At 66.3% G+C, this 112210-nt stretch carries 106 protein-coding genes and 1 tRNA gene (1 of these 107 only partly in view); 56 read left to right on the top strand and 51 right to left on the bottom strand.

Annotated features, from left to right (window positions below; translation table 11 throughout):
- Positions 1-186, top strand: partial view of a DUF423 domain-containing protein gene (locus HFK18_RS01650; RefSeq protein WP_180163927.1) — the 3' portion only. The gene continues 186 nt to the left of window position 1, outside the view; only the last 186 of its 372 coding nucleotides appear in the window; its start codon lies off the left edge, out of view; it ends in the stop codon at positions 184-186.
- 159 nt (positions 187-345) lie between these two features.
- On the opposite strand, the gene HFK18_RS01655 is transcribed toward HFK18_RS01650, so the two are convergent.
- Genes HFK18_RS01655 through HFK18_RS01680 form a run of 6 tightly spaced genes read right to left on the bottom strand, consistent with a single transcriptional unit; the run spans position 346 to position 4329 of the window.
- On the bottom strand, positions 346-1155 hold the full coding sequence (locus HFK18_RS01655; protein WP_180163929.1) for a M15 family metallopeptidase: 810 nt from the start codon (positions 1153-1155) through the stop codon (positions 346-348).
- A 9-nt stretch (positions 1156-1164) separates the two neighbouring features.
- On the bottom strand, positions 1165-1758 hold the full coding sequence (locus tag HFK18_RS01660) for a PH domain-containing protein (protein ID WP_180163931.1): 594 nt from the start codon (positions 1756-1758) through the stop codon (positions 1165-1167).
- Positions 1755-3044, bottom strand: a complete 1290-nt coding sequence (locus HFK18_RS01665; protein WP_180163933.1) for an alpha/beta fold hydrolase — start codon at positions 3042-3044, stop codon at positions 1755-1757. The genes HFK18_RS01660 and HFK18_RS01665 overlap by 4 nt, the downstream gene beginning before the upstream one ends.
- A gap of 2 nt (positions 3045-3046) precedes the next feature.
- Positions 3047-3226 (bottom strand): DUF4177 domain-containing protein, encoded by a 180-nt coding sequence (locus HFK18_RS01670; protein ID WP_089239544.1) that lies wholly within the window; start codon positions 3224-3226, stop codon positions 3047-3049.
- On the bottom strand, positions 3223-3402 hold the full coding sequence (locus tag HFK18_RS01675; protein WP_005412615.1) for a hypothetical protein: 180 nt from the start codon (positions 3400-3402) through the stop codon (positions 3223-3225). Before HFK18_RS01675 ends, HFK18_RS01670 begins: the two co-directional genes overlap by 4 nt.
- A 45-nt stretch (positions 3403-3447) precedes the next feature.
- Positions 3448-4329, bottom strand: a complete 882-nt coding sequence (locus HFK18_RS01680) for an SPFH domain-containing protein (RefSeq protein WP_100463896.1) — start codon at positions 4327-4329, stop codon at positions 3448-3450.
- Between the two features lie 145 nt (positions 4330-4474).
- On the opposite strand from HFK18_RS01680, the gene purT reads away from it, so the two are divergent.
- Positions 4475-5662 carry a formate-dependent phosphoribosylglycinamide formyltransferase gene (gene purT / locus HFK18_RS01685; protein ID WP_180163935.1) on the top strand — a complete coding sequence of 396 codons (1188 nt, stop codon included), beginning with the start codon at positions 4475-4477 and terminating at the stop codon, positions 5660-5662.
- A gap of 78 nt (positions 5663-5740) precedes the next feature.
- Here purT and HFK18_RS01690 read toward each other — a convergent pair whose 3' ends face one another.
- On the bottom strand, positions 5741-6949 hold the full coding sequence (locus HFK18_RS01690) for an endonuclease/exonuclease/phosphatase family protein (protein WP_180163937.1): 1209 nt from the start codon (positions 6947-6949) through the stop codon (positions 5741-5743).
- A gap of 38 nt (positions 6950-6987) precedes the next feature.
- Complete coding sequence (locus HFK18_RS01695; protein WP_180163939.1) at positions 6988-7743, bottom strand: arginyltransferase; 756 nt, start codon at positions 7741-7743, stop codon at positions 6988-6990.
- Between the two features lie 156 nt (positions 7744-7899).
- On the opposite strand from HFK18_RS01695, the gene HFK18_RS01700 reads away from it, so the two are divergent.
- On the top strand, positions 7900-8463 hold the full coding sequence (locus HFK18_RS01700) for an EF-hand domain-containing protein (RefSeq protein ID WP_180163941.1): 564 nt from the start codon (positions 7900-7902) through the stop codon (positions 8461-8463).
- A gap of 51 nt (positions 8464-8514) precedes the next feature.
- On the opposite strand, the gene HFK18_RS01705 is transcribed toward HFK18_RS01700, so the two are convergent.
- The 4 genes from HFK18_RS01705 to HFK18_RS01720 form a co-directional block, all read right to left on the bottom strand.
- Positions 8515-9732, bottom strand: a complete 1218-nt coding sequence (locus HFK18_RS01705) for an RNA polymerase sigma factor (protein WP_180163943.1) — start codon at positions 9730-9732, stop codon at positions 8515-8517.
- 185 nt (positions 9733-9917) lie between these two features.
- Positions 9918-10433, bottom strand: coding sequence for a pathogenicity-like protein (locus HFK18_RS01710; protein WP_180163945.1), 516 nt, complete (start codon positions 10431-10433; stop codon positions 9918-9920).
- A 4-nt stretch (positions 10434-10437) separates the two neighbouring features.
- Complete coding sequence (gene tesB / locus HFK18_RS01715; RefSeq protein WP_180163947.1) at positions 10438-11394, bottom strand: acyl-CoA thioesterase II; 957 nt, start codon at positions 11392-11394, stop codon at positions 10438-10440.
- Positions 11395-11651: 257 nt separating this feature from the next.
- Positions 11652-12428, bottom strand: coding sequence for an enoyl-CoA hydratase/isomerase family protein (locus HFK18_RS01720; protein WP_099821022.1), 777 nt, complete (start codon positions 12426-12428; stop codon positions 11652-11654).
- A 35-nt stretch (positions 12429-12463) separates the two neighbouring features.
- Here HFK18_RS01720 and HFK18_RS01725 point away from each other — a divergent pair, with 35 nt between their 5' ends.
- On the top strand, positions 12464-12910 hold the full coding sequence (locus HFK18_RS01725) for a copper chaperone PCu(A)C (protein ID WP_180163949.1): 447 nt from the start codon (positions 12464-12466) through the stop codon (positions 12908-12910).
- Between the two features lie 53 nt (positions 12911-12963).
- On the opposite strand, the gene HFK18_RS01730 is transcribed toward HFK18_RS01725, so the two are convergent.
- The 3 genes from HFK18_RS01730 to uvrA all read right to left on the bottom strand — a co-directional run bounded on the left by HFK18_RS01730 (position 12964) and on the right by uvrA (position 17175).
- Positions 12964-13689, bottom strand: a complete 726-nt coding sequence (locus HFK18_RS01730) for an enolase (protein WP_180163951.1) — start codon at positions 13687-13689, stop codon at positions 12964-12966.
- 82 nt (positions 13690-13771) lie between these two features.
- Positions 13772-14179 carry a thioesterase family protein gene (locus HFK18_RS01735; protein WP_099842121.1) on the bottom strand — a complete coding sequence of 136 codons (408 nt, stop codon included), beginning with the start codon at positions 14177-14179 and terminating at the stop codon, positions 13772-13774.
- On the bottom strand, positions 14179-17175 hold the full coding sequence (gene uvrA, locus HFK18_RS01740; RefSeq protein WP_180163953.1) for an excinuclease ABC subunit UvrA: 2997 nt from the start codon (positions 17173-17175) through the stop codon (positions 14179-14181). Before uvrA ends, HFK18_RS01735 begins: the two co-directional genes overlap by 1 nt.
- A 339-nt stretch (positions 17176-17514) precedes the next feature.
- On the opposite strand from uvrA, the gene rplU reads away from it, so the two are divergent.
- Genes rplU through obgE form a run of 4 tightly spaced genes read left to right on the top strand, consistent with a single transcriptional unit; the run spans position 17515 to position 19340 of the window.
- The gene (gene rplU, locus HFK18_RS01745; RefSeq protein WP_004148331.1) at positions 17515-17832 is read left to right on the top strand and encodes a 50S ribosomal protein L21; all 318 of its coding nucleotides are present in this window, start codon (positions 17515-17517) and stop codon (positions 17830-17832) included.
- An 11-nt stretch (positions 17833-17843) separates the two neighbouring features.
- On the top strand, positions 17844-18107 hold the full coding sequence (gene rpmA, locus HFK18_RS01750) for a 50S ribosomal protein L27 (RefSeq protein WP_089239574.1): 264 nt from the start codon (positions 17844-17846) through the stop codon (positions 18105-18107).
- Between the two features lie 43 nt (positions 18108-18150).
- Positions 18151-18288: a hypothetical protein gene (locus tag HFK18_RS01755; RefSeq protein ID WP_157804331.1), complete on the top strand. Its 138-nt coding sequence runs from the start codon at positions 18151-18153 to the stop codon at positions 18286-18288.
- A complete protein-coding gene (obgE, locus tag HFK18_RS01760; RefSeq protein ID WP_025873852.1) occupies positions 18285-19340 on the top strand; it encodes a GTPase ObgE in 1056 nt (351 codons plus the stop codon). Before HFK18_RS01755 ends, obgE begins: the two co-directional genes overlap by 4 nt.
- A 216-nt stretch (positions 19341-19556) precedes the next feature.
- Here the strand turns inward: obgE and rpsT are convergent, their stop codons facing one another.
- Positions 19557-19826, bottom strand: coding sequence for a 30S ribosomal protein S20 (rpsT, locus tag HFK18_RS01765; protein WP_025873851.1), 270 nt, complete (start codon positions 19824-19826; stop codon positions 19557-19559).
- Between the two features lie 116 nt (positions 19827-19942).
- On the opposite strand from rpsT, the gene murJ reads away from it, so the two are divergent.
- From murJ to HFK18_RS01800, 7 genes are all read left to right on the top strand, one after another.
- Positions 19943-21547, top strand: a complete 1605-nt coding sequence (gene murJ / locus HFK18_RS01770) for a murein biosynthesis integral membrane protein MurJ (protein WP_099821027.1) — start codon at positions 19943-19945, stop codon at positions 21545-21547.
- 75 nt (positions 21548-21622) lie between these two features.
- The gene (locus HFK18_RS01775; protein ID WP_025873849.1) at positions 21623-22570 is read left to right on the top strand and encodes a bifunctional riboflavin kinase/FAD synthetase; all 948 of its coding nucleotides are present in this window, start codon (positions 21623-21625) and stop codon (positions 22568-22570) included.
- Positions 22567-25398 carry an isoleucine--tRNA ligase gene (gene ileS / locus HFK18_RS01780; protein WP_180163955.1) on the top strand — a complete coding sequence of 944 codons (2832 nt, stop codon included), beginning with the start codon at positions 22567-22569 and terminating at the stop codon, positions 25396-25398. Before HFK18_RS01775 ends, ileS begins: the two co-directional genes overlap by 4 nt.
- A complete protein-coding gene (gene lspA, locus HFK18_RS01785) occupies positions 25398-25922 on the top strand; it encodes a signal peptidase II (protein WP_180163957.1) in 525 nt (174 codons plus the stop codon). The genes ileS and lspA overlap by 1 nt, the downstream gene beginning before the upstream one ends.
- A gap of 27 nt (positions 25923-25949) precedes the next feature.
- The gene (ispH, locus tag HFK18_RS01790) at positions 25950-26900 is read left to right on the top strand and encodes a 4-hydroxy-3-methylbut-2-enyl diphosphate reductase (protein WP_180163959.1); all 951 of its coding nucleotides are present in this window, start codon (positions 25950-25952) and stop codon (positions 26898-26900) included.
- A gap of 287 nt (positions 26901-27187) precedes the next feature.
- A complete protein-coding gene (locus tag HFK18_RS01795) occupies positions 27188-29071 on the top strand; it encodes a M61 family metallopeptidase (protein WP_180163961.1) in 1884 nt (627 codons plus the stop codon).
- Complete coding sequence (locus tag HFK18_RS01800; RefSeq protein WP_180163963.1) at positions 29068-29733, top strand: lysoplasmalogenase; 666 nt, start codon at positions 29068-29070, stop codon at positions 29731-29733. Before HFK18_RS01795 ends, HFK18_RS01800 begins: the two co-directional genes overlap by 4 nt.
- Before the next feature lie 80 nt (positions 29734-29813).
- Here the strand turns inward: HFK18_RS01800 and HFK18_RS01805 are convergent, their stop codons facing one another.
- From HFK18_RS01805 to HFK18_RS01825, 5 genes are read right to left on the bottom strand one after another with little or no spacing between them, the layout of a single operon-like run.
- Positions 29814-30518: a hypothetical protein gene (locus HFK18_RS01805; protein WP_180163964.1), complete on the bottom strand. Its 705-nt coding sequence runs from the start codon at positions 30516-30518 to the stop codon at positions 29814-29816.
- On the bottom strand, positions 30515-31483 hold the full coding sequence (locus tag HFK18_RS01810) for a hypothetical protein (protein ID WP_180163966.1): 969 nt from the start codon (positions 31481-31483) through the stop codon (positions 30515-30517). Before HFK18_RS01810 ends, HFK18_RS01805 begins: the two co-directional genes overlap by 4 nt.
- Positions 31484-31528: 45 nt before the next feature.
- The gene (locus tag HFK18_RS01815; RefSeq protein ID WP_180163968.1) at positions 31529-34327 is read right to left on the bottom strand and encodes a TonB-dependent receptor; all 2799 of its coding nucleotides are present in this window, start codon (positions 34325-34327) and stop codon (positions 31529-31531) included.
- A gap of 11 nt (positions 34328-34338) precedes the next feature.
- Positions 34339-35307, bottom strand: a complete 969-nt coding sequence (locus tag HFK18_RS01820; RefSeq protein ID WP_180163970.1) for a FecR domain-containing protein — start codon at positions 35305-35307, stop codon at positions 34339-34341.
- A complete protein-coding gene (locus HFK18_RS01825) occupies positions 35304-35828 on the bottom strand; it encodes a sigma-70 family RNA polymerase sigma factor (RefSeq protein WP_099821119.1) in 525 nt (174 codons plus the stop codon). Before HFK18_RS01825 ends, HFK18_RS01820 begins: the two co-directional genes overlap by 4 nt.
- A 245-nt stretch (positions 35829-36073) precedes the next feature.
- Here HFK18_RS01825 and HFK18_RS01830 point away from each other — a divergent pair, with 245 nt between their 5' ends.
- The 11 genes from HFK18_RS01830 (at position 36074) to HFK18_RS01880 (ending at position 49148) form a co-directional block, all read left to right on the top strand.
- Positions 36074-38962, top strand: a complete 2889-nt coding sequence (locus tag HFK18_RS01830) for an autotransporter domain-containing protein (protein WP_180163972.1) — start codon at positions 36074-36076, stop codon at positions 38960-38962.
- 97 nt (positions 38963-39059) lie between these two features.
- Positions 39060-40064, top strand: a complete 1005-nt coding sequence (locus HFK18_RS01835; protein ID WP_180163974.1) for a 2-hydroxyacid dehydrogenase — start codon at positions 39060-39062, stop codon at positions 40062-40064.
- Between the two features lie 84 nt (positions 40065-40148).
- Positions 40149-40224, top strand: a tRNA-Thr gene (locus HFK18_RS01840).
- A gap of 246 nt (positions 40225-40470) precedes the next feature.
- Complete coding sequence (locus tag HFK18_RS21740) at positions 40471-41472, top strand: RHS repeat-associated core domain-containing protein (protein ID WP_257216034.1); 1002 nt, start codon at positions 40471-40473, stop codon at positions 41470-41472.
- A gap of 1 nt (position 41473) precedes the next feature.
- Positions 41474-41731 carry a hypothetical protein gene (locus HFK18_RS01850; RefSeq protein ID WP_180163976.1) on the top strand — a complete coding sequence of 86 codons (258 nt, stop codon included), beginning with the start codon at positions 41474-41476 and terminating at the stop codon, positions 41729-41731.
- 1082 nt (positions 41732-42813) lie between these two features.
- Complete coding sequence (locus HFK18_RS01855) at positions 42814-43338, top strand: hypothetical protein (RefSeq protein ID WP_180163979.1); 525 nt, start codon at positions 42814-42816, stop codon at positions 43336-43338.
- Positions 43335-43787, top strand: coding sequence for a hypothetical protein (locus tag HFK18_RS01860; protein ID WP_180163981.1), 453 nt, complete (start codon positions 43335-43337; stop codon positions 43785-43787). Before HFK18_RS01855 ends, HFK18_RS01860 begins: the two co-directional genes overlap by 4 nt.
- Before the next feature lie 520 nt (positions 43788-44307).
- On the top strand, positions 44308-44988 hold the full coding sequence (locus HFK18_RS01865) for a VWA domain-containing protein (RefSeq protein ID WP_180163983.1): 681 nt from the start codon (positions 44308-44310) through the stop codon (positions 44986-44988).
- A 2-nt stretch (positions 44989-44990) separates the two neighbouring features.
- On the top strand, positions 44991-45746 hold the full coding sequence (locus HFK18_RS01870) for a PP2C family serine/threonine-protein phosphatase (RefSeq protein WP_133120039.1): 756 nt from the start codon (positions 44991-44993) through the stop codon (positions 45744-45746).
- Positions 45747-45750: 4 nt separating this feature from the next.
- Positions 45751-47136: a DNA-binding protein gene (locus HFK18_RS01875; protein ID WP_180163985.1), complete on the top strand. Its 1386-nt coding sequence runs from the start codon at positions 45751-45753 to the stop codon at positions 47134-47136.
- Positions 47133-49148, top strand: a complete 2016-nt coding sequence (locus HFK18_RS01880) for an energy transducer TonB (RefSeq protein WP_180163987.1) — start codon at positions 47133-47135, stop codon at positions 49146-49148. The genes HFK18_RS01875 and HFK18_RS01880 overlap by 4 nt, the downstream gene beginning before the upstream one ends.
- 23 nt (positions 49149-49171) lie before the next feature.
- Here HFK18_RS01880 and HFK18_RS01885 read toward each other — a convergent pair whose 3' ends face one another.
- On the bottom strand, positions 49172-49804 hold the full coding sequence (locus HFK18_RS01885) for a GyrI-like domain-containing protein (protein ID WP_180163989.1): 633 nt from the start codon (positions 49802-49804) through the stop codon (positions 49172-49174).
- Complete coding sequence (locus HFK18_RS01890) at positions 49801-50229, bottom strand: VOC family protein (RefSeq protein ID WP_180163991.1); 429 nt, start codon at positions 50227-50229, stop codon at positions 49801-49803. The genes HFK18_RS01885 and HFK18_RS01890 overlap by 4 nt, the downstream gene beginning before the upstream one ends.
- Positions 50230-50567: 338 nt before the next feature.
- Here HFK18_RS01890 and cyoA point away from each other — a divergent pair, with 338 nt between their 5' ends.
- Genes cyoA through cyoD form a run of 4 tightly spaced genes read left to right on the top strand, consistent with a single transcriptional unit; the run spans position 50568 to position 54587 of the window.
- Positions 50568-51611: a ubiquinol oxidase subunit II gene (gene cyoA / locus HFK18_RS01895; protein WP_180163993.1), complete on the top strand. Its 1044-nt coding sequence runs from the start codon at positions 50568-50570 to the stop codon at positions 51609-51611.
- Positions 51612-51613: 2 nt separating this feature from the next.
- Positions 51614-53611: a cytochrome o ubiquinol oxidase subunit I gene (cyoB, locus tag HFK18_RS01900; RefSeq protein WP_180163995.1), complete on the top strand. Its 1998-nt coding sequence runs from the start codon at positions 51614-51616 to the stop codon at positions 53609-53611.
- Positions 53608-54246: a cytochrome o ubiquinol oxidase subunit III gene (gene cyoC, locus HFK18_RS01905; RefSeq protein ID WP_099821051.1), complete on the top strand. Its 639-nt coding sequence runs from the start codon at positions 53608-53610 to the stop codon at positions 54244-54246. The genes cyoB and cyoC overlap by 4 nt, the downstream gene beginning before the upstream one ends.
- Entirely contained in the window at positions 54246-54587 is a 342-nt protein-coding gene (cyoD, locus tag HFK18_RS01910; RefSeq protein ID WP_025873831.1) for a cytochrome o ubiquinol oxidase subunit IV, read from the top strand. The genes cyoC and cyoD overlap by 1 nt, the downstream gene beginning before the upstream one ends.
- 128 nt (positions 54588-54715) lie before the next feature.
- On the opposite strand, the gene HFK18_RS01915 is transcribed toward cyoD, so the two are convergent.
- Positions 54716-56773 (bottom strand): bifunctional diguanylate cyclase/phosphodiesterase, encoded by a 2058-nt coding sequence (locus HFK18_RS01915; protein WP_180163997.1) that lies wholly within the window; start codon positions 56771-56773, stop codon positions 54716-54718.
- 148 nt (positions 56774-56921) lie between these two features.
- Between HFK18_RS01915 and radA the strand changes: the two genes are divergently transcribed.
- From radA to HFK18_RS01935, 4 genes are all read left to right on the top strand, one after another.
- Positions 56922-58298, top strand: coding sequence for a DNA repair protein RadA (radA, locus tag HFK18_RS01920; RefSeq protein WP_100551874.1), 1377 nt, complete (start codon positions 56922-56924; stop codon positions 58296-58298).
- Between the two features lie 176 nt (positions 58299-58474).
- Positions 58475-60331 (top strand): ATP-binding protein, encoded by a 1857-nt coding sequence (locus tag HFK18_RS01925; protein WP_180163999.1) that lies wholly within the window; start codon positions 58475-58477, stop codon positions 60329-60331.
- Between the two features lie 49 nt (positions 60332-60380).
- Positions 60381-62687, top strand: a complete 2307-nt coding sequence (locus HFK18_RS01930; RefSeq protein ID WP_180164001.1) for a tetratricopeptide repeat protein — start codon at positions 60381-60383, stop codon at positions 62685-62687.
- Positions 62688-62825: 138 nt separating this feature from the next.
- Positions 62826-63290, top strand: a complete 465-nt coding sequence (locus HFK18_RS01935; RefSeq protein WP_180164003.1) for a hypothetical protein — start codon at positions 62826-62828, stop codon at positions 63288-63290.
- 68 nt (positions 63291-63358) lie between these two features.
- On the opposite strand, the gene ccsA is transcribed toward HFK18_RS01935, so the two are convergent.
- On the bottom strand, positions 63359-64153 hold the full coding sequence (gene ccsA / locus HFK18_RS01940; protein WP_180164013.1) for a cytochrome c biogenesis protein CcsA: 795 nt from the start codon (positions 64151-64153) through the stop codon (positions 63359-63361).
- Positions 64154-64275: 122 nt separating this feature from the next.
- Between ccsA and ffh the strand changes: the two genes are divergently transcribed.
- The 12 genes from ffh (at position 64276) to HFK18_RS02000 (ending at position 72562) form a co-directional block, all read left to right on the top strand.
- Positions 64276-65652 carry a signal recognition particle protein gene (gene ffh, locus HFK18_RS01945; RefSeq protein WP_099821058.1) on the top strand — a complete coding sequence of 459 codons (1377 nt, stop codon included), beginning with the start codon at positions 64276-64278 and terminating at the stop codon, positions 65650-65652.
- Positions 65653-65707: 55 nt separating this feature from the next.
- Positions 65708-66142, top strand: a complete 435-nt coding sequence (locus tag HFK18_RS01950) for a hypothetical protein (protein WP_180164015.1) — start codon at positions 65708-65710, stop codon at positions 66140-66142.
- Between the two features lie 88 nt (positions 66143-66230).
- Positions 66231-67307, top strand: a complete 1077-nt coding sequence (locus HFK18_RS01955) for a nitronate monooxygenase (RefSeq protein WP_180164017.1) — start codon at positions 66231-66233, stop codon at positions 67305-67307.
- Positions 67304-68086 (top strand): aminotransferase class IV family protein, encoded by a 783-nt coding sequence (locus tag HFK18_RS01960; protein WP_180164019.1) that lies wholly within the window; start codon positions 67304-67306, stop codon positions 68084-68086. Before HFK18_RS01955 ends, HFK18_RS01960 begins: the two co-directional genes overlap by 4 nt.
- Before the next feature lie 128 nt (positions 68087-68214).
- Positions 68215-68823: a suppressor of fused domain protein gene (locus HFK18_RS01965; RefSeq protein ID WP_180164021.1), complete on the top strand. Its 609-nt coding sequence runs from the start codon at positions 68215-68217 to the stop codon at positions 68821-68823.
- A 190-nt stretch (positions 68824-69013) separates the two neighbouring features.
- Positions 69014-69274, top strand: coding sequence for a 30S ribosomal protein S16 (gene rpsP, locus HFK18_RS01970; RefSeq protein ID WP_025873821.1), 261 nt, complete (start codon positions 69014-69016; stop codon positions 69272-69274).
- Positions 69275-69319: 45 nt separating this feature from the next.
- Complete coding sequence (gene rimM / locus HFK18_RS01975) at positions 69320-69832, top strand: ribosome maturation factor RimM (protein WP_025873820.1); 513 nt, start codon at positions 69320-69322, stop codon at positions 69830-69832.
- 8 nt (positions 69833-69840) lie between these two features.
- Positions 69841-70599 carry a tRNA (guanosine(37)-N1)-methyltransferase TrmD gene (gene trmD, locus HFK18_RS01980; RefSeq protein WP_180164023.1) on the top strand — a complete coding sequence of 253 codons (759 nt, stop codon included), beginning with the start codon at positions 69841-69843 and terminating at the stop codon, positions 70597-70599.
- Positions 70600-70751: 152 nt separating this feature from the next.
- Positions 70752-71153, top strand: coding sequence for a 50S ribosomal protein L19 (gene rplS, locus HFK18_RS01985; RefSeq protein WP_099821063.1), 402 nt, complete (start codon positions 70752-70754; stop codon positions 71151-71153).
- A gap of 81 nt (positions 71154-71234) precedes the next feature.
- Entirely contained in the window at positions 71235-71609 is a 375-nt protein-coding gene (locus HFK18_RS01990; protein ID WP_180164025.1) for a DUF6404 family protein, read from the top strand.
- 76 nt (positions 71610-71685) lie between these two features.
- Positions 71686-72120 carry a DUF1801 domain-containing protein gene (locus HFK18_RS01995; protein ID WP_180164027.1) on the top strand — a complete coding sequence of 145 codons (435 nt, stop codon included), beginning with the start codon at positions 71686-71688 and terminating at the stop codon, positions 72118-72120.
- 34 nt (positions 72121-72154) lie between these two features.
- Complete coding sequence (locus HFK18_RS02000) at positions 72155-72562, top strand: DUF1801 domain-containing protein (protein WP_180164029.1); 408 nt, start codon at positions 72155-72157, stop codon at positions 72560-72562.
- Between the two features lie 60 nt (positions 72563-72622).
- Here the strand turns inward: HFK18_RS02000 and HFK18_RS02005 are convergent, their stop codons facing one another.
- On the bottom strand, positions 72623-74080 hold the full coding sequence (locus HFK18_RS02005) for an MATE family efflux transporter (RefSeq protein WP_100551885.1): 1458 nt from the start codon (positions 74078-74080) through the stop codon (positions 72623-72625).
- Positions 74081-74142: 62 nt separating this feature from the next.
- Between HFK18_RS02005 and HFK18_RS02010 the strand changes: the two genes are divergently transcribed.
- The 3 genes from HFK18_RS02010 (at position 74143) to HFK18_RS02020 (ending at position 76281) form a co-directional block, all read left to right on the top strand.
- On the top strand, positions 74143-74382 hold the full coding sequence (locus HFK18_RS02010) for a hypothetical protein (protein ID WP_180164031.1): 240 nt from the start codon (positions 74143-74145) through the stop codon (positions 74380-74382).
- Positions 74383-74391: 9 nt separating this feature from the next.
- Complete coding sequence (locus tag HFK18_RS02015; protein ID WP_099821068.1) at positions 74392-74799, top strand: RNA-binding S4 domain-containing protein; 408 nt, start codon at positions 74392-74394, stop codon at positions 74797-74799.
- Positions 74800-75087: 288 nt separating this feature from the next.
- Entirely contained in the window at positions 75088-76281 is a 1194-nt protein-coding gene (locus HFK18_RS02020; protein WP_257216035.1) for a glycoside hydrolase family 5 protein, read from the top strand.
- Positions 76282-76420: 139 nt separating this feature from the next.
- On the opposite strand, the gene katG is transcribed toward HFK18_RS02020, so the two are convergent.
- From katG to mutS, 3 genes are all read right to left on the bottom strand, one after another.
- Positions 76421-78661 carry a catalase/peroxidase HPI gene (gene katG, locus HFK18_RS02025; RefSeq protein WP_180164033.1) on the bottom strand — a complete coding sequence of 747 codons (2241 nt, stop codon included), beginning with the start codon at positions 78659-78661 and terminating at the stop codon, positions 76421-76423.
- Positions 78662-78805: 144 nt separating this feature from the next.
- Entirely contained in the window at positions 78806-79423 is a 618-nt protein-coding gene (locus HFK18_RS02030; protein ID WP_089239664.1) for a DUF937 domain-containing protein, read from the bottom strand.
- A gap of 129 nt (positions 79424-79552) precedes the next feature.
- Positions 79553-82144 (bottom strand): DNA mismatch repair protein MutS, encoded by a 2592-nt coding sequence (mutS, locus tag HFK18_RS02035; RefSeq protein ID WP_180164035.1) that lies wholly within the window; start codon positions 82142-82144, stop codon positions 79553-79555.
- Positions 82145-82466: 322 nt separating this feature from the next.
- Here mutS and HFK18_RS02040 point away from each other — a divergent pair, with 322 nt between their 5' ends.
- Positions 82467-83096 carry a hypothetical protein gene (locus tag HFK18_RS02040; protein ID WP_180164036.1) on the top strand — a complete coding sequence of 210 codons (630 nt, stop codon included), beginning with the start codon at positions 82467-82469 and terminating at the stop codon, positions 83094-83096.
- Positions 83097-83123: 27 nt separating this feature from the next.
- Here HFK18_RS02040 and HFK18_RS02045 read toward each other — a convergent pair whose 3' ends face one another.
- A complete protein-coding gene (locus HFK18_RS02045; protein ID WP_180164039.1) occupies positions 83124-83516 on the bottom strand; it encodes a barstar family protein in 393 nt (130 codons plus the stop codon).
- A 213-nt stretch (positions 83517-83729) separates the two neighbouring features.
- Here HFK18_RS02045 and HFK18_RS02050 point away from each other — a divergent pair, with 213 nt between their 5' ends.
- The 3 genes from HFK18_RS02050 (at position 83730) to HFK18_RS02060 (ending at position 87980) form a co-directional block, all read left to right on the top strand.
- Positions 83730-85952 carry a methyl-accepting chemotaxis protein gene (locus HFK18_RS02050; protein WP_180164041.1) on the top strand — a complete coding sequence of 741 codons (2223 nt, stop codon included), beginning with the start codon at positions 83730-83732 and terminating at the stop codon, positions 85950-85952.
- A 154-nt stretch (positions 85953-86106) separates the two neighbouring features.
- A complete protein-coding gene (locus HFK18_RS02055) occupies positions 86107-86475 on the top strand; it encodes a glycine zipper 2TM domain-containing protein (RefSeq protein ID WP_025873797.1) in 369 nt (122 codons plus the stop codon).
- A 188-nt stretch (positions 86476-86663) separates the two neighbouring features.
- The gene (locus tag HFK18_RS02060; RefSeq protein WP_180164043.1) at positions 86664-87980 is read left to right on the top strand and encodes a hypothetical protein; all 1317 of its coding nucleotides are present in this window, start codon (positions 86664-86666) and stop codon (positions 87978-87980) included.
- 16 nt (positions 87981-87996) lie between these two features.
- On the opposite strand, the gene HFK18_RS02065 is transcribed toward HFK18_RS02060, so the two are convergent.
- From HFK18_RS02065 to HFK18_RS02085, 5 genes are all read right to left on the bottom strand, one after another.
- A complete protein-coding gene (locus HFK18_RS02065) occupies positions 87997-89127 on the bottom strand; it encodes an ABC transporter permease (protein WP_180164045.1) in 1131 nt (376 codons plus the stop codon).
- Positions 89124-90311 (bottom strand): ABC transporter permease, encoded by a 1188-nt coding sequence (locus HFK18_RS02070; RefSeq protein ID WP_180164047.1) that lies wholly within the window; start codon positions 90309-90311, stop codon positions 89124-89126. The genes HFK18_RS02065 and HFK18_RS02070 overlap by 4 nt, the downstream gene beginning before the upstream one ends.
- The gene (locus HFK18_RS02075; protein WP_180164049.1) at positions 90296-91309 is read right to left on the bottom strand and encodes an efflux RND transporter periplasmic adaptor subunit; all 1014 of its coding nucleotides are present in this window, start codon (positions 91307-91309) and stop codon (positions 90296-90298) included. The genes HFK18_RS02070 and HFK18_RS02075 overlap by 16 nt, the downstream gene beginning before the upstream one ends.
- A complete protein-coding gene (locus tag HFK18_RS02080; RefSeq protein WP_180164051.1) occupies positions 91302-92678 on the bottom strand; it encodes a TolC family protein in 1377 nt (458 codons plus the stop codon). The genes HFK18_RS02075 and HFK18_RS02080 overlap by 8 nt, the downstream gene beginning before the upstream one ends.
- Before the next feature lie 111 nt (positions 92679-92789).
- Positions 92790-93683 (bottom strand): LysR family transcriptional regulator ArgP, encoded by an 894-nt coding sequence (locus HFK18_RS02085; protein ID WP_180164053.1) that lies wholly within the window; start codon positions 93681-93683, stop codon positions 92790-92792.
- A gap of 104 nt (positions 93684-93787) precedes the next feature.
- Here HFK18_RS02085 and HFK18_RS02090 point away from each other — a divergent pair, with 104 nt between their 5' ends.
- Positions 93788-94402: a LysE/ArgO family amino acid transporter gene (locus HFK18_RS02090; protein WP_180164055.1), complete on the top strand. Its 615-nt coding sequence runs from the start codon at positions 93788-93790 to the stop codon at positions 94400-94402.
- Here the strand turns inward: HFK18_RS02090 and map are convergent.
- The 15 genes from map to HFK18_RS02165 all read right to left on the bottom strand — a co-directional run bounded on the left by map (position 94399) and on the right by HFK18_RS02165 (position 106947).
- Complete coding sequence (gene map, locus HFK18_RS02095) at positions 94399-95181, bottom strand: type I methionyl aminopeptidase (RefSeq protein ID WP_180164329.1); 783 nt, start codon at positions 95179-95181, stop codon at positions 94399-94401. The two genes, HFK18_RS02090 and map, sit on opposite strands and share 4 nt — an antisense overlap.
- A gap of 10 nt (positions 95182-95191) precedes the next feature.
- Positions 95192-95404, bottom strand: coding sequence for a ParD-like family protein (locus HFK18_RS02100; RefSeq protein WP_025873788.1), 213 nt, complete (start codon positions 95402-95404; stop codon positions 95192-95194).
- Positions 95405-95471: 67 nt separating this feature from the next.
- Positions 95472-95831, bottom strand: a complete 360-nt coding sequence (locus tag HFK18_RS02105) for a VOC family protein (protein ID WP_180164057.1) — start codon at positions 95829-95831, stop codon at positions 95472-95474.
- A 135-nt stretch (positions 95832-95966) separates the two neighbouring features.
- Positions 95967-96851 carry a hypothetical protein gene (locus tag HFK18_RS02110; RefSeq protein ID WP_180164059.1) on the bottom strand — a complete coding sequence of 295 codons (885 nt, stop codon included), beginning with the start codon at positions 96849-96851 and terminating at the stop codon, positions 95967-95969.
- 3 nt (positions 96852-96854) lie between these two features.
- A complete protein-coding gene (locus HFK18_RS02115) occupies positions 96855-97919 on the bottom strand; it encodes a GNAT family N-acetyltransferase (protein ID WP_180164061.1) in 1065 nt (354 codons plus the stop codon).
- 32 nt (positions 97920-97951) lie between these two features.
- Positions 97952-99352, bottom strand: a complete 1401-nt coding sequence (locus tag HFK18_RS02120) for an aminotransferase class III-fold pyridoxal phosphate-dependent enzyme (protein WP_176021325.1) — start codon at positions 99350-99352, stop codon at positions 97952-97954.
- A gap of 48 nt (positions 99353-99400) precedes the next feature.
- Positions 99401-100087: an MtnX-like HAD-IB family phosphatase gene (locus HFK18_RS02125; RefSeq protein ID WP_180164064.1), complete on the bottom strand. Its 687-nt coding sequence runs from the start codon at positions 100085-100087 to the stop codon at positions 99401-99403.
- A 161-nt stretch (positions 100088-100248) separates the two neighbouring features.
- Positions 100249-101451 carry a DegT/DnrJ/EryC1/StrS family aminotransferase gene (locus tag HFK18_RS02130; protein WP_180164066.1) on the bottom strand — a complete coding sequence of 401 codons (1203 nt, stop codon included), beginning with the start codon at positions 101449-101451 and terminating at the stop codon, positions 100249-100251.
- On the bottom strand, positions 101448-101846 hold the full coding sequence (locus tag HFK18_RS02135; protein WP_100551959.1) for a DMT family transporter: 399 nt from the start codon (positions 101844-101846) through the stop codon (positions 101448-101450). Before HFK18_RS02135 ends, HFK18_RS02130 begins: the two co-directional genes overlap by 4 nt.
- A complete protein-coding gene (locus HFK18_RS02140; protein ID WP_025873780.1) occupies positions 101843-102202 on the bottom strand; it encodes an EamA family transporter in 360 nt (119 codons plus the stop codon). The genes HFK18_RS02135 and HFK18_RS02140 overlap by 4 nt, the downstream gene beginning before the upstream one ends.
- A gap of 1 nt (position 102203) precedes the next feature.
- Positions 102204-103040, bottom strand: a complete 837-nt coding sequence (locus HFK18_RS02145) for an alpha/beta fold hydrolase (protein ID WP_100551960.1) — start codon at positions 103038-103040, stop codon at positions 102204-102206.
- A gap of 79 nt (positions 103041-103119) precedes the next feature.
- Positions 103120-104499: a sensor histidine kinase gene (locus tag HFK18_RS02150; RefSeq protein ID WP_180164068.1), complete on the bottom strand. Its 1380-nt coding sequence runs from the start codon at positions 104497-104499 to the stop codon at positions 103120-103122.
- Positions 104496-105167 carry a response regulator gene (locus HFK18_RS02155; protein ID WP_089239707.1) on the bottom strand — a complete coding sequence of 224 codons (672 nt, stop codon included), beginning with the start codon at positions 105165-105167 and terminating at the stop codon, positions 104496-104498. Before HFK18_RS02155 ends, HFK18_RS02150 begins: the two co-directional genes overlap by 4 nt.
- 131 nt (positions 105168-105298) lie before the next feature.
- Positions 105299-106432: a metallophosphoesterase gene (locus tag HFK18_RS02160; RefSeq protein WP_180164070.1), complete on the bottom strand. Its 1134-nt coding sequence runs from the start codon at positions 106430-106432 to the stop codon at positions 105299-105301.
- Positions 106433-106497: 65 nt separating this feature from the next.
- Positions 106498-106947 carry a helix-turn-helix domain-containing protein gene (locus tag HFK18_RS02165; protein ID WP_180164072.1) on the bottom strand — a complete coding sequence of 150 codons (450 nt, stop codon included), beginning with the start codon at positions 106945-106947 and terminating at the stop codon, positions 106498-106500.
- 76 nt (positions 106948-107023) lie between these two features.
- Here HFK18_RS02165 and HFK18_RS02170 point away from each other — a divergent pair, with 76 nt between their 5' ends.
- Positions 107024-108208, top strand: a complete 1185-nt coding sequence (locus HFK18_RS02170; protein ID WP_180164074.1) for an MFS transporter — start codon at positions 107024-107026, stop codon at positions 108206-108208.
- A gap of 40 nt (positions 108209-108248) precedes the next feature.
- Here HFK18_RS02170 and HFK18_RS02175 read toward each other — a convergent pair whose 3' ends face one another.
- Complete coding sequence (locus HFK18_RS02175) at positions 108249-109664, bottom strand: GGDEF domain-containing protein (RefSeq protein WP_180164076.1); 1416 nt, start codon at positions 109662-109664, stop codon at positions 108249-108251.
- A 287-nt stretch (positions 109665-109951) separates the two neighbouring features.
- Here HFK18_RS02175 and HFK18_RS02180 point away from each other — a divergent pair, with 287 nt between their 5' ends.
- Entirely contained in the window at positions 109952-112198 is a 2247-nt protein-coding gene (locus HFK18_RS02180) for a TonB-dependent siderophore receptor (protein ID WP_180164078.1), read from the top strand.
- Positions 112199-112210 lie beyond the last annotated feature (12 nt).

Here is a 112210-nt window from a genome sequence, read left to right on the forward strand (position 1 = left end):
GGCCCGCGCACGCAGGGTGCGATCGCGCATCTGGCGTTGTACGTGTTGCTGTTGGGCGTGCTGCTGTTCTCCGGCAGCCTAGTGGGCGGTGCGCTGTGGCAGTGGCCGACGCGGCTGGCGCCGGTAGGAGGCACCACGCTGATGGCCGGATGGGTGCTGCTGGCGATCAATGCATTGAGGCGGTGACCGCAGCGCCCACACATCGGTAGCGCCGAGCCATGCCCGGCTTCAAGCGCAGCGACCCGCTTCTGCCTTTTGCTCTCTTGTTCCATTCCGTGGCGAACGCACGCGGAAACTGTCCGTGGCCGGGACCGGGATCGCAGTCAAGCGTTCGCCACGAGGGGCTCAGCCGTTGGCCGGTTTCCAGCACCAGTGCCACGGTTCGTAGACGATCCCATGCGGGTTGTCGCGCGGATAGCTCAGATGGAACCCGTGTGCCCCTGCATTGGCCTGCAGCCATGCAAACGCGGCCGTCGCCTCGAAGGTCTCTTCTGCCGGCGCGTCCCCCGGTGTGCCGATGTCCAGCGCGTGACCACTGTGGTGTTCGCTGAATCCTGGCGCGGCATTGACCTGCAGGATCTGCGGCACACTCTGCCCGCGCGCCAACTTCCGTTCGAAAATGCCGAGCTGATACGCATGGCTGCGGAAGCCGGAGATCGCGTCCAGTGCAATGCCATCCCGCGCGGCATGCAGGCGCATCCGTCGCCAACCCTGCGCGGCGCGGCGACGCAGCCACAACGGGCGCGCGAAGCGGTCACGTCCGGCGAAGTGCAGCAGGCAGGGCTCTGCCTCCAGTGCCAGCCCGCTGTCCTGCGCATAGCGCTTTGCATCCAGGCCCAGCTGTTGCAGGCGCTGCTGCAGGCCGGCCAGTGGCAGCCACTGCACTTCCAGTGCAGTGCCGAACGGCCGTGATCGCGCGCCATCCAGCAACGCCAGCGCTTCCTCCACGCCCGGTTCGCGCGGCAGGCGCGGCACCAGCGAGTGCACGCCGTGCGCCAGTATCGCCGCCAGGTAGCGGCCATCCTGCTTGCGCCGCAATACCCATTGCGCACGCGCCAGCAGGCGGGCGTCGAGATTGCTGCGCGCGCGCAGCAGCGGCGCTGGCCACAGCTCGACGGTCTCGGTGTTGATCAACAGTGGAGTGGTGCGGTGCATCGACCCAGCTTACTGCCGTGGCGCCGTGGCGGCCACCTTGCGCAGCGCCTCCAGCAGGGCCTGCGGGCGCTCCAGGCTGAGCAGCAGGGTGCTGCCGCCGCGCACCGGAATCACCAGCGTGCGCGCGCGGTCGGTGACCAGGGCAAAGCCCTTGCCGCCGCCCTGCAGGCGGAAGTGCCCGGAGTAGAAGCCGGGCATGCTGTAGCCGTTGGTCTTGAAGCGGATGCCGTAGCGGCGATCACGGCCGAGGTCGACCACCTCGGCCTGGTCCAGCAGCAGGTCGGCCACCGGGGTGCGGCGGCGGTACAGCGTCGAACGCACGTCCAGTACGTTATCTGCCAGCTCCACCCGGCGGCGGAAAAACGCCCAGCCCAGGCCGACGCCCATCAGCACGATCACCGCCAGGCTCCATGCCGCGCTGCCACCCATCAGGAAAAACGGGGGCGACAGCGTGACCTCCATCCAGGGAGCGTCGGTGCGGCTGTCGTGCAGCTGCGACCAGATGCCGACGCCCAGTACCGCCAGCAGTGGCAGCAGCACCCACAGCACCCGCAGCGAGGAGCTTTCGGCGACGTCGAACGGACGTGCATCACTGCCGCTCATCGTTGCGACTCCACCCAACGCGCGACGTCATCGATCAGCTGCCCATCGACGTGGCCCGGCTGCGCGTATTCCTTCAATGAACTGGAGCCGCTGCCAGCGATGCCGATATGGTTGAGGGCAGGGTAGACCTTCCATTGCACATCCTTGCGCTCGGCCAAGGCTGTTTTCCACAGTGCCCAATCCGTTTCCGGTACCTGGAAGTCGCGGCCGCCGTGCAGCATCAGCAGTGGTTTTTTCAGCGCCACCGCATCGCCACGTGCGTTCACCGCTTCGATGCTTTTCCAGAACGTCTGCGGCACGCCCAGTGGCAGTTCGCTGGCGGCTGCAGGCGTGTCGCTGCGGGCCGCGGCGATCTGCGCGGCGAGCTTGTCCAGGAACGCTTGTTCCGGGGCGCTGATCGAGCCGTCCAGCGACAGCAGGTAGCGGTTCTGCTCCGGCAGCAGCTCAAGCAACGTGCGCGCCGGCGCGGCCCACAGGATCGCGCCGCGCGCCTGTGGCCAGCGGCTGGCGATGCGCGGGGCGAGCATGCCGCCCTGGCTGTGGCCGAGCACGAAGATCCGCTTGCCGTCGATGCGTGGGTCCGCCGCCAATGCGCCCAACGCGGCGACGGCGTCGTCAGTGGTCTCGTCATCAACGTTGAAGTTGCCGCTCTGGAAATCCTGCGGGCGGGCATGGGTGCGCTTGTCGTAGCGCAGCACTGCGATGCCGTGTGCGGCCAGGCCGCGCGCGATGTCCAGGAACGGGCGGTTGCCGCCGATGGTTTCGTCGCGATCCTGCGGGCCAGAACCATGCACCAGCACTACGGCCGGGAACGGTCCTTTGCCCTTGGGCAGGGACAGCGTGCCGGGCAGTGCGCCGCGCGCCTGCGGTACGCTGAAATCGGCTTCGCTGTAGTTCGCGTCGGACGGCGGTGGCGGTGCCTTTGCGGCCGGGGCCGGGCGTAGCAGCAGCCCCGCCACTTTGTCCTGCGCGTTTACCGCCACCTGCGCGATCACCGCGCCACTGGCGAACTGCAGGGGGACGTCGACCAGGTGCAGGCCCTGCTGCTCGCTGCTGTGCGCCGGCCCGCGCTGCTTCAGTTCACCCAGCGATTGCCACAGGCCCTGCAGCTTGTCGGCAGGCACGGCCGCGGCCATCTGTGGGGTCAGCATGGCTTCGGCGTCGGCGATCCGCCCGGCCTGCAGGTGATCGAGCAGGCGTGCTGCAACCTGCTGCGGTTCACCCGCGGCTGCACTGGCGGACAACAGGGCGAGGGAAACAACAAGCAACGAACGGCGTGCGCTCATGGTCACAGCTCCTTCTTGAAGACCAGCAGGGCCGGGCGCATCGGCGCCGGGATGATGATGTTGACCAGTTCCCAGCCCAGCTGGCCCTGGCGGCTGAGTTCGGCCTGGATGTCATCGGCTTTCTGCAGGCCCATCATGGTGGTCTTGACCTCGACGGTCAGGTAGCTCCAGCGCTTGCTCATTCCTTGTCCTCCGGCGATGGCTTGGGTTTCGGCAGGCGTCCTGCCTTGCGCAGTGCGTCGCGCAGCACGTATTCGATCTGCGCGTTGAGGCTGCGCAGTTCATCGTCCGCCCAGCGCTGTGCGGCCGCCAGGACCTCGGCGTTGATGCGCAGCGGATAGGCTTTTTTCTCGCTCATGCAGACTCCTGGCGGGGCGGTGGGGCGCCCCGTTGCGAGGGTGGCTCAGTACAGCGAGCCGGTGTTGACGACCGGCTGCGTGCCGCGGTCCGAGCACAGCACGGTCAACAGGTTGCTGACCATGTGCGCCTTGCGCTCCTCGTCCAGCTGCACCACGCCGTTCTTCTGCAGTTCTGCCAGCGCCATCTCGACCATGCCGACCGCACCGGCAACGATGCGCGTGCGTGCGGCGATCACTGCGTTTGCCTGTTGACGCTGCAGCATCGCCTGGGCGATTTCAGCGGCGTAGGCGAGGTGGCTGATGCGCGCATCGATCACCTGCACACCGGCATCGGCCAGGCGCTCGGCCAGTTCGTTCTTCAGGTGCTGGGAGATCTCGCTGGCGTGGCTGCGCAGTGCCAGCTGGCCGTCCTCGTGCTGGTCGTAGGGATAGCTGGTGGCCATCGCGCGCAGCGCCGATTCGGACTGGATGTGCACGAAGCTCTCGTAGTCGTCCACGTTGTAGACCGCTTCGGAGGCGTCGACCACCTGCCAGACGATCACCGCGGCGATCTCGATCGGGCTGCCGTCCAGCTCGTTGACCTTCAGCTTGCCGCTCTCGAAGTTGCGCACGCGCTGGCTCACGCGGCGCTTGCTGAAGAAGGGATTGTTCCAGCGCAGGCCGTTGTCCTTGACGGTGCCTACGTACTTGCCGAACAGGCTGACCACCGCCGCCTGGTTGGGCTGCACGGTATACAGGCCGGCCAGCGCGACCAAGGCCAGCGCGGCGATCAGCAGGCCGGCCAGGAGCAGCAGCACATTGGGCGAGCCGGTGCTGGCCTTCGCCGCAACCCCGGCCACGAACAGGGCGCCGCCGGCGAGGGCCACGACCAGGGACCCGGCGAGCGCGCCCAGGCCGTTGAGGGAGGACAGCGACTTCTCTTTCATGGCGGTACGTCCTTGAGGGTTCGAAATGAAGATATCAAATTGATATCACATTCGGGCTGCCGTTCGTCGGGTGGGCTTGCTCAGGCACTTCGGCCGGACCGGATAGAATGCCCACCCGCCTTCACATTGCTGCTGGAACCCCGCCATGGCCAAGCTTGGAACCCCGCTGTCCCCCTCCGCCACCCGCGTGCTGCTGCTGGGCTCGGGCGAACTTGGCAAGGAGGTGGCCATCGAGCTGCAGCGGTTGGGCGTGGAAGTGATTGCCGCCGACCGTTACGCCGATGCCCCGGCCATGCAGGTGGCACACCGCTCGCACGTGATCGACATGCTGGATGCGATGGCCCTGCGCCAGTTGATCGCGCAGGAGCAGCCGCACCTGGTGGTGCCGGAGATCGAGGCGATCCATACCGAGACCCTGGTGCAGCTGGAACAGGAGCAGGGCCTGCGGGTGATCCCGACTGCCCGTGCGGCGCGCCTGACCATGGACCGTGAGGGCATCCGCCGCCTGGCCGCCGAGACGCTGGGCCTGCCGACCTCGCCGTACCGGTTTGTCGATACCGAGGCCGAGTACCGCGAAGCCGTGGCCGCGATCGGCCTGCCGTGCGTGGTCAAGCCGGTGATGTCGTCCTCGGGCAAGGGTCAGAGCACGCTGCGCAGCGAGGCGGACATCGCCCCGGCCTGGGAGTATGCGCAGACCGGTGGCCGTGCCGGTGCCGGCCGCTGCATCGTCGAGGGTTTCATCGACTTCGACTACGAGATCACCCTGCTGACGGTGCGCCACGCCGGTGGTACTTCGTTCTGCGCGCCGATCGGGCACCTGCAGAAGGATGGCGACTATCGCGAAAGCTGGCAGCCGCAGCCGATGTCGGACAAGGCGCTGGCGCGTGCCGAGGAGATTTCGCGCGCGATCACCGACGACCTGGGTGGCTGGGGCCTGTTCGGTGTCGAGCTGTTCGTGAAGGGCGACGAGGTGTGGTTCAGCGAAGTATCGCCACGTCCGCATGACACCGGCCTGGTGACGCTGGTGTCGCAGGAGCTGAGCGAGTTCGCACTGCATGCGCGGGCCATCCTCGGCCTGCCGATCCCGCTGATCCGCCAGAGCGGCCCATCGGCCTCGTGCGCGCTGCTGGCCCATGGCGAGGGCGTGCCGTACTTCAACAACGTAGCCGCCGCGCTGCAGGTGCCGGACACCGCCGTGCGCCTGTTCGGCAAGCCCCGCGTGCATGGCCACCGCCGTGTCGGCGTGACGCTGGCGCGCGCAGACACCATCGACGAGGCGCGTGCCATCGCGCGTGATGCTGCAGAAGTGATCGGCGTCGAACTGCGCCCGTAAACCGGTAGCGCCGGGCCATGCCCGGCGGCCACATTCCCGTGGGTACCGACCGTTGGTTGGTACCCCATCAACACCGACTTACGGCTTCACGTCCACCCACACCAGGTGGTGGTCGCTGCCGTCGGCGATCTTCGCTTCTGCACTTTCATTGGCCGGCCAGAACACGCCGCTGCCGATGTACTCGAAACCGGTCGAGGGCAGCACGTAGTCCAGGCGCATGGTGCCGGACTTCGGCCCGAAATCGCCGGTGGCATGGAACGGTGCGCCCTTGCGTTCGATGCCCTTGGCCGCATAGGCCAGGCTGGTCTGCTCGGCGCCGACGCTGCGCGGGGTGGGGTAGCGCAGGACGCGGGCGTTCTCGATCAGTTCGACGATCGCCTCGTGGCGGCCATCGCCATCGACCGGATCGTTGTTGAGGTCGCCAAGGATGACGAAGCGTGCATCCTGGGCCAGACCGCCGCACTGGCCCTTGTCGTCGCACAACCATGGCTTTTCACCCTTGGACAGGTATTCCTGCCACAGGCGCAGTTCGTCGTGGTTGCGCGCGGCGTTGCGCTTTTCCGGGCCGTCGAACACCGGCGGGGTCGGGTGCGAGACCAGCGCGTGCACCACGCCGGCCGGGGTCTTTACAGGCACATCCCAATGCGACTTCGACGACAGCCGCAGCTGCGACCAGACGGTGTCGTTGTAGAAGCTCTTGCCGGTACGCGGATCGATCGGGCGGATCGCGCCGGGCATCGCACTCCACTTCAGCAGCTGGAAGCTGCGCACCTTGGCTTCGTCGATCGGGTAACGCGACAGCACCAGCATGCCGTACTGGCCCGGATGCAGGCCGTAGCCCCAGGCGTCGTTGCCGCGGCCACGGCCTTCGCCGCCGACCACGCCGTTGTTGTCCAGGTCCAGGCCGCTGGGCACGCCGGTGTTCACCGGTGCCAGGTAGCGGTAGGCGAAGTGCAGCGGCTTGCCGCCACCGGGCTGGGCCACTTCCAGGTAGCGCTTCTGGAACAGGTCGGCAGCGCGATGGGCGTCGTCGAAGTCGAATTCGTTCAGCAGCACCAGGTCCGGACGCGCCTGCTGCAGTACCGCAGCAATCTTGCGTGCGTGTTCGCTGTCGCCTTCCAGCTCGGCGATCAGGCCGCCGGCTTCGTCCGAATACAGCGAGGTGTTGTAGGTAGCCAGGCGCAGCGCTGCAGACGGTTTTTCGGTCATCGCGGGGGACGTGGCGAAGGCGGGAGCGGTGGCGCCACAGAGCAGGGCCAGGCCGAGGATCAGGGGTTTGGCGTTCATGGGCCGTATTGTGCACCCGGCCCGGTGTCAGTGGTTTGTCAGCGTCCGTCCAGATCGTCATCGAAATCATGCCAGCGGCGGCCGTCGTAGGCCTCCAGTGGGCGATAGCGCCGCTTGTAGTCCATCTTCTGGTGCTCACGGATCCAGTAGCCCAGGTACAGATGTGGCAGGCCCTCGCGGCGGGCCCACTCCAGCTGCTGCAGGATCGCGAATGTGCCCAGCCCGCGCGCGGCATGGGCGGGGTCGAAGAAGGTATAGACCGCCGACAGCCCGTGCTCGGTCACGTCGGTCACCGCCACTCCCAGCAGCTGGCTGGGCTGGCCGTCGTGGCCGGGCAGGCGCATTTCCATGAAGCGTGTGTGCGACCAGCTGCCGATCAGGAACTGCTCGAACTCGTGCGGGCCGTGGTCGTCCATGCCGCCCTTGGCGTGACGATGCACCAGGTAGCGGTGGTACAGCTCGAACAGATCCTCACGCGGCATGGCCGCAGTGATGCGCACTTCCAGGTCGGCATTGCGGGCGGCGCAGCGGCGCTGGCTGCGGTCGGGGGCGAAGCGCGCCACCGGAATGCGCACAGCCACGCAGGCGTGGCAGTGCGCGCAATGCGGGCGATAGACCAGATCACCGCTGCGGCGGAAGCCCCAGCTCAGGGCCAGCGGGTACAGCCCGCCGAGGCGACGGTCCTGCGGGTCCAGCACCAGATCGCGCGCGACCCGGTCCGGCCAGTACCCGCAGGGGTGCTCGCCGGTCTGGAACAGTCGCAGTTCGTCGTCTCTGTCGCCGTGTCTTGCCATGGGCACAGCATAGCTCCAGCGTGTCGCAATGGCCGCGACTGTCCGCCGGATGAATGGAACGGGCGGCTGCGTCAACCGAGGTCGTGGTCAGGCGTTGTTGTCCTCCGAGGGTGAGGTGTTCACCCCGATGCCAATCCCATTCCCAGGAGTGACCCCATGATCCGTACCCCCCTGCTGCTGGCCCTGCTGCTCGGCACCTCCGCGACCGGTATCGCCTTGGCCGCCGACACCCCGGCTGCACCGGCACCGCGCCCGGCCAAGCTGGATACCAATGGCGATGGCGTCATCGACCGCAGCGAAGCGGCGGCCAACCCGCGCCTGGCCGCGAAGTTCGATGAGCTGGACAAGAACAAGGACGGCAAGCTCTCGCGTGATGAGCTGCCGCGCTGGAAGCATGGCCGCCACGGTGGTCGCGGCGGCGAGCGCTGGGCCAAGCTGGACGCGAACAAGGATGGCCGCATCAGTCGTGAGGAAGCCAAGGCCGATCCTCGCCTGGCAGAGCGTTTCGACCAGCTCGACCTCAACAAGGATGGCTACCTGGACAAGGCCGACCGCGAGCTGCGCATGAAGCAGCATCGTGACGCCTGGTTCGCCGCCGCCGATACCAACAAGGACGGCCAGCTGAGCAAGGCCGAGTTCGACGCCGCCAAGGGCCCGATGCACGGTGGCCCGCGCCACGGCGGCCCGCGTGACGGCGCCGCGCCGAAGCCGCAGCGCTGATTTTCACTGCAGTGATCGACGACAACGCCGGCGTGATGCCGGCGTTGTCCGTTACAGGCGGCCGCTGAGCGTCGTCGTGTAAGCCAGGGCACCGATGACCATCAGGTTCACCGCCATCATGCCGGTCAGGCCGTACATGGATTCGTACTTCCAGTTGATCCCGTGACGCCCACGCCGTGCTGCATCGCGCGCGAGCAGCGGCGCCATGATGCGCCGCAGTGTCACCAGGCACTGGTAGTTGACCACGACCAGGCCCAGCGCCAGCACCAACAGCTGCGTCCACATAGGTGCCTGCAGCAGCACGGTGAACAGGATAGCCAGGCACCAGCCCAGACTGGTGCCGGTGCTGAGATTGACGAAGCGGCGGACCTGGACCTGCTCGGCGCCGGTCTCGGCGTACGACAGCAGGAAACGGCCGCCGAGATAGCTGCCGAGCGCGCCACCGACGACTCCACCGATGATCGCGGCCCAGCTTGACGCGGGTAGCATCTGCAGCTGGCTCAGCGTAGCGGTCAGCGAGCCGAGCGCGGTACCGCCGGCAGCGCTGGCGCCACCGAGGCCGAGCTTGCTGCCACCCACGCCGACGCCGGTTCCCAGCAGGATCGCCGCGCTGGCAGTGCCGGGCGCGGCGATCATCACCATCGACACCACCGCCGTTGCGAACGCAGCACTCGGCGCGCTGCTGCGGGCGAATTCACCGAAGCGCTGCAGCAGGCCCTCGCGCACCTGCGCACGGGCGCGTGACAGGCGCTTGCGTACTGCAGCGTCACTGAGCCCGAGCAGGTCAGCGACCTGCTGCGAATGCTGGCCCTCGCGGTAATACAGCAGCAGTACTTCGCGGCTGTCGGCGGGCAGGGCAGAGATGATGTCCTCTGCGGCGATTTCCTCTTCCAGCCGCTGCAGGCGATCCGCCGCGCAGGGGGCCGGATCCGCAGCCATGGTCAAGGCCACTTCGGCAGCTTCGCCGCTCAGCGGTCTGCCACGTTGTGCGCGCAGCCAGTCACGGGCGAGGTTGCGGGTGATCTGCCGCAGCCAGGGCAGGAAGCTGCTCGCGCTGCGCAGCTGGTGCAGCTGCTGCCAGCCCTTCACGAACGCTTCCTGGGCGATGTCCTCGCTGGCCTGGCGGTCGCCGGTGATGGCCAGGGCGATGGCGGTGACCGTGTTCTGGCAGGCCAGCACGATGCGCCCATAGGCATGCTGGCAACCGCCGCTGGCGGCCGGCAGTTCGCGGTGCAGTGTGTCGTCGATGCTTGCGGCGAAGGTCGTCATGGCGGCGGGCTCCTGCAGGGATTGTGTCCCATGACGGAGGCGCGTGCGGAATGTGACCTGCCCTCTTCCGGTAGCGCCGGGCCGTGCCCGGCGGCTGTCCTGTCAGGCATTGTGGCCGCTGCGCTCGCCGGGCATGGCCCGGCGCTACCTGCGGTTGCCGGCCAGCGGCCGGCACTATCACCAGGTTACTTCGCCGGCTGGATGCGGACCCGCACTTCCTCTTCTTCCGGCGGTGCCGGCGCGGCCGGTTGGGCTTGCTGCGGTTGCGGCTGGGCCTGCTGGGCGGGCACCGGGGTTGCGGGGGCAGGGGTACCGCGATGGCGCAGGCCGATCACCAGTGCCACGCCGGCGATCACCACCAACAGGACGATGCGGATGCGCCAGGCCCAGCCACGACCACCGGCACTTTCCTGCACATCATCGCGGAAAGCGAACTCGGCGGTCGGGTGGTCACGGCGGGTGGTGTCGAGCAGGCGGGCGTCGCGCAGGATTTCGCGCGCACGCGGCTGGTCGTCGGCACGCACGACCCAGACCGCCGGGTAGGCACCGGCATTGCCCAGGTCGGTATAGCTGAACTGGCCACGGCGGCGCGTCTTGTACGAACGCCCGTTGGTGACCTTCACCTGGATGTCGTGACTGCGCAGGAGCTCGGCCACGCCTTCCACGGTTTCCACGCGCTGGCTGCTGAAAATCTGACGCATCGGATCAATCCTTGGCCGGCACGGCGGCCGCTGCTGCCTGGTCCGGAACCACGCGGATCAAGCCTTCCTGGGCGGTGCTGGCAACCAGCACGCCATCACGGGTGAAGAACTGGCCGCGGGCCAGGCCGCGCGAATCCTGCGCGCTGGGGCTGTCCAGCGAGTACAGCAGCCAGTCGTCGGCGCGGAACGGGCGGTGGAACCAGATCGCGTGGTCCAGCGAGGCCATCTGCACGTGCGGATGGTAGTAGCTGATGCCGTGCGGGAAGGTCGCCGTGCCCAGCAGGTGGAAGTCCGACGCGTAGGCCAGCAGCGCCTGGTGCAGCTCGGGAGCATCGCCTACTGGCTCGCTCAGGCGCAGCCAGACCTGGTGGTAGGGCGGGCGCTTGGGCGGGTTCAGTTCATCGCGCGGATACACATGGCGGAACTCGAACGGACCACCGCGCGACAGCCAGCGCTGCACCTTGATCGGCAGGCGCTCAAGCACCTCCGCCGGCAGCGGCCTGTTCGGTTCGATGTCTTCCGGCTGCGGCACTTCGGGCATCTTGTGCTGGTGCTCGGCACCGGATTCGGCCTGCTGGAACGAGGCCGCACAGAAGAAGATCACCTTGCCGTGCTGGATCGCGGTCACCCGGCGTACCGAGAAGCTGCCGCCGTCGCGGGTACGGTCGACGTCGTAGACGATCGGATGGTCGATGTTGCCGGCGCGCAGGAAATAGGCATGCAGTGAGTGCACATGGCGACCGTTGTCGACCGTGGCCTGGGCGGCCGCCAGGGCCTGGCCCAGCACCTGCCCGCCGAACACGTACTTGGTACCGATGTCGCGGCTCTGGCCGCGGAACAGGTTGTCCTCCAGCCGCTCCAGGGTGAGCAGATCGATCAGCTCGGAGACGACGGGTTCGGGCGTGTCGTTCAAGGGGGCGGCCACAGCGATGAAAGAGGGCCCGATTATACCGGTGCGCATGGCCCCCTCCTTCCCGTTTTCCACAGACCGCCACCCCTTCAGCCGAGCATGGCTTGGCTTTACGGAGGGCATGCGACCAACTGTCCGAGGCGGGGAGGCCGGGACAGGCGGGACCGCAGGCGCCATGGATGGCGCCTACGAGCCCCCAAGGAAGGGTTCACGGCGTGTCCCGCCTGTTCCGGCCTCACCGCAATCCGCAGACGGATCCGCGGTGGCTGCTTTGGTTTCTGCGGGTGCCGGGCAGCAGCCCGGCAGCATTATTTGCCCAGCCGGGCGACCAGCGCCTGCAGCGCGTTCTGCGCATCCGGGGCGAACCAGGCCTCGACGAAGCGGTCGAGCTGGATCAGGTCCGGGTGCAGGGCGTCGTGCAGCTCCGCGCGGGCGATGGCCCGGGTCAGCAGCATCGGCTGCCGCGGCTGCTTCAGCAGGTCCTGCAGCCAGGCCACCGCACGGGCCACCACCAGCTCGCCATCAACCAGTTCATCGACCAGGCCGATCTGCAGGGCCTGTTCGGCGGGTACCAGTGCGCCGGTGGCCAGCAGGACGCTGGAGCGGTGTGCGCCCACCGCACGGCGCAACAGGCGCTGGATGCCTTCCGGTGCGATCAGGCCGACCTGCACTTCGTTAAGGCCGATGGCGTACGGGCGCGCCGGATCGGCACTGCGTGCCATCACCCGGTAGTCGCAGCACAGGGCCAGCACGCAGCCGCCGGCCGGTGCATGGCCGGTGATCGCCGCAACCACCGGGATGCGGCTCTCGGCAAGCGTGCGTACCGCGCCGAAGAACGCGTTCCAGGTGTCCAGCAGCTTGTGCTTGTCATCGCCATGCGAGAGCAGGTGCGGCACGTCCATGCCGCCGGTGAAGATACGCTCGCTGCCGGACAGCACGATGCCGTGCGCGTCCTCGGCCATCGCCAGTTCGATGGCATGGATCAACTGCCGGCACAGCTCGGTGTCCAGGGCATTGACCGGCGGCCGCGCCAGCCGCAGTTCGCGGATGGGGCCATGGTTGATCACCTCGATGAGCGTCGTCATGCTGCGGGTCTCGTTGCGAAGAAGGAACCTAGGCGATGATAACCAAACCATGCGTTGGCGTACTGTTCGTGCTGTGTGCGCTTGCAGCATCGGCGTCGGCGGCCGAACAGCGCTGCGTGACGCTGGAACAGGGCTGGGCGCGGATGCCGCCGAATCCAGCGATGCCGATGACCGCTGGCTACGGGACAATCCGCAACGGCTGCAGCAAGGCCGTGACCATCACCGGTGCCAGCAGCGTTGCGTTCGGTGATGTGTCATTGCACGAAACCACGGTGGTGGACGGCATCAGCCGGATGCGCGCGATCGAACGCCTGCCGCTGGCGCCGGGCGCGCGTGCCGAGCTGAAACCTGGCGGCCTGCACCTGATGCTGATGGATGGCAAGGGTGCGCTGAAGGAGGGACAGGCCGTGCCGCTGCGCCTGCAGCTGGAAGGCGGTGGTGAAGCGGGTACGACGCTGACCGTGCGCAAGGCCGCGCCGTAACGCGGCGCTCGTTCCGCCGGGCCATGCCCGGCGAGCGCGCAGCGCGGTGGGGCTTACGACCAGTCGTACGAGAACAGCACCGTGCGGCTTTCCGGTTCGTACAGCATCACGATCGCATCGGCACCGGTGGCGCACCAGTTGTAGCCGGCCACTTCGGCCACGGCGAAGAATTTCCTGCCATCGCGGGTGATGATCGCGCACTCGGCATCGTCCGGCGCATGGCGGTCGTCGGCCGCCTCGGTGAACTCCAGCGCGAAGGCAGCAGGAATCTCCGCGGTTTCAATCCAGTTGCCGGTCGAGATCTGCCCGCCCAGCACATCAAGGTAGGCCTGCTCGCCAGGCTCGCCATCGCCATAGCGCGAATAGCTGGCCAGGCGTCCATGCTGCTGGAAGTACGCGTGTGCCTTGCTGTAGCTCTCACGCATCTCCGTGATGTGCTCCAGCGCGTCGTCGTCCTGCACCTGGTCGCCGATGAAGTAGCCCTCTTCACCGAGGAAACGCATGCGGTTGTCGGCGGTCAATTCAAAGGCGATCCAGTTGATGCCGGTGAACGCGTTGTGGTGTTCTTCGGTGGCTTCGCCGATGCAGCCTTCATAGGGCTCGATCGGACACAGCAGGGTCGCGGCCTGTCCGGCCAGTTCCGGGCGCAGCGCGCCGAGGTCGATCTTCAGCAGCGGCAGCAGGTGCTGGCCAAGCCAGGCCTGGTCAGCGGGGAATACGTCGGCGGGGAAGGGGACCATGCCGGGCAGCAGGTCGCGCAGTTCAGTCTGGTGGATCATGTCAGTCCTTTGATGTGGAACGGTAGCGCCGGGCCATGCCCGGCAGGCCGGTGCCGACCAAGGTCGGCATCTACCAGATGTGTCAGCTCGACGCGTTGCGGATCGCGTCCGGCAGTGGCGCACTCTTGCCGGTCTGCGTGTCCATCCACACCACCACCACGTTGCCGTCCGAATACAGCTTCGACTCATCCTGCTGGTCGACGATGCGATGACCGATGGTCACGCTGCTGTTGCCCAGGCGCTCGACGAACAGCTCGACCAGGATGTCGTTGGGCCACACGATCGGCAACCGGTAGTTGACGTTGGTGGCAGCCACCACCGGTGCGATGCGGTCGGTCATCGACACGCCTTCCACGCCCAGCATCCAGCGCACGCGCGCCTCTTCCAGGTAGGAGATGTACTTGGCGTTGTTGACGTGGCCCATGCTGTCCATGTCACGCCAGCGCACGCTGATCGGAATGCGGGCCAGGATCTTGTGTTCGCTGCTCATCAGGCGTCCTTCTTCTTCTTGGTGCCGGCCGTGGCGGTCTTGCTGGCCTTGCCGGTGCTCTTGGCGGCGGCGGCCTTCTTGGCCGGCTTCTCGGGCTTCACCTTGCGCGGCGGGCGCGCATCGGGCTTGTTGGCCACGGCGGCGGGCTGGTCCGGTCGCGCATTGGTGGACGGCAGCATCCGGGCGAGGAACTGGCCGGTGTACGAATCCGGGCATGCGGCCACGTCTTCCGGCGTGCCGGTCACCAGGATGGTGCCGCCGCGATGACCGCCTTCCGGACCCAGGTCGACGATCCAGTCCGCGGTTTTGATGACGTCCAGATTGTGCTCGATCACCACCACCGTGTTGCCCTCGTCGCGCAGCTTGTGCAGCACGCCGAGCAGCGCTTCGATGTCGTGGAAATGCAGGCCGGTGGTCGGCTCGTCGAGGATGTACAGGGTGCGGCCGGTATCGCGGCGCGACAGTTCCTTGGACAGCTTCACGCGCTGCGCTTCACCGCCGGACAGCGTGGTCGCGCTCTGGCCCAGCTTGATGTAGCTCAGGCCGACATCGACCAGGGTCTCCAGCTTGCGGGCGATGGACGGCACCGGCTCGAACAGCTTCAACGCATCTTCGACGGTCATTTCCAGCACGTCGTTGATGTTGAAGCCCTTGTACAGGATCTCCAGCGTTTCGCGGTTGTAGCGCTTGCCATGGCAGACGTCGCAGGGCACGTACACGTCGGGCAGGAAGTGCATCTCGACCTTGATCAGGCCATCGCCCTGGCAGGCCTCGCAGCGGCCACCACGCACGTTGAAACTGAAGCGGCCCGGCGAATAGCCGCGCGCACGCGATTCGGGCACCTGTGCGAACAGTTCGCGCAGCGGCGTGAACAGGCCGGTGTAGGTGGCCGGGTTCGAGCGCGGGGTACGGCCGATCGGCGACTGGTCGATGTCCACCACCTTGTCGAACAGGTCCAGGCCATCGATCTCCTTGTAAGGGGCGATCGGGTGCGAGGCGCCGTTGATCTCGTTGGCAGCCAGCGAGAACAGGGTGTCGTTGATCAGGGTCGACTTGCCCGAGCCGGACACGCCGGTGACGCAGGTCAGCAGCCCTGCCGGGATGGCCAGGTCCACGCCTTTCAGGTTGTTGCCGGTGGCGCCACGCAGATGCAGCGTCATCTTCGGGTCCGGCTTGTGCCGGCGCGCCGGGATCTTGATCGCGCGCTTGCCCGACAGGTATTGGCCGGTCAGCGAGCGCGGTGCATCGAGGAGGTCCTGCAGGCTGCCCTGGCCGACGATCTCGCCGCCGTGCACGCCCGCGCCCGGACCGATGTCCAGCACGTAATCGGCCAGCCGGATCGCATCTTCGTCATGCTCGACCACGATCACCGTGTTGCCGAGGTCGCGCAGGCGGGTGAGGGTGCCCAGCAGGCGCTCGTTGTCGCGCTGGTGCAGGCCGATGGACGGCTCATCGAGCACGTACATCACGCCCACCAGGCCGGCACCGATCTGGCTGGCCAGGCGGATGCGCTGCGCCTCGCCACCGGACAGGGTGTCGGCCTTGCGCTCCAGTGTCAGGTAATCCAGGCCGACGTCGACCAGGAAGCCGAGGCGTTCACCGATCTCCTTGACGATCTTCGCGGCGATCTCGCCGCGCCAGCCCGGCAGGCTCAGTTCGCTGAAGAACTTCAGCGCTTCATCGATCGGCAGCACCACCAGTTCCGGCAGCGGGCGGTCGGCCACGAACACGTTGCGCGCGGCCTTGTTCAGGCGTGCGCCATTGCACTCGGGGCAGGCATGCTCGCTGATGTACTTGCCGAGCTCTTCCTGCACCGCCGCCGATTCGGTTTCCTTGTAGCGGCGTTCGAGGTTGGGAATGATGCCTTCGAAGCGATGCTTGCGCTGGGTGCGGCCACCGGCCTCGGTGAAGTAGGTGAAGGTGATCGCTTCCTCGCCGCTGCCATACAGCACGGCCTGCTGCACCTTGGCCGGCAGCGAGTTCCACGCCGCGTCGGTGTCGAACTTGTAGTGCTTGGCCAGCGAGGCGATCAACTGGAAGTAATAGGCATTGCGGCGATCCCAGCCGCGCACGGCACCGGCAGCCAGGGAAAGCTCGGGATGCACCACCACGCGCGAGGGATCGAAGAATTCGGCCATGCCCAGCCCGTCGCAGCCGGGGCAGGCGCCCATCGGTGCGTTGAACGAGAACAGGCGCGGTTCCAGTTCGGGCAGCGAGTAGTCGCAGACCGGGCAGGAATACTTGGACGAGAACAGGGTGGGGTTCGCGCTGGCGTCGTCCAGCGACTGCACCGACGCCATGCCATCACCCAGCTTCAGGGCCGTTTCGAAGCTCTCGGCCAGGCGCTGCTTGATGTCTTCGCGCGGGCGGAAGCGATCGATCACCGCTTCGATGGTGTGCTTCTGGCGCAGTGCCAGCGGCGGCACCGCATCGATTTCGTACAGTTCGCCATCGACGCGCACACGCACGAAACCCTGCGCACGCAGCTGGTCGAACACCTGCGCGTGCTCGCCCTTGCGGTCGCGGATCACCGGCGCCAGCAGCATGTAGCGCTGTTCCGGGTCCAGCGTCAGCATGTGGTCGACCATCTGGCTGATCGTCTGCGCTTCCAGCGGATAGCCGTGGTCGGGGCAACGCGGGGTGCCGACACGTGCGTACAGCAGGCGCAGGTAGTCGTAGATCTCGGTGATCGTGCCGACCGTCGAGCGCGGGTTGTGCGAGGTCGACTTCTGCTCGATCGAGATCGCCGGGGACAGGCCTTCGATATGGTCCAGATCCGGCTTTTCCATCACGCTCAGGAACTGCCGCGCATACGCCGACAGGGACTCGACGTAACGCCGCTGGCCCTCGGCATAGATGGTGTCGAACGCCAGCGATGACTTGCCCGAACCGGACAGGCCGGTGATCACGATCAGTTTGTCGCGAGGCAGGTCGAGGTCGATGTTCTTGAGGTTGTGCGTCCGCGCGCCGCGGATGCGGATGAAATCCATCGCCATGGGGAATCCGGTTGTGGGGGCGTGGCTGGGCCGCCGGGCCAGCGAGAGGGCGGCAATCGGTCAGCCTACCGAGGTGACCAGATGGGGGCAATGGGCGACAATGCCAGCCCGGTGTCTCACCTCGTGAGACCGGCGGACAGCTTTGTGTAGCGCCGAGCCATGCTCGGCTGCGTGACCCCGAACCGTTCAGCCGGGCATGGCTCGGCCCTGCAGGGGGGCGCCTGGGCCGTTCAGGGGGTTGACTTGACCCGTCCCCGGTGGTCCACGTACAATTCCGCTCCTGTCCGCCCTCGACGGCGGCAGTCCATAGACCACAATAACTACAGAGGAAGTCTGGTCATGTACGCAGTACTGGTCACCGGCGGTAAGCAATACCGCGTGGCGCAGGGCGAAAAGCTCCGCATTGAAAAGCTCGAAGTCGAAGTCGGCAGCGAGATCAAGTTCGACAACATCCTGCTGCTCGGCGACAGCGATGGCATCAAGATCGGCGACGCCCTGAGCGGCGCTGCGGTCACTGCCACCGTCCTGTCCCAGGGTCGTGCCGACAAGGTCCGGATCATCAAGTTCCGTCGCCGTAAGCACCACATGAAGCGCCAGGGTCACCGTCAGTACTACACCGAAATCGAGATCACCGGCATTGCCGGTGGCAGCAAGTAAGGAGATAGGTCATGGCACATAAAAAAGGCGTAGGCTCTTCGCGCAACGGTCGCGACTCCAACCCGAAGTACCTCGGCGTCAAGATCTTCGGCGGCCAGGCCATCGAAGCCGGCAACATCATCGTGCGTCAGCGCGGCACCCAGTTCCACCCGGGTTCCGGCGTCGGCCTCGGTCGTGACCACACCCTGTTCGCCCTGACGGACGGCAAGGTGGAGTTCACCGTGAAGGGCCCGAAGAAGCGTCGCACTGTCAGCGTCGTCTCGGTCGAAGCCTGATAAGGCAACGGCCGGCGCCCATGCCCCGGCATGGAGACGCTGCATGAAGAGCCCCGCTTCGGCGGGGCTTTTCGTTGGAATCAATGGTAAAACGGGCATCGCCCGGTTGTCGGCCAGCGGCCGGCACTACATCAAGGTGGCGGCGTGCATGCCGCGCCCATCGCAGGCATCGAAACAATGAAACTGGTAGACGAAGCAGAAATCGAAGTGTTCGCCGGCAACGGCGGCAACGGCTGCATTGGCTTCCGTCGCGAGAAGTTCATTCCGCTCGGCGGCCCGGACGGCGGCGACGGCGGTGCGGGCGGCAGCGTGTGGATCCGCGCCGACGAAAACCTCAACACCCTGGTCGACTTCCGCCATGACCGCATCTTCAAGGCGCAGCGCGGCGAGAACGGCATGGGCCGCCAGGCCTATGGCAAGGGCGGCGAAGACATGGTCATTACCGTGCCGGTCGGCACCGTGATCATCAACGTGGCCACCGATGAAATCATCGGCGACCTGACCCAGCATGGCGACCGCCTGCTGGTGGCCAAGGGCGGCCGCGGCGGCCTCGGCAACATGCATTTCAAGAGCTCCACCAACCGCTCGCCGCGCCAGGCGCTGCCGGGTGAGCCGGGTGAAGAGCGCACGCTGAAGCTGGAGTTGAAGCTGCTGGCCGACGTCGGCCTGCTGGGCTTCCCCAATGCCGGCAAGAGCACCCTGATCCGCGCCGTCTCGGCGGCGACGCCGAAGGTGGCCGATTACCCGTTCACCACGCTGTACCCGAACCTAGGTGTGGTGAAGGTGGAAAACTACCGCAGCTTCGTGATCGCCGACATTCCGGGCCTGATCGAAGGTGCGGCCGACGGTGCCGGTCTGGGCGCGCAGTTCCTGCGCCATCTGCAGCGCACCCGCCTGCTGCTGCACCTCGTCGACATCTCGCCGATGGAGGGTGGTGTGGAAGGGGTTTCCCCGGTCGAGCAGGTGCGTGCCATCGAGCGCGAACTGGAAAAGCACGATCCGGAGCTGCTGGCCAAGCCGCGCTGGCTGGTGCTGAACAAGGCCGACCTGATGTTCGAGGACGAGGCCAAGGCCGCCGCCGAGAAGATCGTGGCCGAGCTGGGCTGGAAGGAGCCGTGGTTCCTGGTGTCCGCACTGGGTCGTGAGGGCACGTTCCCGATCATGAGCCGGATCATGGCGTTCTTCGATCGCCAGAAGGAAGACGAGCTCGAGGCGGCCCGCAACGCGCAGTAATGCCTGTTGCGGTTCCCGCGAAAAAACCCGGCTTCGGCCGGGTTTTTTGTGGGTGCCGCTCTTCTGTAGGGCCGAGCCCATGCTCGGCTGCTGTTCGCGCGGCCAGCCGAGCATGGGCTCGGCTCTACAGAAGCGGAGACTGCAGGCAACAAAAAAACCCGGCCGAAGCCGGGCTTTTGCGTGCTGCCGGAGCCGGGGCTCCAGCAACCAACCGGATCAGGCGGCCTGGAGGGCCTTGATGCGGTCGTTCAGGCGGCTCTTGTGGCGAGCAGCCTTGTTCTTGTGGATCAGGCCACGCGCGCTGAAACGATCCAGGATCGGCTGGGCAACGGCGAAGGCGGCTTGAGCGCCGGCGGCATCGTTGGCGTCCAGCGCCTTGATCACTTTCTTGACAGCGGTGCGCAGCATCGAGCGCTGAGCCACGTTGCGCGCGTTGCGCACGACGGTCTGCTTGGCGCGCTTCTTGGCGGACTTGATATTGGCCACGGTGGTGGTTTCCTGAAAAATCGGTGTTATGGGAACAGCAAGCTAGCTAGTATGATGGCGTAAGAAATGTACGTCAAGTCGATTGTCAAGAGGGACGTTGAGTGAGTTCACCCAAGATGTTGCGGGGCCTGCTGTCGTTCAGCAGCATGACCATGGTCTCGCGGGTTCTCGGCCTGGTCCGGGACCAGGTGGTGACCTCGACCTTCGGCACCAACGCCATCACCGATGCTTTCTGGGTCGCCTTCAGGATACCCAATTTCCTGCGCCGGCTGTTCGCCGAGGGCTCCTTTGCCACCGCATTCGTGCCGGTGTTCACCGAGGTGAAGGAAACCCGCAGCCACGCCGAGCTGCGTGAACTGATGGCCCGCACTGCCGGCACCCTGGGCGGCGTGCTGATGCTGGTCACCGCGCTGGCGCTGATCTTCGCGCCGCAGCTGGCGTCGGTCTTCGCCAGTGGCGTCGACACCGACCCTGCCAAGCAGGGCCTGCTGATCGACCTGTTCCGCCTGACCTTCCCGTTCCTGCTGTTCGTCTCGCTGACCGCTCTGGCCGGCGGTGCGCTGAACAGTTTCCAGCGCTTCGCGATGCCGGCGCTGACCCCGGTCATCCTCAACCTGTGCATGATTGCCGGCGCGCTGTGGCTGGCGCCGCGGCTGGGTGGCACACCGGAAAAGCAGATCCTCGCCCTCGGCTGGGCCGTGCTGGCCGCCGGCCTGTTGCAGCTGCTGTTCCAGTTGCCTTCGTTGAAGGGTATCGACCTGCTGACCCTGCCGCGCTGGGGCTGGAACCATCCGGGCGTGCGCAAGGTGATGACGCTGATGGTGCCGACCCTGTTCGGCTCGTCAGTGGCGCAGATCAACCTGCTGCTGGATACCGTCATCGCCGCCAAGCTGACCGATGGCTCGCAGTCCTGGCTGTCGCTGGCCGATCGCTTCCTGGAGCTGCCGTTGGGCGTGTTCGGCGTGGCCCTGGGCACGGTGATCCTGCCGGCGCTGGCCCGGCACCACGTCAGCACCGACCGCGAAGGCTTCTCGCGCTCGCTGGACTGGGGCCTGCGCATGACCCTGCTGATTTCGGTGCCGGCCATGCTCGGCCTGCTGCTGCTGGCCGAGCCGCTGATCTCCACGATCTTCCAGCACGGCCAGTTCACCGCCTTCGACACCCGCATGACGGCGCTGTCGGTGTACGGCCTGAGCTTCGGCCTGCCAGCCTTCGCGCTGCTGAAAGTGGTGCTGCCGGCCTTCTACGCGCGGCAGGACACCAAAACGCCGGTGCGTGCCGGTGTCGCCGCGCTGGTGGCCAACATGGTGTTCAACTTCGCCCTGCTGGCGGTGCTGTACCAGGTGATGGTGCCCGATGAGCTGAAGGCGCAGGGGGTGATGGCCGCCCTCGGCAAGCAGCCGGGCCTGCACCTGGCATTGGGCATCGCCAGTGCGCTGTCCAGTTACCTGAACCTGGGGCTGCTGTGGTACTGGCTGGGCAAGACCGATGTCTACCAGCGGCGTCCCGGCTGGGGCGGTTACCTGCTGCGGCTGCTGGTGGCGTGCACGGCGATGGTCGGCGTGCTGCTGGCCCTGCTGTACTGGCTGCCGGGCTTCTCGTCGATGGGCGTGTGGGAACGGATCGGTGCCCTCGGCCTGCTGGTCGGCGGTGGCGGGTTGACCTATCTGCTGGCAATGGTGGCGATGGGCTTCCGTCCGCGCGACCTGCGCGGGCATTGATCGTGGCTCCCGGCGGCTATACTTCAGGGTTACACCATTGAAACGGCGGGCTTGGGCCGGCCGGAACGAGAGTTGATGAGCAGGCTGTTCAGAAGCGTCGAGGGCGGGGAGCTGTTCCCCAACGGAAGCGTGGTCTGCATCGGTGCATTCGACGGCCTCCACCTGGGCCATCGTGCGCTGGTGCGGCACGCGGTCGCGCGTGCGCGCGCCTTGGGTGTGGCTGCGGTGGCGGTGGCCTTCGAGCCCCTGCCGCGTGAGTTCTTTGCCCAGGGCACGCCGCCGCCGCGGTTGACCCTGGCCCGCAGCAAGGTCGAGATCCTGCACGAACTGGGCGTCGATGCGATCGGCCTGCTGCGCTTCGACGCGGCGATGGCGGCGATGCCGGCCGAAACCTTCGTGCGCCAGCTGCTGGCCCAGCGCCTGAACGCCCGCGAGGTCTGGATCGGGCCGGAGTTCTGTTTCGGCAACCGCCGCCGTGGCGATCTGGCCCTGCTGCAGGCGCTGGGCGCCGAGCTCGGTTTCAGCGCCGGCGAAATCGAAGCGGTCGACCTGCACGGTGATCGCATCTCCAGCACCCGGATCCGCCAGCTGCTGCAGGAAGGCGACTTCGCCCGCGTCGGCGACCTGCTGGGGCGTCCCTACTCGATCAGCGGGCGGGTGGTGCGCGGGCGTCAGCTCGGCCGTACGCTGGGCTTCCCCACTGCCAACCTGCGGTTCCCGAAGACTCCGGCGCTGTCGGGCATCTACGCGACCTGGGTGCACGGGGTGTTCGACCAGCCTTGGCCGTCGGTGTCCAGTTTCGGTACCCGGCCGACCGTGGACGGCGTGGAGCCGCTGCTGGAAGCGCACCTGTTCGATTTCCAGGGCGACCTGTACGGGCGTCACATCGAAGTGGAATTCGTCGCCAAGCTGCGCGATGAAGAGAAATTCAATGATCTGGCGGCGCTGACCGACCAGATGCACCGCGACGCCGAACAGGCGCGTGCCATCCTTTCCGAACATAGATTGCGAGCCACTGCGTGAGCCAGGACTACAAGACCACCCTCAACCTGCCGGCCACCGAATTCCCGATGCGCGGCGACCTGCCCAAGCGCGAGCCGGGCATTCTGGCGCGCTGGGAAGAGCAGGGGCTCTACCAGCAGCTGCGCGACAACGCCGCCGGCCGCCCGCTGTTCGTGCTGCATGACGGTCCGCCGTACGCCAATGCGCGCATCCACCTGGGCCACGCGGTCAACAAGATCCTCAAGGACGTCATCGTCAAGTCGCGCTACCTGGCCGGCTTCGATGCGCCCTACGTGCCGGGCTGGGACTGCCATGGCCTGCCGATCGAAATCGCGGTGGAAAAGAAGTGGGGCAAGGTCGGGGTGAAGCTCGATGCGGTCGAGTTCCGGCAGAAGTGCCGCGAGTTCGCCGAAGAACAGATCGACATCCAGCGTGCCGACTTCAAGCGCCTGGGCGTCACCGGCGACTGGGACAACCCGTACAAGACCCTGAGCTTCGATTTCGAGGCCAACGAGATCCGCGCGTTGTCCAAGATCGTGGCCAACGGCCATCTGCTGCGCGGCGCCAAGCCGGTGTACTGGTGCTTCGACTGCGGTTCGGCGCTGGCCGAAGCCGAGATCGAGTACCACGAGAAGACCTCGCCGGCGATCGACGTGGCCTACGCCGCACGTGATGCGCAGGCGATGGCGCAGGCGTTCGGTGTCAGCCTGCCGGCTGACGTGGAAGTGGCCGTGCCGATCTGGACCACCACTCCGTGGACGCTGCCGGCCTCGCTGGCGGTGTCGCTGGGTGCGGACATCCGCTACGTGCTGGCCGAAGGCCCGGCGCACAACGGCAAGCGCCGTTGGCTGGTGCTGGCCGCGGCCCTGGCCGAGCGGTCGCTGCAGCGCTACGGCGTGGACGCGGTGGTGCTGCATGGTGAAGCTGAAGGTTCGGCGCTGGAAAACCAGCTGCTGGCGCACCCGTTCTACCCGGAGCGCGAGATCCTCGTGCTCAACGGCGAACACGTGTCCGATGAGGACGGTACCGGTGCGGTGCACACTGCGCCCGGCCACGGCCAGGAAGACTACGTGGTCAGCCAGAAGTATGGCTTGCTGGACAAGTACAACGCCGGTCAGATCACCCCGATCGACGGCCGTGGCGTCTACCTGGAATCGACCCCGCCTGCAGGCGACGTGGTGCTGGCTGGCCAGCACCTGTGGAAGGCGCAGGAGGCGATCGTGCAGGTGCTGCGTGACAGCGGCGCACTGCTGGCGTTCGTCGAGATCCGCCACAGCTACCCGCACTGCTGGCGGCACAAGACGCCGGTGGTGTTCCGCGCCACCCCGCAGTGGTTCATCTCGATGGACAAGGCCAACCTGCGCAACGATGCGCTGGCAGCCATCGACACCGTCGGCTGGTTCCCGAGCTGGGGCAAGGCGCGCATCCAGAGCATGGTCGATGGCCGCCCGGACTGGACGATCTCGCGCCAGCGCACCTGGGGCGTGCCGATCGCACTGTTCACCCACCGCCAGACCGGCGAGATCCACCCGCGTTCGGTGGAGCTGATGCAGCAGGTGGCCGACCGCGTTGAAGCCGAAGGCATCGACGTGTGGTACTCGCTGGACGCGGCCGAACTGCTGGGTGCCGAAGCGGCCGACTACGAGAAGGTCACCGACATCCTCGATGTCTGGTTCGATTCCGGCGTGACCCATGAGGCGGTGTTGGCCGCACGTGGCTTCGGCAAGCCGGCCGACCTGTACCTGGAAGGCTCCGACCAGCATCGCGGCTGGTTCCAGTCCTCGCTGCTGACCGGCGTGGCCATCGACAAGCGCGCGCCGTACAAGCAGTGCCTCACCCACGGTTTCACCGTGGACGAGCACGGCCGCAAGATGTCCAAGTCGCTGGGCAACGGCATCGAGCCGCAGGAAATCATGAACAAGCTGGGCGCGGACATCCTGCGCCTGTGGATCGCCTCGGCCGACTACAGCAACGAGATGTCGCTGTCGCAGGAAATCCTCAAGCGCACCGCCGACGCCTACCGTCGCCTGCGCAACACCGCCCGCTTCCTGCTGGGCAACCTGGACGGTTTCGATCCGGCCCAGCACCTGCGCCCGCTCAACGAGATGGTCGCGCTGGACCGCTGGATCGTGCATCGCGCCTGGGAGCTGCAGGAGAAGATCAAGGCGGCGTATGACAACTACGACATGGCCGAGATCGTGCAGCTGCTGCTGAACTTCTGCAGCGTGGACCTGGGTTCGCTGTACCTGGACGTGACCAAGGACCGCCTGTACACGATGCCGACCGATTCGGACGGTCGTCGTTCGGCGCAGAGCGCGATGTACCACATCGCCGAAGCGTTCACCCGCTGGGTGGCGCCGATCCTGACCTTCACCGCCGACGAGCTGTGGGGTTACCTGCCGGGTGACCGTGCCGGCCACGTGCTGTTCACCACCTGGTACGAGGGCCTGGCTCCGCTGCCGGCCGAGGCGCAGCTCAACGCTGCCGACTTCGACCAGCTGCTGGCCGTGCGCGAACAGGTGGCCAAGGTGCTGGAGCCGATGCGCGCCAATGGTGCGATCGGCGCCGCGCTGGAAGCGGAGATCACCATCGCCGCCAGCGAAGAGCAGGCCGCACGCTGGCAGCCGCTGGCCGATGAACTGCGTTTCCTGTTCATCAGCGGTGACGTGCAGGTGCGCCCGGCGACCACCAACGAGGTGTTCGTCAGCGCCCAGCCGACGCAGAAGTCCAAGTGCGTGCGCTGCTGGCACCACCGTGCCGACGTTGGCAGCAATGCCGACCACCCGGAACTGTGTGGCCGCTGCGTGACCAACATCGCCGGTGCCGGCGAAGTGCGGAGCTGGTTCTGATGGCCGCCCCGCGCCCGTATCCGAACGCACTGATCTGGCTGCTGCTGTCGGCAGTCATCATCGGCCTGGACCAGTGGTCGAAGGCCTGGGTGCTGTCGAGCCTGCCGGAGTTCCAGCCGGTGGTGGTCATCGACGGCTTCTGGAACTGGTACCGCACCTACAACACCGGTGCGGCGTTCAGCTTCCTGAGCGACGCCGGTGGCTGGCAGAAGCATTTCTTCACCGTTCTGGCGATCGCCATCAGCGGCCTGATGGCCTGGTGGCTGCGCGCTATCGCCCGTGGCAACTGGAAGGCCGCCGTGCCTTATGCGCTGATCATCGGCGGTGCGATCGGCAACGTGATCGACCGCCAGGTGCATGGCCACGTAGTGGATTTCATCCAGTGGTACGTCGGCGAGCATGTCTGGCCCTCGTTCAACATCGCCGATTCGGCCATCGTGGTGGGTGCCATAGGCATCGCGCTGTTCGGCCTGTTCGACGGCAAGTCCGCCAAAAAGGCGGATAATGCCAACCCGAAACCGTAAGCCGGCCGCTGCCGGGAGACTGAACTGATGGATGTGCTGCTCGCCAACCCGCGTGGTTTCTGTGCCGGTGTCGATCGTGCGATCGAGATCGTCAAGCGCGCGATCGAAACGCTCGGCGCGCCCATCTATGTCCGCCATGAAGTGGTGCACAACCGCTTCGTGGTCGATGACCTGAAGCAGCGCGGCGCGATCTTCGTCGAAGAACTCGACGAAGTGCCGGACAACAACACCGTCATCTTCAGCGCCCATGGCGTTTCCCAGGCCGTGCGCCAGGAAGCCGAGCGTCGTGGCCTGAAGGTGTTCGACGCCACCTGTCCGCTGGTGACCAAGGTTCATTTCGAAGTCGCCCGCCACTGCCGCGCCGGCCGTGACGTGGTGCTGATCGGCCATGCCGGCCATCCGGAAGTGGAAGGCACGATGGGCCAGTGGAACCGCGAAGCGGGCACCGGCCAGATCTACCTGGTCGAGGACGTGGAGCAGGTGGCCACGCTGCAGATCAACCAGCCGGAAAACTTCGCGTACACCACCCAGACCACGCTGTCGGTGGACGACACGCGCGGCATCATCGATGCGCTGCGCGAGCGCTTCCCGGCGATGCAGGGTCCGAAGAACGATGACATCTGCTACGCCACGCAGAACCGCCAGGACGCCGTGCGCGACCTGGCCAAGCGCTGCGACCTGGTGCTGGTGGTCGGTTCTCCCAACAGCTCGAACTCCAACCGACTGAGTGAGCTGGCACGCCGTGAAGGCGTGGAGAGCTACCTGATCGACGGTGCGCACGAGATCGATCCGGCCTGGGTGCTCGGCAAGCAGCATATCGGCGTGACCGCCGGTGCGTCGGCGCCGCAGGTACTGGTCGATGGCGTGCTGGCGCGTCTGGCCGAGCTGGGGGCCAGCGGCGTGGGCGAGCTGGAAGGCGAGCCGGAATCGATGGTGTTCGCGCTGCCGAAGGAACTGCGCCTGCGCCTGGTCGACTGACCGATAGCGCTACGGGTGGGTGCGAACCTTGGTTCGCACGGCTTCGGGATGCATGTCATCCACGCATGGCGTGGATCTACCGATGCGGCTTCCGGTTTATTGCGATGGTGCATCTGGTGGGTGTGAACCTTGGTTCGCACGGCTTCGGGATGCGGCCCGCCCTCGATGTCGCTGCGGTGAGGCTTTGCTGCATCAGGTCGATGCACTGACAACCATGACCTTCGGCCATGGGGCTCGGCACCGCACAGGCCTAGCATCGGGGAATCCTCTGCTGCTGGAAGTTGCCGATGAAAACCCGTGCCCTGGTGATGTCCGTGCTGTTCGCGATGGCGGCCACGCCCGCGCTGGCGCAGACCCCGCCACCGGGTGATGCCGCCGCCCCCGGCCTGCTGCGCATCGATGTCGACGCGCGCGACCTGGCCCGGCGCATCTTCAAGGTGACCGCCACCGTGCCGGCCAAGCCCGGCCCGCTGACCCTGCTGTACCCGCAGTGGATTCCCGGCAACCATTCGCCCACCGGCCCCATCGACAAGCTGGCGGGGCTGCGGGTGACCGCCAACGGCAAGCCGTTGGCCTGGCAGCGCGACCAGTTCAACGTGTACGCGTTCAAAGTGGACGTGCCGGCGGGTGTGAGTGAGATCGTCGCCCACTTCGATTTCCTGTCTTCGCAGGGTGGAAGCCAGGGCCGGGTGGTGATGACCCCGGAAATGCTCAACCTGCAGTGGAACGCCAACTCGCTGTATCCGGCCGGCGTGGACGCGCGCAATCTGCAGGCGCAGGCGAGCGTGACCCTGCCCAAGGGCTGGGCCTATGCCACCGCGCTGGAAACCGCACGCCGCGATGGCGACACCGTGGTGTTCAAGCCGATTTCGTACGACCACCTGGTCGACTCGCCGTTGTTTGCCGGTGAGCATCACCAGCGCATCGACCTCGACCCGGGCGCGAAGGCGCCGGTGCATCTGAACGTGTTCGCCGACGATGCCAAATCGCTGAAGCCAACCGATGCGCAGTTGAAGGTGCATCGTGCGCTGGTGCAGCAGGCCGACAAGCTGTACGGCGCGCGTCACTACGATCACTACGAATTCCTGCTTGCCCTGACCGATCGTCTCGGCGGCATCGGGCTGGAGCACCATCGCTCCAGCGAGAACAGTGCCGACCCGGGCTACTTCACCGAGTGGGACAGCAATGCCTGGATGCGCGACCTGCTGCCGCATGAGTACACCCACTCGTGGAACGGCAAGTACCGTCGCGGTGCCGACCTGGCCACGGCCAATTTCAATACGCCGATGGGCGACAGCCTGTTGTGGGTGTACGAAGGCCAGACCCAGTTCTGGGGCCAGGTGCTGGCCGCGCGTTCCGGGCTGTGGACCACTGAGCAGGCGCGCGACATGCTGGCGAACGTGGCGGCAACCTATGACCGCGGCCGCCCGGGCCTGGCTTGGCGCCCGCTGCAGGACACGACCAACGACCCGACCATCGCCCAGCGCCGCACGTTGCCGTACCGCAATTACCAGATGAGCGAAGACTACTACTCCGGCGGGCAGATGCTGTGGCTGGAGGTGGAGGGCAAGCTGCGTGGGCTGACCGGCAACCGTCGCAGCCTGGATGATTTCGCGCGTGCCTTCTTTGGCGTTGGCAACGGCGATTGGGACGTCAATCCGTACACCTTCGATGACGTGGTGGCGACTCTCAACGGCATCGCGCCGTACGACTGGGCCAGTTTCCTGCGCCAGCGCCTGGACGGGCACGGATCGCTGACCGGCGGCCTGGAACTGGCGGGCTGGAAGCTGGTCTACCGCGAGGCGCCGAACGAGGCCTACAAGGCACAGGAAAAACGCGCGAAGGCAGCGCTGCTGGCGTACTCGCTGGGCGCGACGGTGCTCGACAGTGGCGTGGTCGGCGATGTGGTCTGGGACAGCCCGGCGTTCAATGCCGGCCTGGCGCCGGGCATGAAGGTGATCGCCGTTGGCGGTCGCGAATACAGCAGCCAGCGCTTGAAGGATGCGGTGGCTGCAGCGGCCACTGACAAGGCGCCGATCACGCTGTTGGTCAAACAGTTCGACCGCATCGATACGATGAAGATCGACTACCACGGCGGCTTGCAGTATCCGGTGCTGGAACGCATCAGCGGCCGCCCGGACCGCCTTGCCGAACTGTGGAAGGCGCGATGAGCCTGCGGACGCGCGACGGGGTGATCCTGGTGGTGGCCGTGCTGGCCATCGTCGGCGCCTACCTGGACGGCGACGGGCGTTGGCTGCACTGGTTGGCCAAGCCGGCAACCACGCTGCTGATCGCCGCCATCGCCTGGCAGGCGCGGCCGGTGGCGGATGCGTTCTACCGGCGCGCGGTGCTGGCCGGCATGCTGTTGTCCTGCGTGGGCGATATCGCGCTGATGCTGCCGATCGACGCGTTCGTGCCGGGGTTGGTTGCCTTCCTGCTTGCGCATCTGTGCTACATCGCCGCGTTCCGTGCCGGCCTGCGCGCGGGCCGCGGATTGCTCGCTGCCTTCGTGCTGCTTGCCGCATTCGCTTCGATCAACGTGGCCGGCCTGTGGCCGCATCTGCCGCTGCCGATGCGCATTCCGGTGTTGGCCTACGTCGTGGTGCTGGCCGCCATGGCGGTGCTGGCACTGGCGCGTTACTGGGAGCGGCCGCACGCCGATGCGCGGGAAGCCGGCAGCGCGCGCTGGGCGGCCGCTGGCGCACTGCTGTTCGTAGCCAGTGATTCGTTGCTGGCGTGGGATCGCTTCGGCGGTGGACTGCCGTTGGCCAGCCTGCTGGTGCTGTCCACGTACTACGCCGCGCAGTACGCCATCGCCCGCTCGGTGAGATAGCAGAAAAGGGGACGGAGGGGATCAAGTCGCTTTGGCCATCGTCGCGCCACTTGCGACCTAATTCCCTCCGTCCCCTTTTTCTACTGCAGGTTGCCCTTGGCGTCGTAGCGCAGGCGCACGGTCTGGCGGTCGCCGGCTACTTCATCCGGCAGCCACACCAGCTTGCCGCCCTTGCGGATGACCACATACACATGGCCGACCTGGGCCGGCGTACGCATCAGTGCATTGCGCTGTTGCTGCAGGGCCTGCGTCACCCGTGGCACGGCATCGAAATCGATGTTGGCCAGTGCGGTGCTGCTGCGGCGCAGGCTGATGGTCGGCGCGAACTGTTGCGGATTCACCGCATCGCCCTTGCGCCACTGCCCGCGTTGGTAGTGGTAACCATCCACGTGGCCCGGCTGCTGTGGATCGACCAGGTCGATGTCGATGCGGCCGTCGTCATGGAAGTGGATGCTGTGGAAGACGACCAGGCGTTCGCCGGCCAGTCCGGGCATTGCCTCCAGCGCCTGCCGTGCAGCCTGCAGGCGCTCGGCGTCGAGCAGCAGGTTCGGCCGCGTGCGCCCGGGCGCCTGCATCGGTTCGAAAGCCGCCCGTGGCGTTGCGATGGCCGTGGTGCGCAATGGTTGTTCCCAGGGAGGCTGCTGTGTTGCATCCGCAGGCGTAGTCGATATGGCGCCACGCAGGGTCGCATCGACGGTCTGCAGTGCGCCGCCCGCCGTGGCGACACCGGCCAGGGCCAGCACCACGCCGGCAAACACCAGCGGTGTGGACACGGGCCGCTTCACGCGTCCTCCATGCGCACGCTGCGGCGATCATCCGGGTCGTACAGGATGTCGACCTGCCCGCGAGGAATGTTCGCCAGGTCGAGCAGCGCAACGAAGCGACGCACGCTGGCCTGCTGCACGTTGCCCTCGCGGTCGAGGTATTCCAGCTGGAACTCCACCTGCGGTTGTTCGTTGACGTAGGTACCGGTCTGGCGCACGTCGAGTACCCGCGCTTCGGCACCGATACCGCGGTACTTGAGCGCTTCGCCGCGCGCGTCGATCTGCAGCGTGCCGGCGAGCAGGCGCGCCAGCAGGCGCAGGCCGATCAGGTAGATGCACAGCACCAGCGGGCAGATCAGCAGTGGGTGACCGAATCCGAGAAACGTCCAACCCATGCCATCGCTCTGCAGGCGGTAGGCCATGACGTACGCAGCAGCGACCCCGACGATGCCGACCAGGCCGCCGATGGCCCGGCGCCACAGGCTGGCGCGGTCCAGTTCCGGTTGCGCGCCTTCCAGCATCAGGTTGGGCGATGTGCCCGGCGTGCGGCTGAGCAGCACATCCACCTGTCTGCCCACGGCAAAACGCTGCAGCTGTGGCTTGCTGTCGACCACGACCAGCGTTTCGGTGATCGGCGTGCCGGACAGGTTGTCGAAGGCCAGTTGCAGCCGCCACTGCGCGAAGCCACGCACCTGCACACCGGTCTGCTCGGCCTGCTCGATGCGCGCGCTGCGTGGCTCGCCGTTGGCGAGGATGCTGCGCACGCGTTGCAGTGCGCGCGGTGGCGCCAGCAGCAGGTAATGCAGGAAGGCGTACAGCAGCACCAACCACAGCGCCAGCGACGTCGCCAGTAAACCCAGTGCCAGCCAAGGCGCGCTGCGGTGGCCCAGGTCCATCGGCCAGCTGGTGCCGTAATAGAGCAGGCAGGGGAAGGGCAGCGCGAAGAACAGCATGAGCGCGCCCAAGAACCAGAGGTAGGCTTTCATGACTCGCCTTCGACGCCGTGGAACAGGCGGCGTAGGGTACTACGCTCAGCGGAATTGCAGGGTCAGCAGGAAGTAGCGCCCCAGCGGATCGTCCAGTCCGGCCATCTGCCCGCCGCTACCGACCAGATGGTTCACCGGTCGCGTATCAAGCAGGTTGTGCACGTCCAGTGCGGCAATCACGCGCGGGCTCAGCCGTCGCGCCAGGTGCAGGTTCCAGCGCAGCTGCGCGGGGTTCATGCAGAGGCGCTGGTCATGCTGCTCCTGCGTGCATGCTTCACCGGCCAGCCATGCGCGGGTGCGGCCGACGCGGTTGCCACGCAGGGCGATGTCCCAGGAAGGGTTCTGCCACTGCACGTTGAGGATGCCCGCGTTCGCCGGCGTGGCATGCCCGCGCAGGTCCACCGATTGGCCATGGCTGCGATCACGACGCAGTTCCTGCTGTTTCAGTGCATCCAGCGAGAACAGCCATTGCCCGTTGCGGCCGGCATCCACCCGGTACTCGCCACGCAGTACCCAGTTACGCGAGGTGGTGCGGCCGATGTTGTCGAATGACAGGCGAAGATCACGCAGGCGGCCCTGCTCATCCAGCTCCCAGGTACCGGGATTCCACAGGGCGTCGCTGGGTTGCAGGGCGAGGATCTCGTTGCGCAGTTCAACGATGTTGTGGGTCAGCGACAGCGAGAACGCATCATTCGGAGTCCAGCTGGCGGCCAGCGAGTGGCTGCGCGAAGTCTCGGCTTTCAGCGCATCGTTCTCGACCACCTCTACTTCCACCGCGCAGCCACCACCACGCAGGGGGCGCGCGCACGGCGGAAGGGAAGCCGATGCGGGCAGGGGATACAGGCCGAAGTAGCCCGGCGGTCGCCGCCGCTCGAAGATGCTGGGCGCGCGGTAGCCGCGGCCACTCGCCAGCAGGAACGACCAGTGCGGGCTCGGGCTCCAGCGCAGGCCGGCACGCGGCGAAAATGCAGTGTCACCGCCATCGCGGTCCAGCCGCGCGGCCACGTCCAGGCGCAGCGTCGGCGCCAACGGCAGGCCCAGTTCGGCGTAGGCGGCGTTGCTCTGCCGCGTCAGCCGGCGCTGCTCCATCGGCAGGCCCAGCGCCAGCTCGCCCTTGCCCAGCAGCGGGTCAGGCAACGACGTCCAGCGCTCGCGGCGCAGATCGATGCCGGTCGCCAGTTGTGCTGCACCACCGGGCAGTGTCATCAGGGTGCGCTGCATGCCCCACCAGCCCTGCCACTGTTCGGTGCGTCCGCGGTTGTGGATGGCCGGAAACAGTTCCTCTGCCAGCCCCGGCGGCAGGGTGGAAAAGCCGGGCAGGAAGTCCAGCGTTCGTGCGGCTTCCAGCAGGCGTTCGCTGCGCACGGTGCCTTCGGTGCGCAGGTCCACCTGGCTGCGCTGCGCGCTGAGGCCGGCATCCCAGCTGCGACCGGCACGCTCACGGCCCATGCCGAAACTGATGTCGCCTTCGGTGGCATGCACGCGCGGGCGTACTTCGCCGCCTTCCTGCAGCACCACGTTGAGGATCGCGCCACGGTTGAAATTGAGGGCGACGGCAGTCGGGCCCAGTTCAAAGCGCTGGCGGTTGTGGCTGGCGCGTGCTTCCACATAGGCGTAGCGTCCGTCACCGCGTTCGTGGCGATAGCGCAGGTAGCCGGACAGTGTTTCCGATGCCGGCTGCAGCGAGCGCGGGCGGGCGTTGTCGAACCAGCAGCCGTCGTCTTCGCGCTGCAGCGGCGGATGGCACTGCGTGGCCGGGTAGTAATCGCCGTTGCCCAGGATCAGCCCGATCGGGTACAGCGAGGTTTCTGCATGCCAGTCGCGCTGGTCACCGGCCACATGCTGCAGGCGATGCAGGTCGACGCCGGCAAACCAGCGGTCGCCACCTTCGCGCACGCCACCGGTGGCTGCCTGCAGCCGGTACTGATCGCCATCACCACGGCTGCTGACCCCCGATTGCAGCGTGGCCTCCTGCCCCTCGGCCTGGTCGCGCAGAATGATGTTGACCACGCCGGACATTGCGTCGGCGCCGTAGATGGCCGAAGCACCGCCGCGCACCAGTTCGATGCGCTCGACGAAGCTGAGCGGAATGCCACCCAGATCGGTCAGCCCGCCTTCTTCCAGCGAGACCATCGGATAGCGCGGCAGGCGCCGGCCATTGACCAGGAACAGGGTCGCGCGCGGGCCCATGCCATCCAGGCTGGTGGTGGCCGCTGCGCCGACCGGCAGGTACAGCGAATCGCCACTGCGCGAGGTGCTCAGGGGCGGGTGGCCGTTCATGCCGGGCAGGTGGCGCAACAGGTCGAACAACGTGCCGTAGCCGCTGCGCAGGATGTCTTCGCGGTCGATCATTGTTACCGGCAGTGTGGTCTGCACGGAGGTGCGCGGCAACCGGCTGCCGGTGACATGGATCGGCGCCAGCTCCACCTGCACCGGCTTCGATGGCGGTGGCGGCGGTGGCCGCCGTACCGGCTGCGCGACCACGTCGGGTGGCGCAGCATGCCGGCGCACCACGAATCCGCCGCTGGGTGTCTGCAGGATGTTCACCGGCATGCCGGCGACGAGCTGCTTCAGTGCGGCGGCCGGCGCCAGCGAGCCGGCAGCGCCGCTGGTGCGCAGGTCGCCCAGTTCACGTGCGTCGAACACCAGGGCGATGCCGCTCTGGCGCGCCCATTGCTGTAGTGCCGGCGGCAGGGCGCCAGGAGCGATCCGATAGTCGACCTGCCTGACTGCCTCGGCAGCGCCTGTCGTGGCCGCCAAACCGGGCACCAGCACAACGCATAGCAGGGCCTGCAGCAGGCCCCAGCGCAGCATGTCCCAACGAAGCACACCCGGCGCCGGCATCGGCCGCCGCCTCAGTAGGTGCGGCGCAGTTCCAGCGCGCCATCCGAGCGCGGCTGGCCAGCAATGGACCACCCCAGTTCCAGGGCGGAAAGCAGTTCGTGCGCGTCGCCTGCACGGAAGGTGCCGCTGACCGCGAGGTCGGCGATATCCGGGTCGGCGACCACCAGGGGCGTGCTGCCATAGCGGTTCATGCGCTCGACCACGGTGGCCAGGGGCGTGCCGTCGAACACCAGCTTGCCCTGCGGCCAGGCCTCGGCGGCGGCGGTCGAGGACAGCTGCGGGCCCGGTTGGATCTTCCCGGAGGCCAGGACCTGCAGCTGCTGGCCCGGCGAGAGCGTGTGCTGCGCGTTGCCACTGGTGACTTCCACTACGCCTTCCAGCAGCGCGACTTCGACCCGGCCGTCAGCCAGGCGTTCAACCTGGAAGGTGGTGCCGATATCGCGGATCGAACTGCCACCGGCCTGCACCCGCAGCGAGCGCGATGACGGTTCGACCTGCAGCTGGATGCGGCCCTGTTCCAGTGCCAGTTCGCGTTTGCGCCAGCCGAAGCGTGCGGTGAGCGTAGTGCCGGCGTCGAGCATGGCGATGCTGCCATCGGCCAGCGTGCGCTGCTGCGGCAGCAGGCTGGCGTTGGCATAGGTCAGGGGTGTGGGATTGCCATCGGTGTACAGCATCCAGCCCAGGCCAACGGCCAGGCATACGCCGGCAGCGGCGGCCACACTTGGCAGCCAACGACGCTGCGGCCTGCGTGCCGCGCGCGCGGCGGCGGTGCGCAGCCACGGGTCGCCGGCCAGGCCGGCACTGCGCTGGTGCAGCTTCTCGGCCTGCACCCATGCGCTGACGTGCGCGGGATCCTCGGCCAGCCAGTCCTCGAAGGATTGACGCTCTTCGGGGCTGCAGTCGGGGGCTTCCAGCCTGGCTACCCAGGCGCTTGCGTGTTCAAAAAGCAACGTGTCATCCCTGTTGTCGTTGCGGATCATTCGGTGTCTCCATCATTGTGGAGAGGATCGGGGCCCAGCTCCTTGCGCAGGCCCTGCAATGCACGGGCAATGTGTTTTTCCACGGTCTTGGCGGTGATGCCGCAATGCCGGGCGATCTGTGTATAGCTCATCCCGGTGATGCGGTTGAGCAGGTACACCTCGCGGGCACGTTCGGGAAGCTTGAACAGTGCCTGGCGCAGCAGGGCGAGCATCTGCCCGGATTCTGCCTGACGCAGCGGATCAGGAGAAGCACTGGCAGCTTCTTCGTTGCCGTCGCGTTCGGTCAGCGACAGGTGGTTGCGCGATTGCGGCGAGCGCCCGCGGTCTGCTAGGCGGTTGCGGGCGATGCGGTACAGCAGCAGCCGCAGTTCCTCGGTGTCGTGTGCGCGGTAGCGGATCAGGCGCTCCATGCAGTCCTGGGCGATGTCCTCGGCATCCTCGGGACCGACACCGCGGGCGCGCAGGAAAGCGCACAGCGGCGCGCGTTCCTCACGTACGAATGCAATGAAGACGTCCGGAATCCCAGGCAGTTCCGGCGCAGCACGGAGCAAAGGGGAGGGCACGGACAGGGGAGGACCTCGGACGACAATGACGGACGCGTCATCGAGTTTTACGCGACGGTGACCGGATGGGGAAGCCCGCATTTCTTCTGTATTTCCATTGTGAATGCATTCATCTTTTTTCTCGTCGCCGACTGGGGGCGTCTGCCCCGCTGCTGCGTTCTGCTTTCGACCCGCGTGGTGCGGGCGGAGAGAGAGAGAACGCAATGAAGCATTCGAAGTTGAGCATCGCCCTGGCGGGCCTGGTGGGTATCGCGACCCTGGGCCAGATGGATGACGTCATGGCAATGAATTATCACGTGCAGGGCGATCGCGTCGTGCTCAGTGGCGGTGTCACCGTCGCCGACGTGGTCGCACTGCCGGCGTTGCTGGCCAAGGCACAGGCCGAAGGCCGTCCGATCCGCGAAGTCGTGCTGCGCACCTCCAATGGTGGCGCGCTGATCGCGGGTGAGTGGCTGCAGGGGGTGATCCGCAGCAACGGCCTGAACACCATCGTGTCCGGCCACTGCATCTCGTCCTGCTCGATCATGCAGTCCGGTGGCGTCGAACGTTACCTGGCCGGCGACCTGCCGCTGGTCGACTCGGTGCAGATCCACGCCGCCAGCAGCGGTGGCAAGGTGATCTATACGCCGTCGCCGCGGATGACCGAGATCTACACCGGCAATTACGGCGGCGGCATGGATGCCGGGCTGCTGCACAAGGCCATGTACGAGGTGGTGCAGCCCAACGGCCTGCTGGTGTTCCGCGATCCGGCCCGGACCACCGGCCCGTCGGTCAGCTTCGATCCCGATGGCAGTGGCCGCAAGCTGGAAACCTTCCCCGGCCAGGACATCTACAGCAACAACATCATCACTGCCGGCGGCTACCGCGACCCGGGCGACACCCTGACCGTCACCGGCAATGTCAGCGGCGACATCAACCCCGGCTACCTGCGCACCGCTCGCCAGCTGCAGGCGTTCGTCGATGACGACTTCGCGCGCTGGAACGATACCGACTTCGCCACGACGTACATCAACTATGCGGTGAACATCTACAACCGCTCCAGCGCCGGCCCGAACGGCATCGGCCCGGCGTCGGTGCAGGATTACCTCAACGACCCGGGTACACGGCAGCTCCTGCTTGGCCAGTTGCGCCTGGATGAGCTGGATGCTTCCACGCTGGGCAACTCGGCCGGCGTGATCCGCGTCGCCAAGGGCGGCACCTGGCGCACTGCCGAAACCACCGGCGCCGATTTCATGCTGGTGGAGAACGGCACCATCGCCCTGGAAGGCGGTGCCCTGCGCACCCCGGAGCTGCGCGTGCTGGCGGCCGGCATGGTGGTCGGCCACGGCGACATCGCCTCGGTTGCCACCGACTCGAACGCACTGCTCGATGGCACCGGCCCCTCGTTCCGCGAGGATGGCTTCAACCGCCTGCGCGTGTACGGCACCCTGATGCCGCGTGGTGGTGACCTGGTCACCCACGGCTACGTCAACATCATGCCGGGCGGCAAGGTACTGTTCGACGTCACCGAGGCGGGCGGCACCAACAGTGGCCGCCTGCGTGTGGGCGACTTCTACGACAGCGGCACCAACGAGGGTGCGCTGGTCATCTCGCCGGGCGCGCACCTGGAACTGAACGTGGCGCAGGGCTTCTACGCCGGCAACTACCAGCGCGAACTGGTGAGCGGCCCGATCTACCAGGGCGGTTTCACCGATGCGGTGCGCCTGGGCGACACCGGCTATACGGCCAGCATCACCAACGGCGAGGTGTTCCGGCCACGCCACAACTCGTTGCTGAGCTTCAACATCAAGCAGACCGCCGAGGGCCTGTCGCTGACCGCGAACCCCGGTTTCGACCAGCTCGCGCAGCTCACCGGCAGCAACGGCAACGACGGTCTCGGCCGTGCGCTGGCCACGGCCGGCCAGCGCCAGGATGCCGGCCTGAAGCCGCTGCTGGGTGCACTGCAGTTCGCGGACCGTGATGTGATCGCACAGCAGGCCGGTGCACTGCGCGGTGATGGCCATGCCAGCCTGCGCCTGGCCGACAACGCGCTGGTCGGCAGCATCGGCAGCGTGGTGCAGCAGCACCAGGCCGCACGACGCAGCGGCAGTGGTGACGCCGGTGGCCTGGCGGCACAGGCCGCGCAGGCGGCGTCGGCACAGCCCGGCATGGCCAATGGCAGCCTGTTCAACCAGTTGGCGATGCACCTGGTGGAGCCGGCGGGCGCGGGCGGCGGCAGCACCAGCTTCGGCGGCGAAGCACCACGCAGCCACGGCCTCTGGGGCCGCGGCTTCGGCAGCCACGGCCGCATCGACGGTGAGGGCGGCGTGGCCGGCCTGAGCCATACCGTCGGCGGCATCGTGCTCGGTGCCGATACGCAGCTGGCCGATGACCGGGTGACCCTGGGCGTCAGCGTTGCCGCGGCGGACATGTCGACCAAGGGCCGCGATGGTTCCGGCTTCACCGGCGACGTGCGCGCGCTGGATGTGGGCGGCTACCTGGATGCCACCTACTCGCGTGGCTACCTCTCGGCCTCGGTGCGCTACACCGACCTGCGCCACGACACCCGCCGCAGCATCGAGGGCATCGACGGCCTGCAGGGCCCGCTGCGTGCCAAGTACAACAACGATGCGATCTCGGCCCGCCTGGAGCACGGCTTCTCGTTCACCACCGCCAAGGGGGTGGTGATCCAGCCGCTGCTGCCGGTGGTCGACTACGCGCGCACCTCGGCCACCCGTTTCAATGAAGGGCAGGGTGCCGGCGCGCTGGTCGGGCGTGGTGACAGCCTGGAAAGCATCCGCGTCGGCGCGGGCCTGCAGTTGTTCAAGACCTTCGAAGGCAACAACGGCGAGCGCATCACCCCGCGCGCGCGCGTGGTCTGGCAGAAGGAACTGGGCGACACCCAGGCCCGTTACAGCACCGGCTTCGCCGCTGCGCCGGACCTGGTGTTCGGTGCCAGCAGCCAGACCGTGGGCGAGCAGGTGCTGGCCTGGAATCTGGGCGTGACCAGCCGCGCCACCGATCGCCTGTCGGTGATGGTCGACTACGTGGGCGAGCGTCGCGACGGCCAACTGCAGAACGGCGTGATGCTGGGCCTGGGCTATACGTTCTAAGGCAGTACCGGTACCGGCGGCAGTCACGCCGCCGGTGCCATCCCCATCGATGTGCGGGTGCGCTATGGTCGTGGCGGATTTCCGCGCAGACCTTCCCATGCAGATCGCCGTTTTCAGTGCCCGTCCCTACGATCGCCGCTTTATCGAGGAAGCCAATCTGCGCGAAGGGGCAGGGCAGCAGTTCCAGTTCGTGTATTTCGACGCCGCGCTGGATGTGCACACCGCCGCACTGGCACAGGACTGCGCTGCCGTCTGCGTGTTCGTCAATGACAGGCTTGATGCGCCGGTGCTGCAGGCCCTGCATGCGCTGGGCGTACGCGCGGTGCTGCTGCGCTGCGCCGGCTTCAACAATGTGGATCTGGCCACCGCGAACGCGCTCGGCCTGTTCGTCGCCCGCGTGCCGGCCTACTCGCCCGAAGCCGTGGCCGAGCATGCACTGGCGCTGGTGATGACCCTCAACCGGCAGACCCATCGCGCCTACAACCGCGTGCGTGAGGGGAACTTCATGCTTGATGGCCTGCTCGGCCGCACCCTGCATGGCAAAACCGTGGGCATCGTGGGTACCGGCAAGATCGGGCTGGCCACCGCGCGCATCTTCCGCGGCATGGGCTGCACCGTGCTGGGGCACGATCCGTATCCCTCGCCGGCCTTCGCCGAGATCGGCGCGATGGTGGAGCTGGACGAGCTGCTGTCGCGCTCGGACATCGTCTCGCTGCATTGCCCGCTAACGCCGGATACCCAACACCTGATCGACGACGCCTCGCTGGCGCGGATGAAGCCCGGCGCGATGCTGGTCAACACCTCGCGTGGCGGCCTGGTCGATACCCATGCGGTGATCCGCGCGCTGAAGTCGCGCCGGCTCGGCCACCTGGCCATCGACGTCTACGAGCAGGAAAGCGCCTTGTTCTTCCAGGACCTGTCCGGCGAGATCATCGACGACGAGGCCTTCCAGCGGCTGATGACCTTCCCCAACGTGCTGGTGACCGGCCACCAGGGCTTCTTCACCGTGGAGGCGCTGCAGGAGATCTCGGCGATCACGCTGGGCAACCTGGCCGATTTCGCGGCGGGGCGGGCGTGCGGCAACCGGGTGGCGGCGGGTTGAGAGGCCGGGCGGGTGGGCGTTTGACGGCAATCGTCACGACCGGATTGACCGCAGGGGCAGGGCGACCGTAAAATTGCCTGCTTCGCCGGAATAGCTCAGTTGGTAGAGCGGCGCATTCGTAATGCGTAGGTCGTAGGTTCGATTCCTATTTCCGGCACCAGTTGTAATGAAAAGCCCCGGCCTTGGTCGGGGCTTTTTGTTTGGGCGGCACGGCCGTTGTTGGTGCCGACCGCTGGCGGGCTGCTTCAGTAGTGCCAGCCCATGGCTGGCAGCCCCGAATTTCGAGCCTGCGGCTCGCTCGTCCCTCCGGCTTCCCAGGCATTTGGTTCTTCGTGCTGAAGCCGACCTGGACGCCGTATTCGGCCCAAATGCGGCCATCAAATTCCTCGATCCCCATTCCCGTGCTATGAATGCCCAGCCTTGCTTCAAGGCTCTTTCAGGGATTGGAAAGATGCGCTGGTTCGGGGGAACTGCAGGCGGTGTGTCTACCCGCTTCAGGAAGTTTGAAGGTCGTTTTCGAGAGCTGGGTGCATTGGGTGCCTGGCTGTGCTGCGTGCTGCTGATTGGCCTTGGCCTGTCGCCATCCGCACTGGCCCAGACAACGGTCACGTACATCCATACCGATGCACTGGGCTCGGTTGTGGCCGAGAGCGATGCCAGCGGCAAGGTGATCAAGCGCTATGACTACGAGCCCTACGGGGCCGTGGTAGGCAGTCAGGTCACGGATGGCCCGGGGTATACCGGCCATGTGAGCGACTCGGCCACTGGCCTGAGCTACATGCAGCAGCGCTACATGGATCCGCAGCTGGGTATGTTCCTGTCGGTCGATCCGGTGACTGCGTATGACCAGCCGGTAGGGCAGTTCAATCGATACCGGTATGCGAACGGTAATCCGTACAAGTTCACGGATCCAGACGGGCGGGAGAGTGGTGCAGCCTTCAAGGTAGTCAACGACGCCACGAATGGGCAGCCGATTACTCCACCGCCCAGAAATCCAAGCGACAGGCTCGGGCCGGCAATTGGCGCTGCACTGACAGCAGTTCTGGCCGCTCCAGTGCTGGCAGAGGTAGGTCTGGTCGCAATGGCAAATCCAGGAGCAGTTGCTACGGCAGCCGAAATTGGTGCAGGAGCAGCTGGTGTCACGGGCACCTCTGGCGCGGTGGCGGGAAAGATCACCGGGTACACGAAGCATGGGTTGAATCAGGCGATCTCCCGCGATGGTGGCAGAGGTGTTTCTGCAAAGGCCATACTATCGGCGGTAAAAGACCCTGCGAAGGTCGCTGAGCAGGTCGGTAGCAGGACTGCTTACACCGGGAAAGATGCGAAGGTAGTCCTGAATGGTGAGGGGAAGGTCGTAACTGCCATTCCAAGAAGCAGCGATGGGTTGAGAGACCCGAAGGTGAAGTGAAATGAAATGGTCTATCTCGTCCCGTCTGCATTCTCTGTTGGTTGAAATCGCAGCGAAGCACAGCCTTCACTTGCCTGAAGAGGGCATCAAGCACCTTGTCAAACAGGACCGCGAGTCGCTGATCGATGCATTAGTGCAAGAGTTTTCGGAGACCGGTTTGGGATCTGACGATGAGCCTAATCAACGAGGCGTCGAGATCGAAGAGATCATCGATTTCGTTGGCGCTATCGCTGATCAGACTGATGCGTCTAGCGACTAGGCAATGGTTTATTTGGAGCCGTAGGCGGCTGGTCGTAGGTTCGATTCCTGTTTCCGGCACCAATTGTACGAAAAGCCCCGGCCTTGGTCGGGGCTTTTTGTTTGGCCGACACGGCCGTTGTTGGTGCCGACCGCTGGCGGGCTGCTTCAGTAGTGCCAGCCCATGGCTGGCAGCCCCGAATTTCGAGCCTGCGGCTCGCTCGTCCCTCCGGCTTCCCAGGCATTTGGTTCTTCGTGCTGAAGCCGGCACGGGCGCCGCATCGAACGATTGCAGCGTTCGCGAGTCTTGATGATGTTGAAGTGCAAACGCAGATCGCAGGAATCTTCGTGAACTATGGTATGCATGTCTCATGACTGCGCCTTGCATTAGCGGAGCGAACTGAGGATTGTGGTCATGCTGGGAGTCATCAATGAATCACGGGGATGATGGCACCTGAGTAGCTCGACTCTCGGGCTGCTTCCGTGGGGTGAGTAGAAGGAGCCGGGTCGCCTGAAATGACTGGGGCGAGAGGTGGGTGGAAGGGTCTTAAGTTCGATTTCGGCTCGGATTCTTCTGGAATATTTGTCAATGGAGAGGACATGGTTAGAGTCGTTTTTGTCGTGTTGGCCTTGGTTGGGCTGTTGATTCCATTCAGTTTGAGAGCCCAGGACATAGTTAACAGATGTACGGGGGAATACCCGTATGAAAACAGACCCTGCGACCAAGGGCAGGCGTATGTTGAAGTCAATCGGAACCATCGTGCGTGGTTGGAGGCGAGGCCGGATTTCTACCCGCTTCATGTTCGACTGACGGACAGTGCCACCGGGGTCTATGAATGGATGTGTGGGACGCAGATCCCTTGGATCCCGGAAACGGGCTGTGGGATAGCATACTTCCGACCTCAGAATACATGTGGTACCAGACCGCCTAAGAGCCTTCCTGGTGTGACCGCGGGACAGAGTACATGCAACGACGGATGTGACTTCGTAGCTGCGGGGAATGGGCAGTCACTGCCTTCCGGTGCGGTCTGCGCGCCCCAGGATTGTCCTTATAGCGAGGACTCTGGCTGCGGGAAGGGGGTTGCAGATCTGCAGCGTGTCACCATGTCTTCCTCTGATCCTCGTCGTCTTTTCCACCTCCAGCAGACTTGTATTGCCAAGGGATCTTGTGAGATCCGTTGCCTGATGGACAATTGCCAGTGGATGGACTACGTCGTTCCGGCGTTCGTCGAGCCATACCTGGAAAAGAGAGCGTTCTGGCCGCTAGTTGAGGCGTCCTGTGAAGCCGTGAACGCTTTGATCAAAGACTATAAAGGTGGCAGATGGGTGGCCAGCCAGGAGTGCTTCGCTACCATGGGGTGGTACCACGTGCAGGTGGACCTTCGAGATGCTCTGGAGAAATTCGGATGTGGCTCGCAGAAAGACTGGAATATGGTGGGGCAGCGGATCATTCCATGCTTGATGGGAACGCAGCCAGAAAATCCCCGTGCCTATCATCAGGTGGGCGGGATCTTTGTCCACTTGGCCCGTGATCGCGTCAGGGAGCGTTGCCTGACCTCGCGCCAGAAAGATGGGCTTCTTGGGGATATTAATCAGGAGATCGGAGGGAAAATATGCAAAGCCGAATGATGATCATGCTTTTCCTGATGGCGCTTTCGTTTGGCTCCTCGGCGCAGAGCGACGAGCGCCCAGATTGGAGCATTCGTGCGTCTATTGGGAATGTTGATCTCATTGGGGAGTGGGAGTTGTCAGAGCTCCTGAGCGACGCCAGTTCGGAAGAGGTTCTTGCGGGTGCTGCGGTTTCCCAAGTGGGTGTAAAAAGGAACTCCTCGTTTCAAGTTAATGTGCAGTTGGTAAGTCCGAATGGCGCGGTTACTGACATAACGGGATCTTCAAAGCTGATGTATCGTCCCAAGGCATGTATGACTGTGGCGTCCAACGGCGTTGCTACGGTAGTGCCAGGCGAGAATTCTCTGTGGACTTGTGAAAAGGGTGATCCAATTCCATTGACCATCATCTATGCAGATCCCACTTCAAAGGTGGTGGCCATGAACATCTATCTGCTACAGGCTGAATGACTGACGTTGGAGGAGGGGGGCTCCGGCGTTGAGTTTTGTATTCTCGGATGGACGAGCCTTCACAGCTGTCATGTCGCGAATGCAAGACAGATCGGACGGTGCACATGAGTGTGTGCCGGCAGGAAACTCTGAAGGGATAGGATTGAACCCTGTCTTGCTAGCCTTCCTTGCCAAGCGAGTCGGTGGCTTTGCGATGCTGGGGGTGATCTATCTCCTCCGGGTGCAATCGGATGAATCACATCCATTGCGCTCGTTCCTTTTGCTGTGGGCTGCCTATGCGCTGATTTTATCCGCAGTTTTTGCAGCGGAGTCTTTTAGGCTGGCGAGGCCTTTTAGGCTTCGGTGCAGATAAGGAGATTGGTGATTTGTGTCGTCTGTGAGCCTGGTTCGGGTTCTTGTTTCTACCATTAAGGCGGTCAGGGCATGCCATGCCGCTCCGTTCGCCGCCAGCCTCATCCTCTGCCTATAATCGGCCGCGCAGATCACCTGCACCGGTTCACCCGCACGGAGGCTTCCCATCATGTCCATTGCCGCAATTCCCGATGTTTCACTGGTCGACAACAGTGAGCAGCGCACGCCGTTGATCCTGGTGCTGGACTGCTCCGGCAGCATGAGCGGTGGCCCCATCGAGCAGTTGAATGCGGGCCTCAAGCTGTTGGAGCAGGAGCTGAAGGCCGATGTGATCGCGGCCAAGCGCGTGCGCGTGCTGCTGGTCGAGTACGGTGGCATGGACAACGCCGCCATCAGCGGTGACTGGTGCGATGCGATGGATTTCGCCGCGCCCACGCTGTCGGCCAACGGCACCACGCCGACTGGCGCGGCGGTGGAACTGGCGCTGCAGGAAATCGAAGACGAGAAGGCGCGCTTCCGCCAGGCTGGCGTCGCCTACACCCGGCCGTGGCTGTTCCTTATGTCCGACGGCCAGCCCACCGATGCCTGGGAAGCGGTGGCCGAGCAGTGTCGCGATGCCGAGCAGCAGAACAAGGTGGCGGTGTTCCCGATCGCCGTCGGCAATGCCGACATGAGCGTGCTGGGCCAGTTCAGCCGTAATGGCGAGCGCGGCGTGAAGCGCCTGCAGGGCCTGCAGTTCAAGGAGCTGTTCCTGTGGCTGAGCGCGAGCATGCGGGTGGTCTCCAATTCGACGCCCGGCGGGCAGGTGCAACTGCCGGCCACCGACAGCTGGTCACAAGTGCCGGTCTGACCATGGCCTGGCGCGTGATGGCCGCATCGGCCACGGGACGGTCCCATCTGGACCGCGGGCAGCCCTGCCAGGACGCCTATGCGTCTGTGCAGGTGGGGCAGACATTGGTCGCGGTGGTCTGCGACGGTGCAGGCTCCGCATCGCACAGCGATGTGGGCGCCCGGCATGTATCCAGCAGCGTGGCGGCGTCGGTTACCGGATCTGCCCAGCTCGGTGCCGATCCACTGGCACTGCCGGTGGATGCGTTGCGCGCCATCATCGAAACCGCCGTCGACGATGCGCGCGGCCAGCTGGCGATGCTTGCGCTGAGCCAGGGCCTGAAGCTCTCCGACCATGCCTGCACGCTGGTAGGGGCGGTCGCCACGCGCGATGGCGGCTGGTTCTTCCATGTCGGCGACGGCGTCGCCGCCTGTGCCTTCAGCAATGAGTCGCCCGATGCCGTGTCACTGCCTGCCAACGGCGAGTACGCCAACGAAACGTGGTTCGTGACCGGTGGCAACTGGCGCGAGCAGCTGCGGCTGACCCGCTTCGAAGGGGCGATCGACGCGCTGGTGCTGATGTCCGATGGCGTGCAGCCGTTTGCGATGTCGCGCGCGGGCGACAGCCTGTTCCAGCCATTCATTGCACCGGTGATCCGCTATCTGGCCGGGGTCGACGAGACCCACGGCAGCCAGGCGCTGCATGCGACGCTGGCCGACCCGCGCACCGATCAGATCACCGGCGACGACAAGACGTTGCTGGTCGCGCTGCCGGCCTGAGCACATGCCCGGGCGCAGCGGCGAAAAGGTCTACGACGCACAGCGCAGACCGCTGACCCTGGAGCGGCTGCTCAAGAGTGGCGGCGCGGGCAGCGTGTTCACCCTCAAGGAGCGGCCGCGCGAAGTGGCCAAGCTCTACCACTCGGACAAGGACGCGCGCGTCTACGAGCGCAAGCTGCAGGCGATGCTGGAGCTGCAGCCGGACCTGCCGCCGATGGAGGGGCAGGGGGCCGACCAGGTGCAGATTGCCTGGCCGTTGACCCTGCTGCGGGACCGCAGTGGGCGTTTCATCGGCTTCACCATGCCGATCCTGGATCTGTCGGCCACCAGCGATCTGGAACATGTGCTGCAGGAGCGGCAGGCGCGTGCCGAGGGCCTGCCTACCGGCCTGGGCGCGAAGATGACCCTGGCCGCCAACCTGGCGGTGATGCTGGCTGCGCTGCACCGGCGGCAGCACTACGTGGTCGACCTCAAGCCGCTGAACGTGCGGTTCTATCGCAGCACCTTGTTCATCGCGATGCTCGATTGCGATGGTTTCAGCATCCAGGGCAAGGGCAAGCGTTTCCCGGCTGGGCAGGTCACCACCGATTATCTGGCGTCCGAGTTCCAGCAGCCCGGGGTGAAGCCGGGCCAGGAGGAGGCGCAGGATCGCTTTGCGTTGGCGGTGATGGTGTTCCAGCTGCTCAATTCCGGCCTGCATCCGTATGCGGGCCGGCCGCAGGGGGCGACGGTGCCCAGTGACCTGCCGGCGCGCATCGCCGCCAACCTGTACCCGTATGCGCGTGGCAAGCCGCATCCGCGGATGCTGCCCTCGCCGGTCAGCGGCCATGAGATGTTCCCGCCGGCACTGCGCGACATGTTTGATCGTGCGTTCTCGACGCAGGCGCGGCGGCGGCCTTCGGCGCAGGAATGGGCCACGCTGCTGCTGGACTACGCGCGGCGCAACGCCGGGCAACTGGTGGCCTGTGGCAAGGATGCGGCCCACCAGCATTTTGTCGGTATGCCATGTGCCGCCTGCGCCCGCGTCGAACTGCTGGCCGGCAGCGCACGCGCGGCGCAGACCCGCTCGCGGCAGAAACCGGCCAATGCCCGCAAGCAGCGCGGACGCACTGCCGCACGCGGTAACCAGGCGCAGCCGGTGGCCGCACAGGCGTCGGCGGCAAGCGGTGTCCCCGGGGTGATGTCGCGGGTGACGATGGCGGTGATCGGTACGTTGTTGCTGGGTTGGGTGATGGGCTGGGGCATGCCGGCCTACCGCCGCTACAGCGCGTTGGTGGACCCGGGGATCTGGGATGGCGTGGGGCTGGCCGTGCAGATGGCCATGCTGGCGATCGCGATCCTGCTGTTCATCCTGTTCGTGCCGATGCTGATCATGAGCAAGCGCCCATGAAGCTGCTGGGTGTACTGGCCGTGCTGCTGCTGGCCCTGATGGGGATGGCGCCGTTCTGGGGTGACCTCGGCGTGCTGGTCTACGGCTCGATCGGCTGGCTCGGACGACTGCTGTCGAGCGGCGCGTTGAGCGACGGCAGGGCGGCACTGCGTGCTGCGTTGCTGATCGGCGGTGCGGTGTCGGTGCTGTCGTTCCTGCGCGTAGCGGTGCAGGACCGGGCCGTGGACTATCTGATCGCGTCGGTGATGTTCGGCTTCCTCTCGTTCGTCATCTTTGTTGTCACCGGCATTTCCGGTGATGGGGCTACGGGCGCAGGGAGCATGCAAGGAGCGCGCTCGGTCGTGGTCGGAGAGGATCGTACGACGGTTCCGCGCTGGCATTCGCGCGGTCATTTCGAGCGGGAAATGCTCAACAAGGTGCACGAAACCGCGCGTGCCGCTGCGCGCGGCGATCTGCCGCGCACGCAGGCGCTGATGCAGGAGCTGGATCTGTGGGCGCGCAATGGCCCAGCGCTGCGCGAAGACCGCACGGAGTACGAGCGCCTGCGCGCGGCGTACAACGAGACCATCGAGACCCTTGCTGCCCGCTCCGGCCGTCGCACGCAAAGGACGGGAGGTCTGGCCAGCGACGCGGGCGCGATAGTGGATCGGCTTACCGCCGAGGAAGCGCGCGAGCTGGAACTGAAGCAGATCGAGCTGCTGCAGCAGATGTGGAAACTCTCGCCGTCGAGCACGACGGTAGCGATGCGCCTGCTGGCGACGGATCTGCAGGAGTTGGCGATACGCTCACGCTGGTCGCCGCGCAAGCCGTTCGACCGAGAGGGCGACGCGGCACTGGAAGAGCGCCTGTGGCGCGTCCACGGCACGCAGGAGGTGTTGTTCGCCTATGCACCGCTGGAGGAGCGCCTGTGGAATGCCTACGCGTCAACGATGGTCGACACGGACGAAGAGCTCGCACTGGGTGCGCTGGTGATCGCCGGACTGATCGACCGCAGCGACAAGACCGCCTCGGCTGATCCGGCCCGGTTCGACGTGAATACACTGCTGCTTGGCAGCGACGTGTTCATGCTCTCGACGCTGCTGGCCAGTGCCTCCGAAGACCGAATGGAGATCCTGAAGGCGCGCGCGACGCTGCTGCTGGGCGATGACGACCGGCAGGCGGCGGCAAGCAAAGGCGATACGCCGGAGGCAACCGGCACCGCTGCAGACCCGCCGGGTCCGGTGGTCTCGGAGCCCTCACCACCGGCAACCTCGAAAGTTGACACCGCCAAGCAGGCGCAACGCGCGATGCCGCCAGCGGGGATGCTGGTCGATCGCAAGGGCCTGGCGCTGCGTACGTCGCCACTGCTGCCGCCGCCGTCGCCACCGGCCGAGTATGGACAGGTGCTGGTCGACCTGCCCGCCGCCGGGTTCAAGGACCTGCGCCACGGCATCCCGCTGCGCGCGCCTGTGCAGGCCGACAGCATGGTGACCCTGCAGGTGGATGTCTGGCAGAGCGGCGTGGTTACCTCGGTGCTGATTGAAAGCAGCAGTGGCAACGCCGTGCTGGATGAGGCCGCGCGCAGGGGGGCACGTACCTGGCACAGCGCGTCGAAGGTGCTCACGGGCGGCGAGCGCAGGCAGGTGACGGTGGTGTTCAAAGCGCCTGTGGCTGCCGCACCACCGCCGATGACCGTGGACGCACCATCGCCGATCGCCATGAGCCCGCCGCCGCCGCAGTTGAACCCCGAACAGGCGCTGGGCGAGCAGCTGGCGGCGATGGCGCGCCGGCAGCCGCCGCGTTATCCGCGTGGTGACGGGGAGACGGCGCCGGAGGGCAGCGTCGAGCTGCTGATCACCTTGTCAGCCGAGGGGCGCGTGCTCGATGTGAGCGTGGACCGCAGCAGCGGGCACCCTGCGCTGGATCGCGCCGCGCGTGAGGCTGCGCTGAAATGGCACGTCACCCCCACACGGCCGGTGACCACGGTCAAGCAGATTACCCTGCGTGTGCCGGTGCAGTTCCAGGGCGGCTGACGGAACAGCCCGCGGCGCGGCCGTCACCGTGCCTGCACCGGTTGCCGCAGCACCGTTTTCAGGCGAGCAGGCTCTACCTTGCGTGGGTCGCCCAGGTAGATCTCATGATGCGGCCCGGCGAAGGTCAGCCCCTGTGCCGGCATGATCTGTTCATGCAGTTCGGCCACTGTCGGGCCCTCGTCATCATAGGAGCCTACATGCAGCGTCTGCAGGCACAGGCCTTCGTCGTAAAGCGCCAGGCGTAGGCTCTGTGGCGCGGTACCGCGCTTGTCCGATGCCTTGGCCACCGCTTCGTTGAAACGCGGAACGCCGACGTCCAGCGGCGTGCGGATCATCATCGTCCAGCGCCACGCGTGCTTGCGCCGTGCCACGAAGCTGGACGGGTCGTCTGCCCACCACAGCCCCTCCAGCGGCGGCACCACGTAATCCCGTCCTTCGGCCTTCATCGCGAACTTCAGTGCGTAGCTGACCGAGTACAGCCACTCGACCGCATCGCGATAGGCCGGCGCCTGGTTCGGATCACCCTGGCCATCAACCATCACGAAGGACATCGGCGGCACCTCGATCCGCACGAACGAGCCGACCGGTGGCCGGTACAGCGCCTTGTCCTGCGTCTTGAAGTCGATCTTTGCCGGCGCCGCGGCGGACCGGGTCATTCCGCCGCTCCGTTCGCAGGCCCCTTCAGTTCCACCGTGTTGCCGTCCGGATCCTTGAAGTACAACGACAATCCATCGCCCTCGGCGCCGAAGTTGACCTCGGCCGGCTCCAGTACCGGCACGCCGTGGGCGGCCAGGTGGGCGACCAGCGCGGTTTCGTCGAAGGGTTCGACGCGCAGGCAGAGGTGGTCGACGTTGCGACCTTCGCTGCCCGGCCCTCTACCGCCGTGGCGACCGAGCGTACCGTCCAGGCTGATCAGATCGATCATCGACGTACCCGCACGCAGGTGCACCAGGCCCAGGTGCTCGCGCCGCCGCACCGCCACGCAACCAAGCACCTGGGCATAGAAGGCTTCGCTGCGGGCCAGATCGCGCACCCGCAGTACCACGTGGTCGATGCGTTCAACGCTGAAGGGTCTGTCCATGCCGGGTTCCTCGAAGAAAGGGAGCTCAAAACTTGCTGAACCTGTTCAGTGGACTTTGCCGAACGAGGGGCCTCGTCGTCGCCGAGACCGATGCTACGCTGCCGTCCCCGCGCGTTCTGCCCGCCACAATGGCGCGGTGCGACAACGTGTCGCAGCCAGATCCGGGCCTTTCCTGCGCCTGATCATTGTCAATGCCTTTCTTAAATGGTGGGTGACGGCCTAAAATTGAAGGGCTGACTCGACCCCACCTTACCTGCCTGTCTTCTGGACGGGTGGGCCCGGCTTTGGCCGGTGCGGGCAGGACGGGGAACGGCATTCCCTCGCAATTGGATCGACCGATGATTCCGTTGAAAACCCTTGGGCGCTGGTTGCGCCCGGGCTTGCTGCTCGCATTGCTGGTGATGCTCACCGGCTGCGATGCCGTGGCCATCCTCAGTCCGAAGGGCCAGATCGGCCAGGATGAAAAGACACTGCTGATCACGGCCACCGTGCTCATGCTGCTGGTCGTCATCCCGGTCATCATCATGACCCTGACCTTCGCGTGGAAGTATCGCGCCTCCAACACCAAGGCCCGCTACGAGCCGAAGTGGTCCCACTCGACGGCGATCGAGGTGGTGGTGTGGTCGATCCCCTGCATGATCGTGCTGGTCCTGGCGGTGCTGACCTGGCGGTCCTCGCACGCGCTGGATCCGTACAAGCCCCTGGAATCGGACGTCAAGCCGGTCACCATCCAGGCGATCTCGCTGGACTGGAAGTGGCTGTTCATCTATCCGGAAGAGAAGGTCGCGGTCGTCAACGAGATCAAGTTCCCGGTCAACACCCCGCTGAACTTCGAGATCACCTCCGATACGGTGATGAATGCGTTCTTCATCCCGCACCTGGGCAGCATGATCTATTCGATGGCGGCGATGGAGACCAAGCTCCACCTGATCGCCAACGAACTGGGTGAATTCCCGGGCATGTCCTCGCACTACAGCGGTGCAGGCTTCGCCAAGATGCATTTCACTGCCTACTCGGTCACCGACGCGCAGTACCGCCAGTGGCTGGACCAGGTCCGTGCCGGCGGGCAGACCCTGGACAAGACCTCGTTCAAGGCGCTGGGCGAAGCGAAGAATTCCGAGTGGTACCCGGTCACCTACTTCGGCAAGGTTGAAGACAGCCTGTTCGACTGGGTCATCGCCAAGCACATGGGCGACAACAAGCACTACGGCATGAAGCATGCCCATGCGGGTGCGGCTGCTGCCGATGCGTCCAGCCATGAAGCGCACGAGGGGCACGCCCCGAGCGACGCGCATGATGCCAAGGAATCCGGGAAGAACCTGGATGCCACCGAAGAACACGAACACGCTGGCCATGAAGGCCACATGGGTTCGGGAGAATGAACATGTTGGGAAAACTCTCTCTTGAGTCGATCCCCCACGATCCGATCGTGCTGACCACCCTGGTCGGCGCGATCCTTGGTGGCCTGGGCGTCGTCGCCCTGATCACCAAGTTCAAGCTGTGGGGCTATCTGTGGAAGGAGTGGTTCACCTCGGTGGATCACAAGAAGATCGGCGCGATGTACATCATCGTCGCCTTCGTCATGCTGCTGCGCGGTTTCTCCGACGCGATCATGATGCGTACCCAACAGGCCATCGCCGTCGGCGGGTCCGAGGGTTACCTGCCGCCGCACCACTACGACCAGATCTTCACCGCCCACGGCGTGATCATGATCTTCTTCGTGGCGATGCCGTTGATCACCGGCCTGATGAACCTGGCCGTGCCGCTGCAGATCGGCGCGCGCGACGTCGCGTTCCCGTTCGTCAACTCGCTCAGCTTCTGGCTGTTCGTGTCCGGCGCGGTGCTGATCATGCTGTCGCTGTGGATCGGTGAATTCGCCGCCACCGGCTGGCTGGCCTTCCCGCCATTGTCGGGCATCGAGTACAGCAACAATGTAGGTATGGACTACTACATATGGGGACTACAGGTGGCGGGTCTGGGTACCACGTTGAGTGGTATCAACTTCTTCATCACCATCCTCAAGATGCGCACCCCGAGCATGAAGCTCATGCAGATGCCGGTCTTCACCTGGACCGCGCTGGTGACCAACGTGCTGATCGTCGCCGCCTTCCCGGTGCTGACCATCACCCTGGTGCTGCTGACCCTTGACCGTTACCTGGGTACGCACTTCTTCACCAATGACGGCGGCGGCAACGCCATGCTGTACATCAACCTGATCTGGATCTGGGGTCACCCGGAAGTCTATATCCTGGTGCTGCCGGCCTTCGGCGTGTTCTCCGAGGTCATCGCGACCTTCTCGCGCAAGGCCCTGTTCGGTTACAAGGGCATGGTCTACGCCACCGCCTGCATCGGCGTGCTGTCGTTCATCGTGTGGCTGCACCACTTCTTCACCATGGGCTCGGGTGCCAACGTCAATGCCTTCTTCGGCATCACGACGATGATCATCTCCATCCCCACCGGCGTGAAGATCTTCAACTGGCTGTTCACCATGTTCCGCGGTCGCGTGCAGTTCACCACGCCCGTGCTGTGGACCATCGGCTTCATGGTCACCTTCACCATCGGCGGCATGACCGGCGTGATGCTGGCGATTCCGGCCATCGACTTCGTGCTGCACAACAGCCTGTTCCTGATCGCCCACTTCCACAACGTCATCATCGGCGGCGTGGTGTTCGGCATGTTCGCCGGCATCACCTACTGGTGGCCGAAGATGTTCGGCTTCCGCCTCAATGAGTTCTGGGGCAAGTGCGCGTTCTGGTGCTGGTTCATCGGCTTCTATGTGACCTTCATGCCGATGTACGTGCTGGGCTTCATGGGCATGACCCGTCGTCTGCAGAGCACCGTCAACCCGGCCTACGAGCCGTTCCTGCTGGTTGCCGCTGTTGGCGCCTTCATCGTGGGTGCCGGCATCCTGTGCCAGATCATCCAGGTGGCCGTGTCGATCCGCGACCGCAAGAAGACTGCCGACCTGACCGGCGACCCGTGGGATGCCCGTACGCTGGAGTGGGAAACCTCTTCGCCGCCGGCCTTCTACAACTTCGGCACCTTGCCGGAAGTCACCGAGCTGGACGATTTCTGGGAGCGCAAGCAGCGTGGTGAAGCCTGGCCGAAGCCGGCCAAGTACACCGACATCCACATGCCGCGCAACACCGGCACCGGCGTTGTCATCGGCGCCTTCAGCATGGTGTTCGGCTTTGCGATGATCTGGCACATCTGGTGGCTGGCCATCCTCGGCTTCGTCGGCATGATCGCCACGTTCATCTACCGCACCTTCGACCAGGACGTGGACTACTGGGTCCCGGCTGCCGAGGTGGAACGCATCGAGAACGAACACCGCAAGCACCTGGAAGCCCAGGGCCTGGTGAAGTCGGAGCTGAAGGCATGAGCACCAATACCTCCACCGTGAACCACGGGCACGCCGCACACGCGGCGGCCCATGGCCATGACGACCACGAGCACCACGACACCGGCGGCAACACCGTCTTCGGTTTCTGGGTGTACCTGATGAGCGACTGCCTCATCTTCGCCTCGCTGTTTGCCACCTACGTGGTGCTGGCTGGCGGCACCGATGGTGGCCCCGGCGCGAAGGACCTGTTCGAGCTGCCGTTCGTGGCGTGGGAAACCGCGCTGCTGCTGACCTCGTCGCTGACCTTCGGCTTGGGCATGATCGCCATGCACCGCAAGCAGGTCGGTCAGATGTTCCTGTGGCTGGGCATCACCTGGCTGCTGGGCTTCGGCTTCATGTGCATGGAAGTCTATGAGTTCCAGCACCTGATCCATCAGGGTTACGGTCCGGACCGCAGTGCCTTCCTGTCGGCGTTCTTCGCCCTGGTCGGTACCCACGGCCTGCACGTCAGCGCCGGCCTGCTGTGGCTGCTGGTGATGTTCGTGCAGCTGAAGAAGTACGGCCTGACCCCGACCAACAAGACCCGCATGGCGTGCCTGAGCCTGTTCTGGCACTTCCTGGACCTGATCTGGATCGGCGTGTTCTCCGTCGTCTACCTCAATGGAGCGCTGTAATGGCACATGACAACCATGCACACGACCACGCCGCCGGCGGCGAAAGCCACGGCACCGTGAAGTCGTACCTGATCGGCTTCGTGCTGGCGGTGGTGCTGACCGTCATCCCGTTCTACATGGTGATGTCGGGCGATTTCTCGCGCACCGTCAACGGTGTGGTGATCGCCATCACCGCGGTGCTGCAGATGCTGGTCCACCTGGTGTTCTTCCTGCACCTGGACCGCTCGTCGGAGAGCCGCTGGAACGTCAACGCTGCGGCCTTCACCGTGGTGGTGATCGGCATCATCGTGGTCGGTACCCTGTGGGTCATGCACAACATGAACGTGCACATGATGCACTGACGTCTTCGCGACGTTGCCACGCAGAAAGGCCGCCTCCGGGCGGCCTTTCTGTTTTTTCCGTTGTCCGGTAGTGCCGGCCGCTGGCCGGCAGCCAGTAGATCCACGCCATGCGTGGATGCGGTTGCCTCTCACCCCACCTTGCGCAGGAACTCCTCGGCGTCCATCGGCCGTCCAAGGTGATAGCCCTGCAGCTGGTCGCAGCCCAGCTCACTCAGGTAATCGCGCTGCGCCTGGGTCTCCACGCCCTCGGCCACCACCTGCAGCTGCAGGGTGCGGCCCAGCGCGATGATCGAGGACACGATGGCCGCATCCTCGTCATTGCGTTCGAGGTCATGCACGAACGCCCGGTCGATCTTCAGCTCGGTGGCCGGCATGCGCTTGAGGTACAGCAGGCTGGAATAGCCGGTGCCGAAGTCGTCGATGGCGATGTGTACGCCCATCGCAGTCAGATCGTTGAGGATCGCCAGGCTGGCTTCGACATCCTTCATGGCGGTGGTTTCGGTGATCTCCAGGGTCAGCCGCGCCGGGTCGATGCGATGCCGTTCCAGCACCGACCGCACGCTGTCCAACAGGGCCGGCGAGGCGAACTGCAGCGGCGACAGGTTTACCGCCATCGTCCAGTCGCTGTGCCCGCCGTCATGCCAGGCGCGCAGCTGCGCGCACGCCTGGTCGAGCACCCAGTCGCCGATCGGCAGGATCAGGCCGCTGCGCTCGGCGATGGGAATGAACACGTCCGGTGCCAGCAGGCCCAGTTCCGGGTGCTGCCAGCGCAGCAGCGCCTCGGCGCCGGTGGCCGGTGCATCGGCCGCCGGGAATTTCGGCTGGTAGTGCAGCAGCAGTTCGTTGCGCGCGATCGCCTTGCGCAGGTCCTGCAGCAGGCGCAGCTGGCGGTTGGCACTGAGCTGCATCGAAGGGATGAAGAAGGTGTAGCCGTTCCGTCCGGTTTCCTTGGTGTGGTACATCGCCGCATCGGCATGTGCCATCAACTCGCGTTCGTCGCCGGCATCGTCCGGATACAGGGCAATGCCCAGGCTGGCGGTGACCTGCAGTTCCGCCGCATCCAGCACGAAGGGTTCGCTTGCCGCAGCGATCACCCGCTCGGCGACCACCGCCGCATCGTCAGGCGCATCGATGGCCAGCACGATCACGAACTCGTCGCCACCGAGGCGGGCGAGGGTGTCCTGCGGCCGCAGCTGCGCCCCCACGCGTTGGGCCACCGCGACCAGCAGGCGATCACCCAGCTGGTGGCCATAGGCATCGTTGACGGCCTTGAAGCCATCCAGGTCGCAGAACATCACCGCCACCGACTGCTGGCGGCGTTGCGCCTTCTCGATGGCCTGCTCGATCCGATCCTGCAGCAGCATGCGGTTCGGCAGCTGGGTCAGTGGATCGTGCAGTGCCGCCTGGATCAGCTTGTCATTGGCGTGGGCCAGGGAGTCGGCCAGCAGACCGGTGCGCACGCGCATCTGGCGGTCGAACAACGAGGCAACCAACGCGATGCCCAGCGTGGCCAGCGTGGTCACGATCACCAGCACGGCCAGCCAGCGGGGATCGATGCCGCCGCTGCCGACCGCGCCGCAGACGCTGCCTGCCGGGAAGCGTGCGGCGGCCATGCCGGTGTAATGCATGCCGACGATGGCCAGGCCCATCACCAGTGATGCCAGTATCCGCAGGCGCACCGTGTTGCGTTGCTCGACGCGCAGCCGGAAGGCGATCCACAGCGCTGCACCGGCGGCGCCGATGGCCACCGCGATCGATGCGGCAAACCAGCCCGGGTGGTAGTCGATGCCCGGCTGCATCCGCATCGCGGCCATGCCCAGGTAGTGCATCGCCGCGATACCCAGTCCCATCAGCACCGCACCGGCGGCCAGGCGCTGCAGCGGCAGGCTGGGCCGCGACACCAGCCACAGCGCATAGGCCGATGCGCCGATCGACACGGCCAGCGAATACAGGGTGATCGCCAGGTCGTAACCGACTGGAATCGGCAGCTTGAACGCCAGCATCGCGATGAAGTGCATCGACCAGATGCCCAGGCCCATCGCGGCGGCACCGCCGGCCAGCCACCAGCGTGCGACCCGGCCCTCGGCCGTGGCCAGGCGGCCGGCCATGTCGAGCGCGGTATACGATGCCAGCATGGCCACCAGCAGCGAGATGGCGACCAGGCTCTGACTGTAACTACCAGTCATGTTGAATCCAGAGGAGAAGGGAGGGGCGCCCGCAAGGCGCACGCCCGCCACCGCTATCGGCACCGGCGGGTGGGACTTGAGTGGTCGCAGCAGCTGCGACCCGGCTCGGCTATCCTGCCACGCTCGTTGCCCCTGCAGGAAATCTCCGATGGCCAAAGCCCGCACCGCGTATGTCTGCAATGAATGCGGCGCCGAATACAGCAAGTGGCAAGGCCAGTGCACCGAGTGCAACGCCTGGAACGCGCTGTCGGAAATCGTCCTTGAGAGCGCGACGGCGGCCAAGGCGCCCGCCTCACGGCGTGCCGGCTGGGCGGGCAAGATCGACCCGCCGAAGATCACCGCGTTGAAGGATGTGGCGCAGACCGAGCACAACCGGGTCAGCACCGGCATCGGTGAATTCGACCGCGTGCTCGGCGGCGGCCTGGTCGAGGGCGCGGTGGTGCTGGTCGGTGGCGACCCGGGCATCGGCAAGTCCACCCTGCTGCTGCAGGCCGTGGCCAAGATGGCCGCGGTGCTGCCGGTGCTCTATGTCACCGGTGAAGAATCACTGGCCCAGGTGGCCGGTCGGGCGCACCGGCTGGAGCTGCCGCTGGAGGGCGTCAACGCGCTGGCCGAGACCGGTGTCGAATCCATCCTGCAGCACGCCACCAAGAGTGGGCCGCGGCTGATCGTGGCCGATTCGGTACAGACGCTGTGGACCGAGACGCTGACTGCCGCGCCCGGTTCGGTCAGCCAGGTACGTGAGAGCGCTGCGCGGCTGGTGCGCTTCGCCAAGGAAACCGGAACCGCGGTGTTCCTGGTCGGCCATGTGACCAAGGAAGGCGGCATCGCCGGCCCGCGGGTGCTGGAACACATGGTCGATGCCGTGCTGTATTTCGAAGGCGAGAGCGGCAGCCGCTTCCGCCTGCTGCGCGCCTTCAAGAACCGCTTCGGTGCGGTCAACGAACTGGGCGTGTTCGCGATGGGCGACAAGGGCCTGAAGGAAGTCTCCAATCCGTCGGCGATCTTCCTCTCCGGTGCCAGCACGCACCAGCCGGGCAGCTGCGTGATGGTCACCCGCGAGGGCACCCGGCCGTTGCTGGTGGAAGTGCAGGCGCTGGTCGACGCCTCGCCGCTGTCCAATCCGCGCCGCGTGGCGGTGGGCCTGGAGCAGAACCGCCTGGCCATGCTGCTGGCGGTGCTGCATCGGCATGGCGGCGTGCTGGTCGGCGACCAGGACGTGTTCGTGAACGTTGTTGGTGGCATCCGCGTGCAGGAGACCGCCGCCGACCTGCCGGTGCTGCTGGCGGTGCTGTCCTCGCTGCAGGACCGTCCGCTGGCCGAGAAGACCATCGCGTTCGGTGAAGTCGGCCTGTCCGGTGAGATCCGGCCGGTACCCAACGGCGAGGACCGCCTGCGCGAGGCGGCGACCCACGGCTTCAAGCGCGCCATCGTGCCCAAGGCCAATGCGCCCAAGGGCGGCTCGGTGAAGGGGATGGAAGTGATCGCGGTCGAACGCCTGTCCGAGGCCATCGACGCGGCGTGATGCCGGTACTGTAGAGCCGAGCCCATGCTCGGCTGCTTTTCCGGTAAAGGGCAGCCGAGCCTGGGCTCGGCTCCACAAACGTCACATGCGGCAACGGTCAGCCTGCCTGTGCTAGTTTTCCCGGCTCGACGAAGGCGCCCCCTGGCGCCTTTCCGTGGCAAGGAGTAATCGATTACATGCAGGACCCGATGTTCAGCCCCCCCGCCGCCGAAATCCGCCGCGCCGGGGTCGATCTCAATGGACTGATGACGGTGCTGGGCAAGCACCTGTATTCCACCCCGATGGTGGCGCTGCGTGAGCTGGTGCAGAACGCGCACGATTCGATCATCCGTCGCCGTATCGAGCAGCCCGGCATCCAGAGTGTGTCGCGCATCGACGTGCAGGTCGATGTCGCCGCCGGCGTGCTGCGTATCACCGACACCGGTGCCGGCCTGACCCGGCAGGAAATCCACGATTACCTGGCCACGGTCGGGGTCGGTTACACCCGCGGCCTGCGCCAAGAGGGCGAGGACAATGAAGGCCTGATCGGCATGTTCGGCCTGGGCTTCCTGTCGGCCTTCGTGCTGGCGCGCCGTGTCAGCGTGCGTACCACCTCCTACCAGTCACCCGAGCTGGGCCACCTGTACGTGTCCAGCAATGCCGAGCAGTACACCGTCAGCGAAGTGCCGGCACGCGCGATCGGCACCGAGGTCGAGCTGGAGCTGCATCCGGACTTCCTGCCGCTGGCCAACGAAGCGCGCCTGCACGAGGTGCTGGGCCGCTACTGCGCGCTGCTGTCCGAGCCGATCTTCATCGGTGCGGCGACCGCCGCGATCAATCCCGAACCGCCGCCGTGGCGCGGGCAGGGGGACGTCGCGCTGCATCCGGTGCAGGCACGCCGCCAGGCGCAGCAGTTCGCGGCCCGCTTCGAACACGATTTCGAGCCCATCGTGACGATGCCGCTGCAGTCCGATGGCAGCAGTGACGCCATCGGCATGCTCTGGGTGCAGGACGGTGCCACCTACGGCACCAGCGACAACCGCAATCTGTCGGTGTTCGTGCGCGGCATGCTGCTGGACGACGACGCGCGCGACCTGCTGCCGCCGTGGGCCGGCTTCATCGGCGGGGTGATCGAATCGTCGAAGCTGACCCCGACCGCCAGCCGCGAGGACCTGCAGCGCGATGACCACTATCGCGCCGTGCAGCACGCCCTGCTGGAAGCGCTGATCGATGGCCTGGCCGACGTTGCGCGGCAGCAGCCCGAAGCCTGGCGACGCGTGCTCAGCCGCCACAACGAAGCCCTGCTGGGCGCGGCGCTGTGCGATGAGCGCCTGTTCGACCTGCTGCTGGAACACGTGCGCGTGCCGACCTCGCAGGGTGACCTGCCGGCCAGCGCGTTGCCGGCGCGCGGCGCGGTGCATGTGATCCTCGACAACGGTGGCGGCTTCGAGGAAATGCTGTTCCGTGCGATGGGCGTGCCGGTCGCGCATGGCCATCGCTATGCCGTGGTGCCTTTCCTGCGCCGCTGGGCCCAGGCCAAGGGCCTGCGCCTGGTCGAACTCGGTACCGAGCAGGGCAATCGAGCGCTGTTCCGCACCGACGACAGCCTTGACGATACGCAGTTGGCCTGGCTGCGCGAACACCTGGGCGACGGTGAACAATTGCTGCCGGCGCATTTCAGCCCCGAGGCGCTGCCGGTGGTGGTGGTGCCCGACCGCGAAGCCGAACTGAAGCAACGCCTGGAAGACGACGAGAACGACAAGCGCGTATCGATGGCCGCATTGCGGCTGGCGCGCCAGTTCACCGCGCGCATCGAGGCACGTGCACCGTCGCGGCTCTACCTCAACCTGGACAATCCGGCGGTGCAGGCCTTGCTGCAGGCCCAGCGCGATGGCCACCCGCAGGCCGCGTCTGCCGCGCGCCTGCTGCGCTCGCTGAAGATCATCGTGTCCGCACAGGGCCGGCCGTTGCAGCGCAGTGCGGCGACGCCGGGCCCCGATCTCAATGGTGCATTCACTGATATTGCCGGTGCCCTGCAGCAGATGCTGCGCTGAGCACCGCCCCCCTCTCATCCAGCCTTTGCTAGACAGGAGCATTACCCCCATGGATATCTGGAACTGGGTCGAAAAACTGCAGGAAGACCTGCGCCAGGCCGGGCAGGCACAGAACGCCCACCTGCTGACCCGCCTTGCCGATGAAGTCAGTGAACTGCAGGTCGACCGCGTCGATGCACTGCTGCCCGAAGCACGCGCGTTGGGCAAGGCGCTGGACAACCCCTGGGTCGACGTCTATGTCGGCCATTGGGCGCTGCGCAACCGCGTCGGCAACCGCGTGGAAGGTGAAAGTGCGCTGGGCGAGTCGGTGGCGCTGTTCGAGCGCGCACACCGCGCCGATACCCTGGACTGCCCGCAGTCGATCTGCGTCACCCAGGACCTTGCCGCCTGCTACGGCAACATCGATGGTCCGGGCTGGGTGCCCGAGCGCATCGAGGTCTGCGACGAGACGCTGGGCCGCATCGACCCGAGCTGGGCCTGTTTCCAGTGCCTGAGCTGCGAGAAGGCCGACGCGCTGCTGGACGACGGCCGCGGCCAGGACGCCTTGGACTACCTGCAGGTGCAGGCGGCGGCGATCCAGGCGCGGGGCAAGGAAGTGTTCGACAGCTTCCCGGAAATGCAGATCAAGATCCTGCTGGCCAGCTGCCGTGCGGCGGAGGCGCTGGCGTTGATCGAGCAGCGCGAGGCCGAGGTGGCCGCTGCAGGCGAGTACGAGCCTGCCAACTGCACCGTGCCGCGCCGGCTGTCCAAGGCCTGGGCGCTGGCCCAGCTGGGGCGTGATGAAGAGGCGCTGCAGCAGCTGGTGCCCTGGAGCGAGCTGACGCCGAACCACTGGCGGCTGTGGGCCAATACGGCTTCGACGCTGTGCAGTCGTGATGGCGAACGCAACACCTGGGATCTCGGCACGCGCTTCAACACCATCATCGAGCACTTCGCCACTGTTGGCGCGCATCGCCTGGTGATCGAGATCGCTGCACTGAGCCTGGAACTGGCCCTGCAGCGCGGTGCGCGCTGGGTGGCGCAGCGCCAGCTGGGCCTGGCCCGCACCCATCTGGGGCAACTGCGGCAGGACCGCGGCGCTGCCGCGCTGGTGGCTGGCTTGGCGGCACGGATCGAGGCGCTGCCGGAGACGGCACCGCTGCCGGTGCCTGCCGATGAACTGCTGGCGTGGCTGCAGGCGCAGGGCGAACAGAACCAGTCACGTGATCCCGAGCGCGAAGCGCAGTGGCTGCTGCAGGCCCACGCCGAGCGGCCGGACGACGGCGCGCTGGCCGAGGTGGCCGCCTCGGCGCTGCACGCCTGTGGCGCCAGGACCGAAGCGCAGGCACTGCTGTGGGACTTCGTGCGCGGCCACGCGCAGGAAGATGGCGCAGCGGCCTACACGCTGATGCGTTGGCTGGCCGAGCAGGGCGATGATGACGGCCTGCGCAGGCTGGCCGCGACCTACCGCGACAGCGTGCCGGTGTTCGCGCACTGGTGCGAGGTACAGCGTGCACGGCGTGCGTCCGACTGGCCGGCGCTGGAGCAGGCCGCGCAGGCGTTGCTGGCGTTGTCACCGGGCTCGAACGGTGCACGCGGGACGCTTGCCCGGATGTACATGGAGACCGGCCGCTTCAGCGAGGCGCAGGCCTGCTATGCGCAGCTGGTGGAACTGCTGGAAGAGCCCAACGCCGCGCACTGGGACCACATGAGTGCGGCCAGCGCGGCGCGCGACTGGGATGCGGTGCGCCGCTCGGCAGCAGCGATCGGCATGGAACTGTCCAGCCAGCAGGGTGTGGTCGAAGAGCCGTGGGGCTGGGTGATCATCCGCAGTGAAGAAGGCGGCGAGCCGATGGAGTACTACGCCCGCCGCAGCGGCCCGGTGACCGCGCGCATCGTCGAGAACGCACCGGCCAACCGCGCACAGCAGGTGGGTGACTGGGTGGTGTTCGACGCCGGCCTGGTGCACCCGGCACCAGAGGACGAAGCGGAGCGCGAGCACTTCATTCCGACCTATGCGCAGGTGCATGTGCTGGAGCGGGGTGGTTTCGCTCGCAGCTGGCTGGTCGACGGCGCGCACCCCGGTGAAGATGCATGGAACGCCTTCGTGGAAGCCGCCGAGGCACAGGGCTGGCAGGTGTGGTCGCACAGCCGTGCGGACTACACCGTGACCGATCCGGACGCGGAAGACGGCACGCTGCCGGGTCTGCTGTTCACTGTCGCCCAGCCGCAGGATCACGCGCCGCTGGCGCTGCATCGCTTCCTGCAGCAGGCGACGGCGGATTGGGCGCACCCACACTGCTGGCTGCGCCTGGCAGAGGCCTGCGACCAGGATCGCCAGCCGCACCTGGATGCGATCGAGCGGTACGGGTTGTAATCTCTGCCGCGCTACGGGCTCGCCGGGCATGGCCCGGCGCTACCCATACGTGTTGCCGGTAGTGCCGGCCGCTGGCCGGCAACCCCATGGGATCCTGTGTTGCCGGCCAGCGGCCGGCACTACCTCAAGGAGAAATACATGCGAAAGACAGGGATGTTGGTGATCGTCAGTCTGCTGTTGGCCCCCGCCGTGCAGGCTGCGCCTGCCTGCCAGCAACCGGCCGACGTAGCACGGGCCTTCTTCGAAGCGACCACCGGCAAGGGCGACCTGCTTGAGCCACCGCAGGCACTGGTCAGCGCGGCGTTTGCCAAGTCGCTGCGCGGCGAGCGTGCCTGCCAGGTGCGCGAAGAGGGCATCTGCACGATTGATTCCGATCCGTGGCTGGACGCGCAGGACGGGGATATCGACGGCCCCGTGCGCTACAGCTGGAAGCAGGCGTCAGCCACGGCGGGCCAGGTCGAGATGCGCTACTCGGTTTGGAACAAGGCCTACGTGACGCGGTTGCCGATGGTGCGCAAGGGCGAGGGTTGCTGGCAGGTCGATGACATCCTCACCAACAGCGGCCGCTCGGTGCGGAAGATCCTGGCCCAGCCGCTTCCTTGAGCCCATGGGGCATCCACGCATGGCGTGGATCTACTGGCTCCGATTGCCGGGCGGCGACCGGCACGCCCCTATCGCGAATGCCCGAACACCAGCTCGATCACGAACTGGCTGCCGAAGAACGCCAGCAGCAGCAACAGCATCGCCGTCAGCGTCCAGTGCACCGCCTTCGTGCCGCGCCAGCCGTAGCGACGGCGGCCGATCAGCAGCACGCCGAACACGATCCACGACAGCACGCTCAGCACCGTCTTGTGCACCAGCTTCTGCGCCAGCAGGTCGTCGACGAACAGCACGCCGGTGACCAGGGTGAGGGTCAGTAGCGCGAAGCCGACGGTGATCACCCGGAACAGCAGCGATTCCAGGTCGGCCATCGGCGGCAGCGCACGCAGCCACGGACGGAATTCGCGGCGCCGCAGCGCACGCTCCTGCAGCCACAGCATGATCGCCAGCAGCGCAGCGATGCTCAACGTGGCGTAGGCCAGCAGCGCCAACCAGGCGTGGCTGGCCAGGCGCCAGCCCAGCAGCTTGCTCGGTTCGTGGCCGTAGCCGTGGTAGACCACCAGCAGCAGCGCGGCCAGCGGGAACACCACCACGCCCAGGGTGGACATGCGCCCGCGCGCGCCCACCAGCGAGGTCAGCCAGGCCATGCCCAAGCCGACCAGCGACAGCGCGGCGAAGAAGTGCATGTCCGGTCCGCCGGTGGTGCGCATCGCGACCAGCACGTGGTAGCCGCCATGCAGCAGCATCGCCGGCAGCGCAGGCCACAGCCACACAGGCGCGGTCACCCCGTCGTTGCGACCGAGGGCGCGCACCAGCAGGGCGCTGGCGGCCAGGTAGAGCAGGACGGCGATGAGAACGATTGTCATCGTTGAAGTTTCGCATACCCCCGGGGTGCTGGCGACGGGCCTGGCGTCGCAGTCCGGGGAGCGCGGTGGACCCGTTATACTGTGGGCCTTATTGTCCCCCGCTTTCAGACAGGTTGCGCCGCATGTTCGAGTCCCTGACCCAGCGCCTTTCCGGCACCATCGAGCGCCTGCGCGGCCGTGGCCGCCTGACCGAAGAGAACATCCGCGAGGCGACCCGCGAGGTCCGCATCGCGCTGCTCGAAGCCGACGTCGCGCTGCCGGTGGTGCAGGCCCTGATCGAGCGCATCAAGGTGCGTGCGGTCGGCCAGGAAGTGCTGAAGTCGCTGACCCCGGGCCAGGCCCTGATCAAGGTCGTGCGCGACGAGCTGACCGCGGTGATGGGCGCCGAAGCCAGTGACCTGAACCTCAACGTTCCCGCTCCGGCCATCATCCTGATGGCGGGCCTGCAGGGCGCCGGCAAGACCACCACGGTCGGCAAGCTGGCCAAGCACCTGAAGGAAAAGCGCAAGAAGAAGGTGATGGTGGTCTCGGCCGACGTCTACCGTCCGGCGGCGATCGAGCAGCTGAAGACGCTGGCCGAGCAGGTGGGCGTGCTGTTCTTCCCGTCCAGCGCCGAGCAGAAGCCGGAGGCCATCGTCCGCGCCGCCATCGATGACGCGCGCAAGTCGTTCGTCGACGTGCTGCTGGTCGATACCGCCGGTCGCCTCGCCATCGACGAAGCGATGATGGCCGAGATCAAGGCCCTGCACGCTGCGGTCAACCCGGCTGAAACGTTGTTCGTGGTCGACGCCATGACCGGCCAGGACGCGGCCAATACCGCCAAGGCCTTCGGCGATGCACTGCCGCTGACCGGCGTGGTGCTGACCAAGACCGATGGTGACGCACGTGGCGGCGCCGCGCTGAGCGTGCGCTACATCACCGGCAAGCCGATCAAGTTCGTCGGTGTCAGCGAAAAGCCGGAAGGCCTGGACGTGTTCCACCCGGACCGTATCGCCAGCCGCATCCTCGACATGGGCGACGTGCTGTCGCTGGTCGAGCAGGTCGAGCAGCAGGTCGACAAGGACAAGGCGCAGAAGCTGGCCGAGAAGGTCGCCAAGGGCAAGAAGTTCGATCTGAACGACATGCGCGACCAGCTCGAGCAGATGCAGAACATGGGCGGCATCGGCGGTCTGATGGACAAGCTGCCGGGCCTGGGCCAGATTCCCGAGCACCTCAAGCAGCAGGTCAGCCAGGGCAAGGAAGTGCCGCGCATGATCGCCATCATCGGCTCGATGACCAAGAAGGAACGGCGCAACCCGAACCTGCTCAACGGCTCGCGTCGCGCCCGCATCGCCAAGGGTTCGGGCGTGACCCCGGCCGACGTCAACAAGCTCATGAAGCAGTACATGCAGATGGAAAAGATGATGAGCAAGATGGCCGGCGGCGGCATGAAGGGCATGATGCGCAGCATGAAGGGCATGATGGGCGCCATGGGCGGCCGTGGCATGCCGTTCCGCTGAGCGCTTGCTGTATCGAACGCTTGAACAACCCGCGGAATCAATCAAAGGAATGTGCATGAACAAGTCGATCGTGGTGATGGCGCTGGCCCTGGCCCTGGTTGCCTGCAAGGACGACACCTCTGTGTCGCAGAAGGCCGGCAGTGCCATCAGCGGCACCGCTGCCGATTTCGTCGCCGGGCTGGGCGAGGGCGTGGACAAGAAGATGAACGTGACGCTGCAGGCCGATCCGGGCCTGGCTGCGCGCGGGCTCACCGTCACCCTGGGCAAGAGCCGCGGCATGGGCTCCAAGGACGCAGCGGTCTACGTGGTGGCCGACAAGGCCTTCAAGGGCAAGCTGGTGGCGCGCGCACTGGATGCCGAGGGCACCGAGATCGGCCGCGCCAGCGCCGAGGAAGAGTTCGCCGCTGATGACGCGCGCTATGTGACGTTCAAGTTCAACGAAGAAATGGACAGCCAGCTGGTCCGCACCTACGCGGTGTCTGCACGCTGAGCAACGCGGGAGCGGATCGCCCGATGCGACGCTCCCGGCAACAATGTCTGGCGTATGCTGGCAGCGACTCCTCCCACAGGTGCGTCGCGTGAGCCTTTCGCCGATTCTCGAACGCGCCGACGATTTCTGTCGGCGTTTTTCATTGCAGCTGCCGATTCTGTTGGCACCGATGGCCGGCGCCTGTCCGGTTCCGCTTTCGGCCACGCTGGCCAACGCCGGCAGCATGGGCGCGATGGGGGCCGTGTTGTCGCCCGCGGCGGATATCGGTCGATGGATGCAGGACTTCCGGGCCGCGTCCAGCGGGCCGGCGCAGGTGAACCTGTGGTTGCCCGATCCCGCGCCGGTGCGCGATGTGGCCGCCGAGGCCGCCACGCGTGCTTTCCTGGGCCAGTGGGGGCCGGAGGTTGCGGCCAGCGCCGCGGATGCCACGCCTGCCGATTTCGAGGAGCAGTTCAGTGCGCTGCTGGCGGCACGGCCGGCGGTGGCCTCGACCATCATGGGTGTGCTGTCGCCGCGTCATGTGCAGCAGTTGAAGGATGCGGGCATCGCCTGGATCGCCTGCGCTACGACCCTCGCCGAAGCGCGCGCTGCACAGGATGCGGGGGCTGACGCGGTGGTCGCCCAAGGCGCCGAAGCAGGTGGCCATCGCGGCGCCTTCGATCCGATACGTGCAGAACAGCAGCTGGTCGGCCTGTTCGCACTGCTGCCGCGGCTGGCGGACAACCTGAAGATTCCGGTGATCGCTGCGGGCGGCATCGGCGACGGTCGCGGCATTGCTGCTGCCTTGATGCTCGGGGCCAGCGCGGTGCAGATCGGCACGGCCTTCCTGCGCACACCAGAAGCAGCGGTGGCACCGGCATGGGCCGATGCGTTGGCCCGCAGCGAACCCGAAGACACCTGGCCGACCCGTGCGTTCAGTGGGCGCCTGGGCCGTGGCCTGGCGACCGCCTACGTGCGTGCAGCCGCCGCCGAGGGCGCACCCGCGCCGCGCCCGTATCCGGTGCAGCGTGGCCTGACCGGACCGATGCGCAAGCAGGCCACGCAGGAAAACCGGCTTGCCGCGATGCAGGCCTGGGCCGGGCAGTCGGCGTGGATGGCACCGGCCGCGCCGGCCGCCGACGTGCTGCGTGGCATGTGGCAACAGGCGCAGGCATTGCTGCGATGACGGTGACCTGCAACGGCGCCACGGCGCGGGCTGAAGACCTGCTGCCGGCGCTGACCAACTATGGCCACTTCACCTCGCTGCAGGTGCGCGGCCGCGCGGTGCAGGGGCTCGACCTGCATCTGCAGCGGCTGGCCCAGGCAACGCAGGAGCTGTTCGGCAGCGCGCTCGATATCGCGCAGGTGCAGGCGTGGATGGCGCAGGCGCTGCAGCAGGCCGGTCAGATCGATGCATCGATGCGGGTCACCGTGTTCTCGCGCCGTTTCGATTTCCGCGATCCGTTGGCCAGCGTGCCGGTGGATGTACTGGTTGCCGTGTCCGCGCCGGTCACGCTGACCGCACCCAAGCGCGTACGCAGCGTGACCTGGCAGCGCGAGCTGCCGCAGATCAAGCACGTTGGTACGTTCGGCCTGTTCGCCCAGCGCCGCGCCGCGCTGGCAGCGGGTTTCGACGATGCGCTGCTGGTGACTGCCGATGGGCAGATCAGCGAGGGCACGACCTGGAACCTGGCCGTGCATGACGGCGAACAGCTGGTCTGGCCGCAGGCGCCTGCGCTGCGGGGAACCGCTGAGGCGCTGCTGCAGGCGGGCTGGGCGGGGCCACAGCAGATCCCCCCGTTGCGGCTGGATGCGCTGGCCGGCATGCAGGCCGCCTTCGCCTGCAACGCCAGCGGGCTGTGGGCGCTGGACGCCATCGACGGTTACGCACTGCCGGGTTCGCAGGCCTTGGCCGAACAGGGCAGGGCGGTGCTGGCCCGGGTGCCCTGGCAGCCGCTTTCCTGAACGAGGTGCGTGGCGGATGCTCGCCGGGCGTGCCTCGGCGCTAGCGTGAATACCCAGGGTGGGTAGCGCCGGGCCATGCCCGGCGGATGCTTTCGCAGCACAGCACAGTTCAGGAGTTCCAATCAGATATGGGCACAGTCACCGAGCAGCATCGCGCGGTAGCGATGCACGCGATGAAGATCATGGGCGGCGACGCACGGCCCAAGGTCCAGGCCTTTCACGATGACCGTCGCCAGCGTTCGGTCGACATCCTGACGACACTCAACGCTCCGGAAGCGGGCCTGAAGTCGATTTCGTCCATCGGACTATCTGATTTCGCTCTACGCCATTCAAATGGTCGTGAACTGGAAACGCGCGTCGAGCTTTGCGCATGTGTACCTGAGGAGAGACTGCACTGGGACAACGTCGTTGCCTCCACTGCATTTGCGATCATGCGTGATCGTGCGGCGGTGCTACCGGGCAGCGTGATTCCAGACATCCTGCTGGACTACTTCCCGTCGTCGACGATGCCGCATATTTGTCTGGTGCCTCCCTTCTTCTGGCGTGAGGGAAGGTTTGCGGGGCTGCAGCTGCCACCTCTCGCGATCAACTGGCTCCAGTGCATCGCCATCCATGAATCTGAGCGGCGTCTGATCGAGCAGATTGGCGCGGACGCGTTTGATGATCTGCTGCAACGTCACGAGGTCGACGTGTTCGATATGGATCGTGTCGCCCTGCCGGCGTTGGGCGTCGCGTGACGCCTTTGGCATTGGTTGGACGCGGGATCAGTCGCTGAATCCATCACTTTGCTGAATGAAAGCCGCCGGGCATGGCCCGGCGCTACCGGGCAGGTCCGTTTTTCCGCGGGGTTGGCTTGGCCGAACTCTGCCGCTATAATCGCCCGCTTACCGCGCCATCCTGGCGACTGGGCAATAGGAAAAAACCACCATGGTCAAGATTCGACTGACCCGCGGCGGCGCCAAGAAGCGTCCGTTCTACCACATCATCGTCACCGACGTCCGCAGCGCCCGCGACGGCCGCAACATCGAGCGCGTTGGCTTCTACAACCCGGTTGCACAGGGTGGCGAGAAGCGCATCGAGCTGGACCTGGCCCGCGTTGACCATTGGGTCAAGAACGGCGCCCAGCCGACCGAGAAAGTTCGCAACCTGATCAAGGAAGCGAGCAAGTCCCAGGCCGCTGCGGCCTGATCCTGACGGGCCGCGCCCTGGTGCGGCCCATCTGATTGAACGCAGATGAAAGATAACGAGCGCCGCATCCTGCTTGGCAGGATTGTCGGCGCTTTTGGTGTGCGCGGCGAAATAAAGCTCGAGTCCTGGACCGAGCCGCGTTCCGCTATTTTCCGTTACCAACCGTGGATCCTGCGCAGCCCCAACGGGCAGGAATCGACGCTTGAAGGCGCCCGTGGCCGGGATACCGGCAAGCACCTGGTGGCCCGTTTCCCGGGCATCGAGGATCGCGACACGGTCGAGGCGATGCATGGCACCGAGGTCTTCGTGGCCCGCAGTGCGCTGCCGCCGCCGAATGCCGACGAGTATTACTGGGTCGATCTGGAAGGCCTGGATGTGAAGACCGTCGAAGGCGTTGCCCTCGGCCAGGTCTCGCACCTGTTCAGTACCGGCGCCAACGATGTGGTGGTCGTACGCGGCGATCGCGAGCGGATGATTCCGTTCGTCGTGCCGGAGTTCGTCAAATCCGTCGACTTCGAGGCCAATCTGGTCGTGGTCGACTGGGACCCCGAGTTCTGAGTGTAAGCATGCGTTTCGACGTCATCACCCTGTTCCCCGATTTCCTCGCCCAGTCCGCTGGGCTGGGCGTGGTCGGCCGTGCGCAGGAAAAGGGGTTGTTCAGCCTGCATGGCTGGAATCCCCGTGACTACGCCGAGGGCAACTACCGCCGGGTGGACGATCGTCCGTTCGGCGGTGGCCCGGGCATGGTGATGCTGATCGAACCGCTGCAGGCCTGCCTGCAGGCGATCCGCGACGCCGATCCGACGCCTGCGCGCGTGATCCATCTCAGCCCGCAGGGCGCACCACTGACCCAGGCCAAGGTGCGGGAACTGGCGGCATTGCCGCGCATGGTCCTGCTCTGCGGCCGCTATGAAGGCATCGACGAGCGTTTCCTGGCCGCCAATGTCGATGAGGAGATTTCCCTCGGCGACTATGTGCTGTCCGGTGGCGAGCTGGGGGCTGCGGTCATCATCGATGCCGTGGCCCGGCTGCAGGAAGGCGCCTTGAATGACGCCGAATCGGCCGCGCAGGACAGTTTCGAGGGCGACCTCGGCCTGCTCGACTGCCCGCATTACAGCCAGCCGGCCCAGCATCCGCTGGGTGACGTGCCGGACGTGCTGCGCTCGGGCAACCATGCCGCCATCGCCGCCTGGCGCCGGCAGCAGTCGTTGATCCGTACCGCGCAGCGGCGCCCGGACCTGCTGGATGAACAGACGCTGGGCAAGGCCGACCGCAAGTTGCTGGCCCTGGCCCGCCAGGCCCCGGCAGAAAAGGGCAGGCCCTAGCGCCAGCCCCGCTTTATCGGCTATCATGTCCAATTACCGCCGGCCCAGGCTGGCGTGCAATACCCAAAACAAACGTGCAGCACAGTCCGGTGACTGCATGAGCCCACGCTGTCGAATGACACGCCCACCCGAACAATGAATCGGTGTAACCCATGAGCAAGCTGAACAAGTCCATCGTCGCGGAATTCGAATCCGCCCAGATCACCCGTGAACTGCCGCAGTTCAGCCAGGGCGACACCGTTGTCGTCAACGTGAAGGTGAAGGAAGGTGCCCGCGAGCGCGTGCAGGCCTATGAAGGCGTTGTCATCGCGACCAAGAACGGCGGCCTGAACTCCTCGTTCACCGTGCGCAAGATCTCGCACGGCTACGGCGTCGAGCGCGTGTTCCAGACCCACAGCGCCATCATCGACTCGGTCGAAGTGAAGCGTCGTGGTAAGGTCCGCGCCGGCAAGCTGTACTACCTGCGTGGCCTGGAAGGCAAGGCTGCCCGCATCAAGGAAGATCTGGCTGCTGCTGCTGCCGCCAAGGTTGCCCGTCTGGCAACCAAGGGCTGATAAACAACTTCGGTTGTTGCCGCGACGGCCGCCTTCGGGCGGCCGTTTGCGTTTGTGTTGTCGCCTCGTTAGTTTCAAGGGATGGATGAGACCGACCATCGATACCCGGCGGACATCCAGGTGGCATTGCGCTTCCTGGACGGTTCCGGCGTACCGCGGCGGGAAGCGGCCCCCATGCTGCATCGCATGCTGTGGCGGCTGGGTATCGCGCTGCCACCGCCGATACTGGCCGGGTTCCTGACCAATACGCTGCTGCAGGGGCTGCTGTTCGGCGTGTTCTGGACGGTGCTGATGTGGCTGCTGCTGTGGCAGGGCAGGGCCCCGGCAATGGCGTTGCTGGTGCTTGCTGGCGTGCTGGCAGGCGTGATGTTCGGCCTGGTGATGGCCACCCTGATGTGGTTCCTGCGCGGGACCCGCAAACTGCCCACCTGGCAGCAGTTCCGCCGCAGCCTCTGAGGCCATGGCGCAGTGCGCCGTGACCGCTGCCGGGCGGCGGCGTACGCTCGGGCCTTCAACCCCCATGGCCCCTGCGATGTCCGCCAAGCGAACCGCCAACAGTGCTGCGCCGAAGCTGCTGTCCGGCGGTAATCCGCAGATTGCCAAGGGTGAGGGCGATGCACCCGTACAGGCCTATATCGCCGCCATGCCGGCCTGGAAACGGGCCGTGGGTGCACGTCTGGATGCACTGATCGAACAGGCCGTGCCCGGCGCGCACAAGGCGGTGAAATGGAACTCGCCGATGTACGGCGTTGCTGCCGGTGAGGGCTGGTTCCTCAGCTTCCATTGCTTCGCCCGCTACATCAAGGTCGCATTCTTCCGCGGTGCGCGGTTGCGGCCTGTTCCGCCTGAACCATCCAAGAGCGCCGACACACGCTATCTGCACATCTTTGAGGATGGGGTGCTGGACGAGGCGCGGTTCGTCGACTGGGTGCGGCAGGCCAGCGAGCTGCCCGACGAACGCATGTAGTTCTCAAGGATCTTTCCCCGTACGAGACCACACGATGGCCACGAAGAAGACCGATCCCGCAGATGCTGCTCTCCCCGCCGCCGCACTGATCGATGCTCGTATTGCCGAGCTCGGTGATTGGCGCGGCGACATCCTCGCCCGCGTGCGCGCGCTGATCCACGAGGCGCTGCCGGACGTGGAGGAAACCTGGAAGTGGCGCGGCACTCCGGTGTGGGAACACAACGGCATCCTGTGCACCGGCGAATGCTACAAGCAGGCGGTGAAGCTGACCTTCGCCCACGGCGCCGCGTTGCCGGATCCGAAGGGCCTGTTCAATGCAAGCCTGGGAGGCGGCACGCGCCGCGCGATCGACATCCACGAAGGCGAAATGCCGAATGCCGCGGCGTTCAAAGCCCTGATGCATGCGGCCGCAAAGCACAACGCCACGAAGAAAAAGCGGTAGTGCCGGGCCATGCCCGGCGGATTTCTGGCAACCGCTGCGCTCGCCGGGCGTGGCCCGGCGCTACCGGGTCACAGCATCCGGGTCGGCCACCGGCGACGGCGGGCAGGCCGGAATCTCCGATGGCGTGGCCAGTTCCTCCGCGTGCACCGGCTTGCTGATCATCCTCGCCTTGCGCCAGCCACCCCAGCGGTAATACGCCAGCGACAGCAGCATCGACACCAGTGAACCGGCCGGGAAGCTCCACCAGATCGCGTCGGCGCCCCAGTATGGCTGCAGGAACTCGGCGAACGGCACGCGCACGCCCCACAGCGACGCCGCCAGGATCAGCAGCGGCGGCAGCACCGCGCCGGTGGACCGCACCACGCCGGAGATCACGAAGCTGACGCCGAAGAACAGGAACGAACCGATCACGATGTGGTTCAGGTGCCGCGCGATCTGCAGGGACTCGCTGCCCTGCGGCAGGAACAAGGCCAGCGAATACTGGTCCAGCAGTACCAGCGGCAGGATCAACGCGCCGGTCAGCAGGAAGTTGAACAGGATGCCCTGGCGTGCGGTACCGCGCACGCGATCCCAGCGCTGCGCACCGACATTCTGCGCGGCCATCGACGAACACGCCGCACCGATCGCCATCGCCGGCATCTGCACGTAGTTCCACAGCTGCAGCGACGCGCCGTAGGCCGCGCCGGTGTCGGTGCCGTACTGGTTGACCATCGTCATCAGCATGATCACCGACAGCGAGATCAGCACCATCTGCAGGCCCATCGGCACGCCCTTGATCACCAGCGCACGCAGGATGGTCATGTCCAACTTGAACAGGTGCATGTCGGCGCGGCCCAGCCACAGCGTGTGCCGTTTGTGCCGCATGTACAGCAGCAGGCCGGCCAGCGACAGCGTCTGCGACACCAGCGTGGCCCAGGCCGAGCCGGCGATGCCCAGTTCCGGGAACGGCCCCATGCCGAAGATCAGCACTGGGTTCAGGGCGATGTCCAGCACCACCGAGACCAGCAGGAAGCGGAAGGGCGTGCGCGAATCGCCGGCACCACGCAGCGCCGCACTGAGGAAGGCGAAGGCGTACAGCGTCGGCATCGCCAGGAAGATGATGCGCAGGTAGGCCTCGGCCAGGGGCAGCGAGGCGGCGGGCGTGCCCATCGCCGCCAGCAGCGGGTGGGCCAGGAACCAGCCGGCGATGGCGATGATCACCGACAGGCCGATGAAGAACGTGGCGCTGGTGCCGACCACGCGCCGTGCCTGGGCGATGTCGCGTGCCCCGATGGCCTGGCCGATCAGGATGGTCGAGGCCATGCCGAAGCCGAACACCGAACCGATCAGGAAGAACATGATGTTGTTGGCGTTCGCGGTGGCGGTCAGTGCCGCTTCGCCGAGGAAGCGCCCCACCCACACCGCATTCACCGAGCCGTTCAGCGACTGCGCGATGTTGCCGGCCAGGATCGGCAGCGCGAACAGCAGCAGGTTGCGGCCGATCGGGCCGGAGGTCAGGTCAAGCGGCGCTTTGGCCATGGAGTGGTGATCGATTCCCGGGAGGCGCACACTAGCATCAAGCCGGTTTGCAGGATGTGGCAATGCATCAACGACAGCAGGTGACGCGGATCATCGTGGTGGCCTTGATCGCAGCGGCACTGGCCGCATGTTCGTCAGGTGACCGGCTGGGCGATACCCAGGTGCGGCCGACCGACCGCCCTGAGTGCCTGGTCGGCAGCCAGCGCCAGGATCTGGCAGCCGGAACGCCGGCGTTGATCGGGGGCACGGGTTGCCGTACCGACCCCGACAATCCGCGCCCCCTGAACAAGCGAACGGAGTAGTCCCCACCGATGTCCGAGCTTTCCCCGTTGGCGCCCAGCGTCCGTCTGGACATCTGGCTGTGGGCGGCCCGCTTCTTCAAGACCCGCAGCCTGGCAAAACAGGCGATCGAGACCGGCAAGGTATCCGTGGCTGGGCAGCGCCCGAAATCCTCGCGCGCGGTGCGTGTGGGGGAGCAGCTGCTGGTCGATCGCGGTGAAGAACACTTCGAGATCCAGGTACTGGGCCTGAGTGACCAGCGCGGTCCGGCGCCGGTGGCGCAGCAGCTGTATGCCGAGAGCGAAGCCTCCAGGGCACGCCGCGCCGAACTGCGTGCGCTGCGCATTGCCGCGCGTGATGGCTACCAGGCGCCGGAGCACAAACCGGACAAGCGCGCACGACGGTTGATCCGCGCCCTGGGTGATCTTGACGCGTTGTGACGCAGTGGCCGGACTGAAAGCGCTCTGGTATCCGCCCACCTTGGTGGGCGCTGTGCCCTGTGCCGACCATGGTCGGCATCTACCGTGTCGTGGGTCCGGCCCGCTCTGGTAGTCGCCCACCTTGGTGGGCGCCGTGCGCTGTGCCGACCAAGGTCGGCACCTACCGTGTCGTGGGCCCGGCCCGCTCTCTGGTAGTCGCCCACCTTGGTGGGCGCTGTGCCGCCTGCGCTCAGCCACCGTTCGGCTTGCGCCCCGCACGTTGGACGGTCCTCTTCATGGAAGCCCACCATGTTCCTGCGCCGCAGCCTGCTGTGCCTGGCCCTGTCCGCCGCCGTCCCGGTGTTCGCCGCCGACATCACCTTCTGGGATACCCCGCAGCGCGGTGGCAACAGCTTCAATGAAGCACCGCCCGACCGCGCCTACTTCCAGGCCCTGCGTGACACCGGCGCCACCTGGGTACGACTGACCCCGGACAAGTGGCGCAGTGCCGGCGGCCGCGATTTCCTGATGGGCGATGCCGACCACTACCAGGGTCTGGTCCAGGCTGACGTGACCACGTTGCGTCGCGCGCTGGATGACGCCAATGCCGTGGGCCTGAAGGTGGTGCTGGTGCCGCTCTCACTGCCGCTGCTGCGCTGGAAACAGAAGAACGGCGACGTGGTCGACCAGCGCCTGTGGCAGTCCTTCGACAACCACGCACCTGCGCAGCGCTTCTGGCGTGATCTGGCCGCCGCGCTGAAGGGGCATCCGGCGCTGGCCGCCTACAACCTGATCAATGAGCCGGCGCCGGAATATGGCACCGCGTTGGCCGAACATGCCTCCCGCGAGGACATGCTGAAGTGGTACACGGGCGTGCAGGGCGGTCCGCGCGATCTGCGCCAGCTGTACACGGAACTGGTGGCCAGCGTGCGCGCGGTCGATGCAGGCATGCCGTTGATGCTTGATGCCGGCTGGTATGCCGCGGCCGATGCGTTCGACTACTGGCCTGCGCCGCTGGACGACGCGAAGCTGCTGTACAGCGTGCACATGTACGAGCCGTACGCGGCCACCAGTGCGCCGAACCAGAAGTGCAGCACACCGTACCGCTATCCCGCCGAAGTGCCGTTCGGCGACCGCAGTGAGCCCTGGGATGCCGCGCGCGTGCGCAGCTACCTGCAGCAGCCGATGGACTGGGCGAAGACACACGGCATTGGTGCCAACCGGATGGTGATCGGTGAGTTCGGCTGCATGCGTCGCTGGCCGGATTGCGGCCGCTACCTGCGCGACGTGCTGGATGTGGCCGAGCAGCAGAAGGTGCACTGGGCGTTCTATGCATTCCGCGAAGACGGCTGGGACGGCATGGACTACGAACTGGGCGACAAGCCACTGCCGGGATCGTACTGGCAGGCCGTCGAGAAGGGCGAAGCCGTGCAGCCGCCGCGTTCGATGCACGCGCCGTTGTTCGCCCCGATCCTGCAGCGGTTGAAGGCCGGAGCGCGTTGAAACCGCTGCGGCTGCGCCGCATGCCAACCAAGGTTGGCATCTACCGAGTCATGGCCGCCGTGGGATCGCTCTGGTAGACGCCCACCTTGGTGGGCGCTTTTGCCATGTGCCAACCAAGGTTGGCATCTACCCGGTCACATCAACCGTGCAGGTCGTAGCGGTCCAGTTCCATTACCCGCGTCCAGGCGGCGATGAAATCCTGTACGAACTTCTTCTCGCCATCGGCACTGGCATACACCTCGGCCAATGCGCGCAGCACGGCGTTGGAGCCGAACACGAGATCCGCACGGGTGCCGGTCCAGCGTGCAGCGCCATCGCTGCGGCCGCGGCCTTCATAGCTTTCGCGACCGGTCGCCTTCCAGGTCGTGCCCATGTCCAGCAGGTTGACGAAGAAGTCGTTGCTCAACGTGCCGGGTCGGTTGGTGAACACGCCGTGCTTGCCGCCATCGACGTTGGCGCCAAGCACGCGCAGGCCACCGACCAGCGCGGTCATTTCCGGTGCGGTCAGGGTCAGCAGCTGTGCCTTGTCGATCAGCAGCGCCTCACCCGGCACGCTGTAAGCGCCCTTGAGGTAGTTGCGGAAACCATCGGCAGCCGGTTCCAGCACCGCGAACGATTCGACGTCGGTCTGCTCCTGGCTGGCATCTGTGCGGCCCGGGGTGAACGGCACGCTCAGGTCGTGGCCGCCGGCCTTTGCTGCCTGCTCGATGCCGACGCCACCGGCCAGCACGATCAGGTCGGCCAGCGACACCTGCTTGCTGCCCGCGCCGTTGAACTCGGCCTGGACCTTTTCCAGCGCGGCCAACACCTTGGCCAACTGCTGTGGCTGGTTCACCGCCCAATCCTTCTGCGGCGCCAGGCGCACACGCGCGCCGTTGGCACCACCGCGCTTGTCCGAGCCGCGGAAGGTCGACGCCGAGGCCCATGCCGTGGACACCAGCTCAGCCACGCTCAGGCCGGTCGCCGCAATCTTCTGCTTCAGCGCGGCGATGTCCTTGGCGTCGATCAGCGGGTGCTTTGCTTCCGGCACCGGGTCCTGCCAGATGAATTCCTCGGCCGGAACTTCCGGGCCCAGGTAGCGCGCACGCGGGCCCATGTCGCGATGGGTCAGCTTGAACCAGGCGCGGGCGAACGCATCGGCGAAGGCTTGCGGATCCGCAAGGAATTTCCGCGAGATTTTTTCGTAGGCCGGGTCCATGCGCAGCGACAGGTCGGTGGTCAGCATGGTCGGGCGGTGCTTCTTCGACGGATCGTGCGCATCGGGGATCACCGCATCCGCGTTCTTGGCGACCCACTGGTGGGCACCGGCCGGGCTCTTGCTCAGTTCCCATTCGTGGCCGAACAGGATCTCGAAGAAGTCATGGCTCCACTGTGCGGGCGTACGGGTCCAGGTTACTTCCAGGCCGCTGGTGATGGTGTCGCCACCCTTGCCGCTGCCGAAGCTGTTGGCCCAGCCCAGGCCCTGGCTTTCCAGGCCCGCCGCTTCCGGTTCCTTGCCGACGTTGTCGGCCGGGCCGGCACCGTGGGTCTTGCCGAAGCTGTGGCCACCGGCGATCAGGGCGACGGTTTCTTCATCGTCCATCGCCATGCGGCCGAAGGTGTCACGGATGTCATGCGCGGCCAGCACCGGATCGGGATTGCCGTCCGGGCCTTCCGGATTCACGTAGATCAGGCCCATCTGCACGGCGGCCAGCGGGTTTTCCAGTTTGCGCGAATGCACGTCGCCATCAGCGTCGTCATCGGACACCAGCACGCCGTGGTTCTCTTCCACGCCCTCCGAGCCGTGCTTGTAACGCACGTCGCCGCCGAGCCACGTGGTCTCGCGGCCCCAGTACACATCCTGGTCCGGCTCCCAGGTATCGGGACGGCCGCCGGCAAAGCCGAGCGTCTTGAAGCCCATCGATTCCAGTGCGACGTTACCGGTCAGGATCAGCAGGTCGGCCCAGGAAATGGCCTGGCCATACTTCTGCTTGATCGGCCACAGCAGGCGTCGCGCCTTGTCCAGGCTGACGTTGTCCGGCCAGCTGTTGAGCGGAGCGAAGCGCTGCTGGCCGCGACCACCGCCACCACGGCCATCGTCGATGCGGTAGGTGCCGGCGCTGTGCCACGCCATGCGGATGAACAGGCCGCCGTAGTGCCCGAAGTCGGCCGGCCACCAGTCCTGCGAGTCGGTCATCAACGCCTTCAGGTCGGCCTTCAGCGCGCTGTAGTCCAGCCCGTTGAAGGCCGTGGCGTAGTCGAAGTCCGCATCGAGGGGGTTGGAGCGCGTGGAGTGCTGGTTGAGCAGGTCCACGCGCAGCTGGTTCGGCCACCAGTCGCGGTTGGTCGTCGCATCACCGACGACGGCATGGTTGAACGGGCACTTCGCTTCGCTTTTCATGGGTCTCTACCTGTGGACTGGCGAATGAGGGAATCAGATCGCTTACCCACCATAGGCATCGCCTAACGATGGGTAAATTCGATTGATTCAACCGCTGCGATAGTGGCTGCCTATGATCGGCAGCGCTTGGATCGTTGTGCGCGATCAGCGCTTGAGCAGGCCCGCGCCGAGCTTGAGCAGATCGCTGGCGCCGAACTGGCCATCGCCGTCCTGGTCGAGCGCACCGCCGAGCAGGCTGCCGATGCCGCCGCCGGACTGCTGTGCTTCCTGGCCCAGGGCCTGGCTGAGCTGGCCGGCGTTGCCGCTCTGGGCAAACCGCTGGGCCAGGAACGACATGACGATGGGGGCGAGGATCGCCAGCAGCTGACTGGACTTGCCGCTGTCCAGGCCGGTCTTCTGGCCCAGCGCTTCGGCTGCCTGCGAGGTCTGCCCACCGAAGACGTGGCCGAGGATGCCGGCACCGTTGGTGGCGTTGCCGCCGCCGCCGCCCATCACCGCGCCGAGGATGCTGCCGAGATCGAAACCGCCACCACCGCCGCCGGCCGAACCGAGGTGGTCGCGCTGCAGGGCATTGAGAAGGGACTGCGCACCCTGCGGCTCACTGGCGTTCTGGCCCATCGCGCCGAGCAGCAGGGGCAGGGCGCTGCCGACGGCCTGGGTGGCCTGGCTGCTGTCCAGGCCGAGCTGCTGTGACACCTGCTGCAGGCCCTGGCCCTGCTGCAGCTGCTGGAAGAGGGATGCAGCGAGGGATTCGGTGTTCATGGCGGTCTCCGGTCTGTGAAGGACGAACCGCCCGAGCATAACGCCGTGTACACGACGGAAGTGCGAAAGGCAGCCGAGCGTGGGCTCGGCTCTACAGCGGTAGCGCCGGGCCATGCCCGGCAGCCGGGATTACAACAGCGCCTTCAACCGGTACAGCGCTTCCAGTGCCTGCTTCGGGGTCAGCTCGTCCGGGTCGATCGCGGCCAGCGCCTCCTGCGCCTTGTTCGGCGGGGCGGCGAACAGTCCGAACTGCTGAGGTGCATCCAGCGCCTGCGGGGCGAGCTCGGCGGCATGGCTTTCGCCGCCGCGCTGCTCCAGTTCGGCCAGGCGTCGACGCGCCTGTGCAACGGTGGCACGCGGCAGGCCGGCAAGGGCAGCCACCTGCAGGCCGAAGCTGCGGTTGGCCGGGCCGTCCTTGACCGCGTGCATGAACACCAGCGCTTCGCCGTGCTCGACGGCATCCAGGTGCACGTTGGCGATGCCGCTGCGGCCGCCCTCGTGCTGTTCGTCGGCCAGCGCGGTCAGTTCGAAGTAATGGGTGGCAAACAGCGTGTAGCAGCGGTTTTCGTAGGCGAGGTGGCGCGCCACCGCGTCAGCCAGGGCCAGGCCATCGTAGGTGGAGGTGCCGCGGCCGATCTCGTCCATCAGCACCAGCGAATGCGCGGTGGCGTGATGCAGGATGTAGCTGGTTTCAGCCATCTCGACCATGAAGGTCGACTGCCCGCGGGCAAGATCGTCGCCGGCGCCGATGCGGGTCAGGATGCGGTCGATCGGGCCGATCAGCGCGCGGCTGGCCGGCACGAAGCTGCCGATGTGGGCCAGCAGCACGATCAGCGCGTTCTGCCGCATGTAGGTCGATTTACCGCCCATGTTCGGGCCGGTGATGACCAGCATGCGACGGTCCGGGTGCAGGTCCAGATCGTTGGGCTCGAACGGCTGGTCACGCACCGCTTCCACCACCGGATGGCGGCCGCGTTCGATCTTCAGGCACGGCTCGGCCTGCAGTTCCGGACGCGCCCAGTCCAGCGCCTGCGCACGCTCGGCGAAGGCGGCCAGCACGTCCAGTTCGCTGAGGGCGGCGGCGCACTGCTTGAGCGGTTCCAGCTGCGTGCCCAGCGTGTCCAGCAGCTGCTCGTACAGATACTTCTCGCGCGACAGCGAACGGTCACGCGCGGACAGCACCTTGTCCTCGAATGCCTTCAGTTCTTCGGTGATGTAGCGCTCGGCGTTGGTCAGTGTCTGGCGGCGGGTGTAGTGCACCGGCGCGCGCTCGGACTGGCCCTTGCTGATTTCGATGTAGTAGCCGTGCACACGGTTGTAGCCGACCTTCAGGGTGGCGATGCCGCTGCTTTCGCGCTCGCGCTGTTCCAGGTCGACCAGGAACTGGTCGGCGTGAGTCGACAGGCGGCGCAGTTCATCCAGCTCGGCGTCGAAGCCATCGGCCAGCACGCCACCATCGCTGAGCTTGAGCGGCGGCATTTCGGCAATGGCGCTGGCCAGCAGGTGCGCGCACTCGTCGTGCTCGCCGAGCGCGGCGTGCAGGGTCTGCAGGCGCGGTGAATCCAGTGGTGCCAGCACCTCGCGTACGGCCGGCAGCAGGCCGAGGCCATCGCGCAGGGTCGAGAAGTCGCGCGGCCGTGCCGAGCGCAGGGCGACGCGGGTGAGGATGCGTTCGAGGTCGCCAAGGCGGCGGAACTGCTCGCGGATGTCGGCGTCGCTGCCGCGGTCGATCAGTGTCTCCACCGCGTGGTGGCGCTGCACCAGCACCTCGCGCAGGCGCAGCGGTCGATGCAGCCAGCGGCGCAGCAGGCGGCCACCCATCGGCGTCACCGTGCTGTCGAGCACGCCGAGCAGGGTGTTGCGGGTATCGCCGTCGACGCGGGTGTCCAGCTCCAGATGGCGACGCGTGGCCGCGTTCATCGCGATCGCTTCGCTGGCGGTCTCCATCGAGATGGAGGTCAGGTGCGGCAGGCGCTGCTTCTGGGTTTCCTCGACATAACCGAGCAGGGCGCCGGCAGCGGCAGTAGCACGCGGCTTGTCGTCGATGCCGAAGCCGCTGAGGTCGTGCAGCTTGAAGAAGTTCAGCAGCTGGCGGCGACCACTGTCGGCGTCGAACAGCCACGGCGCGCGGCGACGCACGCCGCTGCGCTGGCGCAGGAAGTCGGGCCAGTTCTCTTCATCCGGCACCAGCAGTTCGGCCGGTTCCAGACGGGCCAGCTCGGCCTCCAGCGCGTCATCGGTGTCGACTTCGTTGACCAGGAATCGGCCGCCGGCCAGGTCGGCCCAGGCCAGCCCATAGCCGCTCTTGTTGCGCGACAGGGCCATCAGCAGGGTGTCGCGGCGCTCGTCCAGCAGCGCCTCGTCGGTGACGGTGCCGGGGGTGACGATGCGCACCACCTTGCGTTCGACCAGACCCTTGGCCAGTGCCGGGTCGCCGATCTGTTCGCAGATCGCCACCGATTCGCCCAGCGCCACCAGCCGTGCCAGGTAGCCCTCATAGGCGTGCACCGGCACACCGGCCATCGGAATCGGTGCGCCACCGGAGCTGCCGCGCTGGGTCAGGGTGATGTCGAGCAGGCGCGCGGCCTTGCGCGCGTCGTCGTAGAACAGCTCGTAGAAGTCGCCCATGCGGAAGAACAGCAGCAGGTCCGGATAGTCGGACTTGGCTGCGAAGAACTGCTTCATCAGCGGGGTGTGTTCGGCGGACTTGTCTTTGGACATGGGACTCGTGGATCAGGGGCGTCCGCTCGCGCCGGAGGGCAGCGGGGCGGAGCGGGTACAGGGTCGTCCATGGTAACTGGTCGGGGGGAAAAGGCGCTTTCGTTGGTGGCGTGTGAGATGTCGCAGACAAGCAGCGGCGGTGGCGTCCGTGGCGGTCAGTGGCTGCGTGGATGCCGCAGGATAGCGGCGATCACGTATGAAATGGTCGCTGTGGGCGCGCCGTCGGGGGAGCTTGATGAAGGTGTTGTGTGGGTCACAACCTGCGTTTGGATCGCCGGTGGAGAGTTGACGGCCGCAATCGGGCGGTCAACGGAGTTCCTGCATGTTCCTTCGTACGTTGTTTGGTATGTTGCTTGCGATGTGCCTGGTCAGTACTGCGGCTCCGTCCTTGGCTGCAGAAGTATCCGGATCAAAGGACCTGCACCACCTCACTCTGCGGGTGCTGCACGACGCGAACCCCGTATTCTCGCCCCGTGTAAGCGTGCAGGAAGGACGCACGGCGATCCTCACGCTGGAGGAGAAGCACGGGCGCCGCTACACGTTGGTGCTCGATGTTGCCCAGACATCGGCCTTTGTCGGTGAAGCGGCCGCAGACCTGCAGTGGAGTCTGTGGCAGGGAGAACAGTTCAGCGGTACGTTGTTGCAGGAGGGTGCACTGACGATTTCTCCGATAACGGTGCAGGCGGGAGCGCGAAGCGGGCGACCGCTGGGGCTTTACAAGCAGGGACTGGATGCGGGTCCGACCGACGTTCAGGTACTTGACTATTCAAGAGAGACGCCGCTTCTGGAGGCGGATGACGCGTTGAAGGCGTGTGCGATCGCCACGACGGTGGCATCTGTGCGCAACAACGGATGCTGTGGCGCGAAGTGTCAGGATGGCAGCGGACAGTCGCTCAAATGCTGTGGGGCAAGTTCCTGCTGTGCTTGTGGCACCTGTTGCCATGTTCCCTGATGTGGAGTGGCAACAGGCCTGACTGCCTCAGGCACGTTGCAGATTGATATTCGGGTGGCTGGCGAAGATATCCATCACGATGTCAAAGTAGGTCTGCCCATCGCCGCGCTGCAGGGCGTCCAGCTGGCGGCCGATGGCTTCGGCATTGAACGTACCCGGTTGCCGCAGCTTGTCTTGCAGCCACGCACGCGTGGCCTCCACTCCCAGTGCATCGCGGCTGCAGTCGATATCGCGCCAGACCACCGTGGCCGTTTTGTGCCCGGCCAGTGCGCCATAACCGCCGTACAGCAGATCGTCCAATGCATCGAGGCTGGGCCCGAGCTGCCAGTCTTCGCCAGCCATGAATACACGGTTGATTTCTGCGTAGAAACTTGGGATATCAACGATGGCGGCGCCGTTGATCTGCAGGAATACGTTCATCTGCCGACTATAGCGTTGCGCGGCCAAAGAGCGCGCGGCTTATTCATCTGCGTTATGCATTCCCGCCCTGCCTTCATTGGAAAATGGGGAGGAATAAGGAAAGGGCTCTACTTGAATGCATTTATGTTAATGAGGCGTTGTTTCAGTAAATGTATTTAAAGTTTCCCCGGATCGTGCCGTCACCGATATAGGGCCACGATCAAGGGAATTGAGATGCTCGCCTTACGCAACCTCCGTGTGGGATCCCGGCTTTCTGCCGGCTTCGGGCTGCTGTTGCTGTTCATCATGGCCATCGTCGGCCTGGTGTTGTACGGAAACCATCTGAAGTCCGCCCAGTTCGAGAAAGTGGTGGGCGTGAACATGGTCAAGATGCGATTGTTGAACGACATGCTTGATACCAACAACGCGGTGCTGATGCATCGTCGCCTGATGGTGATCAAGCGCGGCGAGGAGTTCGACAGGGATTACCAGCGGGCGCAGGAACTGAGCCGCACCTACGACGGCATCTGGGACAAGTACATCACGATTCCCCGCGATGCCACCGGCGATACGCTGGTGGCGCAGATCGCGGAGGCACGCAAGGCCACCGACGCCTCCACCCGGCAGCTGCACGAACGGATGAAGGCGGGCGACTACGACGGTGCGGCCACCGAACTGCTGGCCGAACACGGTCTGGCCACCGCTTGGAATGGAGCGATCTCCAGCCTGCTGCGGCACCAGGAAGCCCTGACCGAACGCAGCCGTGAGGAGTACCGCGCCACGGAAGCGTGGACGGGAACACTGTCCATCGCCTTCGGTGTGCTCAGCCTGATCCTCGGTGCACTGGCTGCGTGGGCGATCACCCACAGTCTGACCCGGCCCTTGGCGGGCGCGGTGAAGCTGGCCGATGGCATTGCCAACGGTCGCTTGGACAACGTCATCGATGCCTCGGGCAACGACGAGGTGACCCAGTTGCTGAAATCCATGCAGCGCATGCAGGGGCAGCTGCAGGCGGTGATGACGGCGCAGGGCGAGATGGCGCGGCAGCATGATGACGGCAGCCTGAGCTACCGCATGGACGAGAGTACCTTCCCCGGCGATTACGGGCGGATGGTGCATGACACCAACGCGCTGGTGGGTTCGCACGTGCAGGTGCAGAACCGCCTGATCGAAGTGATGAAGCACTACGCACGCGGCGACCTGTCGGTGGACATGGATCGCCTGCCGGGCGAGAAGGCGGCGATCACCCAGGCCATGGATGAGACCAAGTCCAGCCTGTCGGCCATCAACGGCGAGATCCGCCGGCTGGCCACAGCCGCGGCCGCCGGCGACTTCAGCCTGCGTGGCGACGAAACTCGCTTCGAGCACGATTTCGGCGAGATGGTGACCGGGTTGAACCGGTTGATGCAGACCACCGATGAGAATCTGGTGCAGGTGTCGAGCCTGCTGCAGGCGATCTCGCGCGGCGATCTGACCGTACGCATGCAGGGCGATTTCCACGGTGTCTTCGCGCGCATGCGCGACGACTGCAATGCCACCGTCGAACAGCTGACCCAGATCGTCGGCCGCATCCAGACCAGTGCATCCAGCATCAATCTGGCAGCGGGGGAAATCGCCTCGGGCAATACCGATCTGTCGCGGCGTACCGAGCAGCAGGCGGCCAACCTGGAAGAGACGGCAGCGTCGATGGAGGAACTGACCTCCACGGTGAAGCAGAACGCCGAACACGCACGCCAGGCCAATCAGCTGGCGATCGGTGCACATGGGGTGGCCTCGCAGGGCGGCGAGGTGGTCGGTCAGGTGGTGACCACCATGAGCGCCATCGAAGCGTCGTCGAAGAAGATCGCCGAGATCATCAGTGTGATTGATGGCATCGCCTTCCAGACCAACATCCTGGCGCTCAACGCCGCGGTGGAAGCGGCGCGCGCGGGCGAGCAGGGCAGGGGCTTCGCCGTGGTGGCCAGTGAGGTGCGCACGCTGGCGCAGCGCTCGGCTGGCGCCGCCAAGGAGATCAAGGGCCTGATTGAAGAGTCGGTGGGCAAGGTATCCGACGGCTCGGCGCTGGTGCGTCAGGCCGGCACCACGATGGGCGAGATCGTCGCCTCGGTGCAGCGGGTGACCGACATCATGGCCGAGATCTCGGCGGCCTCGCAGGAGCAGAGCTCGGGTATCGAGCAGGTCAACCAGACCGTGATGCAGATGGACGAAACCACCCAGCAGAATGCTGCGCTGGTGGAAGAGGCCAGCGCTGCAGCACGTTCGATGGAGGAACAGGCCAACCTGCTGGCCGAAGCGGTATCGGTGTTCCGCACCGGGGCTTCGGTGGCGGCGGCAGCGGTCCGACCGATGTTGGCAGCGGTCGCTGCAAGCGTGCCGCCGGTGCGTCGCGTGACCGGCGTGGCGCCGCGCATCGCGCCCTCGCTCGCGGCCAACACGGGTGGGTGGGAAGAGTTCTAAGCCGGGTGGGAGACGGCGCCCATCGCGATGCTGGTCGCGATGGGCGCATTTTTGTTTCCTGAACCGATGGTGGCCGCTCAACACCCGCAGACGCGGATTTCACCTGCAGTTGCCACCCGCAGGCAGACACTTGCGCCATACCGGAGCACAGGAGATGGCCATGAAGACCTCGACCCGATTGATGGTGCTGGGCACCCTGCTGGCAGCCTCGTCCGTTGCTGGCGCACAGAATTACGGCCCGCGTGATGAAGGCCGCAAGTTCAACGATGGCAGCCGCGTGGTCTGCAAGAACGTGGAAGTGCAGCGCAATACCCGCGATCCCAATCGCATCACCGGTACCGCCACCGGCGCTGTGGTTGGTGGTTTGCTGGGCAACCAGGTAGGCGGCGGCAACGGCAAGAAGCTGGCAACGGTTGCCGGTGCCGTGGCGGGCGGCGCAGCCGGCCGGCAGATCCAGGGCAACCATCAGCAGAAGACTGGTGATCGCGTGGTCGAGCGTCGTTGTGAGCGCGTCTACCGCTGATCCCCCATGCGATAACCCCTTCCACACCGCTGTACCCGAACGCCGGCCCTGTGCCGGCGTTCTTCGTTTCCGGTCCCGTTCCGCGGAGCAGGGCGCATGCCTATACTGCGCCGACCTCCAGGGATGAATCGCCAGTGAACGAGTCGAGTGCTGTGGACCGACGGGACCCGTCCGATGTTGCCGATGCAGTGCCTCGCACGACAGGCAGCTACTCCCGTGTGCGCGACCGCACCGACGAGCTGGAGCTGTTCATTTCCGGCCTGCTCGCCTTCGCACTGCTGGCCGTGCCGGGCTACCTGTTCGATGCGTGGGCGCGCAGCAGCCTGCATACCGAAGGGGTCTACTTCCAGGCGCTGTGGTTCGCCTTCAGCATCGGCGTCGGCATGTGCTACGTGCTCGCGGTGGCCTTGATCATCCACCTGGCGGTGCGCGGCTACTGGATCGGCCTGATCGGCCTGAAATCGCACTTCCCCAACGGCATCGACTGGGATCGGCTGACGATGCTGGGGCCGTTCTCACGCGCGTTCCTGCAGCAGCGCGATGGCGGGCTCGACGGCACCATCGAACGCGCGGACCGGCTTGCCACCATGCTGTTCTCGACCACGCTGCTGTGCGTGCAGACCCTGGCCGGCACCCTGGTGGTGGCGATTGTCTCGCTCGGCGTGGCGATGGCCATCGGTGCCGCCTTCGGCGATGTTGATCGCATCACGCTGGGAATTGTCGCGGTGCTGATGGTTGGCCTGCTCGGTCTGGCGATGGTGCCGATGCTGCTGGAGAAGTCGATCGCCCGGCGCCAAGCGCGGGGGCTGGACACCGCACGGCAGGAGAAGCGGCTGCAGTCGGTGCTGGCTGGCCTGCAGCGGGTACCGATGCTGCGCCTGCTGCAGACCATGCAGTGGACCCTGCAGAGCAACCTGCGCGGTCGCTCGTTCACCGTGATCTACCTGTCGGCGGTGATGCTGGCGATGGTGCTCGCCGCCCTGCAGGTGTACGGCTCGATGAAGTTCTCGCTGTTCAACCGCTACAGCGTGCTGACCGAAGAAGCCGTGGACCACGGCATGCTGGGCGCGCACTACGAATCGCTGCGCTCTGCGCATGACCAGCTGCTGCCCTATCCGATGATTCCGGCCGATACCATCAGTGCATCGCGGTTGCGGCTGTTCATTCCGCACCGTCCGCAGCGTGACAATCCGGTGGCACGGCAGCGCTGTGCGGGCGGTGCCCGTAACGAAGCGCAGGGTGCACAGGCGGCGACGGCAGCGGTGAACTGCATGGCGCTGCTGTGGACGGTGCAGCTCGATGGCGGCAAGGTCGACCTGCATGATTTCGTGCCGATGGAGCGTCGCGACCTCGACATGCGCGGGCTGGTGGGCTACCTGCCGATGGCGGATCTGAAACCGGGCCGGCATGACCTGCGACTGGTCTGGAACGCCGACGGCGGCGAACGTGGCCCCAGCCGCCGCCGCGAATACAACATCCCGTTCTGGTACGCACCAGAGCCGTAAAAGGGGACGGAGGGGATTACGTCGCTCTCTTCCCCTCCGTCCCTTTTTTGCTGTGCAGGCGCCAGAGGGCGAGGGCGCTGTACAGCACCAGCAGCACGGCCAGGGTGATCAGTTCGTGGCTGACCTCGGCCAGGCTGGCGTCCATCTGGTTCAGGCGCACCATCAGGTTGATGCCGGAGGTGGTCGGCAGCAGTTGCGCCAACCAGACCAGTGGGCGCGGCGTCATCACCGCCGGCCAGGACAGGCTGGCCAGGAAGAACAGCGGGATGGAGGTGGCGATGATGTACTGGAAGGCGCGTTCGCGGGTGCGGAAGAAGCTGCCGACGAACAGGCCGAACGCTACCGTGGCAGCGATGAACAGCGTACCACCCAGTAGTTGCCCGAGCGGGTTGCCGCCACGCGGATAGTCCTGAACCCAGGCGGTGAAGCCGGCGTACCAGAACAGCCCGAACAGCCCGATCAGGCCGAAGCCGAGGGCCATGCCGGTCAGGGTGGGCAGGTCGAAGCGCAGGCGCCGGCCCAGCACCAACCGGCGACCGCCGAGCAGCACGCCGATGCCCATCAGCAGCGTCTGGTGCACGATCAGTTCGGCCACGCCGGGAACGATCGCGCTGCCATAGCCTTCCTGCGTGTTGAACAACGGCCGCTGCACGAGGGTGACCGGTGGCGCCTGTGGCGCGCCCATGAACGCGGCCTGGGTGACGGCGGCTTCGCGGCCGAACGCGCCCAATGCATCCGCCACGCTGCCCAGCACCCAGCTGGCGCGGCCGAGATAGGCGCCGTTGCCGAGCAGTACCAGCTTGGCCGGATGACCACGCAGGATGTCGCGCTCCAGGTTGGCCGGGATCAGCACGATGCCTTCGGCATGGCCGGCTTCCAGCTGTGCACGCGCTTGCTGCAGATCGGCTGGTTGCCCGACCACATGGGCCACGCGCAGCGAATCGAGCTTGCGCAGCAGTTCGCGGCTGGTCGCGCTGTGGTCTTCATCGACCACCAGCACGGGCAGGTTGCCAGCCACCTGGTGGCGATAGGCGGCGGGGTAGAAGAACGAGTACAGAATCACCGCGCCGACCATCACCACGATCGCGTAGCGGTCGCAGAGCACGGCCAGCAGGGTCTGCCGCAGGCTGTGCCAGATCCGGCTCATGCGCCATCCCCGGCGGGTTGCGCGGCCTGCGGCGTGCGCGCGAACACCAGCAGGCGCCAGCCGCCGATGCCGCCGGCGACCAGGATCATCAGCAGCAGCGTGGCCAGCGGCCACAGCGACACCACCAACGGCGAGCCGATGAACTGCTGCTGGGTCTGCAGCTTGATGTAGGCGCTGAGCGGCAGCAGCAGGTGCCAGACGCGGGTGAACAACGGTGCGTCGATCACCGGGAACGTGGCGCTGGAAAAGGCCAGTGCGGTGCCGATGCTCAGACCCACTGCGGACAGGGCGGTGCCCATGTCGCGGGTGACGCCGACGAAGAACAGGGCATAGGCCGCGGTGGCCAGGTAGAACAGCGGCTGTGCGAGCAGCAGCAGAACCACGCTGCCGGCGATGCCGTCGCCGCGCAGCCAGGCCAGGTAGGCCGCGCCCAGCGCGCCGTACAACGAGAACAGCAGCACGTAGGGCAGCACCTTGCCGGCAATGGCCGACCACGGCGCGTGGCCCAGCCAGGCGGGCAGGGTGCCGTCGCGGATCTCACGGCCGAGGCTGCCGGCCACCGCCAGCGCGAGTACCAGCGACAGTACCGCCGGGAAGATCAGCGGCAGCAGGAAGAGCTCGTAGCTGCGCGCCGGATTGAACAGGATGTCCGATTGCACCGCGATGGGCGCGGCGCGCAGCTTGCCCGGCCCGACCTGCAGGCCGATGCGTTCGCGCAGCAGGCGCGCGTTCCATGCCGATACCACATCGCCGATATCACGCGCGGCGGACTGGCCGGTGGTCATGTAGGTGGCGTTGTAATAGGAAAACACCGTGCCTTGCTGGCCCCGCAACGCCTGGCGGGTCACATCGCGCGGCACCAGCACCACCGCGAACACTTCCAGCTGGCGCAGCTGCCCACGTGCCTCCTCCATGCCTGCCGGTTGGCTGGCGACGCGCACACCGGGGCTGGCATCCAGCATGCGCAGCAGCAGGCGGCTGTCGCTGCTGTGGTCCAGGTCGACCACGGCAATCGGCACATCGCGCATCACCGATGCGGAGAACATCCAGGCCATCACCACCAGCATCAACAGTGGCAGCACGGTGACCAGCGCCAGGTCTGCACGGTTGCTGCGCAACCGGCGCAGTTCGCGCTGCCATGAGCCGCCGAAGCCGCCGCGGTCGGTATTCAGTGCTGCGGCCATGCGAACAGCACGCTCATGCCGGGGCGGAAGCCCTCGATGCGGCGTACCGGGCGCACCCGCACTTCGAAGCTGCGCACGTCATAGCCCGATGACTGACGGGTCGTACGCCAGGTAGCGTAGTCGCCCGCGGGATTGATGAAATAGACCTCGAACTCGTCGTCCTTGCCGAGCGCCGGCACGCTGCCACGCAGCTTGCTGCCGACCTTCAGGCCCTGCATCTGCGATTCGCGCAGGTTCATCGACACCCACATGCGGTCGATATCGACCAGGGTGAACACCGGGTAGCCGGCCGGTACCAGTTCGCCCGGGTCGGCCATGCGCTTGTTGATTTCACCGGCCACCGGTGCGCGACCTTCCACTTCAACGCGCGCGGCGTTGACTTCCGCCACTGCGCCCTGCGCCTGCTGCACCTGGCCCTGTGCGGCACGCTTGTCCTGCTCGCGCGCACCGGCCAACGCCATGTCGTACTGGGCGCGGGCGGCACGGGCCAGTTCGCGTGAGCTGGTGGCCTGGGCAGCGGCTTCGTCGCGCTTCTGGCGGGTCATCACCCCTTCGTTGAACAGGCTCTGCACGCGCCGGTAGGTGGCTTCGGCGAGGGTGGCACCGGCTTCGGTGCGCTTCCAGTTGGCTTCGGCCGCGCGGATGTCTTCGCTGCGCGCGCCGTCGTTGGCCTTGTCGGCCACCGCCTGCGCCGCAGCCAGCGCGCCGTGCGCCTGCTGTTCCTTGGCTGCGACTTCGGGGCTGTCGAGCAGGAACAGCACCTGCCCAGCCTGCACGCGATCGCCCTCGCGCACTTTCAGTTCGGCCACGCGCGCAGTGATCTTGGCTGACACGTTGAGGGTGTCGGCGTCGGCCATGCCCTGGATCTGGTCGGCGGGGCTGCGCCAGGCCAGCCACAGGCCCAGCACCACCGCCACCAGCAGCACCACCAGCAGAATCGGCCCCAGCCGGCGCTTGCCCGGGGGCGTCGTTGCTTCGTCGTGCAACACATCACTCATGATCGATCACCTCGTCTGCACGCCGCCGATAGTCTTCGAAGCGGTCCATCTGTCCACTCACCTCAAGCAACTGCGCCAAGGCGATATCGTATTGGTAGGCCGCCTGCGCACGTTCGACGCGGGCGCCGCCGAGGCCGAGCCGCGCATCGATCACGTCCAGTGAGGTGGCCTGGCCTTCGCGGAAGGCCAGCTCCTGCAGGCGCAGGTTCTCGTCGGCCTGGGCGATGCTGCTGTCCAGCAGCACGAACTGCTGGCGCGCGGTTTCCAGCTCGTTCCAGGCCTTGCGCACACCCAGTGCCACCTGGTTCTCGGCCTCGCGCAGGCCTGCCTCGGCCTGCTCCTGCTGCGCGCGTGCGGCGCTGATCTGTGCCGGTCGCGAGTTCGGCGACAGGAAGGTGTACTTCAGGCCGATGCCGAACGCCCAGTCCGGATCGGTCAGCATTTCGTCGCGGCGCCGGAAGTCGTACTGGCCGAACAGGAATACCGTTGGCTTGAGCTTGGCCTGCTGCACGCGCACGCCCTGTTCGGCCTGCGCGACGATCGCCCGCAGGCGCGCGATCTGCGGCTGCCGTGCCTGCGCGGTGCGCTCGAAGCTGGTGACCGGTTCCAGCGCGGTGCGCTGCACGAACAGCGGAGACAATGGCTGCACATCGCCGCCGCTGCGCAGCAGGGTGGCCAGCGCAGCCTTCAGCGTGGCCAGATCATTGAGGGTCTTCTGGTACTCGCGCTCGGCCTTGTCGCGGGCGACGGTAGCCTGCAGGCGCTGCGCTCGGGTGGCGAAGCCTTCGCGTTCGAGCTTTTCGGCATCGGACAGGTGGCGATTGAGGCCATCGCGCACATCGCGACGCACGACTACAGCCTGCTCGGCCAGGCGCTGGCCAAAGTAGGCCTGGGCCAGCTGCACGGTCAGTGACTGTCGCTGCGCTTCGCGCTCGGCGCTGGCCTGTTCGCTGGCCGCGCTGGCAGCACGCTGCGCGGCGGGAATCAGGCCGCCGGTGTACAGCGGCAGCACGGCGGTGACCACCGGCCGCGTGCGCCAGTCACGTTCGGTGAACGACAGCGGCGAGTCGATGCCATAGGCCTCGGCCACCGGTGCCAGTGAGCCCAGCGGCAGGGTCAGGGTCTTCTGGAACTGCAGCCGGCGCACTTCGCCGGTGATCTCCGGCAGGCGCAGCAGGCGGGTGGCTTCCTGCAGTTCTTCCTTGTTGCGCACGCCGGCATCAGCAGCGGCCAGTGCGTCGGAGACCTGTTCCAGCCGCTGCCGCGCCTGTTCCCATTCCAGCGCGGGAGGCGCGCTGGTCTGTGCCGCTGCGGCCAGCGGCAGGCTTGCCAGCAAGGCCAGGCCGGCAGCGCCGAGCGCGCGGTGCATCCTTGTCCGTGGGCAGCTCAGGCGCATGCCGTTCCTGTAGTGAAGAAGTGGGCAAACGGTAGTGGTCCGCGCGTGAAGCCGGGGTCTGCGGTGGTCTGGATCATGCTCTTTTCAACGTAAGGTGTTGCCAGCGGCGGTGCGCAGCGCCTGGGTGATGTGCTGCAGCGTGCTCGAACGCACGGCGGCATGCTGCCAGAACAAGGGTACGTCGAGCCAGCGACGAGGTTCCAGCACCACCACCTGCCCGGCCTGTACCGCTGGCGTAACCAGGGCCTCCGGAGCAAGGCACCAGCCGAGTCCACGCGCGGCAGCATCGACGAAGCCGGTGGAGGAGGGCAGGTAGTGGACGGGCGGTTGCAGGCGTGCACGGGTCAGCCTGCGCAGGAAGCGCCATTGCAGTTCATCCTTGCGGTTGAACACGATCATCGGCGCCGACGCCAACGCGTCGGCCTGCATGCCCTTGCTGAAGTGGCGCCGCGCAAAGACCGGTGAGGCGATGGCGTGGTAACGCATCGCGCCCAGCGGATGCACGTTGCAGCCCTTCAGGGGGTTGCGTTCGGCGGTGACCGCGCCCAGCACGCTGCCGTTGCGCAGCAGTTCCAGGGTGTGGTCCTGGTCGTCCATGCGCAGGTCGAAAAGGTAGCCGTGGCGCTGGTGCAGCTCGGCGATGGCGGCGACGAACCAGGTATCCAGCGAATCGTCGTTGACCGCCAGCGGGATCGGCGTGCGGGTGGCATCGCTGCCGCGTTCCGGCAGCAGTTCGGCCAGCGCTTCGGCCTGCAGCGTCTGCATCGGCCGCACCCGCCGCAGCAGCACTTCACCGGCAGCGGTAGGCCGGCATGGCGCCTGCCGTACCACCAGCACCTGGCCCAGCCGGTCCTCAAGTGCCTTGATCCGTTGCGACAACGCCGACGGACTGATCGACAGGCGGCGTGCGGCGGCCTCGAAGCTGCCTTCTTCGAGCACCGCGGTGAAGGCGCTCAACTGCGGATGTACCAGGTCCACGCGATGCCTCTTCAGTTTTTCTGCACAGGATAAAGAAAAATCAGCTGGCCTTAACGGGTCCGTTGGTCGCACCCTGCGCCTCCTTTCACGGTGGAGAGCGTCGGATGTGGATTGCTGCGGCCTTGGCTGGCCTGTTTGCGGGTGCTGGCCTGATCATCGCCATCGGTGCGCAGAACGCCTTCGTGCTGCGGCAGGGGCTGCAGCGTCGCTACGTGGGCATGGTGGTGCTGGCCTGCATGGGTGCGGACATCGCGCTGATCCTGGCTGGCGTGGGCGGGATGGGAGCGCTGGTGCTGCAATGGCCGCTGCTGTTGCAGGTGCTGCGCTTCGGCGGGGCTGCCTTCCTGCTGTGCTATGGCCTGCAGGCCGGGCTGCGCGCATGGCGCGGTGGCAGCGCGCTGGCCGCGGCCGATGCCAGTGGTGGCAGCCGGCGGCAGGTGCTGCTGGCCTGCCTGGCCTTCACCCTGCTCAACCCGCACGTCTACCTGGATACGATGGTGTTGCTGGGCAGCCTGTCCACGCGCTATCCGGGTGAGCTGCGCTGGGCGTTCGCGGCGGGCGCCTGCGTGGCCAGCGTGCTCTGGTTCTGCGGGCTGGGATTCGGCGCCCGGTTGCTGCAGCCGGTGTTCCGCAACGCGGCAGCGTGGCGGTTGCTGGATGCAGGCGTGGCGGCCTTCATGCTGTGCCTTGCGCTGCTGTTGCTGCTGCGTCCGCTCTAGGCCGCGTCCACTGCGCACAACGGGGTTTCATCGGGGCGCAGGGTCAGCACGCGCACACCGGTACGGGTCACGGCTACGGTGTGCTCGAACTGCGCCGACAGCTTGCCGTCGCGGGTGTACACCGGCCATTCGTCGGGCTGCTGGCGGATCGCAGGCTTGCCCTGGTTGAGCATCGGCTCGATGGTGAACACCATGCCTTCCTGCAGTTCCATGCCGGTGCCGGCATGGCCGTAGTGCAGGATCTGTGGCTCCTCGTGCATTTCCTGGCCGATACCGTGGCCGCAGTATTCCTTGACCACGCTGTAGCCGTGGCTGCGGGCATGGCGGGCGATGGCGTGGCCGATGTCGCCCAGGCGCGCGCCGGGCCGCACAGCGGCGATGCCCTTCCACATGGCCTGGTAGGTCACCTGCACCAGCTTGCGCGCGGCGTAGTCGACTTCACCCACCAGATACGTGGTGCTGGAATCGGCGATGTAGCCGTTCTTCTCCAGCGTGATGTCGAGGTTGACGATCTGGCCATTGCGCAGCACGTCATCGGCCGACGGCATGCCGTGGCAGATGACGTTGTCGATCGAGGCATTGAGCACGTACGGGAACCCGTACTGCCCTTTGCTGGCGGGCCGTGCCTGCAGGTCGTCGACGATCATGCGTTCGACGATGTCGTTGATCTCCAGCGTGCTGCGGCCCTGCAGGGGCAGGGCATCGAGCATGGCGAAGACCTGCGCCAGCAGTCGCCCGGACTCGGCCAGGCGGCCGATCTCGTCGGGGCGCTTGATGATGGCCATCGGCTCAGGCCCGCCCGGGTGCAAGCAGCTGCGGCTGCACGCCGGCGGCGCGCAGTTCGCTGGCGACGACGTCCTGGAAGCTCAGGGTCGGGTTCATCTCGCACAGCATGCCGACCCGGATCCAGAACGTGGCCTGGGCATTGATCGAGCGGTTGGAGACGGTGCAGGCACGGCGCAGCTGGTCGTGCAGGGTGTCATCGATGTTGACGATGCCCATGGGAGCTCTCGACAGGGAATATACGAAGTGTATACGAAACGTATATCGCCCCTCAAGCCCGTGGCATTCAGCCAGCATCCGTGGCGAAGCGCAGGCGGTTGCCGTCCGGATCGACAATCAGCATTTCGCGGCTTCCCCAATCCGTATCGTGTGGCGGCTGCTCGATGGGTACCCCCGCAGCGCCGAAAGTACGATGCAGGGCATCGACGTCGGCGACGATGAAATACACCGCGCCGCCCACTTCGCAGTCACCGGTGTGTTCGGTCAGGAAGATCGTCTGGCCCTCGCGGGTGAGCTGGGCGAACAGCGGGAAGCCGGATTCGAAGCGGTGCTCCCAGTCGATGATGAAGCCCAGGCCCTGTACGTAGAACGGCAGGCTGGTATCGGCATGGCGCATGCGCAGCTGCGGGATGACGGTCTGGGGCATGGCGGCGGCTCCGGGGCGGGAGTCCAGTGTAGTGCCGAGCCATGCTCGGCTATCGCCATTTGTAGAGTCGAGCCATGCTCGACTCAGGGGACCGCGAACAGCAGCCGAGCATGGCTCGGCTCTACAAAAAAGCGCTCAGCAGGCAGTCGGCACTGCGGCCATCGCCGCCAGCAGTTCGCGGTTCACCTGCTGGTGCTGCTGCTGCCATGTCGGCAGATCATCGGCGCTGATGTCGGGTTGCCCATCCAGCGACGACAACCAGCGCTTGAAACGGCTCTGGTAGTTGGGCAGTGACACCTCGCCGGTGATATCGCTGCCCACCAGTCCACCGGTGCGCAGGGCCTCGATCACCATCAGCGCATGTTCAAGCTGGAAGCGGCCCTGGTCCCAGTTGCTGCGTGCTACCTCTTCGGCGAACACGTCCTTGTCGATCGACAGATAGGTGGCCCGCGGCGCCTGCGCCTGTTCGGCGGCGAACGCTGCAACAAGTGCCTCGGGATGTTCGAAGCGGCGGAAGGCGCCTGCCATGCCCACGCGGCTGGCCCAGCCCACATCCACATCCATGCACCAGTAGGTCAGCCGCCGTCCCAGCAAGGGCCGCCAGTGGTTCTCCCACGCGTGGCCCACGCCGATATCGGTGGAGGTGATGCCCAGCACGTGCACATGCGATACCTGCGGCAATGCGGCAGCGGCATTCACCCAGGAACCGCAGTGCATGCCGAAGGGAAAGCGCATGTTGTCCGGATGGTTGTCCAGCACCACCAGCTGGAACGGGGCGCGCGTGTGCAGGCGCTGCAGCAGTGGCAGGCTGAGATGGTGGAAGTCGCCGCTGCCGAGCATGACCGTGCCGAGTTGTGCCGGCAGCGGCAACAGAACGTCATTGGCGAAGCGCGACAGCGTGGCGTTGCGGCAGGCAAAACGCAGCGGGTCATGCCAGTGCTGCAGCGCGAGCGTGCGTGCTTGCGACAATGGCAGTACGCCACCATCGAGGTCGAGGATCAGCGGGGGGCGCAGCTGCATCGGTCAGCCCCCTCCATCCGGCTCAGCCTGCAGGTGCGGGGCCAGCCTGCGCAGGGCGGCGCGCAGCAGCGGCGAACGCGCGTGCACCGCATGCACGGTGGAGGTGAAACTGGCTCCCAGTTCGGCCTTGATGCGTGAATCGGTCCAGCCCGCGACGTAGTGGCTGAGGCCGTGCTGCAACGCGTATTCCAGGTTGTGCATCCAGCTGACCGAATACAGGTTGTGGTCGCGCGACTGCGGATAGGACAGACCGATGTACTTGTCCACCAGCTTGCCGGCGTGCACGTAGCACAGGTTCCAGCCGATCAGCTCGCCGTTGTGGCGGTAGAGGAACAAGCGCCCCTGACCGTGCGTGTCTGCCAGCAGGTGCTGGAAGAAGGGCAGGTCGAGCTGGTCAAAATGCACCGCGCTCTGTGCATATACCTGCAGGTACAGCGCGTGCAGTTCGGCCTGCAGCCGTGGCTCGGCAAGGGCGGGGTCGCCGGTAGCGATACAGTCGATCTGCAAGTGGGCACGCGAGCGCAGTTTGCGCCGGATGTTCTTGCGCCGCGCAGTGGACAGGCGCGCCAGGTAGGCGTCGATGTCATCGAAATCGATCGCCACCCATGCCAGTGGCATGCCTTCCAGCGGGATGAAGCCGCGTTCCAGCAGCGCATGCAGGAAGGCCTGGCTGTGTGCGTTGGCCGCATCGTCCAGCAAGGGCGAATCGATTGCCAGATCCTTGACCACCAGCAGTCGACTGTCACCGACGCCGTGGCGCAGCACGTCGTCGGCCAGTGCAGCCGCCGACATATGTGCCGGCAGCGGTGTGTACTCGGTGCTGGTGGCACCGATGAACCGCGTCTGCCAGGTCAGCCACGGCTGCCACAGGCGCGACAGCGGCAGCCCCAACAGGCGCGAGCGCAGTGCATCGTCCAGGGTCGTGGTCAGATCCAGCGGCGCACGGAAGCTGGGCAGGCCGCTGGGCAGGCGACTGGCATCGAACCCCAGGGGCGGGTGGGCCAGGAAGCCCTCCAGCAGCGCGGCCGGTTCCAGCGCGGTGCTGGAAACACGCGGGATCATGTCCATGCGGGGCACGGGAACCGGCAGCGCATTGCAGCTCAGCCCTTGGCCTTGGTCAGCAGCTGGTCCAGCAGGGTGATCGCCAGATCGATCTCTTCGTAGGTGATGTTCAACGAGGGCGCGAAGGTGATCACGTTCTTGTACCAGCCACCGACATCGAGCACGAGGCCCATGCGCTTGCCGTCGTGCAGCAGGTCGCCGGCCAGGCCGATGTCGACCATGCGGTCCAGCAGCTCACGGTTCGGAGTGAAGCCATCGGCGGCGCAGATTTCCGCACGCAGGGCCAGGCCGAGGCCATCGACATCGCCGATTTCCGGATGGCGCTTCTGCAGGCCACGCAGGCCGTCGAGGAAGTAGGCGCCCTTTTCCGGCACGGTACGCTCGTAGTCCATCTCCTTGCCCAGCTTCAGCACTTCCAGGCCCAGGCGCGTACCCAGCGGATTGGAGTTGAAGGTGGAGTGGGTGGAGCCCGGCGGGAACACGGTCGGGTTGATCAGCTCTTCGCGCGCCCACAGGCCCGACAACGGGTTGAGGCCGTTGGTCAGCGCCTTGCCGAACACCAGCACGTCCGGGGTGACACCGAAGTGCTCGATGGACCACAACTTGCCGGTGCGCCAGAACCCCATCTGGATTTCATCGACGACCATCAGGATGCCGTACTTGTCCAGCACGCGCTTGAGGCCCTTGAAGAAGTTGCGCGGCGGAATGACATAGCCGCCGGTGCCCTGGATCGGCTCGACATAGAACGCGGCGTACTCGGCCTGGCCGACCTTGGGATCCCACACGCCGTTGTACTCACTTTCGAACAGGCGCTCGAACTGGTGCACGCAGTGGTCGGAGTATTCGTCCGGGGTCATGCCCTTCGGGCGACGGAACGGATACGGGAACGGGATGAACATCGCGCGTTCGCCGAAGTGGCCGTAGCGACGGCGATAGCGGTAGCTGGAGGTGATCGACGAGGCGCCGAGGGTGCGGCCGTGGTAGCCGCCTTCGAACGCGAACATCAGGCTCTTGCCGTTGCGCGCGTTGCGGACGATCTTCAGCGAATCCTCCACCGCCTGCGCACCACCGACGTTGAAGTGCACGCGGCCATCGAGGCCGAACTTCTCGTGCATGTCCACCGCGATGGTCTTGGCCAGCTGCACACGCGTCGGGTGCAGATACTGGCTGGCGACCTGCGGCAGGGTGTCGATCTGGTCCTTCAGCGCATCGTTCAGCCGCTGGTTGGCGTAACCGAAGTTGCAGGCCGAGTACCACATCTGCAGATCGAGGTACGGGGTGCCGGCGGCGTCGAACATGTAGCTGCCTTCGCAGCGCTGGAAGATCTTCGGCGGATCGACGTAGTGCACGGTGTCGCCGAAGGAACTGTAGCGGGCTTCGTCTGCCAGCAACTGCGCATCGGTGATGGCGGCATCGGCGTTCTTGTCAAAAATATTCATCGGTTCGGTTCCGGAGAGGGCATTCGAAGGAAGCAACGGGCGGAGCGATCAGGCGGTGGCGAGCAGCCGCGGAAGCGAGGGCTGCAGCAGGCTGCCGTCGAGCAGGCGCGGCAGCAGCGCAGTAGCGTCGTGGAAGGTGTCGATGGCGGCGTGGGGAATGCCGGCGTCGGTGCAATGGGCAATCAGGCGACGCTTGGCGAATACGAAATCGGCGTGTTCGGACACACAGAAATCCGAGGCGCCATCACCGATCATCAGCACGCGGGGCGCTTCGTCAGCACGCGCCTGCGCCGCGCAGGTGCACTTGCAGGTACCGCTGCGGCAGCCTTCGGCCTGGTACGGGGATTCCAGCTGCCAATGGTCGTCACACCAGCGCAGGTGGTTGGCCACTACAGGCAGCGGTGGCAGGCCATGGTTGGCGAGGATGCGACGGATCGCGTAGTCCAGGCCGTCGCTGACGATGCGCAGCGGCAGGCCCAATGCGTGTGCGCGATTGACGAAGGCGGCGAAGCCCGGATCGATGCGTACCTGGTCCAGGTGTGCATCGAGTGTGGCCGGATCCAGCATCAGCAGGCGGACCTGGCCCTGCATGCATTCACGCGAGCCGATCTCACCCGAACGCCACTGATCTTCCAGCTGCTGCCAACCGGGCTGGCCGAACTTTTCCAACAGTGAATCGATGACGTCCTCGAGGCTGATGGTGCCATCGAAGTCACACAGGATGCTCCATTGCATGGGCAGCTCCGTCGATGAAGAGAGGCCTTGGCACGATGCCGGCGACGGGGCCAATGTAGGCAGGCCGTCTTTCTCGTTCCTTTCCGCCTGAAAGCTCGAATGGAGGCACTCGGGAAGCGTTCAGCCAGCAACGCGGCGCAGGCCTCGCCGGGCTTCAGCTGCTACTGGCGCGCGAGCACCTTCACGATCTCGCGGGTGTCTGCATGGGTCAGCCAGGGACTGTTGCCCACGGTCAGGCAGCGGGCGGCGAAGTCGCGGGCATTGGGTACGTCCGCGTCTGCGACGATGCCGCGCAGATAGGCGTAGTCCGGCAGGGCATGGATGAACATGCGGCTGACACCCAGGCCGCGCTGCCACAGCGCGGACAGCGCCTTGTCACGCGCACGTTCACTGGGCAGCAGCAGCATCAGCATCGGCCAGGTGCCCTGGGTGCCAGGCATTCCGTCCACCACGTCAACGGCGGGCAGCGACTCCAGCTGCGCGCGCAGCTGCAGCGCACGCAGGCGGGCCGCCTGCAGGAAATCGGGCAGGCGCTGTGCTGCGCGTGCACCGACGTTCTGCCGCCAGCGGCTGACGCGATGCTGCGGAATGTCCAGCGGAAACACATCACCCACCGCCGCTTCCAGGTCGCCGCTGCGCAGGGCGCGCCGCAGCGGGTTTCCATACACCAGCGACAGCAGGGAAGGGCGGTAGCAGGCTGCCAGGCCCAACAGCTGCAGGCTGCGGGTCAGCTCCCAGCGCAGGCTGAAGGGCGTGTGTCCTGCGGCCTGCTCGATCATTGCCGTACGCAGTGCTTCGTCATGCGTCAGCAGCAGTCCGCCCTCATGCAGACTCAGGCCTTTGCCGGCGGCCAGGCTGAAGAACCCGATATCGCCGCGCAGGCCGACGCTGTTGCCGGCCACGCGTGCTCCCAGTGCCTGCGCAGCGTCCTCGATCACCCATGCACCGACGCGGTGCGCGATCGCACAGGCGCGATCGACATCGGCGATGCGCCCGCCCAGGTGCGTGGGAATGATCGCCAACGTGCGTGCATCGGCTGCGGCGTGCAATGCTACCGGGTCGAAATCGAAGTGGTCGCGGCGGGTATCGCACAGCTGTATGCGCAGGCCGAGGCTGTGCACGGCAATCGGCACCAGTGGGCAGGTATAGGCCGGCAGGATCACCGTATCGCGGTGCGGTGCGCGCCTGCGCAGGGTGCGCAGGGCGATCAGCAGGGCGTGGGTGCCCGAGCAGGTCAGCTGCAGCGGCGGCGTGCCCAGCTGCTCGGCGAGAATCGCGCACAGGTCACCGCCACCGGGAAGGAAATCGCGGGCCTGCAGCGGCAGGCCGGCGGTGGGCGGCAACTCGCGAGACAGCAGGCTCACGGGGATGGTTCAGTTGCAGCGTGCGGATCATCCGCTTCGGCACGACCCAGGCAGATGATGCCGGCCACGATCAGCACCGCACCGATCAGGTGATGCAGCGTCAACGGTTCGTGCAGCAGCCACGCTGACAGCAGCAGCACGCTGATCACTTCCAGGTGCGAGGCCGCGAACGCAGGGCCGATCGGCGCGTGCCGCAGCAGGCTCATCCAGGTGAAGAACGCGCCGACGTAACCGAGCATCGCGCCGTACACCCAGGGCTGCGACAGCACGCGCAGCAGCCACGCGGTGTTGGCCTCGACCGGCAGCGCGGCGTCGCCGGCATACTTGAAGCACAGCTGGGCCAAGGTGTCGAAGGCCATCAGCAGCGGAAAGCCGATCAGGTACAGCCGCCTCATGTTCCGGCTCCAACCACGGCAACGCCGGCGCTGACCAGCAGCATGCCGGTCACCCGCAACGGCGTCAGCCGCTCGCGGAACAGGATGCGGCCGGCAACCATCAATGCGACGATGTTGATCGAGCCGAGCAGTACGCCCTGCGACAACGGTACCAGCGACAGGAAGGCGATCCAGGCGACGAATTCAAGCACGTAGCAGGCGATGCCCAGCCACAGCCAGGGACGGCCGAACATGTGTTTCCAGCGCTGCAGGCCTTCGCCGTCCTGCGGGTCGCTGGCGGCGGCCTTGAAGGCCAGCTGGCCGCCGGTGTCGAGCACCACGTTGACCAGCCACAGCAGGGTGGCAAGCGATCCCATCTCAGGCGACCGCCTGCAGCACGCCCGCACGTTCGCCGATGTCGCTGAAGAAGCGCGCGCTGCGGCGGATCACCTCGCGCCGTTCGCGATCGATGGTGATCATGTGGTAGCTGTCTTCCAGCACCACCAGTTCAGTCGGTCCGCTGACGCGTGAGATCACCAGTTCGGCATTGCCCATGCTGGCCACGTCGTCCTCGCGGGCGTGCATCACCAGGCACGGTGCCGTGACCTGGTGCAGGTGACGGCGGGTCCAGGTGCTCAGTGCGCGCATTTCGGCCAACGCATGCCACGGATTGCCCGGCAGGCCGGCAGCGGCACTGTCACCGGACAGCATGGCGGCGCTGACCTGCGCGCGCAGGCGCTCGTCGCGCAGGCCATACGGCGGCTCTTCCATGAACATGCGGTCGCGGCCGATGCCCAGGCGTTTGAACCACGGCAGCAGGAACGAGAAGCGCGCGACCGCCGGAATGTTCCAGCCGTCGTAGCGGAAGGTGGCGCCGTACACGCCCACGCCGGAGACCCAGTCCGGCCGGCGCGCGGCCAGCGCCAGCGCCAGCACCGCACCCATCGACAGCCCGCCGACGAACAACTGGTCGACCTTGCCGCGCAGGTTCGCGGCCGCATCTTCCACGCCCTGGTACCACTCTTCCCAGCGGGTCTGCAGCAGGTCCTCGACGCTGCCGCAGTGGCCGGGCAGCTGCACACCGTGCACGCTGAAGCCGGCATTGTTCAGGCCTTTGCCCAGCATGCGCATCTCGGCCGGCGTGCCGGTCAGGCCATGGATCAGCAGGACGCCCTGTGGGCCACCGGGAAGAAAGAACTCATGGGATGCGGACACCAGTCGGCTCCAGCGCGGCAGTCGGGAAGGTCAGCATCGCAAGCGCGATTTTCGGCAACCTTTCAACGGCCCGGCTGGATCAAGGGCCCTTCAGCAACGGTATGGTGATGGACACCTTCAGGCCGCCACCGGGACGGTTGAGGTAACCCAGGCGCCCGCCCAGATGCTCGACGGCCTCATGGGCGATGGCCAGGCCCAGGCCGGTGCCGCTGGCGGCAGTGCCGGGCGCGCGGAAGAAACGTTCCCCCAACCGCGACATCACGTCCTCGGGTACGCCCGGGCCGTTGTCTTCGACGTACAGCTCGACGTCGTTGTCGTCCAGGGTGTGCACGCCCACCGTGACGGTCGCATCCACGCCGGCGTAGCGCAGGGCGTTGTCGATCAGATTGTCCAGCGCCTCGTGCAGCAGGGCGCCGTTGCCCAGTATCCGCACCGGCTGCTGCGGACCCAGGTAGCCCAGGTCGGTGCCATCGCGGATCGCTTCGGGGACGCGCATGCCCACCCATTGCGGCACCAGTTCGGACAGGTCCAATGCCTCCACCGTCTCCGGCACGGTCTGGGCACGGCTCAACGCCAGCAGCTGGGTGCTGACGCGCGCGGTTCGCTGGTTGAGCCGGCGGATGTTCTGCAGCGCTTCGCGCACGGTCTCTGGATCGCCGTGGGCCAGTGCCTGGTCCACGTGCAGTGCCATGCCCGCCAGCGGCGAGCGCAACTGGTGGGCGGCATCGGCAATGAAGCGGTTCTGTAGCGTGATCATTTCCGCCTGCCGCGCGAACAGACCATCGATGGTGCTGATCAGCGGCTGGATTTCCTCGGGTACGTCGGCGTCGGAAATCGGTGCCAGCTCGCCGCGGCGCTGGGCCAGGCGCGAGGTCAGCGGCGTCAGGATACGCAGACCGTGGGTAACGCCGAACCAGACCAGCGCGGCCATTCCCAGGGCCAGCATGGCCATCAGGGGAATGACGATCATCAGGATCTCGCGTGCGCGCTGGCGGCGGTCGGCCATGCTTTCGGCCACGGTCACCGCCAGCTGGTCCTGCGGATCGTTCATCGCCTGGGTGCAGACCGTCGACATGCGCACCTGCTGGCCGTTCAATTCACCTTCGTACAGCGCCGGGTGCGTGCCGCTGCAGTCCTGCGACGGTGCATAGGCACTGAAATCGGCGTTGCCGGCGATGGTGCCCAGGCGGCTGCTGTCGACGTTGAAGTAGCGATGACCGTCGGGATCGTACTCGATGAGAAAGCGTGCCTGCGGGGACAGGTCGCTGCTGACCGGCATGGTGCTGAGCATCTGTGCGAACGACACGGTGTCGTCGGTCAGGTTGCGGTCGTGGATGCGGTTGGAGTAGTCCAGCGCCACGTAGTACGCCAGCAGCGTGTTGAAGGTCAGCAGGCCCAGCATCGGCAGCGCCAGGAAGGCGAGCAGACGCCGTCGCAGGCTGGGCGGTCCGCTGATCACGGGCTGGCGTCTTCCAGCATGTAGCCCAGCCCGCGCACCGTGCGGATGCCCATGCCGCCCGGCTGCAGCTTGCGGCGCAGACGATGCAGGGCGATGTCCAGGCCATTGTCGGTCAGGTCCTGGCCCCAGTCGCACAGGGCCTCCACCAGCTGCGCACGGGACACGATGCGTTCGGCACGCACTGCCAGGGCGGACAGCAGGCCGAATTCGCGCGCGGTCAGCTCCAGCGTCTGCTCGTCTATCCACACCCGGTGCCCGGTCAGGTCCAGGCGTAGCCGGCCGATGCGCAGGTCAGGATTGCCGTTGCTGGTGACCCGACGCAACTGCGCGCGCACGCGCGCTTCGAATTCGTCCAGCGCAAAGGGTTTGACCAGGTAATCGTCGGCCCCCAGGTCGAGCACGCGCACGCGCTCGGCCAGGCCATCGCGTGCGGTGACCACCAGCACGGCCAGGCCATCACCACGCTGGCGCAGCCGCTGCAGCACATCGCGGCCATCCAGCTGCGGCAGTCCCAGATCCAGCACCAGCAGGGCGTACTGGGTGGAATTCAGTGCGGCATCGGCATGCGCGCCGTTGTCCACGTGGTCGACCACATGGCCCTGCCGGCGCATCGAGGCGCACAGGCCGGAGGCGATGTCGGGGTCGTCTTCTGCGATGAGAACGCGCATGCGCGGGGCTCCTGGGGGCGGATGGGCCGCCCGCTGGACAGGGCGGGCCTCTCGGCTGCCGAGGGTAGCGGCAAACCGGGTGCAGGTGGCGGCCGTGGGGGACCTGGACCGGCCCGGCGCTGGCCCTTCGTTCAGTCCTGCAGGCCGGGCTCGCCCTTGGCCAGTGGCACCCGCGAACCGTCCAGCAGGCCACGACTGAGCTTGCCGTCCTCGATGAACAGCAGTTCGCCGTTCTCGCCATTCTTGATGCTGCTGTCGATGGCGATCACGCGGTCGTCGTGGAAGCTGCTGACGTGTGGCATGGAGGTGTGGCCGACCACGATGCGCTTGAGCTGGAGGCGGTCGAGCACCGCCTGCACGCCCGGGGTGTCCAGGCGTCCGTCGAAGTAGCCGCGGTACCAGATCGGGCTGGTCTTGCCGTCGTACAGCGGTGCAGTGGCGGGGTCTGCCTTCACCTCGGCCTTGGGGATGCCCAGCGAGGCCTGGTAGGCGGCGTTGGTGCGGGCCGGGTCCAATGCCATCTGCACGGCATCGGGCGAGATGCCGCCGTGCAGGAACAGGGTATCGCCGATCTGCAGCAGCACCGGGCGCGTGCGCAGCCACTGGCCGATCACCGAGTCGGCACCATACAGCTGCGGATAGCTGCGGCCGAGCAGCTGCGCGCTGCGCAGGTACTTCGGGTTGACGTAGCGCAGGTCGTCGTAGAGCACCATGGTCTCGTGGTTGCCGAGCACGAAATGCACCGCGCCACCGGCCGCCGCCGCCTGCTGCTGCAGGCCGTACAGCAGCCAGAACGCTTCGGTCACCTGTGGGCCGCGATCGAACACGTCGCCCGCGATCACCAGCGTGTCCGTGCCCAGTGCCCAGCGGTCCTGCGCGTCGATCACCCGGTTGGCGCGCAGCAGGCGGACCAGCAGCTCGTACTGGCCGTGAATGTCGGACACCGCGACGATGCGCGGCACGGCGGGCAGCACGGATACCGAAGGCGCATTCGGCGGCAGCACATGCACCGCATGCGGGTAGCCGCAGTGCGCGGCAACATCCGCGCCCTTGCTGCCAGCGTGCATGGTGTGGGTTTCCACCTGGTCCTGGCAGATCCACTGCGCTTTCAGCTGCGCGCCTTCACGGAACACGTAAGGACCATCGCTGTCGACGTGTTCTGCGGGTGCTGCCACGTCGCGGGCCGAGGCCAGTGGTGCGGCCAGCAGCAGGACCAGCGGCAGCAGGATCGAAACGGTTCGGGCGTAGTTCGGCATCGGCGGCATTCAGCGGCAGGAAACCAACGATGCTAACTGCCCGGGGACGTCGCCGGTGTGCGTGAACGGGCGGATCAGGCCCGGCCGCCTCCTTCCTTGAGCTTGCGTACGCGGGTATCGGCGGCGTGCAGGGGCTGGCCATCGCGTCCGTGCGGTTGCATGTAGGGCAGCGGCCGGCGGCTGCTGGATTCGATCAGCTGCGAGTGTGCCTCGCCAGCAGCGAAGCGATGCCGTTCTCCCCATTGGCGCAGGGCGACCAGCAGCGGGAACAGGTCCTGGCCGGCCGCGGTCAGCACATAGTCCTGGTAGGCGCTGCCATCGGCGGCAGGCTGCTGCACCAGCAGCCCCGCCTCGACCAGTCGCCGCAGGCGGTCGCTGAGGATGTTGCGCGCCGCGCCCAGGCTGCGCTGGAAATCGCCGAAGCGGCTGATGCCATCGAAGGCATCGCGGATGATCAGCAACGCCCAGCGGTCGCCAAGCAGATCGGCGCTGCGGGCCACGGGGCAGGGGCTGTTGGCGTGCATGGGGAACGTCCTCGATTGTGGTTGCAGTTTAAAACCAGTGGCGCTACCGTGCACGTAGTTTCAAATTGCAACCACAATGATGATGCCTCCGCTGTCCCGCCCGCCGTTGGGCCTGCTCGCCATTGCTGCCGGTGCCAGCGTGGCCAACGTCTACTTCGCGCAGCCGCTGCTGGAGCGCCTGGCCCACGATTTTGCTCTGGATGCTGCGGTGGCCGGTGCACTGCTGGCTGCCACCCAGGCCGGCAGCGTGCTGGCCCTGCTCGGATTGCTGCCGCTGGCCGACCGTGGCGACCGTCGCCGACTGCTGCGCGTGCAACTGCTGGCGCTGGTGGTGGCGCTGCTGTGGCTGGCCGCCGCCCGCAACACCGCATGGTTGCTGTCGGGCATGCTGCTGGCGGGGTTGCTGGGGACGGCGCTGACCCAGGGATTGATCGCCTACGCCGCCAACCTCGCTGCACCGGAGCAACGCGGGCGGGTGGTGGGCATGGTCCAGGGCGGCGTGTTCATCGGCCTGCTGTCGGCACGCGTGGTGTCCGGCGCGGTCGCCGCCGTGGCGGGATGGCGTGCGGTGTACCTGCTGTCGGCACTGTTGATGGCAGCGCTGGCGCTGCTGCTGTGGCGGCGGCTGCCGCACGTGCCGGTGCCTGCAATGGCGCCGGCGTGGCGCGAGCTGCTGCGCTCCATGGTCCAGATGCTGATGCAGGATCGGGCACTGCGAGAGCGCGGGCCATTGGCACTGCTGTTGTTTGCCGGTCTCAATGTGTTCTGGGCCGCGGTGCCACTGCCGTTGTCGGCGCCGCCCCTGAGCTGGTCGACCGCTGGCATCGGCGCGCTGGGCCTGGCTGGCATCATCGGCGCGCTGCTGGCGGCGCGGGTCGGGCACTGGATGGATCGTGGTTTTGCCCACCGGGTGAGCCTGGGCGCGCTGCTGTTGATGCTGGTCGCCTGGGCGCCGCTGCTGGGCCTGCCGCAGTCGCTGGCGCTGTTGCTGCTGGGCGTGGTGGTGCTGGACCTGGGCGGGCAGGCGTTGCATGTGTCCAACCAGGCACTGCTGCTGCGCGCACCGGCCGAACAGCATGGGCGCCTGGTGGCGCTGTACATGCTGTTCTATGCGGTGGGCAGCGGTGTGGGCGCTGCCGCAGGCACCTGGATGCAGGCGCGCTACGGGTGGCCGGCGGTGTGCGCGCTGGGAGCGGGAATCGCCCTGCTGGGCTTGGCGTGGTGGGCGACGTGGCGTATTTCGCGTAAGGCCGCCCGGTAGCGCCGACGCTGTTCGATGCCCTACCGCGCGCGCTGCAGGCTCAACGTTGCAGCGCGCGTCGCCCGGGTGCCTCGGGCAGTGCTTCGTCGGCCACCACCACACGGTTGCGGCCTTGTCGCTTGGCGGCATACATCGCCGCGTCGGCGCGCGCCATCAGCCGCTCGTAATCGGGATGCCCATCGTGTCCGGCCACGCCGATGCTGGCGGTCAGCCCCAACGTCTGTCCATTCGGGAGGGAGATCGGCGATTGTGCGATCTGCCGACGCAGGCTTTCGGCGATCACCTCCGCCTGCGACTCGCTCGCCGCCACCAGCACCACCACGAACTCCTCGCCGCCGTAGCGGAACAGGTAGTCGCTGCCACGGGTCTGCTGGCCGAGCAGGGCGGCAACGTGCTGCAGCGCGCGGTCGCCGGCGTCGTGGCCGTGGCCATCGTTGATCGCCTTGAAATGATCCAGATCCAGCAACAGCAGCGCGAATGGCGTGTGGTTGCGCGTGGACAATTCGATCTCACGGCGCAGCACGGTCGGCAGGAAGCGCCGGTTGAGCAGGTTGGTCAGCGCATCGCTGCCCGCATCCAGTTCGCCGATGCGTTCGAACAGCAAGGTCATCAGGTTGCGGATGGTGGCGAGGTCTTCGCGGATCGCCGGCAGGGCCGCCAGTCGCCGTGCCGGATCTTCATCCGTGGCGCGCTGCAGGCTGCTGTCGATGCGTGCCATCAGTTGGCCGACCTGCTGTGTCTCGCTGCTTTCGCCGAAGCTGGGAATACCCTTGTGGGTGAACCAGAGGCCGAATTCCGAGGTCGCCAGACTCGCGTTGTCGGCGCCTGTCGCATGGCCGGCGAGGGTGTACAGCAGGCTGTTTTCCCAATCCAGCAGCAGGGCGCGCTGGCGCTCGCGCTCGGTGCTGACGTTCTGCACCAGTGAGAACAGCCGGTACGCTGCATCCGTGCGCGAAGAGCGCTCACGGGCATGCGTATAGGCCAGGGTCATGCCCTCCATGGCGATGTCCATGATCGCGCTGAGGCAATCGATGGCGGCGAAAGCGGTGTCGCTGTCATGGGCGTCGGCGCGCAGGCGCACGAACAACTCGTGCTTGAGCACGCGTGCTCCGCGAGTCACCAGGTCAACCGGAATGCCCACCCGCGCATGCACATCGCCGATCACCCGCTGTGCGGCGACCGTAGCGGCAATTCCATCCGCATCGGTGGTCAGCAGCTGCGCCAGCCAACGCTGCATCGCCGGTTGCAGGCGTTGCTTGACCTGTTCATGGGACAGGAAGCGGCGTGCGCGCGTGTCCTGCAGCAGCACCTCGTAGAAGCGCTGCGCCAGCATTGGCGGTGCGTCGGCGGCCACGGCATGCAGCAGTGCGGCAGCGGCGGGGCCGGCCTGCAGCAGGCACTGCTGCCAGGCCTGAGCCAGAGGTTGGCTGGCTTCGTCCAGTTGGGGTGTATCCACGTCGATCTCTAGCGGCGCACAACAGACCACGGTATCGGCCGCAGCTGTCGACGGTTGATGGCAGGTAAGCCAGCCAGTTTAAGCGCCATGCAGGCCGAAAAACGCGGGCAGAGCACATGCCGGCCGATGCCGCAATGCGTTGACGCATTTGAGAATCACTCGCATTTGTGAAAAAATGACGGCAGGAACCGACCTGCGGGCGTCCCGCAGCGATCGTTCCGCCTCCCCCGTCGCCGCCTCGTGCCCTATGCCAGAGGCTTCCGCTGCCCTGCCAGAAGGTCCAGAACATGCCTGCAAACACTCTTTCACCGCGCCCGCTGGCGCTTGCCGTCGCCGCGCTGCTGGCCGGCGCCGCGGTTACCGCACATGCGGAAACCGATGCCACCGATATCGATACCGTGCATGTCACCGCCTCTCAGATCGCGCGGCAGGCGCTGGGCACCTCCACCATCACCGCTGAAGACATCGCCAAGCGACCGCCGGTCAACGACATCGCCGAGCTGCTGCGTACGATGCCCGGCGTCAATCTGACCGGCAACAGCGCGTCGGGACAGTACGGCAACAACCGGCAGATCGATCTGCGCGGCATGGGGCCGGAAAATACCCTGATCCTGATCGACGGCAAGCGCGTGGGTGCACGCGACGCGGTGCGCATGGGCCGCAGTGGCGAGCGCAACACGCGTGGCGATACCAACTGGGTGCCGGCGGAAATGATCGAACGCATCGAAGTGCTGCGCGGCCCGGCGGCGGCGCGCTATGGCTCGGGTGCATCCGGTGGCGTGGTCAACATCATCACCAAGCGCCCGACCGGCGACCTGACCGGCGCGGTTGACCTGTACGGCCTGGTGCCCGAACACAGTGCCGAAGGTGGCAGCGAGCGCGTCGGCCTGCAGCTGAGCGGGCCGATGACCGACACGCTGTCGTTCCGGCTGTACGGCAACCTCAACAAGACCGATGCCGATTCGCTGGATCTCAACCGCAACTTCGCCACCGGCGCCAATGCGGTACCGCCGGCGGGCCGCGAGGGCGTCAAGAACCGCGATGTCAACGCGCTGCTGCGTTGGGACGTGAGCGCCAACCAGGTGGTCGAATTCGAGGCCGGCACCAGCCGCCAGGGCAACATCTATGCTGGCGATCGTGCGGTCAGCACCACCGGAACCTCTACCGGCGTCGACCTGGCCGCGCTGGCCGAGCAGCAGGCTGAGACCAACCGCATGTACCGCACCACCGGCGCGATCACCCATCGCGGACGCTGGGGCGATGTCAGCTCGCGGCTGACGGCAGCGGTGGAAGGGGTCAACAATTCGCGCATCAACGAAGGCCTGGCCGGTGGCCCGGAGGGCAGCTTCAATGGCGCTGACTGGTCGACCTCGCGCCTGCGCAACTACCAGCTGGACGGCGAGGTCAGCTTCCCGACCACCCTCGGTGGCGCCGGGAACGTGTGGACGCTGGGCTTCGAATACCTCGACAGCCGGCTGACCGATCCGTATTCCATGAGCCAGTCCAGCAGCAGCGGTGGTGGCATTCCGGGCCTTTCGGCCGATCGCGCACGCGGCAAGTCCGATGCGCAGACCACCGCTGTCTACGTGGAAGACAACATCTACCTGGGCGAACGCTGGATCGTGACCCCGGGCCTGCGTTTCGACCATCACAGCCAGTTCGGCAACAACACCAGCCCGAGCCTCAACGCGCAGTTCCGGCTCAACAGTGACTGGGTGGTAAAGGGCGGCATCGCGCGTGCGTTCAAGGCGCCGAACCTGTATCAGTCCAACCCGGACTATCTGTATTACACCCGTGGCAACGGCTGCCCGAACGCATTGCCGAGCCTGGGTGCCGGTTGTTATATGCAGGGCAATGCGGATCTGAAGGCAGAGACCAGCCTGAACAAGGAACTGGGCGTGGAGTGGGCACCGCAGAGCGGCTGGCAGGCCTCGCTGACCTACTTCCACAACGACTACAAGGACAAGATCCAGGCCGGCTACACCCAGATCGGCCTGACGGCCGACAGCAAGGGCCGCATCTTCCGCTGGGAGAACGCACCAAAGGCCATCGTGCAGGGGCTCGAGGGCAACCTGGTGATTCCGCTGCTGGGCGAGCAGGGCGACCGCCTGAAGTGGAGCAACAACTTCACCTACATGGTGGAGAACGAAAACAAGAGCACCGGCCAGCCGCTGTCGGTGATTCCCAAGTACACCGTCAACACCATGCTGGACTGGCAGGCCACCGAGCAGCTGTCGCTGCTGCTGACCGGCACCTTCTACGGCAAGCAGGAACCGGCCACGACCAACATCAACAACGACCCGCGCTGCACGGCCAACTGCGATGCGTCCACCGTGCTGCAGACCCGCGGCGCGTACAACGTCTGGGGCGTGAGCGCGCGCTACAAGGTGACCGACACGGTCAGCGTGGGCTTCGGCGTCAACAACCTGGCCGACAAGCGCCTGTTCCGCGAGGCCAACAGCAGTGATGCCGGTGCGGCGACCTACAACGAACCCGGTCGCGCGTACTGGGCGAGCCTGCGTTTCGGGTTCTGATCCGATGCGCTC

It is taken from the genome of Stenotrophomonas sp. SbOxS2 (assembly GCF_013416715.1).
Lineage (GTDB): Bacteria > Pseudomonadota > Gammaproteobacteria > Xanthomonadales > Xanthomonadaceae > Stenotrophomonas > Stenotrophomonas lactitubi.

What these genes read in the sequence shown, in the direction of transcription:
- HFK18_RS01655 (WP_180163929.1), bottom strand. Translation starts at nt 1,155, where the DNA reads ATGCACCGCACCACTCCACTGTTGATCAACACCGAGACCGTCGAGCTG.
- HFK18_RS01660 (WP_180163931.1), bottom strand. Translation starts at nt 1,758, where the DNA reads ATGAGCGGCAGTGATGCACGTCCGTTCGACGTCGCCGAAAGCTCCTCG.
- HFK18_RS01665 (WP_180163933.1), bottom strand. Translation starts at nt 3,044, where the DNA reads ATGAGCGCACGCCGTTCGTTGCTTGTTGTTTCCCTCGCCCTGTTGTCC.
- HFK18_RS01670 (WP_089239544.1), bottom strand. Translation starts at nt 3,226, where the DNA reads ATGAGCAAGCGCTGGAGCTACCTGACCGTCGAGGTCAAGACCACCATG.
- HFK18_RS01675 (WP_005412615.1), bottom strand. Translation starts at nt 3,402, where the DNA reads ATGAGCGAGAAAAAAGCCTATCCGCTGCGCATCAACGCCGAGGTCCTG.
- HFK18_RS01680 (WP_100463896.1), bottom strand. Translation starts at nt 4,329, where the DNA reads ATGAAAGAGAAGTCGCTGTCCTCCCTCAACGGCCTGGGCGCGCTCGCC.
- purT (WP_180163935.1), top strand. Translation starts at nt 4,475, where the DNA reads ATGGCCAAGCTTGGAACCCCGCTGTCCCCCTCCGCCACCCGCGTGCTG.
- HFK18_RS01690 (WP_180163937.1), bottom strand. Translation starts at nt 6,949, where the DNA reads ATGAACGCCAAACCCCTGATCCTCGGCCTGGCCCTGCTCTGTGGCGCC.
- HFK18_RS01695 (WP_180163939.1), bottom strand. Translation starts at nt 7,743, where the DNA reads ATGGCAAGACACGGCGACAGAGACGACGAACTGCGACTGTTCCAGACC.
- HFK18_RS01700 (WP_180163941.1), top strand. Translation starts at nt 7,900, where the DNA reads ATGATCCGTACCCCCCTGCTGCTGGCCCTGCTGCTCGGCACCTCCGCG.
- HFK18_RS01705 (WP_180163943.1), bottom strand. Translation starts at nt 9,732, where the DNA reads ATGACGACCTTCGCCGCAAGCATCGACGACACACTGCACCGCGAACTG.
- HFK18_RS01710 (WP_180163945.1), bottom strand. Translation starts at nt 10,433, where the DNA reads ATGCGTCAGATTTTCAGCAGCCAGCGCGTGGAAACCGTGGAAGGCGTG.
- tesB (WP_180163947.1), bottom strand. Translation starts at nt 11,394, where the DNA reads ATGCGCACCGGTATAATCGGGCCCTCTTTCATCGCTGTGGCCGCCCCC.
- HFK18_RS01720 (WP_099821022.1), bottom strand. Translation starts at nt 12,428, where the DNA reads ATGACGACGCTCATCGAGGTGATCAACCATGGCCCCATCCGCGAACTG.
- HFK18_RS01725 (WP_180163949.1), top strand. Translation starts at nt 12,464, where the DNA reads ATGATAACCAAACCATGCGTTGGCGTACTGTTCGTGCTGTGTGCGCTT.
- HFK18_RS01730 (WP_180163951.1), bottom strand. Translation starts at nt 13,689, where the DNA reads ATGATCCACCAGACTGAACTGCGCGACCTGCTGCCCGGCATGGTCCCC.
- HFK18_RS01735 (WP_099842121.1), bottom strand. Translation starts at nt 14,179, where the DNA reads ATGAGCAGCGAACACAAGATCCTGGCCCGCATTCCGATCAGCGTGCGC.
- uvrA (WP_180163953.1), bottom strand. Translation starts at nt 17,175, where the DNA reads ATGGCGATGGATTTCATCCGCATCCGCGGCGCGCGGACGCACAACCTC.
- rplU (WP_004148331.1), top strand. Translation starts at nt 17,515, where the DNA reads ATGTACGCAGTACTGGTCACCGGCGGTAAGCAATACCGCGTGGCGCAG.
- rpmA (WP_089239574.1), top strand. Translation starts at nt 17,844, where the DNA reads ATGGCACATAAAAAAGGCGTAGGCTCTTCGCGCAACGGTCGCGACTCC.
- HFK18_RS01755 (WP_157804331.1), top strand. Translation starts at nt 18,151, where the DNA reads ATGAAGAGCCCCGCTTCGGCGGGGCTTTTCGTTGGAATCAATGGTAAA.
- obgE (WP_025873852.1), top strand. Translation starts at nt 18,285, where the DNA reads ATGAAACTGGTAGACGAAGCAGAAATCGAAGTGTTCGCCGGCAACGGC.
- murJ (WP_099821027.1), top strand. Translation starts at nt 19,943, where the DNA reads ATGTTGCGGGGCCTGCTGTCGTTCAGCAGCATGACCATGGTCTCGCGG.
- HFK18_RS01775 (WP_025873849.1), top strand. Translation starts at nt 21,623, where the DNA reads ATGAGCAGGCTGTTCAGAAGCGTCGAGGGCGGGGAGCTGTTCCCCAAC.
- lspA (WP_180163957.1), top strand. Translation starts at nt 25,398, where the DNA reads ATGGCCGCCCCGCGCCCGTATCCGAACGCACTGATCTGGCTGCTGCTG.
- ispH (WP_180163959.1), top strand. Translation starts at nt 25,950, where the DNA reads ATGGATGTGCTGCTCGCCAACCCGCGTGGTTTCTGTGCCGGTGTCGAT.
- HFK18_RS01795 (WP_180163961.1), top strand. Translation starts at nt 27,188, where the DNA reads ATGAAAACCCGTGCCCTGGTGATGTCCGTGCTGTTCGCGATGGCGGCC.
- HFK18_RS01800 (WP_180163963.1), top strand. Translation starts at nt 29,068, where the DNA reads ATGAGCCTGCGGACGCGCGACGGGGTGATCCTGGTGGTGGCCGTGCTG.
- HFK18_RS01810 (WP_180163966.1), bottom strand. Translation starts at nt 31,483, where the DNA reads ATGAAAGCCTACCTCTGGTTCTTGGGCGCGCTCATGCTGTTCTTCGCG.
- HFK18_RS01815 (WP_180163968.1), bottom strand. Translation starts at nt 34,327, where the DNA reads ATGCCGGCGCCGGGTGTGCTTCGTTGGGACATGCTGCGCTGGGGCCTG.
- HFK18_RS01820 (WP_180163970.1), bottom strand. Translation starts at nt 35,307, where the DNA reads ATGATCCGCAACGACAACAGGGATGACACGTTGCTTTTTGAACACGCA.
- HFK18_RS01830 (WP_180163972.1), top strand. Translation starts at nt 36,074, where the DNA reads ATGAAGCATTCGAAGTTGAGCATCGCCCTGGCGGGCCTGGTGGGTATC.
- HFK18_RS01835 (WP_180163974.1), top strand. Translation starts at nt 39,060, where the DNA reads ATGCAGATCGCCGTTTTCAGTGCCCGTCCCTACGATCGCCGCTTTATC.
- HFK18_RS21740 (WP_257216034.1), top strand. Translation starts at nt 40,471, where the DNA reads ATGAATGCCCAGCCTTGCTTCAAGGCTCTTTCAGGGATTGGAAAGATG.
- HFK18_RS01850 (WP_180163976.1), top strand. Translation starts at nt 41,474, where the DNA reads ATGAAATGGTCTATCTCGTCCCGTCTGCATTCTCTGTTGGTTGAAATC.
- HFK18_RS01855 (WP_180163979.1), top strand. Translation starts at nt 42,814, where the DNA reads ATGTCTTCCTCTGATCCTCGTCGTCTTTTCCACCTCCAGCAGACTTGT.
- HFK18_RS01860 (WP_180163981.1), top strand. Translation starts at nt 43,335, where the DNA reads ATGATGATCATGCTTTTCCTGATGGCGCTTTCGTTTGGCTCCTCGGCG.
- HFK18_RS01865 (WP_180163983.1), top strand. Translation starts at nt 44,308, where the DNA reads ATGTCCATTGCCGCAATTCCCGATGTTTCACTGGTCGACAACAGTGAG.
- HFK18_RS01870 (WP_133120039.1), top strand. Translation starts at nt 44,991, where the DNA reads ATGGCCTGGCGCGTGATGGCCGCATCGGCCACGGGACGGTCCCATCTG.
- HFK18_RS01875 (WP_180163985.1), top strand. Translation starts at nt 45,751, where the DNA reads ATGCCCGGGCGCAGCGGCGAAAAGGTCTACGACGCACAGCGCAGACCG.
- HFK18_RS01880 (WP_180163987.1), top strand. Translation starts at nt 47,133, where the DNA reads ATGAAGCTGCTGGGTGTACTGGCCGTGCTGCTGCTGGCCCTGATGGGG.
- HFK18_RS01885 (WP_180163989.1), bottom strand. Translation starts at nt 49,804, where the DNA reads ATGACCCGGTCCGCCGCGGCGCCGGCAAAGATCGACTTCAAGACGCAG.
- HFK18_RS01890 (WP_180163991.1), bottom strand. Translation starts at nt 50,229, where the DNA reads ATGGACAGACCCTTCAGCGTTGAACGCATCGACCACGTGGTACTGCGG.
- cyoA (WP_180163993.1), top strand. Translation starts at nt 50,568, where the DNA reads ATGATTCCGTTGAAAACCCTTGGGCGCTGGTTGCGCCCGGGCTTGCTG.
- cyoB (WP_180163995.1), top strand. Translation starts at nt 51,614, where the DNA reads ATGTTGGGAAAACTCTCTCTTGAGTCGATCCCCCACGATCCGATCGTG.
- cyoC (WP_099821051.1), top strand. Translation starts at nt 53,608, where the DNA reads ATGAGCACCAATACCTCCACCGTGAACCACGGGCACGCCGCACACGCG.
- cyoD (WP_025873831.1), top strand. Translation starts at nt 54,246, where the DNA reads ATGGCACATGACAACCATGCACACGACCACGCCGCCGGCGGCGAAAGC.
- HFK18_RS01915 (WP_180163997.1), bottom strand. Translation starts at nt 56,773, where the DNA reads ATGACTGGTAGTTACAGTCAGAGCCTGGTCGCCATCTCGCTGCTGGTG.
- radA (WP_100551874.1), top strand. Translation starts at nt 56,922, where the DNA reads ATGGCCAAAGCCCGCACCGCGTATGTCTGCAATGAATGCGGCGCCGAA.
- HFK18_RS01925 (WP_180163999.1), top strand. Translation starts at nt 58,475, where the DNA reads ATGCAGGACCCGATGTTCAGCCCCCCCGCCGCCGAAATCCGCCGCGCC.
- HFK18_RS01930 (WP_180164001.1), top strand. Translation starts at nt 60,381, where the DNA reads ATGGATATCTGGAACTGGGTCGAAAAACTGCAGGAAGACCTGCGCCAG.
- HFK18_RS01935 (WP_180164003.1), top strand. Translation starts at nt 62,826, where the DNA reads ATGCGAAAGACAGGGATGTTGGTGATCGTCAGTCTGCTGTTGGCCCCC.
- ccsA (WP_180164013.1), bottom strand. Translation starts at nt 64,153, where the DNA reads ATGACAATCGTTCTCATCGCCGTCCTGCTCTACCTGGCCGCCAGCGCC.
- ffh (WP_099821058.1), top strand. Translation starts at nt 64,276, where the DNA reads ATGTTCGAGTCCCTGACCCAGCGCCTTTCCGGCACCATCGAGCGCCTG.
- HFK18_RS01950 (WP_180164015.1), top strand. Translation starts at nt 65,708, where the DNA reads ATGAACAAGTCGATCGTGGTGATGGCGCTGGCCCTGGCCCTGGTTGCC.
- HFK18_RS01960 (WP_180164019.1), top strand. Translation starts at nt 67,304, where the DNA reads ATGACGGTGACCTGCAACGGCGCCACGGCGCGGGCTGAAGACCTGCTG.
- HFK18_RS01965 (WP_180164021.1), top strand. Translation starts at nt 68,215, where the DNA reads ATGGGCACAGTCACCGAGCAGCATCGCGCGGTAGCGATGCACGCGATG.
- rpsP (WP_025873821.1), top strand. Translation starts at nt 69,014, where the DNA reads ATGGTCAAGATTCGACTGACCCGCGGCGGCGCCAAGAAGCGTCCGTTC.
- rimM (WP_025873820.1), top strand. Translation starts at nt 69,320, where the DNA reads ATGAAAGATAACGAGCGCCGCATCCTGCTTGGCAGGATTGTCGGCGCT.
- trmD (WP_180164023.1), top strand. Translation starts at nt 69,841, where the DNA reads ATGCGTTTCGACGTCATCACCCTGTTCCCCGATTTCCTCGCCCAGTCC.
- rplS (WP_099821063.1), top strand. Translation starts at nt 70,752, where the DNA reads ATGAGCAAGCTGAACAAGTCCATCGTCGCGGAATTCGAATCCGCCCAG.
- HFK18_RS01990 (WP_180164025.1), top strand. Translation starts at nt 71,235, where the DNA reads ATGGATGAGACCGACCATCGATACCCGGCGGACATCCAGGTGGCATTG.
- HFK18_RS01995 (WP_180164027.1), top strand. Translation starts at nt 71,686, where the DNA reads ATGTCCGCCAAGCGAACCGCCAACAGTGCTGCGCCGAAGCTGCTGTCC.
- HFK18_RS02000 (WP_180164029.1), top strand. Translation starts at nt 72,155, where the DNA reads ATGGCCACGAAGAAGACCGATCCCGCAGATGCTGCTCTCCCCGCCGCC.
- HFK18_RS02005 (WP_100551885.1), bottom strand. Translation starts at nt 74,080, where the DNA reads ATGGCCAAAGCGCCGCTTGACCTGACCTCCGGCCCGATCGGCCGCAAC.
- HFK18_RS02010 (WP_180164031.1), top strand. Translation starts at nt 74,143, where the DNA reads ATGCATCAACGACAGCAGGTGACGCGGATCATCGTGGTGGCCTTGATC.
- HFK18_RS02015 (WP_099821068.1), top strand. Translation starts at nt 74,392, where the DNA reads ATGTCCGAGCTTTCCCCGTTGGCGCCCAGCGTCCGTCTGGACATCTGG.
- HFK18_RS02020 (WP_257216035.1), top strand. Translation starts at nt 75,088, where the DNA reads ATGTTCCTGCGCCGCAGCCTGCTGTGCCTGGCCCTGTCCGCCGCCGTC.
- katG (WP_180164033.1), bottom strand. Translation starts at nt 78,661, where the DNA reads ATGAAAAGCGAAGCGAAGTGCCCGTTCAACCATGCCGTCGTCGGTGAT.
- HFK18_RS02030 (WP_089239664.1), bottom strand. Translation starts at nt 79,423, where the DNA reads ATGAACACCGAATCCCTCGCTGCATCCCTCTTCCAGCAGCTGCAGCAG.
- mutS (WP_180164035.1), bottom strand. Translation starts at nt 82,144, where the DNA reads ATGTCCAAAGACAAGTCCGCCGAACACACCCCGCTGATGAAGCAGTTC.
- HFK18_RS02040 (WP_180164036.1), top strand. Translation starts at nt 82,467, where the DNA reads ATGTTCCTTCGTACGTTGTTTGGTATGTTGCTTGCGATGTGCCTGGTC.
- HFK18_RS02045 (WP_180164039.1), bottom strand. Translation starts at nt 83,516, where the DNA reads ATGAACGTATTCCTGCAGATCAACGGCGCCGCCATCGTTGATATCCCA.
- HFK18_RS02050 (WP_180164041.1), top strand. Translation starts at nt 83,730, where the DNA reads ATGCTCGCCTTACGCAACCTCCGTGTGGGATCCCGGCTTTCTGCCGGC.
- HFK18_RS02055 (WP_025873797.1), top strand. Translation starts at nt 86,107, where the DNA reads ATGGCCATGAAGACCTCGACCCGATTGATGGTGCTGGGCACCCTGCTG.
- HFK18_RS02065 (WP_180164045.1), bottom strand. Translation starts at nt 89,127, where the DNA reads ATGAGCCGGATCTGGCACAGCCTGCGGCAGACCCTGCTGGCCGTGCTC.
- HFK18_RS02070 (WP_180164047.1), bottom strand. Translation starts at nt 90,311, where the DNA reads ATGGCCGCAGCACTGAATACCGACCGCGGCGGCTTCGGCGGCTCATGG.
- HFK18_RS02075 (WP_180164049.1), bottom strand. Translation starts at nt 91,309, where the DNA reads ATGAGTGATGTGTTGCACGACGAAGCAACGACGCCCCCGGGCAAGCGC.
- HFK18_RS02080 (WP_180164051.1), bottom strand. Translation starts at nt 92,678, where the DNA reads ATGCACCGCGCGCTCGGCGCTGCCGGCCTGGCCTTGCTGGCAAGCCTG.
- HFK18_RS02090 (WP_180164055.1), top strand. Translation starts at nt 93,788, where the DNA reads ATGTGGATTGCTGCGGCCTTGGCTGGCCTGTTTGCGGGTGCTGGCCTG.
- HFK18_RS02100 (WP_025873788.1), bottom strand. Translation starts at nt 95,404, where the DNA reads ATGGGCATCGTCAACATCGATGACACCCTGCACGACCAGCTGCGCCGT.
- HFK18_RS02105 (WP_180164057.1), bottom strand. Translation starts at nt 95,831, where the DNA reads ATGCCCCAGACCGTCATCCCGCAGCTGCGCATGCGCCATGCCGATACC.
- HFK18_RS02110 (WP_180164059.1), bottom strand. Translation starts at nt 96,851, where the DNA reads ATGCAGCTGCGCCCCCCGCTGATCCTCGACCTCGATGGTGGCGTACTG.
- HFK18_RS02115 (WP_180164061.1), bottom strand. Translation starts at nt 97,919, where the DNA reads ATGGACATGATCCCGCGTGTTTCCAGCACCGCGCTGGAACCGGCCGCG.
- HFK18_RS02120 (WP_176021325.1), bottom strand. Translation starts at nt 99,352, where the DNA reads ATGAATATTTTTGACAAGAACGCCGATGCCGCCATCACCGATGCGCAG.
- HFK18_RS02125 (WP_180164064.1), bottom strand. Translation starts at nt 100,087, where the DNA reads ATGCAATGGAGCATCCTGTGTGACTTCGATGGCACCATCAGCCTCGAG.
- HFK18_RS02135 (WP_100551959.1), bottom strand. Translation starts at nt 101,846, where the DNA reads ATGAGGCGGCTGTACCTGATCGGCTTTCCGCTGCTGATGGCCTTCGAC.
- HFK18_RS02140 (WP_025873780.1), bottom strand. Translation starts at nt 102,202, where the DNA reads ATGGGATCGCTTGCCACCCTGCTGTGGCTGGTCAACGTGGTGCTCGAC.
- HFK18_RS02155 (WP_089239707.1), bottom strand. Translation starts at nt 105,167, where the DNA reads ATGCGCGTTCTCATCGCAGAAGACGACCCCGACATCGCCTCCGGCCTG.
- HFK18_RS02160 (WP_180164070.1), bottom strand. Translation starts at nt 106,432, where the DNA reads ATGCCGCCGATGCCGAACTACGCCCGAACCGTTTCGATCCTGCTGCCG.
- HFK18_RS02165 (WP_180164072.1), bottom strand. Translation starts at nt 106,947, where the DNA reads ATGCACGCCAACAGCCCCTGCCCCGTGGCCCGCAGCGCCGATCTGCTT.
- HFK18_RS02170 (WP_180164074.1), top strand. Translation starts at nt 107,024, where the DNA reads ATGATGATGCCTCCGCTGTCCCGCCCGCCGTTGGGCCTGCTCGCCATT.
- HFK18_RS02180 (WP_180164078.1), top strand. Translation starts at nt 109,952, where the DNA reads ATGCCTGCAAACACTCTTTCACCGCGCCCGCTGGCGCTTGCCGTCGCC.